Raw genomic sequence first — 108,329 nt, 5'->3', positions numbered from 1 at the left:
GCCGACGAGCCGACGACGGCGCTCGACGTGACCATCGAGGCGAAGATTCTGGACCGGCTGGAACGGCTCGCCGAGGAGTACGACACGGCCATCCAGCTCATCACCCACGACCTCGGGGTCATCGCGGAGCTGTGCGACCGGGTGATGGTAATGTACGCCGGCCGCGCCGTCGAGACGGCGACCGTCGAAGAGCTGTACTACGACCCGAAACACCCCTACACCGTCGGGCTGATGAGCGCCATCCCCCGCATCGGCGACCGGCAGGACCGCCTCCAGACGATTCCGGGGACGATGCCGGACCTCGTAGAGGTGCCCTCCGGCTGTAGCTTCCACCCGCGGTGTCCCTTCGCCGAAGAGGTGTGTACGCGCAAACAGCCGCCGCTCGTCGACCCCGACACCGGGGACGGTGTCGGTCTGTCCGACCGGGCAGCAGCCTGTCTGGCCTACACCGGCGACCTCGACGGCGAACTGGATTACGAGGTCGAAGTGAAAGGCCGGGACGCGCCGCCCACCGAGCCACAGTCGAACGCCCGTCTCCACGCGTCGGACGCCGAGAAGCGCCGGGCCGACTCCGATCCGCTTCGCGCCGATTCCGACCTGCTGGACCAGAGCGACGACGTGGACGACGAGACTGGAGGCCGGCAAGATGGCTAGGACGGCGGACAACCCCGTTCTGGAGGTCGAGAACCTCACAAAGTACTACGAATCCGGGGGGAGCCTCATCGATACCCTGCTGGGCCGGAATCAGGAAGTGAAGGCGCTGAACGGCGTCGACCTCGAACTGTACCCCGGGGAGACACTCGGTATCGTCGGGGAGTCCGGCTGTGGCAAGACGACACTCGCCCAGAGCCTGCTGCGGCTCATCGAACCCACGGCCGGGACGGTCCGGTACAAGGGTGAGGACCTGACGGCAGCTTCTGACGACCGCCTCCGGGCGCTCCGAAAGGACATCCAGTACATCTTTCAGGACCCCTTTGCCAGCCTCAATCCGCGGCTGACGGTCGGCGACATCGTCGGTGAGCCACTGGACATCCACGACATCGCCGAGGGCGAGGCCCGGACCGAGCGCGTCAGCGATCTGCTGGAAACCGTGGGACTCAATCAGCGGCACGCTCACCGCTACCCCCACGAGTTTTCCGGCGGCCAGCGCCAGCGTATCGGCATCGCCCGGGCGCTCGCCGTCGACCCCGAGGTCATCGTCTGTGACGAACCCGTCTCGGCACTGGACGTGAGCGTGCAGGCCCAGATTCTGAACCTCCTCGCGGACCTGCAGTCGGAGTTCGGCCACTCCTATATCGTCATCGCGCACGACCTCAGCGTCGTCGAACACATTGCCGACCGAGTTGGTGTCCTCTATCTCGGAGAGTTCGCCGAGGTAGGCCCGACCGAAGACGTGTTTCAGCCGCCGTATCACCCCTACGCCGAGGCGCTGCTGTCCGCTATTCCGGAGCCAGATCCCGGCTGGGAGGGCGACCGTATTTTCCTCTCTGGCGACGTTCCATCGCCGCTGAACCCCCCGTCGGGCTGTCGGTTCCACACCCGCTGTCCGAAGGTTATCCAGCCCGAGGGGACAGACATGGCACAGTCCGAGTGGCGGTCACTGATGGACCTGAAACAGCGGCTCCGCAAAGCCGACTCGCTGGAAGCGGTGACCGCAGTGCAGGAGGGCGTCGAGGACGAGGACCGCAGTCAGCTCTCACGGTCGGCCCTCGACACGCGGGTCCGAGCCGAGTTCGGCCTCCCGGACACGGTCGGCGACCGCGAGGCCGAGGACGTGCTCGCGACGACGCTAGACCACCTGCACGACGGGGCGTTCGAAGCCGCGCGGACGGTGCTGAACGACGCCTTCGAATCGCCCTGTGAGCGAACCGACCCAGCGCTGTTCGATGTCGGCGACGACCACCGTATCGCCTGCCTGCTGTACGACGACGCGTATCCGGATGCACCGACACGGACCGGATAGCCCGGAGCCACCGATGCGTGACGCGGTGTGACCCGGCCGCTATTCGAACTCGACGCCGGTAATCTCGAATCGTGCCCCGCCGTCGGCGCTTTCCGACACGTCGACCGACCAGCCGTGGGCCTCAGCGATGCGGTCGACAATCGCCAGTCCGAACCCGGTGCCGTCGTCGTCGGTCGAGTATCCCGCCTCGAACAGTGTCCCACGCTTGGCTCCTGGGACGCCGGGGCCATCGTCTGCGACGTAGAAACCGTCTTCGGCGGTTCCGATAGTTATTGTCACGCACTTGCCGTTAGCTGTGTCCTCTGGCTTCGTCTGGCTGCTGGTAGCGCCGTGGTCCACATCCGTCTGGTCCTGTGACCGTGGCTCGACCGACCCGTGTTCCGCACTGTCATCGACTCCCGTCGAACAGCTCGTGGAACCGTGTTCCACACTGTTCCGGAGCAGGTTTTCGAGCAGTTGCAGCAGGCGCGGCCGGTCGGCGGTAATCGTCACGCCCCGCCCGACAGTGTCGGCGAAGCCGAGGGTCCCGTCCCCGGCGTCCTGAGAGACCATCTCCCAGGCATCCGCAACCGCGTCACGGAGCGAAACCGGCTCGGGCTCCTTGATGTCTCGCCCCTGGCGAGCCAGAAGCAACACGTCATCGATAATGCGCTCCATCCGGTCGAGCGCAGTCTCGATCCCCGCCAGATGGCTCTCATCACCGGTTGTTCGGGTGAGCTTCAATCGTCCCTGTGCGGCGCTCAGAGGACTGCGAAGGTCGTGGCTGACGACGCTGGCAAACTCGGCGAGCCGGTCGCGCTCACGCTGTAGCTCCCGTTCTTGCTCGCGAATGTCGGTAATATCGCTTGCGATGCCGAACACGGCGACCGGGGTATCGGGGTCGGACCGCTCCCCCGTGTCGTATATCGGGACCTTTGTCGAGAGATACTGCTGTGCCTCGCCGTCGATAACGATACGCTCCTCAACCTCCAGCGGTTCGCCAGTGTGTAGGACGGCACGGTCGTTTGTCCACGCCGTTTCGGCTGTTTCTTCCGGGAACAACTCGAAGTCGGTGCGGCCGACGATTTCCGCGTCAGTGAGCCCAGTCATCTCCCGATAGCCGTGGTTGACGAAGATGTACTGCCCGTCGTCGTCTTTCATGAACATCGGGGTCGTGGTGTTTTCCAGAATCGCTTCGAGCCGTCGCTCTGCTCTCCGCAGGTCACGCTCACGTTCTCTCTGCTCGGTGATGTCGTGGTGGACGCCGACCATCAGTGTCCTGTCGTCGTCTGATAGGGGCTGTCCCCGAACGGACCCCCATCGGACGTTCCCGTCCACGTCGATTACCCGGAACTCTCCGTCGTAGATGCTGTCCGTTTCGACTGCTCGCTCTATCTGCTCGCGGACTTCATGGGAGTCCTCGGGGTGAATCAGGTCGAACACGGCCGACAGCGTCCCGTCGAACCCACCGGGCTCGAAGCCCAAGAGCCGTTCGAGCGTGTCGCTCAACACAACCTTGTCTGTCTCGTAGTTCCATTCCCAGACTCCCGTTTCGCTGGCCTCTAGAGCCAGCTGGAGTCGGCGTTCGGTTTCCTGTAGGTCCCGCTTCCGGTCGCGTTTGTCGGTGATATCGGTCAGCGTACAGACCACGCTTTCGACAGCCCCGTCGCCGTCGAACAGCGGCGCACCGTTCACGGAGAGCACCTTCTCCGTGCCGTCTGGCCAGTGAATCGTGTGCCGAGCGTCGGCCAGGGGCTGGCCGGTTTCAAGCACCTGTCGAAACGGGAGCTCCGCGTCCGGTATCGGGTTCCCGTCGAGGTCCCGGATATCCCACTTCGGGTCGTTGTAGGCCCGGTCTTTCACCGCCGACTGCGACAGTCCGAGAACGTCGACGGCGCGCTGATTGGCGAACACGAACTGGCCGTCGCGGTCGAGTTGCACGACACACGACGGGACGGTCTTGAGTATCTGTTCGAGTCGGTGTCGCCGGCGCTTGGCCTCGGTTGCCGACTGTTTCGCCGCCACCACGTTCTGGACCCGATTAGCCAGCAATGTGTACTGGTCTGTGCCCCCTTCCTTCTGCATGTAATCGGTGACACCGGCCGAGATAGCGTCGCTCGCGACTTCCTCGCTTCCCTTTCCAGTAAACAGGATGAGCGGGAGGTCGGGGTACTCCTTGCGGACGGCTTCGAGGAACTCGATACCGTCGCGTCCAGGCATGTCGTAGTCCGACACGATACAATCAACCGGTGACTCCGCAAGCCGCTCCAGCGCGTCTTCCGCGTTCGGCGCCGTCTCGACGCGGAACCGGTCGTTCTCACGCTCAAGAAGCGCAGCAGCCGTTGCCGCGAAATCCGGCTCGTCGTCGACGTACAACAGCCGAACCGTGTCACTTGGTGATAGCACCAGAACAAGAGGCTTGCTGACACCTGAGAGGGCAGGCCACTTAGTGTGTTTGGCTATCTGTCACATACGTGGCGTGGTGACCGTCCTGCGAACTGTCTGCTCGTCTCCTGCTTCGCAGATGGACGTGGCCAGACACGGCCGAACAGCCCCGCTGACCGACGAACACTTTTGCGCACGCCGACCCATGTGCAGACGATGCGTCGCATCTACGACTCGGGGGCGCTCCACCGCGACGACGAGGAGCCACAGGCGCCCACCGAGCGCGGAGGGCGGCCACAGGCCGCACGCAGTATCAACGGCCGGGTCTGGAGCGACCTGCTGCTCCCGACGTGGCTCCGCTATCGTGCAGTGTCGGTCGATATCGAGGTCCCACAGGCGTCGTATCCGGCGGGAACGAAGGTGCCGTTCGTCGTGACGATTCGGAACGGGCTTCCGGTGCCGATAACGCTCCCGACGGACTCGCCGCGGCCGTGGACGTGGTACGTCGATGGAGTGCCCGAGGCGTCCCACGTCGATAGCGTGCCCAGCGAGGCCGGCAGCCTCCGGTTTGACCGCGGCGAGCGAAAGCAGTTCAGGCGACAGTGGGACCGGATGTTCCGGGTGAGCGACGACGAGTGGGAACCCGCGCCAGCCGGAGAGTACACCATTAGCGCCGGACTGAGCGTTGCCAACGCCGGCGAGCATGGCTTGTACAGCGAGACGACGATCAGCATCACCAATCAGTGAAGGCGCGGGCGATCGCGTTCCGAGCAGCCCGAATCAGGACCCACTTGGGGTGGGTGCGGGCGTCGGAGTCGGGCTGGGGGTCGACTCCGCTGGTGTTCCGGCCGGGGTGGAAGTGTCACCACCAGCCCCGAATCCGGGATCCGTGCTCGCGGCACCGCCGGGATCGGGTGCTTCACCGTCAAGCAGGAAGGAAAGCAGGTTTCCGATGAACACCTCGTTGTCGGCGTCGTATATTTCGGAACTGCGTATGAACGTCGAGTCAGTGACGAACACCATGTTGTCGTTGCGGACGACTGTCGCGTACGTTCCGGTACGCCGCGTCTCCAGCGTTCGGGTGCCATCGGCAGCGGTGAACTTCGTCTCGGCATCGCCGTTTACCACCGCGTAGCCGGCGGTGTCGAAGGTGATCGTCTCGACACCGTCGGTCAGTTCGCCGTCACCACTCGGTGACGCGTAGATGGCCTTGAAATTGTTGTCGTTGGCCGCGTCGTCGACGTTGTAGAGCTGTTCGGACCCCATCCGAACGCCGTAGCGCTCGGTGGCGTTGTTGGCTCCGAACGACACCGTCGTCGTCGACTGGGTGAAGCCAGTTGAGAGCCGCGTCTGCGTCGGTTCAGCCAAGACAACGACACGCCCGCCGTCGTCCGTGTACTCCTGGAGCGCATCGCGCTCTTCTTCGGAGTAGCTTCCAAGCGGCTGGACGATGAGCACACCGTCATACTGGCCCAGCGAATCGGCGAACGAAGCAGTGCCGGCGGTGCCGTACTCAACGGTGTGGCCCGCTTCGAACACGGCCTCGATAATCGGCTCGAGTTCGGATTCAGACACCTGATTGCCGTGGCTCGTGTCGACGAGTATTCGCTGCCCACGTGCCTCAGCGTCGACCGATATCTGTCCCTCTTCTGGGTCGACAGGCGCATTGACAGCGTCGGGCTGGTACTGTGACGGGGACTGACCGTCGATGGACTGGCCGTCGGGCGGCCCCGATGACCCCGGGTTGACGACTGCGAGGAGGAACGTCCCACCCAGTATCGCCACGAGAACGACGATAAACACGGCGAGCGGCTTGACGATACGGCCCTCAGTCATTGCGGATCACCGTTGCGTTGTTGTCGTCGGCAGGGATTCCCCAGACGGCGTAGTACTTCACCGGTTCCCGGAACGTCGTCTCGCTGTCGTCGGGGTGGACGAGATAGGTCACGTTGTTCGCGCCCTGGACGGTTTCAGCGCCGGCAGGGACGATGATGACGTTGAATTCGGCACCACCACTGCCCTGATACACCACGTCGTACCCGTCGCCCTCGATATCATCCGAGAGCGCGGCGGCCCGCTCGATTGCTAGCTCAGTGTCGCCGATGCGGTCGGCGAAGCCGTTCTGCGTCGCCTGGGCTCCGAGGTACGTGTTCCCGTTGGCGACTTCCTCGCGGGAGAGCGTCAGTTGCTCGCCCCGGTGGCGCATGACCGTCCCGACGAAGGACCGCTGGAGGACCTCGATGTCCTCACGGAGCCCGTCCTTGCTTATCTGAGCCTTATCCGGCCCCGAGCGGACGAACGTCTCGCCCTGCTGTTCGACCTGCTCGATGAGGCTCAGCGGGGCCTGAACGATGACGCCGATGCTACCGACGTTCGAACTCGGTTTGACGACGATCTCGTCGGCCGGGACGATACCGTAGTAGCCGCCCGAAGCGGCCGTGCCTTCGACATAGGCGACAACGGGCATCTCGCTGGCGGTCCTGTTCACCGCGAGGTAGAACTCCTCGCTCGAATCGACCGGACCGCCGGGGCTGTCGACCCGGAGGACGACCGCCTCGATTGACTCGTTGGTCCGTGCCTCGCGGAGGTCTTGCTTGACGGCGTTGACGTTCGCGTCGGTTGTGCCGCCGCGAAGAGTGATGACGGCGACGCTCGGGTCGTCGTCACCACCGCTTGGCACGCCGTTCCAGATGACCGGCGCGAATATCGCGGCGATGACGAGGGCGAGCGTGACCGCGATTACGTACGACGCCGTCATCGCCGAGAACAGTTGTTCTCTCCTAAACATCCATACATCCCGTTCGGACTGCGGAAGTAATAAACCCCGGTCGGGGAATCGCGCCGCAGTCCGGCATCCAGACTGGCTGAGACGCCAGCAACCAACGGGTATCGGTTCCGGGCCGTGGCACCGGTGAGACCCGAGCACTGGCCGACACTTGACGGGAGAGGTGAGATGCTTGGTTGTCCCGTGAAGGTGTTTGAACAGCCAGAAAGCCCCCGATACGTTCCGGTCCCGCGGCTCGCTGTCGGTCGAAAGACGCTCTGCGTCTTTCGTGATGTCGAGAGAGCTTCGGTCTCTTGAACCACGCTCCTCGGTCGTGTCACCTTCTGCGGTGGTTATGTCGTCGGGATTCCCGGAGCGCATCGGCTGGCTACACGGCTACGAGGCGTTTCTGGTTGTTCACTCACGCAATCACACGGCGACAGATTTCCCAGCAGCCGAACGGCTAAGGCGACGCCGGCCCACGTGCCGGTATGTCACTCGACAGATTGGCAGCGTTCGATACCGAACCAGCAGCAGACGAAGTCATCGACGGAGAGCTAGCGGTGACCGACGACGTGCTGGTGAAAGCGTTCGCGCTGGGGCCGGACGCGACCATCGACCCGCATAAACACGGTGACGCGACGAACGTGTTCCACGTCGTCCGCGGCGAGGTGACGGTCCAGCAGGACGACTCCGAGGAGACAATCGCCGCGCCGGGCGTCGTGCTGAACGAGCGCGGGCAAGCCCACGGGGCGCACAACCACACTGACGACATCGTCGTCCTGACAGCGAGCCTCTGTCCGCTCCCGGGTCAATAGACTATCTAGACAGGGGAACAGCAGAAAGGGTTCGGAAAGGGACGGGAGTAAGAAGCAGCGCGCCGTGGTCAGGCACTCGCGCCGGGTTCGGCGCTGCCGGCCGCGTCGACAGCGCTGTCGTCGAGCTCTGCTTCGGCTTCCAGCAGTTCGCGGTAGCGCTCGCGGATGGTGACGGTGCTGATGTCGGTGGCCTCGCTGACCGTCTCCTGTGTCATCTCCTCGCCGAGCAGCAGGCCGGCGGCGTAGATGGCCGCGGCGGCGAGGCCGACGGGGCTCTTGCCGCTGTGGACGTTCGCTTCCTTCCCCGCTTCGATGAGGGCGCGGGCCTGGCGTTCGAGAGCGTCGTCGGCGTCGAGTTCGGAGACGAACTTGCTGAGGTAGGTCGCGGGGTCCGGCGGGCCGACCTGCAGGGAGAGTTCGCGGTTGAGATAGCGGTACGCGCGGGTGAACTCCATCTCGTCGACGCGGCTGACGACGGCCATGTCGTCGAGCGTCTGCGGGAGGTTCGCCTGCCTGACCGCGGCGTACAGCGCGGCGGTCGCCATCCCTTCGATAGAGCGGCCGGGCAGCATGCCCTCGTCGAGGGCGCGCCGATAGATGACGCTGGCCGTCTCGCGGGCGCTCTCGGGGACGCCAAGCGCGCTACCCATCCGGTCGATTTCGCCCAGCGCCTGCTTGAGGTTGCGCTCGGCGTGGTCGCGGGTGCGGAACCGCTCGTCCCAGGTGCGCAGGCGCTGCATCTTCTCGCGCTGGCGCGTCGACAGGGAGTTGCCGTAGGCGTCCTTGTCCTGCCAGCCGATGTTGGTCGAGAGGCCCCTGTCGTGTTTCATCTCAGTCGTCGGCGCGCCGACCCGGCGCTTGTTGTCGCGTTCCTGACTGTCGAAGGCGCGCCACTCCGGCCCGTGGTCAATCTCGTCCTCGTCGACGACGAGTCCACACGACTCGCAGACGGTCTCGCCGCGACTGTCGTCGGTGACGAGGCTCCCGCCACAGTCCGGGCAGGCGTGGCCGGTAGTCGCCTCGGACTCGGCCTGTTCGTCCACACTCTCGCCGCGTTCGTCGGGGGAATAGATGCTGCGTGTCGTCATGGTGTGTCTCTGCGAGCGCGTGGGACGCCCGCGGTCGTACCCAATTATAGGGGTGCATCCCCCATGACGACTCGCTTGGCATATGCCGAACTCAGGAGAAGTGATAGCTAGCTGTGACGGTCGCGTGCCACAGCGCACGACACCCCATCCGCTGTCATCCCGTGCTGACCTGCGACACGGCAGGTCTCAGGTAGTGCAGTTCGTCCCGATTCCAGATGCGATATCGCCGTTTAGACACCCGAGCGGCCGATACGAAGGCGTCCACCCTCGGCGACATCTTCGTCGGCCTGAACCGGCCCCATCGACCGCGTGACGAACGACCGGACGATCCACGCCTCGGCCCGCTGGAGGCGGTACTGGAGCGTCGACCGCGACACGTCGAGCGTCTCGGCGAGGTCGGTAAGCGACGTGTCTCGGGGTGTCCGGTAGTAGCCGTGTTCGACAGCGGCCTCGACGGCGGCCTGTTGCTCAGGCGGCAGCTCCGCCAGCGTCACGGCCTCGTCAACCCAGTACGAGGGCGAACTGAGCTGGCGGAACTCGACGGTCAGTCCCTCCCGGAGTTCGGCTTTCATCTCCTCAAACAGGCCGTCGACACCGGCGTCGCTACACAGGAGCAGCCGCCACTCACACCGACTCCCGCGGCGTTCAGTCTCGACGAGGACGCCACGACCGACGTGGTCGATAGCCAGCCGCGGAATCGAGTGACAGTCACCGGCTTCTGACCGGTAGCTGTACACCGTCCGGACGCCGGGGTCCGAGCCGATGACCTCGTACGTCCAGTCGGTCTCGCAGTTGCGGGTTCCGATGCATTCGGTACACTGGACGGGGTCGTCGTACACGTCGTCCAGTTGTTCGAGCGCAGTCTCCGGACCGGCAACGCGTTCGAGCCGCCACATCCCGTCCCGCGTGACGTTGCACGCGATCGTCCGGGAGTGCATCTCCGGATGGTCGATGAACACGTCCATCACAGGGTCGACGTTCCGCTCGTAGTCGATAGTGAAAATGAACTCTCGCATATACCTCCCGTTGCGTGCCGAGCCGTTTATACGCACTGTCTCGTTCGGCGTATGCCAAACCAGCCGTCATTATCGAAGCAGGCTTTGCACAGAGTATGTCGTGTCCTCTCTCTCCGTCTACTGGCGAGTCGCCCGGTGGGCCAGTTCCCGGCAACACGTCGGGCGACTCTTCGTCGCGTGTTCGTGGATATGAGCTGCCGACGCACAACTGGCGGCACACCCTCATCTACGGGGTAGTGTTCTGGACGGTCGTGGCCGCTGCGTGGCTCGCTGTCCCGACTGGTCACCCGTTCCAGTTGGGCGTCACACTTTCCGGACTGTTTGCGGCCCCGCTGTTACCGGTCGCGCTCTTGTGTGATTACCGTCAGGCCCGGGAATTCGGGACCTGTGAGCCCGGGCTTCGCGCGTATCTCTCGAATCTCGCTCGGGATATCAAAACGGCAGGGACCGGTCAGAGCGCCCTCGGGGACGAGCGTCGGGAATTCCTCAGCTGCTGAGGCCTGTCGCGCCGCTCACGTGCTCGCGTTCGACTGCTGGGCCCGCGCGTCAGCAAGCCAGTCCGGGTCCGGAACGTCAGTCGACCCGACGCCGGTGACCTCGTAGCGCCACTCAACGGCGACCGTTTCGCCGTCGTCAGTTTCGCCGGTCAGCGTCCACGCTGTCTGGCGCGCCAGCCCGTCTCCGTCGACCAGTATCACGACGGTGAAGTCGGTCACAGTCACGTTCCCACCGGACCCGAAGGCGCCGGCACCGATCTGTCGCCAGGTCGAGAGGTCAGAGTACTCGTAGCGGTCCACCGTGACGCCATCGAACGTTTCCGTCCCAACCAGCCGGGCGTCGTCGACTGACTCGGAGCTGAGCCTCCCGCGGTCGATGGCGGACTGGAACGCCGTGTCGTCTTGGGGCCTGACCTGATAGAACGCCTCGCCGTCGGTCTCGTACCGGGTGTATGCCGAGCCGTCGGCGACGAAGGTCTCGAAATCGGTTCTGGCGTCCGGCCCGGACATCGTGAATGTCTCCAGCGAGCGGTTCGCCCGCAGGTCCACCCGGTAGTCGTTCGTCATCGTGGCCGTCTCGCCGCCCTCGGTCGTCGAGTACGACCACGTCGCGGTGAAACTGCCCGCGTCTCGGAGGAGGCGGTCCGTCGCTTCGACCGAGAGGTCGACCCGGTCTGCCGGTGCGGCCCCACCGTCGTCTGCGTCGGTCCCGTCGCCCGCCGCCGGACCGCCGCCGAGACAGCCGGCAAGGACGATTAGCGACACCACCAGCACAGTAAGTAGTCTTGTTGTCATGTCTGGTGGAAGGCTGTCACAGGAGATAAGCTAGTACGGTTGCTACGACGCGGGGACTGGCGGCCGCCGCTACAGCCAGTCGGTCTCCGGGTCGATGCGGTCCGGCGGCGTCTCGCCGGCCAGCGCGGCCCCGACGTTCGCGGCGACGGCGTCGTTCAGGTCGTCGCGGGCCTCCTCGGAGTACCACGCCGCGTGGGGCGTGACGATGCAGTTGTCCAGGCCGACAAGCGGGTGGTCCGCCGCCGGCGGTTCCTCGGCCAGCACGTCGAGGCCGGCGGCCGCGATTTCGCCGTCCTCAAGCGCCGTCCGGAGCGCCGCTTCGTCGACGAGGCCGCCGCGACCGGTGTTGACGAGGATTGCCTGGTCACGCATCGCCGCGAGAGCGTCGGCGTCTATCATCGCTTCCGTCTCATCGGTCAGCGGCGCGTGGAGAGAGACGTAGTCAGCCCGGTCGTACAGCGTCTCAAGCGTGACTTTCTCGACATCGGCTTCGGCCATCTCCTCGGCGTCGACGTACGGGTCGTACGCAACGACGTCGAGGTCGAAGCCCCGCAGTTGGTCGCGCACCCGCCGTGCGATGGGACCGAAGGAGACGAGACCCAGCGTCTGGCCCCGGACACGATGTACCGGCCGGGTTCGCTCCCAGCCCCACCCGCCGTCGCGAACGTCGCGGTCGTACGCCGTGAGCGTCCGAACGCAATCCAGCAGCAGCGTCACCGTGTGGGTGGCGACCTCATCGGTACAGTACTCGGGGACGTTCGTGACGGTCACGCCGTTGTCTGCCGCCGCGGACACGTCGATGTTGTCGATACCGACGCCCGCTCGCGCGACGACCTTGAGGTCGTCCAGTGCGTCGAGTACCGCGGCAGTGACCGGCGTGTTCACGTCCACGACGAGTCCCGCTGCCCCGGCGGCGGCGTCCCGGAGCGCCGTCTCGGAGCCGGTCTCCGCCGCGACGACGTCGGCGTCGAGGTCCGCCCGCAGTCGGTCGACATCTATCATCGGGTCATCGCTTGCGACCACACGTTCCATATGCGGAGTCATGGACTGGGACGCTAAAACGGGTCGAAGTCGTTCCCATCGAATAGGAATTCGAGGTCCATGATCGATTGAATACAACGAGTAAATCCGTTGCTCGTTCGAAGCACGCGGTCCGAGCGCTGTGATTTAAGCCACTCGACCGCCAACCCAGCGGTATGCAAATCGAGCTGCGGTTTTTCGCCAACTTCCGGGAAGCCGTCGGACAGAAAACGGTTCACCGCGAGTACGAAAGCGACCTGCAGGCCGGCGACGTGCTCCGGCAGCTCTCCGAGGAGTTCACAGAGATGGACCTGTTCGAGGACGGCGAACTCCGGGAGTACCTGACAATCCTCCTTAACGGAACGGACATCACGCATCTCGACGGACTAGAGACCGCACTGGAAGACGGGGACGAACTCAGTGTGTTTCCGCCAGTCGCCGGGGGCTAGGTCCTGCTGCAGTCGGGTCCCGAATCAACAACAGAAGATGAACGGGAACATCAATCCGACGCGGTCGCCGGCTTCTAATTCTGTGTCCAGTCCGTCGAGATGTTCGTTGAACTCACCGTTGACCGCCACTCGCGCGTAGCATCTGGTCTGCTCGCCTTCGGGGTTTTTCGCCCAGTCGCCCGGCAGGTCCGCCATCTCCGGGGCCCAGCCCTCGGTGGTGGCGTCGGCTTCGGTTTCCGCAATGAGCATCTCGCTCACGTCGTACTCCCGGAAGAACGCGTCAAGGAAGTCACGTAGCGTGTTCCCTTCGAATGTGTATGATAGCGACGGTTCACCGACGACCCGACGAACGTGGCCGGTACACCTGACCTCAACGGTGGTCAGATCCGGGTCCGACATCTCCCGTTCCAGTGTCTCACTGCTCATACGTGCGCTACACCCCGCTCCTACAAATCAGTGAAGTCGAACATGTTCGCCCATCGCTGGGGTTTATTTGCGGCGAACTCTGTGTGGCGATATGGACGATATCGAACTGGGGATTCCGTCCGGGATTGTTGAGTCGCTGCCGCCGGACAGCGAGGACACGAAACGCGATATGGAACAGGCTGTCGGTGGCTGGGAGCGGGAACTCAACGCCGCGCTCAACTCCGAAGAGCCGGCTAGTGCCGTCGTCGACCACATCGAACAGTTCGAGAGTCGGTGGGAGGCCTACGACGAGTACGTCGTCGAACTCCGGGCCTGGGGCCAGTCGCCTATCTACGCGATGGCCTGGCGCGACCTCCACGCCGCCGTCATCGCCCAGATCTACGACCACGAGAACTTAGACGAACGCATCAACCGCGAGCGCAACGCCCGCATCGTCGACGACGGTATCCGTCCGGGGTAGGCCGTATCCACCCGAGAGCGGTGGCCCCCAGCCGAGATAGCGCGGGTGTGTCACAACAGCACAGGGACGCCGATAGGTTTAGACGACCGCACCCGTAACGACCACACGATGGAGCGTGAACGGAGTTTTCGCGGCATCTCGGTTCGAGCCGCTATCGGGTATCTGGAGAACCTCGGCGGCGAGCAACGCGGCGAAGCGACCGTCGAAGGCGACGGCTGGGCGGCGACACTCTCGGAGGAGAAAGTCGCTATCGGCCCGAGCCTGCAGCTCAACGAGGTGACGATCGAGTTCGATGGCGAGCCGGAGACACTGGAGCCGCTCATCGAGAAGTTCGCACAGAAAGCGATGCGAGCGGGCGGCTGACCGGGCAGCGATGGCTGACTCGTCGTACCCAATCGAGGGGCAGATCGTCCTGCTGGCTGGCACGCGTGCGAGCATTCCACTCGACCAGCTCCCCGACCTGTTGGAACGGGTCCAGACGTATCTCCGGGAGCACCGCGCGACCTATGACAGGGAGTACGAACGCATCAGCGGCCCCAGAGAAGCCGATTACATCTGCGCCGAGTCGGGCCACTGGGACAGTATCGGCACAGAGCTCGGACTGGGCGACCGCGAACAGGACGCGGTTCGGCGGGCCCACACCGCCCAGTTCGAGCGCGACGGCCGGCGACTGGACAGAAGCGAGGAGTTCGAGACGACGCTTGAAATCAGGGACGTGCTGGCAGTTACTGCCGAACCGTAATCGTCTCCAAGACCCGCTGGGAGAAATCCGTCTCCGAGAGGTCGCCGTTTTCGAGGTCGTCGATCCACTCGCTGTCGACCGACCACTCGCCGAGTTCGGTGCCGTCGAGGTCTGTCACGGTCGCCTCGATGTCGACCCCGGACCAGTCGTCAGCGTGGAGGTCCCGGAAGACGTTGATGACGCGACCGATTTCCCGGTGGGGGATGACGGCCGCCTCGTCGGCCGAAATCGACTCGTAGATGAGCCGGTACGTATCGCCCTCGTCAGCGAAGTCGGTGACGTAAACGCCGTGGCTGGTGAGTCGAGACTCTACCTGGAATTCGAAGTCGTCGATATCTTCCTTGCGCATTAGAGAACTGAAATGTGTTCGGCGGCCGGTGCCGTCTCAGTCGTCGCTCGGTGCCGCTGCGCCGCCGGAACTGACGCCGGTTCCGGGACCGATGTCGATTCCCAGTTCGTCGAGTTTCTCGTCGGGAACGACACCGTTCTCCCAGCCACGCACCTCGTAGTACTCCTCTTTCATTTTTGAGAGCTCCGCGAGCTCGCCTTCGGAACCGCCCTGTGCCGGCATCGCGTGCTCGTCGCCTTCGACGAACCGGTTGGGCAGGTCGTCGTCAGAGCCGTCGAAGCCCGCGAGGTTGTTGTAGTACCGTTCGAGGTTGTAGACGCGCTCGCCGGCCTCCATCAGTTCCTCCTCGCTCACGTCCAGTCCGGTCATGCCGTTGTACTGCAGAACGTACTCCTCGATGCCCTCCGCGAAGGCGTTGAACTTGCAGATGTCGAAGGAGTCGCTGATGGCGTGGAGGTCCTGGAAGGTGGCACACAGCTCGCCCTTGCCCTCCCACTCTCGCGGGTCGACCTTCTCCGGGATGCCCAGAATCTCCGCCGCCGGCGTGTACCCGCGCAGGTGACACGCGCCACGGTTCGAGGTCGCGTACCCGATTGCCATTCCCTTCATACAGCGCGGGTCGTAGGCGGCCATCGTCTGGCCCTTGACCGCGAGGGAGTTGGTGTGGGCGTCGAACTCCTCGGCGAGGTGGTCCGGCCCCTCAGCGAGGTGGTCCGCGAGTTCCGTCTCGCGGTGGGCGATCATGTCAATCATGTCGATCATCGTGTCAGCGTCGCCCCAATCAATCCCATCGCCGAGGTCGTCGAACTTGCCTTCCTCGGTCATCTCCATCGCCATCGCCATGGTGTTGCCCACGTCGATGGTGTCGACTCCCACGTCGTTACACCGTTCGAGCATCACGGCGATCTTGTCGCGCTCGACGTGGCCGGAGTTGGGTCCGAGCGCCCACGCGGACTCGTACTCGTAGGATTCGGTGCGGACGTTCATCTCCTCGCCCTTGTGCATCGCCTGCACCTCGACTTCCTTCTTGCAGGCGACGGGACAGGAGTGACAGGTCGGCTCGTCGACAAGGATGTTCTCCCGGACGTTCTCGCCAGAGACGTTCTCCGAGTCGATGATGCGCTCGCCGTCGCCCTCGGCGTCCGAGTATGACCGCGTCGACGAGTATTTCGCGTTTTTCGTCGGGAGGCCGTCCATCTCCTCGGTGAGATTCATCAGGACGTTCGTTCCGTACATCGACAGGCCGCCCTCGTTGGGCGCGGTCACGTCGGATTCCTGAATGACCTGCATCGCCTGCTTGTGGCCCTCCTGGAACGTCTCCTGATCTTTCGGCTTGGGCATCCGGGTGCTAGACTTGACGACGACGGCTTTGAGCTTCTTGTTGCCCATCACACAGCCGGTGCCACCGCGGCCCGACGCGCGGTCGTCTTCGTTGACGATACAGGCGTATTTGACTTCATTCTCGCCGCCTTGACCGATTGCCATCACAGAGAGGTTCTTGCCCAGCGAGCCGCCCTCGATTTCGCCTTCGAGGTCGTCGATAGTATCGTGGATGCCCTGGCCCCAGAGGTGTGAGGCGTCGCGCAGTTCCACCTCGCCGTCTTCGACGAGCGCGTACACCGGTTCGTCGGCCTGCCCTTCGAACAGCAGTCCGTCGAATCCCGACCACTTCAGCCGCGCGCCTGACCAGCCGCCATGGTGGGAATCAGTGACGGTCCCCGTCAGCGGCGACTTCGTACAGATGGCGATACGACCGCTCATCGTCACCTGTGTCCCCGTCAGCGGCCCGTTCATGAACGCCAGCAGGTTGTCCGGCCCCAGCGTGTCCACATCTGGCCCCTGGTCGAAGACGTATTTCACGCCGAGCCCTCGCGCACCGATATACTTTTTCGCGTCTTCCTCGTCAATACCTTCGTAGGCTACGTCCCCGTCCCCAAGGTCGATTCGCGCCACGTGGTCCTGAAAGCCACCAAGGTCTGTCATGGTAATACATGACTCTCCGGCTGGGAACAACTTAACGATTTGTGTTGCTAAATCACAGATATCCGACGCTTTCAGCGGTCGCGTCCCTGCGTGACCGGCTCACATCCGCTGGTCAGGTCCGAACCGTTTAAGAGTCCGAACGGCAAACTCCGGAGTAACTCGCTGGACGACGGGCACCAGCGGGCACCTGCGTGTGCAGGTCGGGATGTGAGTCGCGAAACGCGACTTGAACCACGCAACGCCCGTGGTGAATACACATGGCACGAAGCGCATATTCGTACATTCGAGACGCCTGGAAGAACCCAGGTGACGGACAGCTCGCAGAACTGCAGTGGCAGCGCCAGCAGGAGTGGCGCGACGAAGGGGCCGTCGAGCGCATCGAGCGCCCGACCCGCCTCGACAAGGCCCGCGCACAGGGTTACAAGGCGAAACAGGGCGTTATCGTCGCTCGCGTCTCCGTCCGGAAGGGTAGTGCACGCAAACAGCGACACAAGGCCGGTCGTCGCTCCAAGCGCCAGGGTGTCACGCGCATCACCCGCCGGAAGGACATCCAGCGCGTCGCCGAGGAACGCGCCTCCCGCACCTTCCCGAACCTGCGCGTGCTCAACAGCTACTCCGTCGGCCAGGACGGCCGCCAGAAGTGGCACGAAGTCATCCTCATCGACCCGAACCACCCGGCCATCCAGAACGACGACGACCTGTCGTGGATCTGTGCCGACGACCAGGCCGACCGCGTCTTCCGCGGTCTGACCGGTGCCGGCCGCCGCAACCGCGGTCTCAGTGGTAAGGGCAAAGGGAGCGAGAAGACCCGCCCGTCGCTACGCAGCAACCGCGGCAAGGGCAAGTAACCCACCTTTTTCCGCATCGGGTGCGCGAAGCGCACCACTCGGCGCAACAACGTGGGCGAAAAAGGCCGAACGCTCGCTTCACTCGCGTTCGGTGAACCGCGCTTGCTTCGCTCGCGCGGATGCCCCTCCGTGATTTTCGACTTCAATTCTTCCAGACATCCGGCCCTAGCGCCATCTATAGAGGTAGCCGACTACACCCAGACACCCTGTTCGCGGTCCATGATACTGACAACGACGACGTGGGGCAACGTGACGACCGCGATGAACACCAGATACAGCGCGACCCACTCCGGGACGGACCCCGGCGGGTTCGGGACCAGGAAGTACAGCCCGCCGAGCAGGGCGAGCGAGGCGACGGTCAGGGGTGCGGCGTCGCGGGCGAACCGCGCCAGCGCGGCTGTCGGGTCGCGGTTTTCGAGCGCGGCAGTGGCGTCGTCGTCGACCAGCAGCAGGCGGGCGACGTGGCGCAGCGAGTGCCACAGACAGAAGTACACGCCGATGGCGAGCACCGGCGGAACGAGGGCGAAGTACGCGAGCAGGCCCAGCGTCTCACCGGCGTCAAGCAGCCACGGCTGGCGGGCGTCGGCGCGAGCGAACCCGACAGCCAGCGTCGCCACGACGAGCGCGCCGTAGGCGAGGGCGAGCCCGGTTCGCACGTCCGACCGGAACGCCCAGGCGATGGCGGCCGCGGCGTCGGGCGCGAACAGCGACACCAGGTCCGTGGCGACGCGGCGATACCACTCGGGGAACGCGAGCAGCGGGACCAGCATCGGCAGGCCGCCCCGGACGAGGACGGCCCCGACTCGCTGGGGGAGCGACCGGAGGTGGTCGGCGTCGGCCAGCGCGACCAGCGCGTACAGGTCGCCCTGGCCCCAGTGAAACCACGTCACCGCGATGAACAGGACAAAGGCCGCGGCGGGTGCGAGGAACCAGACGAGGGCGTAGGCACCGCCGACGACGCCGTAGAGCGCGAACACGCGGGCGATAGCCCGCCAGTCCGGGCGCTCGCCGCGGGTGCGTGCGACCGCGAGGTGGTCGACCGCGCCGTGGGGCAGGCCGAGCAGGACGGCACTGACGACCAGCGGGACATACTGGAGCGCGGGCGGTATCGAGACTCCGGCGAGGAACGGCGCGACGACGGCAAGGCTGGCAATCCAGCCGGGAATCAGGGCGATCCGGTAGCGAACCGATGGTTCGACGGCATTGCGGTAGGTCACTTCCATCTGTCGATGAGCCAGACGTAGAGCACGACCCCTTGCACGACGAACAGCGACGTCAGGAAGAAAAACACCGCCTCCTCAATCGGCAGGTCAAGCAGGGGAATCGCGTACCCGGTTGTGTACTGTTTCGAGATGGTCCAGATCCCGAGTCGGATGGCAATGCTGTCGATACCACAGAGGTAGGCCGCCGGTACCAGTGTCCCACCGGCCACCGTCCGCCACTCACCGGCGAGGAAGTGCCACCCGAACAACCACTGGATGGCGAGAATCGGCCCGCTCCAGACCAGCAGAGAGCCGAGATACAGCCCCGAGTCGGAGCGCAGAAGCGCGAGGCCGGACAGAACGACGACAAGCGCAGCGGCGAACCCGACAAGCCGCGTCCGTACCGGCGTGGCCAGCGAGCGAGCCGTGTCCACCCGAAACCGGGCTACCCACAGCCCCACCATCGCGGTCTGCAGAACGAAAAAGAGGTACTCGCCGAGGGGAATCGACCAGAACCGCACCAGTACGGCGCCGTCGCCGTACCACCAGACGCCGCGTCGGATGAGCTCGCCGTCCCACGGCGTCGTGTAGACGAGCGCCAAGCCTGTGAGGATAGCCGTTGCTGTGAGTACGTCCCGGCGGCTGCCGAGGCGGTAGGTGGCCGTCAGCACCAGTGCGGCCACGACCGGGACCACGAACAGGGCGTGGAACTGGAGATACGTGGGCGTGGGCAACATTAGTTCAGGTGCGACACTGAGTCAGCGACGACGCCCGACGCGCGGGTGTCATCCACGCCACGTAGGCTGCCCGTGGCTGTGAGCGTCTGTCGGCGTCTCACCGGGGCCGCGCTCGGACACCGCGCTCACGGTGTAAAACGTCGCTTCGGGGTCACCGTTGCGCCGCCAGTGCCACCACGTGCGGGCGAGGAGCCAGAGCCGGCGGCGGCGGGTGAGATCCGGCGTCTCCGTCAGCACGTCGTAGCCGCGGTCGCGAATGAGCCGGTGGTGGTCAGCGTACAGGACTGCGGCCAGCAACACGCCGAACTGGCAGTCTTCCGGCAGGTACCGAATACCGGCGACGCCCTCGCGATACAGTTCGTCGGTCCGGGCCAGTTCCTCCTGCATCACAGCGCGGAAGGCGTCGTCGACTTCGGCGTCGGCCAGTTGCTCTTCGGTGACGCCGTGGCGGTCAAGCGTTTCCTGTGGGAGGTACACACGCCCGTAGTCGTGGATGTCCTCGCGGACATCCCGCAGGAAGTTTGAGAGCTGAAACGCCTCTGCCAGCGCCGTTGCGTGGGGCAACGCCTCTTCCTTCTGTGGCGGATCCATCACCTCCGTCATCATGTGCCCCACCGCGACGGCAGAGCCACGCATGTACTCGCGAAGATCCTCGAACGTCTCGTAGCGGGCCTGTGCGATGTCCATCTCCATCGCATCAATGAAGACATTGATCGTCTCCTCGGAGATGTCGTGACGCTCGGCGAGGTCCTGAAACGCCGCCATGACCGCCTCGTGGTCTGTTTCAGCCGGGTCAATGTTCCCGAGCGCGGCCTCGCGAATTACCTCCAGTTGCTCGTGCTGGACGGTCGGTGGCGGGCCGTCCGGCTGGTCGACGACCTCGTCCGCGACCCGGAAGAACGCGTACATGACGTACGTCGGGTGGCGGATGCGTTCCGGAAGTAGACGCGTCGCGAGGTGGAACGTCCGTCCGGTTTCCTGCTGTATCGATTTGCTCGTTTGAATGTTATCGGAGTGCATTGAAAGCTATCGGGAAGTCATTCGGCGGACGATTCGTCGCGCGCTTGTCTGGAGGCTGTACGTACTGGTCCGGTCGACCCGTGGTTGCACCGCTATCACTGGGTCGTGTGTCCTGTCCGTTCGCTGACGACAGAGAGGACACTGGTTCGATATCACTACATGTATATACGGTTGTTATCCGTATAAGTAGACTACCAAACTGCTTCGGGAACCACGTCAGGAGTCCGCTGTCGAGAGAGGGGTTCAAAAGCACGGGTTACCAGTTTTCGAACACTTCTTCCAGTAACTTTCGCTCACCAGCACGGAGGTGCTGGTGAAATGTCGATGGGCAGATGTCCATCGACTCGGCCAGTTGCTCGCCGGACACGTCCCGCGGCCAGTCGAAGAAGCCGCCCAGGAACCCCTTCCGGAGCGCCGTTAGCTGGCGATTAGTCAGTCGGTCCTCGACGTTTGCGATGAACGCCTGCCGGGAGACCGGTGGTTCGTCCCGTTCCCGCACGGAAAGTAGTTCTGTCTCCGGATACCGGCTGCGGACCTGCTCGACCACGCTCCGAGTTTCCATCGATGCCGGAAGCGCGACAGTGACCGTCGCCTGCCCGGGTTCGACCAAGATGTCGCCCGTCTGGGCCCCGCGGTCGGCGACAACGGAGACGACCGGCGGGTCCGAGACAGTGAACTCGAACAGTGCCGATGAGTCGGCCGTCGAAACGTGCGAGACACCCGAGACGTGTGGGTGGTCAGCGGCGACGGCGCAGACCGCTGAGGGGTCGTCCGTCTCGACGAGGAAGAACATCACCGTCTCCTCGCCGTCGGGAACGCTCCCGCCGTACTCCATCGAGCAGCCGAGTTCGCTCGCCACGTCGATGTAGAAGACGTCCGGGTCGGTGACCTGCAGTTCGAGTTCGGTAACGTTGTCGGCGGTCAGCAGTCGGCTGGTCTCGCGGGCGTCGATAGCCGCAGCGGTCGCCCGGCCGATGGTCCCCAGTACGGCCTGCTCTCGGGGGTCGAACACGTCGTCGCTGTCGGCGTAGACAGTGAGGACGCCGTACAGCGACTCGCCGGAAACGAGCGGGACTGCCGCGACCGATGCCACATCGGAGTCGGCGAGCCGGCTGTGTTGCTCGTCGATGTCGCCGGTCACCACCTGCATCTCCTCGGTTCGGGCCGCCTCCGCAACCGGGTCGTCGGCGTCCAGCGGGATGGACAGCGTTGTCGGGTGGTCGGCGGAGAGCGCCGTCGACGACAGCGTCTCATCGCGCAGGTCGAGTTCAGACACCCAGGCGAACTGGTAGGAGTCGACTTCGGCCAGCCGGTCACAGACGGTCTGCTGGATAGCCTCGCGCGAATCAACGGTCAGTACGTCGCCCATCACCGCTTTCAACAGCCCGTCGACCCGGTCGACGAGCTGTTTGAGGTTCTGTCGTTCGGCTTTGAGCTCCTCGCTCCGTCGCTCGGCTGCCAGTTCGGCGAGCTTCCGCTGGGTGATGTCGATGTGTGCAACGACGGCGCTCCCGGCTTCGTCGTCGGGTAACGGTGCGACCCGCATCAGAAACCACTGTTTCTCTTCGGGAGAATGGCACGGGTACTCCATCGTGAACAGGTCCTGCTCACCGTCGATGACCGATTCGATGCCGCCGACTGCCTGTCCGGCGTATTCGTCCGCGTCGACATCAGTTGTCGTGAAGTAGTTCGTCCCCTCCATCTCCCCGTCCTCGTCGCCCGCGAACTCCCGCCAGGCGCGGTTGGTGAACAGGATCGTTCCCTCGTCGTCGAGGACAGCGATATTGATGGGTAGCGTGTCCAACGTCGAGTGAGCGAGTGTCTCTGGTGGCTTCATTCAGTGTCCCTGGCTCGGAATAGCCGATACCCTGTGTAATAGCGGCTGGTGAATAAACGTGTGGCCCGAAAACGGGGGACTGTTGCCTGTGCGAAAACCTCTAAACGCTATCGCCCGCAACCCGTAGGTATGTTCGGGTCCCGGAATTCCCGGGGAGAGTCGGTCACCTGCATCGCGTGTGGGGAGTCCATCTTACGATCCGAGGCCCGCGAGTACGACAAACACGGCGACCGGTGGGACCGCCGGGACAAGACGTTCGAACACCTCTGTAAAGCCTGTTTTGCCGAGCTGTGCCAGCAACCACGGGATGGCCTCGAAACGACGCTTGATGCCGCCGGAGCGGGCGAGGCCGATCAAGAGACGTTCCTGAAACGGTTCCGGGAACTCTCCGAGGGCGACGCTCGCAGGGAATGAGACGGGGGAGTTGCGGTCTAGTCCCACCCCGACAGCCCTAACTACGCCCTGTTCGTACCGGGTGACATGACTACAGAGGACGCGCAGGCGGCCGCCGGGACCGCCGAAGGGCAAGGCCCCGTCGAAATCGACCCGGAGATGGCCCGACACTTAGAAAACAAGCGCGAAGAACTGTTCGAGAAGTTCGGCATCCCCGACGAGTTTCCGCCCGAGGTACTTGAGGAGGCCAAAGAGCGAACGCAGGACGTGCAGGCCGAAATCGAGGACGAGGTCGACGAGCGCCGGGACCTCCGAGAGATGACGACCTGGACGACAGACCCCATTGACGCCCAGGACTTCGACGACGCCATCTCCATCGAGGAGCGCGAGGACGAAATCGTCCTCTGGGTCCACATCGCCGACGTGACTCACTACGTCAACCCCGACACGAAGATGTGGGAGCAGGCCGTCGAGCGCGGGAACACCGTCTACCTCCCGGCCTATACCGTCCACATGCTGCCGCCCGTCCTCGCCGAGACCGTCTGTTCGCTGGTCCCCAACGAGGACCGCCTGGCTCACACCGTCGAGATGCACCTCGACAAGGAGAACCTCGGCTACGAGGAGATAAACATCTACAAGTCCGTCATCCGCTCGGACGCTCGCCTGACCTACACCGAGGCCGAGCGCCTGCTGGACGAGCCCGAGACCGCAGACGACGTGCTGGAAGACCAGAGCGTCGACCTCGCCGAGAAGACCGAGCGCGTCTGGGAACTGGCCGACCGAATGCACGAGCAGCGTAAAGAGGAGGGCTCGCTCGTCCTCAACCCTGCCCGCGACCGCGCTCACACCATCATCGAGGAGTGCATGCTAAAGGCCAATAAGGCCGTCACGCACGAGCTGATGTGGAACCGCGGCGTCGAGGCGATGTACCGCGTCCACCCACAGCCAAGCCCCGACGAGTGGGACGAGGCGCTGGTCGAGATTCAGGAGCTCGACGGCGTCTCCATCCCCGGCGACGCCTGGGACGACCCGCGGAAGGCCGTCAACGCCACGCTCGAACAGGCCCCCGGTCGCCAGCTCGATAAGATCCAGTGGGCCGTGATGAAGGTGATGCCCCGCGCGAAGTACATGAACGACCCCTTCGGCGGCCACCACGCCCTGAACTTCGAGATTTACGGCCACTTCACCTCGCCGATTCGACGCCTCTCGGACCTCATCAACCACTGGATCGTCTACACCAACGACGTGCCCGAGGACCTCGTCGCGCTGTGTGACCGCGCCAGCGACCGCCAGAAGGACGCCGAACAGTGCGAGCGCGAGTACAAGAACTTTCTACAGGAGGTCGGTCTCGATCCGTCTGCTGTCAACAACCGCGGTATCGAAGTGGTCGAGAATCCCGACGCGGGTGACGAAGACGATGCCGACGCGGATGCCGCCGACGCAACGGTCGAAGAGTAACGCCGGCACACTCGCGGGGCGTCCTCGACAACAGGAAGACCTTTTCACAGTCGGTGCGGCACTGCCCGTATGTGCCCTCCAGCACCTGCAATCGTTACCGAGGGGTTGACAAAGCGTTACAGCGGGGTCTCGGCGATAGAAGACCTCGACCTCACAGTCCCGCGCGGGAGCGTCTTCGGCTTTCTCGGCCCCAACGGCGCGGGCAAGACCTCGACGATTCGCATCCTGACGACGTTGACGAACCCGACAAACGGCACTGCCCGAGTCGCGGGCGAGTCAGTCGCCGACCGCGCCGCGGTGGTCGAACACATCGGCTTCCTCCCGGAAGAGCCGCCGCTGTACGACGAACTCACCGGCCGCGAGCAGTTGGAGTACGTCGCCGGCTTGCGCGGGCACGAGGACTGGGACCGCGTGGAGTCACTGCTCGACCGGTTCGACCTCGACGCGGACGCTGACCGGCGCGTCGAGACGTACTCGAAGGGGATGAAACAGAAACTCGGCCTCATTCAGGCACTGTTGCACGATCCCGATGTGCTCTTTCTCGACGAACCCACTTCGGGACTGGACCCGCGGGCGGCCCGGACAGTGCGTGATACCATCGGCGAGGTCGCGGCCGCGGAGACGACAGTGTTCCTCTCGACACACATCCTCCCTGTCGTTGAGGAGTTAGCCGACACCGTTGGCGTCCTGTACGACGGCGACCTTGTCGCAGAGGGGTCGCCCGAGGAACTGACCGGCAGCGTCGCGTCCGGAAGCACGCTCGAAGACGTGTTCCTCGACGTGACCAGCGAGCACCCGGGTGACCGATGAGACGCCCGAACGGGCGGCGGATACGGCTGGTCGCGCGGACGGAACTGCGGCGGACCTGGCGCAAGCTCGTGGGCACGACACGCGGGACGCTCTTGCTGCTCGGCGGGGGAGTGGGTATCATCATCTACAGTCTCGTTATCGGCGTGGGAGCGTTCTTTCTCGGCGGTTTTCTCACCGACAGCAACCCCCAGACGGTCAGGCTTGCGACGACAGCTGGTATCGTCGGGCTGCTCGGACTCGTCGGCTTCTTCACGCTTCAGCATACGGTGAAATCGGCCGGCAAACCGGACGCTGCCGACGGTCTGCTGACGACAGTCCCCTACGAGGACGCGGCGGCCGGGCTGCTCGCTGCCGAGGCTAGTCGAGTAGTGGGCGCACTCACTATCCCGATTCTGGCGCTGGTAGGCGGGCTTGTAGTCGGTGATGGCGGTGTACTCGTCGCTATCGTAGCCCTCGTCGGGTCGGTCGCGGTTACCCTGCTTGGCACGGTCCTCGGCTTCGGTCTGGGGCTAGTAACGAAACTGGTCGCGAACCGTTCGGCCTTCATCGCAAGTCATCGCGCGAGTGTCGGAGCCGCCGTCTCGCTGATCCTGCCGCTTGGCTGGGTCGCGATGACAGCCGTTCCGACGATACAGCTCCGCGTGCTCCGGTTAGCGACCCACTCCCCGCTCTCGTGGCCCGCCGACGTGATCCTGCTCGTGCTGGGGACCGGCGGGAATCCGGTCACTGCCGCCGTCGCCACGGCAGGGATTCTCAGCGCGCTCCCGGCAGGCGCAGTTGCGTGTCTGTGGCTAGCTGCGCAGACCTGGTATGTCGATCCGGTCCAGCCCGACCACGAGTTCGACGCCGACAAGCGAACACTCTCTGACCGGCTGCTGAGAGGACGGATCTCGACGGCAACCCGCGTGGTCGCCCAAAAATCGTGGCTCCGTGCCAGGCGAGCGCCCATCACTGTGCAGTTCGCGATCATGCCGTTTTTCTTCCTGGTGTATCACCTCCAGATCGTCATTCTGGAGCGAGTGGTCCCGCCGACGCTCCCGCTCAGCGCCGGGCTGGCCAGCGCGGCGGCGTTCGGGGCCGCGTTTTCGCTCAATCCACTCGGCGGCGAGGAGGGGGTCCTGCCGCTAACACTGACCGCCAATGTCTCCGGTCGGGCGTTCGTCACCGGACTTGTCCTCGCAGGCGCACTCCCCGGCGTCGTAGTGACGACGCTACTGGTTGTCGGCCTCGGCGTCGCCGCCGGAACACCGCCAGTCACGCTCGCCGTCGGACTCACAGTCGCACTCGTCGCAACCCTGGCCGCACCGGCCATCGCCGTTGGGGCCGGCGTCTTGTTCCCGAAGTTCGAGTCGTCGTCTGTGCAGGGCCACGAAGTAGTGGTTCCGAGCGGCTGGGCGTTCGGGCTGTACTTCCTCGTCCTCGGCGTGGCCGTTGCGCCGGGTAGCGTGACGTACCTGCTCGCCGTCCGTGACCTGTTCTCACTCCCGTTCGACAAAATGTGGCTCCTCGGCGGAGGCGGTATAACGAGCGTCGGAATCGCCGTCGCCGGCGCTGTCGCCGGCTTCCTCTATGCCGCCAACCGCGTCGCGACCTACCGGCTCGACTAGCAGATCGGCTTCGGGTCCAGTCCCATCCCCTCCAGCGTTTCTGCGTAGTCGGCGTACGCCGCTCCGATAGCATCCGTCGCGGCCGCCGCTGCCGTCTCGCGTTCGGCTTCCGAGAGGTGTGCGAGAGCGGTCACCCCGTCGTCAAGTGCTGACGCCTCGTCTCGAATCCCACGAAACATATCGGCTCGCCCCTCGTCCGCCTCGTTGATGAAGAAGCTCACCACCTGCAGGTAGAACCGGTCGGCGACCAGCGGCGCGGCGACGAGGCCGGCCCCAACGCGCCGTGCAGTGCCGCTCACCGTTTCCAGATGGTCGACGAACCCGTCCGGGTCACCGGCGTCTGCGTCGATGCGGTTCGCCCGCTCCATCGCGGCCTCTGCAGCTGCCTCGAACTGCGTCGCTACGTCACTGTCTGTCTCGGCTGCCCACCGGCCGAAGATATCTGCACTCCCTGATTCACGGGTCGCCGCCACCGTGAGGACTGCCTCCGTCTCCAGTGTCGCATCTGTTGCTGCGATAAGCACCTTGTCCGAGCCCAGTCTGTCTCGCTCCGTCTCGGTCTGGTCACGGACAGCGTCGATAGTGGCTTCGGCGTCCATACGTCCGCTGGGCGCGGCAGGGGCTTGAAATCCCCGCCCGATTTATCCACGGGGGAGCGCTACAGTCAGTATGGCCGAAGACTACCCTGACCCGCCGACGGACCCGCCGTCACTATCCGCAACAGCGTTGCAGACGAAACTCGACACCGGCGAATCAGTCCGGTTACTCGACGTTCGTGACCGCGACGAGTACGAGCAGTGGCGGGTTCGCGGCGAGACGGTGACAGCAACACAGCTGCCCTTTGCGAAGTTCCTCCAAGCGAAGGTGACCGGCGAAGTGAACGATATCGTCGACGAGGTAGCCGGCAGCGGCCCGATAACGGTCGTCTGTGGCCGCGGCGAGGCCAGCGCCTTCGTTGCCGGATTGCTCACTGAACACGACATTGAGGCGCAGAACCTCAGCGACGGCATGGAGGGCTGGGCACGGCTCTACGAAGCCCGCGAGATCCCCTGCGACGACGCAACCGTCCTCCAGTACCGTCGTCCGTCGTCGGGCTGTCTCGGCTACATGGTCGTCAGCGACGATTCGGCCGCTGTCATCGACCCGTTGCGGGCGTTCACCGACCGGTATATCGCCGATGCTACTGACCGCGACGCCTCGCTCACCCACGCTATCGACACGCACGTCCACGCCGACCACGTCAGCGGTGTCCGGCGTCTCGCCGAAGAAACCGATGCCAAACCAATTCTTTCCGAACGGGCGGTTGCTCGCGGTGTCGACGACATGACTGCACTGGCCGATGACGAATCGCTTCAGGTCGGGTCAGCCACGCTGGAGCCTCGTCCCCTGCCCGGTCACACGACCGGCATGACTGGCTTCACTATCGGTGACGTGCTTCTGGCCGGCGACAGCATCTTCCTCAACAGTGTCGCCCGCCCGGACCTCGAAGCCGGGGCCGACGGCGCTCGTGACCTCGCCCGCGACCTCCATCGGACGCTGACTGACCGGCTATCGGTACTACCCGATGAAACGCTCGTCGCCCCAGGCCACTACAGCGAGTCGACGATGTCGGCTAACGATGGCACGTTCACAGCCTCGCTGGGCACGCTCCGAAGCCGACTCACAGGATTCGAGATGGACCGTGAGGCGTTCGTCGAGTACGTCTGTGACGACATACCGGCGCGACCCGCCAACTTCGAGCGGATTATCGCGATCAATCTCGGAGCGGAGACGGCCGACGACGACACGGCGTTCGAACTCGAACTCGGCCCGAACAACTGCGCGGCCGCGCCGTTGGACGCGGTGTGATTCACCGTGTGGCAGCAGCGGTTACAGTGGAAGCCGCTTCCGAATCTGGTCGAGGAGCGACTCGTCTTCGTCCGGCAGCGACTCACCCACCACGTCCTCCCCCGGGAGAATGACAGTCCGCTCCCCGTTGTCCTCGACCTCGATGAGGTCGTCCGCCTTGAGAGCGGCGAGCGCGTCCTCAATACGGTCGATATTCTCTTCCGTCCGCGACCGAAGCTCGAAGACAGTCATCCCCTCGTCGCGGCGGTCAGCGAGCGCATCGAGCACCGCAACCTCAGTGTCGTCCCGGTCGCGATACTCCGGCTTCGCTCTCATATGCCCTACTAAAACCGGCTGGGTCTAATCTTTGTCCCTCGGAATTGTGATATACTATCCTGTGCAGTGAACCATCCACCAACAGAACAGACGATATGACTCGCTGCTTCGCGTGCTCGGCGCTGAATTCCGTGCTCGGCGCTTTCGTCTCTACCGGTGACAGTGTGGCTAACTGTCTACCTGTCTGGGTGTCGATGGCATGCGAGCAAAAAAACCAAACATACTCCACCGTTGTTAATCAGTCAACAATTGAAGCCCCTCACTCGTTTGAACTCTCTCGTGTTGTTTCGACGAACGACCGTCGGGGCCCCTGAGAAGCGCGGTCGTCACTGACAGACACTCTGTGACTCACACTACAGATGTGAGAGTGTCGCTACCTACCATTCTCGTGGTACGCTGGTCCCTCTTCGGTGGTAGAGCCATACTTTGCCATGAGAACCCGAATCGACCAGTCATCGGTATAGTACTTGTACGCCCAATTGTACTTGATATACGTCGTCTCAAACACTCCACCATCTTCCGTAACGAACGTTACATTGACCGTATCTGGGATATACGTGTGGTCTCTCTTTGGAAAGTGATCATCATCATTATTGTAGTCCTCTACAATGGCATAGTACTTCCAAAGCGGGTTTAGCCGGTCATTTCGGGTCTTAGTGAAGTTCGTAGTATCTCGCATTTCAACCGTCAGGTGGTATGAGTCATTTGCAGGGAAGGCCTCCATCTCGGCAGAACGGTTTTTTTCATCTGCATTATATAGATATTGCATATTCTCATCAAATTTCTCAAACTTCTGTGCCTTACTGAGGTCGTCTCGGGTAATAGATTCGGTTTCTGTTTCAGGTACCTCGGTAGCTACTGGCGTATTTTTAGCCTCCGTAGGTACGGGCGTTGTAGTCTCGGTATCCTCTGGTGTAGCGACTGGAGTCTGCGCCGACGTGTATGTATCATCTGCTTGTCTATCTCCATCCACGAACGCAGAGCAACCGACCGAAATAATCAAAAGGACAAAAGCGGCTGAGATGGCGATATTTCTAATATTGGACATCATCCCTGAATCTCACTATGAGGTTCTGAATTGTTTATTTCTTTTTCGACAGACGAGAGTGTCAAAATTCCATTCACGATCGGCGTCGGTTCCGGAGCCAGGCCATCTGCTGTCCCACACCGATTTACTCCTCCTGATGACGAGGCAAACACGATCGGATTGCTGAGGAAACTAACATTGGACTGGGTACAGGACGTAGCTGAGTGTTCATTTCCATACTCACTGTCGTTTATCCACATGATGACCGGAGCGAGAACTGATAGTAGGGAAGGACCTGCAGCAGTCGCTAACAGACATCCTGCCCTCTCTCTAAGCTTGCACTTTTGATTCATTCTATTTCTAACTTGCTCGCTATCTATTATAAAATCTAATTCTATAAAATAAGTATGGGAATAAATTACCAAAAACTCCAACCGCCACCGCCATTATCGTCAGTGCTGTCATCATTGCTGCCGTCGCCGTCGTCGTTATCGCCACCAAACCAACCTTCGCCGCCATCGTTACTATTATCATCGCTATCCCCGCCGAGTAGGCCACCAAGGATCCCACCATCATCGTCATCACCGCCACCGTCGTCGTCACTACTGCCATCATCACCGTTGCTATTTTCGCTATCATCGTCGCCCTCTCCACTGCTACTGGCATCGTCGTCCTCGTAAGACCAATCATACTCCTCATCATCGTTACCATCATTTTCTCCGCCTAAGTTATTCGGCACACTAGAGTTCGGACGGGTGCTCCCACCGTTGGGCCTACCTTCACTTCCGTCGTCGTCACTTCTACGATCGGCACTGGCCTCTGATTGAGCAGTTTGTTCTCTCTTTGCGGCCTGTTTTTGCTCATCAATAGTTTCTTCGCTGAACGTGCCCCCATACCCGTCTTCGGAGTACTTGTTCATGTTCTCTTCCTCGATTATCTTGGTGAGTTCATTGTCCACGTACAGCCATAGACCATCCCGGCCGTCAGTATCGACAATGGTATCCTCGATGGTCATGGCGGCACTCGTACAGCCCATGTTTTCGCCGTCAACGTAGTAGTTCCCGCTGCCGCCCGGACAGTTGTTGCCACCAGCGCTGCTACCGGTACCGGACGAGCCGGCCACCTGAATCGACCGGTTAGCGACGCCACGCCCTCCGGCAGCATCGTAGGCGACCGCACGGACGGAGACAGAGCCGGATTCGTTGAATGTATGCGTGATGGTCGAGCTCCCGTTCTCGCCGGCGAGTCGCGTCTGGTTCTGAGCGGTGCCGTTGACGACCCAGGCGAGCGTTCGGAGGTCAGCGTCGCCGGCAGTCACATTGGCAGTCAGGTTCCGCTGGAGGCCAACGGGAACGGCAGATGGGGCCGAAACCGAGACTGACGGCCCGCCGGCGGCCACCACGTCGACATGGAGCGTGTCCGAACGCGACGCCCCGTCGTCATCAGTGACGGCGACAGTGACGTTGTATTGGCCGGTTTCAGCCGGTGAGAACGTCGTCTTGGCACAGGTCAGGCAGTCGGGTGTGCGTGCTGTGCCGTCCGGCGCTTCGATGGTCCACTCGAATGATTCAACTGTGCCATCGGGGTCGCGCGAGCCGTTGGCGTCCAACTGGACCGACGTCCCTCGCTCGACGGACTGGTCCAGTCCGGCGTCAGCAAGCGGTGGCTGGTTCTCGGTCGCCATCGCTGTTCCACAGAGAAGTGCTGAGAGGGCGAGGACCGACACCACGAGCGTCGTCATCCGCTGCATTGGCGTAACGTAGTACCGCTTCCAGTTATAAAATTTCACAAGCTATGCTGAAATTAATGTAGTAGTGTCGCGAAACGGGGTAGCGTTCTGTCACGAGCGGTCGAGCCAACGGGCAGGGTTTAAGTACGCCACGGTGGGAAGTTCTGGCAATGGGTCTCAAATGTTCCGTCCTCGGGCACAAGTACGGTGAGACCACCGTCGAGCGCGAGCGCGAAGAGCAGGGTAGCGAAGTCGTCATCACCATCCAGGAACGGGAGACCTGTGAGCGGTGTGGAAATACGCGAATTGTCTCGGAAAACAAGGAGGTAACGGCTATCGAGACACCGTCGGACATCGCCAGCGACCTCGTCGAAGAAGAGTCCGGATCCGAAAGGCCGGAGACCGAGTCACAGCCGGAAGACGACCCGGCTGAGAGCACAGTCAGTCCCGATGACGAGGAAAGGGAGCGGTCGGACGGCTGGGACAGCGTCGACGACCCGGTCGAAGCGCCGGGGGACGCGGGACTCGACGACGCGGACGACGGGGAGTCGGTCGACCCGTCCGCCGACGACGCCGAGATTATCGACGACGGGGACGACGGCGAGGAGGAGAGCGGCGACGTGGAACTGGACGAGCCGACGACGACGGTCGACGTGCCGGACGCGGAAGGCGAGGAGCCGGTACCCGAAGACGAGACCGACCCCGAGAAAGACGACGGACTCATTCTCGGCGAGGAAGAGGAATCAGAGCCGGCTGGCGACGACCGACAGCCCGGTGAGTGGCCCGATGAGCCGGGAGATGACGGGGACGGCTGGTCGCCGGAGACGATGCCGGTCGACACCGGAACGGACGACGATTCGAGCGTCGAACCGACCAGCGACAGCGCCGTGACGGTTCCGGAGGGCGAGTTTGCCTGTCCAGAGTGTGGCTTCACCACCGAAGTGGAGTCGACATCGTTGCGTGCCGGGGACTTCTGTCCGGAGTGTCACAAGGGGTCACTTATCACCCGTGACGAGGAGTGAACGCAAAGGGTAAGACAGCCCCTCGCAAAAACTCGCCCATGCGAGAGTACAAGATGCGACGGGGCGAGCATCTCGAAGACCGCGTCCCTGACATGGAAGCGTTCGTCGAGGAGTACTTCGGCGAAGTGACCGATACGGAAGAGTACGAAGGCAACGACCTGCTGGTCGTCGACGACCCGGACAACCCCGTGTTCGAGCGGGTCGTCGCGGGCCGCGTCGAGTACGGCTCGAAGAAGGACAAACTCGCGCTGCACATCGACGAGCGGCCCGCGGAGGAGGTCATAGCCGAAGGCAACGTCGATGCGGCCGAAGACGCGGTCGCCATCAAGAACGACTTCCTTGAGGAAGCGACCGACCGCGACGCGAAGGCGCGCCGCGATTCGCTGAAGCGCTCGGTCGAGGACGACGCCGACGCCCCGGACAACGTCTGAGGCCGGTCGTCGGGCGCGAGTCGTGAGTGCCAGCGATACGTGGCTCGTAGCTGCTGGTTCTTCCGGACCGAGTACCGCCATTATCACACAGCGTCAGACGGGCGTCACATCTAAATACGCTTGTGGCATACATTCACATACGCCTCACCCGGAGGCGCTCACAAGTATCCGGGGCACGAGACACCCCTCGTGTTGCCACGGACGCGGATTCCGGGGCAGCCTGTCATAGTTTGTCCGCCCGCCGGAGCGGACCCAATCCGGCATTCGCGGCCAGGTCAGGCATCGAGCCCGCAGCCCAGTTTTACCGGCCACGGAGGGACCCGAGCGACGGCGCTATTCGGCGAGCCCGTAGCCGCGCTTGAACAGCAGGAAGTCGATAGACAACACGACGACGGTTGTCCCGGTCAGGACGGCCAGCGACGTGTTCGGATCGATTTCGGTGACACCGATCATCCCGTAGCGGACGCCGTTCACCATGTATACCATCGGGTTGAGCAACGAGACGCTGCGCCAGAACGCCGGGAGGACTTCCAGCGAGTAAAACACCGCGCCGAAAAACACCAGCGGCCGGAGGATAAACTGGTTCATCACCGTCAGGTAGTCGAAGTCGCTCGCCCAGAGGCCGCCGATAACACCGAGCCCGCCGAACAGCGTGGTAATCACCAGCAGGAACGAGACGAGATACAGGGGGTTGGCGACGGGGACAGACGTGAATATCAGCCCGACGCCGACGATGAGCAAGGACGTGACGATACCACGGAGCGCACTGGCCGAGACGTAGGCGGCCACCATGCTCCGGTTCGACATCGGGGACGTGAGCACGGCCTGGATGTAGTCGTTCCAGCGCCCGTGGAAGATGGTGAAGGAGGCGTTCTCGAAACTGTCCGAGATGGCCCCGAGCACGACAAGTCCCGGCAGGACGAACTGGAGGTAGCTCACGCCCGCGATTTCGCCGATTCGGCTCCCGAGGATGACCCCGAACACGGAGAAATACAGCGCGTTCGTGATAATCGGCGGGAGGAAGGTGTTGTACGGCCGGCGGACGAACCGCAGCACTTCCCGCCGGGCCAGTGTCAGGAACTGCGTCGCGTTCGGGTTCATGCCGACACCTCCGCGTACTCGCGGTCGTCGCGGGTCATGTCGACGAACACCTCTTCGAGCGACGCGCGGCGGATCTCCAGCGAGGTGACGGTGTGGCCCCGGGCTTCGAGTTCGCGCATGATGGCCGGCGCGGTCTGGCTCCCACCCATCGCAGTGACGGCCAGCCCCTCGTCGGTCAGTTCCACGTCCGTGATGCCCTCAACGTCGAGTCGCGGGGCCGTCCGCGGGGTCTCGGCGAGTTCGAGGACGATCGTGTCCGTGCCGCGGGCCATCAGGTCGTCGGGGGTCGCCACCTCGACTTTCCGCCCGTCGTCCATAATCGCGACCCGGTCACAGAGCCGCTCGGCCTCCTCGATGTAGTGGGTCGTCAGCAGAATCGTCGTCCCGGCGTCGTTCATCCGGTTGATAATCTCCCAGAGGTCGTGGCGGAGCTGGACGTCGACCCCCGCCGTCGGCTCGTCGAGGATGAGCAGGTCCGGGTTCGAGACGAGTGCGCGGGCGAGGACGAACCGCCGTTTCATCCCGCCGGAGAGCCAGTCGAAGCGCGTGTCGCGCTTGTCCCAGATGCCGACGGTCTTCAGCGCGTCCTCGGCCCGCTCTCTGGCCTCGGCCCGGCTGATACCGTGGTAGCCCGCCTTGTGTTCCAGTACCTCGATGATGGGAAAAAAGCGGTCGACGTTGAACTCCTGTGGTGCGACGCCGATACGGTCGCGGACCTCGCGGTAGTCGTCCTCCACGTCGAAGCCAAACACCTCCGCGGTTCCCCCGTCCTTGTGGACGAGGCCGACCAGCGTGTTGATGAACGTCGTCTTGCCGGCCCCGTTCGGGCCGAGCAGGCCGAAGAACTCGCCTTGCTCGACTGTCAGTTCCAGGTCGTCGAGTGCCTGGACATCGCCGTAGCGCTTCTGTAACCCGCTAGCGCGTATCGCCGGTTCAGTCATTGCCGCCCTTAGCGTGGCGACACCGAAAAACGCATTGAAGCCCCCGAAAACCGGCAGTTAGACTGAGATAAGCTGACAAGGTCGACCGAACAGCGAGGTCCCGTCGACCGGACTAGCACACTCCTATCGGCCGAGTCGTTCCCGAGAGATGCCGACGCCAGCCGGCGTGATGATGAGCTGGTCGTCGTCCTTCTGGACGATGTCGCCGCCGACCTCGTTGGCGACCTGCTTGAGCTCGTCGCTGATGTGTTCCATCGTGCGGTCCTGTGTGGAGTGGCGCGTGATATCCGCGACGACCACGTCGCCGTCGTAGACGGCGTCTTTGATCTCGATGACGTCCTGCTTGTCACTGATGCGGGCGATACGGACCTGACGTTCGAGTTCCGTCCCGGTCATCTCGAATTCGTTCGCGTTCAGTTCGACGTAATCCTCGGTGTTCCGAGAGGACCCAGACTCCCCGAGGATCTTGCTCATCAGTCCCATGTCACTCACGGCGTTCGCTACCCGTTTCAACTTTTCGTCCATCGAACGTATCGCCACAGCACACCCTGATCGGCCGTGGTGACGACCGAGAACGACGTGGGCTGCACAAAACGTTATTTAGGTGATGGAACGAACACTGACACCGATGCGCCTGCCCTCCATCAGGTCAACGCCCAGTACCGTCGCAGCCGTCGGTGGCATCCTCTATGCCATCGGCGTACTGTCGTGGCTGTTTGCGAACGGCGTCCACTTTTTGTCACACGACACGGCGACCCTTGCGTTCGGGGCCAGCTATGCCGCCGTCGGGATGTTCCTCACGGGTGCCGTCCCGCTGTATCTCTGTAGTCGTCTTTCGCTCGTCACGCCGGTGCTTGTGACGTTCTGGCTACTCGGCAACACGGTGGTTGAATGGCTCTACGGGACGCATCTCCACCCGCTGTCGTCGTATCTCACCGTCTGGCCCCTGTTGCTCGGCGTTGCCGTGGGCGCTGGCGTGGCCGAAGCGCTCCTCAGAGTTACGTTAGACCGTGACTTCGACCGGTTCGGGCTCCGGCCGCTGGTGTGACTGAAGCGAGTACAGAACTGCCCTACACCGAAAACTCAAACAGATCGTCGCCGACGTGGTGGAGCGACTTGACGACTTGCCCGCTGTCGCCGACCATATCGTCGCCGTCGGTCTGCGCGCGGCCGACAGCGAGGAACTTCCCGTGGGACTCCTCGTTGATGACGACCAAATCGCCCTCACTGATGTCGTCGTCGGCCTCGGTGATGCCCGGCCGCATGATGTCCGCGCCGTCTGAGACAAAGGAGACGGCCCCGGCGTCGACGGTGACGACGTGTTTCTCGGGCGGGTGCTGGTTGGCGCCCTGTACTGTGAGGAACGGCTCTTTCTCGGCGGCTTCGCCGCCTCCATCCGAGGGACGGGGTCCCTCGCGATCTAGGTAGAGGACGAGCGGGTCGCCGTCGACGAGGACGACGTCCCAGTCGCTGTCGTCGAACTCGACCTTCTCGAAGCTATCCGCGTCGAGTTCGACACCGAGATTCTCCGACAGCGCCGTCGTGATGGTGTCAACCTCGTCCGAACGGAGGTGGTGTCGCGACTTGACTTCCATGCCCGCGTCTCGTCGGCGACAGAGGGTAAGCGTAACGAAGCGTGCGAGGCGGCGGACGCAGGTTTTTGTCCGCGCGGACCAAGGTCGGAGTATGCGAGTCGTCACGCTCCTGCCCTCGGCGACGGAGATCGTCTACGCGCTCGGTGTCGAGCCGGTCGGTGTCTCACATGAGTGCGACCATCCGCCAGCGGCCCGCGAGAAGCCGTCGGTCAACCGCTCTCGCGTCGACCCGACAGCATCGAGCGGCGAGATAAACGAGCAGGTCGCGGCCGCCGAGGAGAGCGACGGCGTCTACGCCATCGACCGCGAGACACTGGCGGAACTGGAACCCGACCTCATCGTCACCCAGGGCGTCTGTGACGTGTGCGCCGTCGATCACGTGCTGGTCGCCGAGGCCGTCGAGGAACTGGGACTGGACGCCGACGTACTGACACTCGATGTCCACAGCCTCGACGACCTGTTCGACTCCATCCACCGGGTCGGTGCAGCAGTCGGGCGTGACGACCGCGCCGCCGAACTCGTCGCCGACCTCAGGGACCGGGTCGCGGCCGTCGAGACGACGGCAGCACGGGCCAAGACGACACCTCGCGTGGCGGTGCTGGACTGGCTGGACCCGGTGATGGTCGCCGGCCACTGGGTCCCGGAAATGATCGAGACGGCCCGTGGGACCTACGGAATGGAAGCGGCCGGCGCACACTCCCGGCCGCGTGAGTGGACGGCGGTCCGCGAGTACGACCCCGAGGTGCTGGTGGCCGCACCCTGTGGCTTCGACGTGGCACAGACTCGCGAGAACCGTGCCGACCTGACCGACCGCCCCGGCTTCGACGACCTGACGGCCGTCCGCGAGGGCCGGGCGTACGTGATGGACGGCCACCACTACGTCAACCGGTCGGGGCCGCGGCTCGTAGACACGCTTGAGTTCCTGGCGGCACTCGTCCATCCGGACCTGTTCGAGACGCCGCCGCGGGACGCCGTTGTCGAACTCGGGACCGTCCGGGCCTAGGCGGCGGCCGCGGCCAGGCCGACGTAGGTGTTGCCGAGGACGACGACCGCGCCGACGGCGACGACGCCGAGGAGCCAGGCCCGCCACAGCGGGACTCGCTCGACCACGTCGCGACACTCCAGCAGAACGACGCCGACGTAGAGGACGACAGCCATCTTCAGGGCAATCACGAGCAGCGGTTCGTGGATGAGGAGGGTCCGTATCCACGGGTTAGCCTCCAGTCCCGGCCCGGCAAACTGCGCGGCGAACAGCGTCGACAGCGCATCGCCGAAGCCCCAGACGAGCACCAGCGAGAACACCAGTTCGACGTAGCCGGGCTTCTGGAGGCGGACGGAAAAGGGGTGGGGCGCGTGGTCGGGGCGGGACATGTGGGACGTTGTCCCGACTCGTGGCTATCGTGACATAAACCTCGGTTCCGCAGTATCAGCTGTGAGAACGGCACCGGAGCGCGGGCCGGTCAGTCCTCAGCGAGCGAACAGCGGCCCTCGTAGCTGGCGTCGGCGACGCTGGCGATGGCCGGGTCGTCGCCACACACCGGGCAGTCGGGGTTGGCCGCGACGGGGATTTCCTCGAAGGACATCTCGGCGGCGTCGTAGGCGATGAGCCGGCCCTCCAGGGTCTCGCCGTAGTCCATGGCGAGCTTGACGACTTCGGTCGCCTGCATGCAGCCGATGGTGCCCGGCAGGACGCCCAGCACGCCTGCGGTCGCGCAGTCGGGGACAGTTCCCTCCGGCGGCGCTTCGGGGAACAGACAGCGGTAACACGGGCTGTCGCCGGAGAACGTCGTCACCTGCCCCTCGAACTGGAAGATAGCGCCGTGGGAGAACGGCGTGTTCGAGAGCGTGCAGGCGTCGTTGACCAGAAAGCGCGTGGCGAAGTTGTCGGAGGCGTCGACGACGATGTCGTAGTCGGCCACCAGGTCGGCAGCGTTCTCCCGGGCCAGCCGCAGTTCGTGGCGGTCGACGCTCACGTCGGGGTTGAGGCCCGTGACGAACTCCGCGGCGCTGTCGACTTTCGGCCGCCCCACATCGTCGTCGCCGTGAATGACCTGCCGCTGGAGGTTCGACCGCTCGACGGTGTCGTCGTCGACGATACCGAGCCGACCGATACCCGCAGCCGCGAGGTACTGGAGCACCGGCGCGCCGAGGCCGCCGGCCCCGACGACCAGCACGTCGGTGTCGAGCAGTGCGGCCTGGCCCTCTGGCCCGACGTCGTTCATGATGATGTGCCGGGAGTAGCGGTCGAGCTGTTCTGGGTCCAGATCCGGTCGCATACCGGCCGTACGCCACCCGGACGAATAAACGACTGGTTCGACTCGGGTGCTTCGAACTGTATGGCCGAAGTGTGCAGGCTGTTCAGTTGTTGCGCTGGAGGCCCGCGACGAGGTCGTCCATCGCCTGATTGATGTCGGTGAGAAGGTCTGTTTGCTCGTCGGATTCCTCGGCGATATCGGCCGTGCTGTCGGCGATATCCTTGGCTGCGCCCGTGGACTGGTCGATCATACTGGCCACTTCCTCAGTCGAGGCGGCCTGCTGGTCCGTGGCTGTCGCGACCTCCTCGATACCGTTGTTGACCTCGCGGACGGTGTCGTCGATCTCTTCGAGGATTTCGGTCGATTCTTCGACCGTGTCGATTCCCGCGTCAATCTCTTCGTTGCTCTCTTCGAGGCTCTCGACGGCGTTCTCGGTATCGTCTTGGATGCCGTCGATCATCTGCTCGATAGTCGTCGCTTGCTCCTGTGACTCCTCGGCGAGGCTTTTGACTTCGTTTGCGACGACGGCGAACCCTTCGCCCGCCTCACCGGCGCGAGCGGCCTCGATAGACGCGTTCAGCGCCAGCATGTTGGTCTGGTCGGCGATGTCGTTGATGACGTCGACGATTTCGTCGATCTCCTGAACGCTTTGCTGTATCGTCTTGACATCCTCGGCGACGCTGTCGGCCGCCTGCTGAATGTTCTCCATCGCCTCGTGAACGTCGTCGGCGTTCCCCTGCCCGCGCTCGGCGAGTTCCTTCGCTTCGCGGGAGGCCGCGGACACCTCTTCGGAGGAGGAAGCTATCTGTTCGACCGACGCAGAGAGGTTCGACACCTCGTTTGCGATGTCTGTCAGGCTCTCGTACTGTTCGGCGGCCTGTTCGCGGATGTCGGCCGTTTCCTCCGCGATTCCGACCGACGACCCCTCCACCTCGGCCAGCATCGTCTGGATTTCGCTCGCAGCGGTGTGGCTGTAGCCGGCCTCTGTATCGATGTTCTCCGCGACCTCGTCTTCGACGTCCGTTTCGATCCCCGCACCCGTTTGACCCCGTACGTTTTCCGTCGGTCTCTCAGCCATAGTAGTCGCCACAATGTGCGGGGAATATAAAACGAATAGCCCAATAGTATCAGAGTCGATATCTGGAACGACGTTTGTCGACCGTCGTGTCAGCAGTCGTACAGCGAACGGTACTTCTCCTCGGCGTAGTCGAGGAAGTGGTCGGCGGTGAAGGATTCACCAGTCGCTTCTTCAACGAGGTCGTCGGTCCGGTAGCGAGCACCGTGCTGGTGGATGTTCTCGGTGAGCCAGTCGTGGATGGGGTCGAACTCACCGGCCCGGACGTGGTCGTCGAAGCCGTCGATGTCCCCGCGGGCGTGGTGGTCCAGTTGCGCGGCCAGCACCGACCCGAGCGTGTATGTCGGGAAGTAGCCGAAGGCCCCGTTCGTCCAGTGGATGTCCTGCAGACAGCCCTCGGCGTCGGTGTCGGGCCGGACGCCGAGGTACTCCTCCATCTTGTCGTTCCAGACCTGGGGCACTTCGGAGACCTCGAGGTCCCCGCGGATGAGGTCCCGCTCGATTTCGAAGCGGACGATGATGTGCATGTGGTAGGTCAGTTCGTCCGCTTCGACCCGAATGAGGTTGTCGTCGTACACCTCGTTTGCGGCCTCGTAGAACTGGCGGGGCGACGCGTCGGTCCCGAGGTGGTCATTCGCGGTGTCGGCGAAGAAGTCCCAGAAGGGCTCTGAGCGGCCGACGTGGTTCTCCCAAAAGCGCGACTGGGACTCGTGGACCGAGAGGTCGCGGTTGTCGCCGAGCGGCGTGCCGTACGCTTCCTGTGGCAGACCGAGCGTGTAGGTGGCGTGGCCGAACTCGTGGATGGTCGACCCGAGCGCGTCCAGCGGGTCCTCGGGGGTGAAACGGGTGGTGACGCGGGCGTCGAACTGCGTCCCCATCGAGAACGGGTGGGGCGCGGTGTCTAGTCGGCCGCGGTCCCAGTCGTAGCCCAGCGTGTCCAGCGCGGTCTCGACGAGGCCGTGCTGGGTGTCGTCGTCGTAGGTCCCCTCGAACGGGTCCGCGAGGGTCACGTCGCTGTCGGCGATGTCGTCGATGAGCGGGACGAGCGCGTCCCGGAGGTCCGTCAGCACTTCCTCGGCGGTGTCGATGCCGAGGTAGGGCTCGTACTCCTCGAAGAGGACCTCGTAGGGGTCGCGGTCGGGGTCGATGGCCGCGGCGTACTCCCGGCGGAGTTCGACCAGTTCTTCGAGCGTGTCGGCGAAGGCGTCGAAGTCGTCCTCGGCCTTGGCCTCCTTCCAGACCGGCAGGGCGTTCGAAGAGGCCTCCGAGATGCGCTCGACGAGGTCGGCGGGGACCTTCGTCGCCCGCTCGTGGTCCCGGCGGACCTCCCGGACGACGGCTTCCTGTTCGGCGTCGAGGTCGGCGTCGTCGAGTTCGTCCAGCCACTCGGCCAGGTCGTCGTCGGTCAGCAGTTCGTGATGGAGCGTCGAGATGGCGGAGGTCTGTTTCGCCCGGGCCGGCGTCCCGGCGTCGGGCATCATCACCTGCTGGTCCCAGTTCAGGACGCCGCCAGCGTCCTGGACGTAGTGGAGGCGGCGGACGTGATCCAGAAACTGCTCGTACGTGGACTCGGTGTCCTCGCTCGCTGTTGCCATACGGCGGGGTTAGGCCGGCGACGGTAAAGACCCGATGCCGCCGGTAAGGGGTGCACGAGCGAGTAGGGCCTATCAGGGCGACACGGCACAGTCGGCAGTCACTCGGACGGCCACGACTCGGCGACGCGCTCGTAAACCTCGCGGCACCGCTGTAGGACGGCCAGCGACACGCTCTCGTCGGCGGTGTGGGCCTCGCCGGGTTCGGCCGCACCGACGATTACACAGTCCGTTCCGGCCTGTGCGAGCCAGCCGGCGTCGGTCGCGTGCGGTTTGACGACGTGCTCGGGCGTGCTGTCCTGCGCATCAGCGGCGGCGTCCAGCACCCTATCCGCGAAGTCGGCGTCGCCGCAGGCCATCGGCGGGAGGTCCTGGTCGACGCGCCAGGTCACGCCGTCGACGGCCTCGGCGCGGTCGAGCGGCGCGCGCTCGCCGGGGACCGTCCGCTCGTCGACGGTGACCTCGCATCGCTCGGGGATGACGTTCCACGCGGAGCCACCGTCGATTTCCGTGACGGCGACGCTCCCGCTCAACTCGTGGCCCAGCACGGTTGTCTCGGGAAAGTCGAGGTCCCGGACCACGTCGACGGCGTCGGTCGCGCGGTAGATGGCGTTTGCGCCGGCGTCGGGTTCGCTCGCGTGGGCCGCCGCGCCCTCGGCGACCAGCGTCGACCCGCGCCGACCTTTGTGCGCGACGGCCACATCCGTGGTGCCAGGGGCGGAGTAGCCGGTCGACCCCTCGCCGACGACGGCGTAGTCGGGCGCGAAGCCATCCTCGATGGCGGCCTGGCAGCCGACCCCGCCCTGTTCCTCGCCGACGAAGGAGGCAAAGACCAGTTCGCCGGCGGGGTCGGCGTCCCGGAAGGCCAGCATCGCCGCGGCGACACACCCTTTCATGTCCGCCGTGCCCCGACCGTAGAGGCGACCGTCGCGCTGTTCGACGACGTACTCGCCGTCGGCGTCGACCTGTGAGTCGTCCGGCGGGACCACGTCGTGGTGGCCGACGAGGGCGAGCGTGTCGTCGCCCTGCCCCTTGCAGGCCATGACGTTGCCGTGGTCGTCGCGGGTGACTTGCGCATCAGTGTGGTCCCGGAGCCACGTCAGGATGTACTCCCCAGCAGCCGCTTCGTCGTCGTGACTGGGGATCGAAACGAGGGCACGAGTCAGCGACGGCAGCGTGTCCATACCGTGGGTCGGGAACCGGGACAGGAAAAAGTCCGGGGCGGGCAGCGATTGCTTCGACCGTCCGGCGTCCGCGGACCCAGCGAAAGGTGAGCGGCCGCTCTGTCATAAAGCTGTATCTGGACTCAAGCTGGTGGCGGTTTTTCAAAGACGTTCGGCACCGGCTGTCGAACCGAACACCTGTCCGTGTTGAGCGGCAATACTCGGGTAATGCTGGGCTACGCTGCGATGAACCGGACGCTCCGAGAGCGTGACCCGCCCCGCCGGTGCAATCGCGATATGCAAAAAAAGACCTGGGAGTCTGACGGCATCGAGTACGCGGCCACGCTTGCCGAGCAAAACTTCGAGGACCTGCGCGAGATTCTGCTGTGGAACCGCGACCATGGTATCAAGTTCTACCGCTGTAGCTCAAAGCTCGTCCCGTGGAACTCACAGTTCGAACTCACCGCTCTGCCGAACTACGAGCGGATTCAGTCACTGGCACAGGAGTGTGGCGAACTGGTCCAGGACGCCGATATGCGCCTGACGTTTCACCCGAGCCACTGGTGTAAGCTCGCGAGCGAATCCGACGATACTGTTGCCCGCTCTGTCGAGTCGGTCGAGCACCACGGCCGCTGGCTCGACCTGATGGGACTGCCGCGGTCTCCGCGGTATGCGATTAACATCCATATCGGAGCGCACTACGGTGACAAGGCGGCGACAGCCGATCGGTTCTGTGATGTCGTCAGCGACCTCGCGCCGCGGGCTCGCGACCGACTGACTGTCGAAAATGACGACGCCGAGTCGCTGTGGAGCGTACAGGAACTCGTTACGGACGTGGCCAGCCGAGTCGATATCCCCGTGACGTTCGATTACCACCATCACAGCTTCACCGACCGCGGGCTCACGTACCGTGAGGGGTTCGACCTGGCTCGGGACACGTGGGACGGGGTCCGGCCGATCACGCATTACTCCGAGCCGGCACGCCTCGGCCGCGACAGCGATGCGAGCCCACAGGCACACGCCGATCACGTGGCTGCTGTCCCAGGCTGGCTCACCGACCAGTCGGACGTAATGATCGAATCCCACGGCAAGGAACGGTCGTTGTTTCGCCTGCGAGCAGCTGCCGGTGACCACGCGCTACACCCGGTGTGAGCGACACGCTGCCGCATAGCCCGGTATGTCCGCCGCCGCATCGTTGGCGTCGAAGGGGAGCATGCTGCCGCTGCCCCTGTAGTGGGGCGGAAGACTCCACACCCTTATCAACGGCAGTCTCCAACGGCCGATATGGAAATCGTACCGGACACGAGCGTGGTCATCGACGGCCGCGTGTCCGACCAGGTGAAGGCTGATGCCGACCCTGACACGGATGTCGACGGCATGGGCTTTGCCGGCGCGACAGTCGTCGTTCCCGAAGCTGTCGTCGGCGAACTCGAAGCACAGGCGAACGACGGCCGCGAGACGGGCTGGGAGGGACTGGAAGAACTCCAGACGCTCGTCGACCTGGCCGAAGACGGCCTCATCGACGTGGAGTACGTCGGCCGGCGGCCCGACGCCATCGAGAAACGGGAGGCCGGAGAAGGGCAGATTGACGCGCTCATCCGGGACATCGCCGGTGACCGCGACGCGACGCTCGTGACCAGCGACGACGTACAGGCCGAGGTCGCCCGCGCGAAAGGGCTCGCCGTGGAGTTCGTCGAGCCGGTAAAGCGGACGGTCGACCGGCTCCAGATTGAGAACTTCTTCGACGAGGGGACGATGAGCGTCCACCTCAAGGTCGGCGTCCAGCCCTACGCCAAGAAGGGGTCTATCGGCGATATGCAGTACACGCCAATCCGCGACGACCCCGCGACAGAGAGCGAACTGCGAGAGTACGCCGCCGACATCGAGGAAAGCGCGCGCGCCTCGCCGGACGGCTTCCTCGAACTCGACGAGCCCGGCATGACAATCACGCAGTTCCGGGACTACCGCATCGCCATCGCGCGACCGCCCTTCTCGGACGCGCTCGAAATCACGGCTGTCCGGCCCATCGTCAAGACCGAACTCGACGACTACGAGTACGCCGACGAACTCCGTGACCGCTTCACCGAGCACCAGCGCGGCGTCCTCATCTCCGGGTCGCCCGGGGCGGGGAAGTCCACCTTCGCACAGGCGGTCGGCGAGTTCCTCGTCGACGCCGACTACGCGGTCAAGACGATGGAGAAACCGCGGGACCTCCAAGTCGGCCCGAACATCACCCAGTACACCGAACTCGGCGGGTCCATGGAGAAGACCGCCGACTCCCTGCTGATGGTCCGGCCGGACTACACCATCTACGACGAGGTCCGCAAGACCGACGACTTCGAGGTGTTCGCGGACATGCGCCTGGCCGGCGTCGGCATGGTCGGGGTCGTCCACGCCACCCGTGCCATCGACGCGCTCCAGCGGCTCATCGGCCGCGTCGAACTCGGGCTCATCCCGCAAATCGTCGACACCGTCGTCTACATCGAGGCCGGCGAGGTCCACACCGTCTACGACGTCTCGACCGAGGTCAAGGTCCCGCAGGGCCTGATGGAGGAGGACCTCGCGCGGCCGGTCATCATGGTCAAGGACTTCGAGACCGGTCGCCCCGAGTACGAGATATACACGTTCAACCGCCAGGTCGTCACGGTCCCGCTGAACGACGACGGGGACCAGCAGGACTCCGGCGTCGACCGCCTCGCCAAGCAGGAGGTCGAACGCGAGATACGCTCCATCGCGCGGGGCCACGTCGAGGTCGAACTGCGCGGGCCCAACACCGCCGTCGTCTGGGTCGAGGACGACGACATCTCGCAGGTCATCGGCAAGGGCGGCGGCCGCATCTCCGACGTGGAGAATCGCCTCGGCATCGACATCGACGTGCGGACCTTCGAGGAACGACCGTCCGGCCCCTCGGGCGGCCCACAGACCGAGTCCGGCGGCAAGCAGGGCGAAATCGTCCAGCCGGAAGTCACGTCCCGACACGTCATCGTCCCGCTCGACGGCCACGCCGGCGACACGGTCGAACTGCAGGCCGACGGCGAGTACCTCTTCACCGCGACGGTCTCCCGCAGCGGCGAGATTCAGGTCTCTCGCGGGTCGGGCATCGCCGAGGAACTAGAGCGAGCGATCGACCGCGGCAGCACGATTACCGTCGTGCCGTCGTAGAGGTCGGCGAGCGGACAGCATTCAACGGCGGGCCGAACCGCCGAAAACGACAGCTAAATTCCGCTGTAGCACCACAGTCAGTGTATGACCGACACAGTCGTCGGCAGGCTCGTGGACCAGGCGACGCTGGCCGACCGGGTCGAGCGCGGGGCCGCGCCCGACTGGGTCGCCGACCACTGGCGGACCTTCAGCGAGGGGCTGACCGGCGAGCGAAACGGCACGCCGTTCCCCTGTTTCTTCGGCGCGGAGTCGGTCCGGGACGGCGAGCCGCTGTACACGGCCGTCCCGTCGATGAGCGACCCCGACGCGCTGTTCGACCTCGGCCGGACGGTCCTGGAATATCTGGACACCTATCAGGACCACAGCGAGCGGGCCTCGCTGGTGACGTTCTTCCGACCGCCCGAGCGGCCACTGACGGAGGCCGAGTACCACGACCGCCTCTGGCATATCCTCCAGTTCCTGCACGTCCACGACCCGGAGCCCTGGCCTGAGGACATTCCGACCGACACCGACGACCCCTACTGGGAGTTTTGCTTCGGCGGCGAACCGATGTTCCCGACCTGCCGCGCGCCGTTTTACGACACGCGGAAGAGCCGCTACTGCCCGGTCGGCTTGGAGATTACGTTCCAGCCCCGGGCGCTGTTCGAGGACCTGAACGTCACCGCCGACACCGAGGCCGGCCAGCACGCCCGCGAGGTCATCCAGGGTCGCCTCGAAGAGTACGACGGCGTCTGCCCCCACGCCGACATCGGCGACTGGGGTGTCGAGGGCGACCGCGAGTGGCCCCAGTACATGCTGTCCTCGGACGAGGCCCAGGCCCCCGACGAATGTCCGATGACTGTGACGCGCGAGCATCCGAAATCGGAGTGGCTCGTCGAGACGCCCGCGCCGGAGCCGGCCGACTGATGGCGGCGCTCTCGCTCCCCGCGGACCCGGTACTCGTGCTGGTAGATTTCCAGCAGGGATTCGACGAGTCGCGGTGGGGTTCCCGAAACAACCCCGATGCCGAGGCGAACGCGGCGCGCCTGCTCACGGCGTGGCGCGAGCGCGACCTGCCCGTGGTTCACGTCCGCCACGATTCGACGGAGCCGGACTCGCCGCTCCGGCGGGGGGAGCCGGGCTTTGCGTTCAAATCGGAACTGGAACCAGAACCGGGCGAAGCGACGTTCGTGAAGCGCGTCAACGGCGCGTTCGTCGACACCGGGCTGGAGGCCTGGCTCCGCGAGCGCGGCCATGGGACCGTCGTCGTCTGCGGGCTGACGACCGACCACTGCGTCTCGACGACGGCGCGGATGGCCGAGAACCGCGGGTTCGACGTGGTCGTCGCGAGCGACGCGACGGCGACGTTCGGCCGCGCGCTCGACGGCGAGCGGTTCGACGCGCCGCTGGTCCACCGGACGGCGCTGGCGCAACTACGCGGTGAGTTCGCGGCCATTGCGACGACGGGCGACGTGGTCGCATCGCTGTAACTATAGTAGCCATTGAAAGTCAATGCACACCCGCACGACTGCAGTGCGATCGGTGTGTAAATCGGTTCAACTATAGCGCGTGGTCGCGTCGCGAAACAGCCAAGCGAGAAAGCGGTCAGTCCGAGACAGCGGCGTCCGCTTCCGCCGGTTGATCGGTGATTTCGTAGAGGTTCTGCCGCGCGTCAGCGAAGTACACGTCTTCTTCGATAACACCGACTTCGTCGAGTCGTTCCAGAGCGTAACGGACGGTCCGTGCCGAAAGCATCGACTCCTCGACGATGCCTTTCTGTGTCAGCGGGCCGTCGTACTCCAGAACCTTGTACACGAGCTTTGCGCTCGGCGGAAGGTCTGCGATGGCTTCCCCATCAGAGTCCGTCATTACCCGTAATCACAAGCGCCGGGCGCATAAAGATTGAGGAGTCAGTCTCGACGGCGCACGCATTCGCGGCCGCGTCACAGCCCTGAACCGCGCACCTTTTGGTTGCGGGTAGTGGAACGTGTGGTATGGCTACGGAAACGGCGGACGGAATGAGTTCCCATATGCGGGGGCTCACTGTCACGACGCTGACAGCCGTCGCTGGCATCGCCGCCGCGTTCGGTTCCAACGCATTAGCGACCGCGCCGAACGACCCACAAGGCGTGCTCGTCCTCGCGGTCGCTATCGCAGCACAGTTCCCGATTCTGCGGGTGATCGGCATCGACACGGACGACCTCTCGACGAAGGACGTGCTCTATATCGGCTTCATGACCTTCTCGCTGTGGTTCGTCTCGTGGGGCATTCTGCTGACGACGGGAGCGTAACGATGGCCGAGGACAGTATCGCCGTCGTCGACCTAGAGCGGTGCCAGCCCGACCGCTGTAACTACGAGTGCATGAACTACTGCCCGCCCAACCGCAGCGGGAAAGAGTGCATCGTCAAGCGCGAAGACGAGTACGAGGAGGACGAGCCCTTCGAGGGCCAGCCCGACCAGGTCCGCATCTCCGAGGAGATCTGTCTGGGCGAGTCCTGCGGTATCTGCGTGAACAAGTGTCCGTTCGACGCAATCGAGATCATCAATCTCCCACAGGAGCTGACCGACGACCCGGTCCACCGCTACGGGGAGAACGCCTTCGCACTGTACGGGCTCCCGAGCCCCGCCGAGGGACAGGTGACCGGGATTCTCGGCCCGAACGGCATCGGGAAGACCACCGCTGTGCGCATCCTCGCCGACGAGATGCAGCCCAACCTGGGCCGCTACGGCGAGGAGCCAAACTGGGACGAAATTCTCGACGAGTACCGCGGGACCGCCCTGCAGGAGTACCTCGAGCAGATGCGCGACGGCGACGTGACCGTCGCTCGCAAGCCCCAGTACGTCGACCGGATTCCGGACCAGTTCGACGGCAAGGCGCGGCAGCTACTCGACCAGACCGACGAGCGCGGCGAACTGGACTACCTCATCGAGCGGACCGGCATCGGGCCGGTCGTCGACAACCACATCGACGACCTCTCGGGTGGGGAACTTCAGCGCGTCGCGCTCGTCGCCACACTGGCGCGGGACGCCGACTTCTACTTCCTCGACGAGATCACGCCGTATCTGGACATCGGCCAGCGCATGACTGCCGCACGGCTCATCCGCGAACTCGCCGAGGAGGAGGACCGTTCGATGCTCGTCGTCGAGCACGACCTCGCCATCCTCGACCTGCTCGCGGACAACATCAACGTCGCCTACGGGACTCCCGGCGCGTTCGGTATCATCACACCGCCCAAATCGACGAAGAAGGGTATCAACGAGTACCTCTCGGGCTACCTCGAAAACGAGAATATGCGCGTCCGCCAGACGGAAATCGAGTTCGAGGAGCACGCGCCCCGGACGGCCTCGACCGGCGACGTGGTCATCGAGTACCCCGACCTCCAGAAGAGCTACGGCGACGGCGAGTTCTCGCTGGACGTAGAGGCCGGCACCATCCGCGAGAGCGAAGTCTTGGGCGTCGTCGGCCCGAACGGCATCGGGAAGTCGACGTTCGCCAAGATGCTCGCCGGCCGGCTGGAACCGACCGCGGGCGAAGTCGACACCAGCCTCGACATCGCTTACAAGCCCCAGTACATCGAAATTGACCAGCCGATGCGGGTCGACGCCTTCCTCGCGTCGATTACCGACGACTTCGGGAGCTCCTACTGGAACACCGAAATCGCACAACCGCTCCAGCTCGAGTCGGTGATGGAACAGCAACTCACCGACCTCTCGGGCGGGGAGCGCCAGCGGGTCGCCATCGCGGCCTGCCTCTCGAAGGACGCCGACCTCTACCTGCTGGACGAACCCTCGGCGCACCTGGACGTGGAACAGCGGGTCATGGCGACCTCCGCCATCCGCCGGTACGCCGAGAACCACGACGCGACGGCAATGGTCATCGACCACGATATCTACATGATCGACCTGCTGGCCGACCGCCTGCTCGTCTTCGACGGCGAACCGGCGAAAAGCGGCCACGCCGCGCCGCCACAGGGTATGCGCGAGGGGATGAACGAGTTCCTGCAGAACCTCGACATTACCTTCCGCCGGGACGAGCGGACCTCACGGCCCCGCATCAACAAGCCCGACTCGCAACTGGACCGCGAACAGAAGAACGCTGGCGAGTACTACTACGCCCCGTAGGCTCACGCAGTGACGGCGTCAGGCCGCCGGGTCGCTGTCACCGTCCGCCTCTGCCCCCGCGACTGCATCGTCTAGGCCGTCGGCGACCTCGTCCGGGTCGAACTCCTCATCCGGGTCGAGTTCGCGGTCGGATTGCTCGTCTGTCTGGGACTCAGTAACCGCTTCATCACCGGTGACCGCCACGAAGACCTCTCGCAGTTCTGCGACGCGCTCGGGGGACTGACTCTTGCTCATCGTGCATGTGTACAAGTACCACAGAAATGTAGCCGCTATACCGAATCAGTTTGGTATCCGTTCCCAGACTACAGGACGTTCCGCTGGCAGGAGCCACACAGCGAGACTTCCTTCACGTCGACCTGACGGACGGTGGGGGAGAAGTTCATCACGCAGCGCTTGTTATCGCAATGTTCCAGTCCGAGGGTGTGACCGACCTCGTGGACGACCTCTTTTCGAACCCGCTGTGAGAAGATTTCGCCGGCTGAGCGGTTCGAGAAGCCGCCGTCGGAGGAGGTCTGGAGCCGATACGTGGAGATGACGCTGCCGGAGCCACCGAGGTAAGCGAGTCCAAAAACGTAGTTTCGACGGCGGTAGAAGAGATCTTTCGGCGTGATCGCGATGTTTTTGCCCCCGGAGCCGACCCGGCGGGCGAGGTCGATAAACTCCTCTGCGCGGTACTGGTCGCGGTCCCCATCGTACGCGCCGGCGGGAATGGACTGTGGCTCGTGCATCGAGACCTCACAGTCGTAGACGGAGCGGAGTCCGTCCGAGGCCTCGCGTTTGACTTGGGCCGAGACCTCACCCACCGGCACGATGTCGACGTGCATGGGAACGCATATGCGCCCGCATCTCATAAATTGTACGACGTGCCCGACACTACCGGCTCGCTCGTTGACCGACTGGCGTCCGTCGATTCGGTCGTCGAGGTCGGCGTCGGAAACCACCCTGACATAGCTGGCCGACTGGTCGAGCGAGGCATCGACGTGACGGCGACGGATATCGTCGAGCGGGAGGTCCCCGACGGGGTCGCGTTTGTCGTCGACGACGTGCTTGACCCCGACCACGCGGTGTACGCAGGATGTGACATCGTCTTCGCCCGGAACCTCCCGCCGGAACTGCACCGGCCGACGCTGACGGTTGCCAACGCCGTCGGGGCGGCGTTCTGGTTCACGACGCTGGGCGGGGACCAGCCGACGGTTGCCGTCGAGCGCGAGCAACTCCCCGGCGGGGAGACGCTGTACCGGGCGAGAGATAGCAAGGCGCTTGAGTGAGGCCCGCTTTCGCTCGCTCATGCAAGTCGACGCGGTCGTCCTCGACATCGACGGCGTACTGGTGGACGTGGCCGACTCCTATCGGCGAGCCATCGTCGAATCCATCGACCGGGTGTACGGCGACACTATCGAGAAGTCCGCGGTCCAGCAGTTCAAAGACGCCGGCGGATTCAACAACGACTGGGAGCTGACCTATGCAGCCGCGCTGTTCGTTCTCGCCGGCCGCGAGTCTGCTGTCGCCGACATAGCAGCATTCACTGACGCTATCGCCGAGCGTGGCGGCGGCCGCGACGCGGCCGAAGCGGTGGTTCGTGACCTGCTGGATGACGCCGCAGAAGACCGGGTTTTCGACACTTGGGACCCCGAACAGCTCCGGGACGTGTTCCAGACGCTGTATCTCGGCACCGACCGCTACCGGGATATCGAGGGCGGCGAGCCGCCGTTCGACGCGCCGGGGTACATCCACGACGAACCGCTGCTGGTGGACGATGAGACGCTGTCGGCCCTGCAGGACCGCTTCGCCGTCGGCGTCGTCACCGGCCGGCCAGCCGCCGAAGCCGACATCGCGCTCGAACGGGTCGGCCTCGACCTGCCCGACGAGCACCGCTTCACCATGGACGACTGGGAGGAGGGCAAGCCCCACCCGGCCGCCCTGCGGACGCTCGCCGAGCGGTTCGACGCCGAACGGGTCGCTTTCGCCGGGGACACCCTCGACGACGTGGCGACGGCAGTCAACGCCGACGAAGCCGACGACGACCGCGTCTACTACGGTATCGGCGTCCTGACCGGAGGGCTGACCGGCGACGCCGGCCGCCAGACGTTCGCCAACAACGGCGCGAGCGCCGTCGTCGAGTCAGTCACCGACCTGCCCGAGCTTCTCGACGCGGCATAATCGAGAGGCGGGTCGCCAGCTATTACCCGACCAGCAGCAAACGGCAACGGTTTCACTGCCGGGACAGAGACCCCGGGTATGCGACGACTGCCGACGTTCGGCTGGGCGTTTCTGGTGAGCATCTGGGCCGGGCTCGTCGGGGGTGCAGTCATCCGCGAGCCGTCGGTCGACCTGGTGCCGCTGTACGCCGTTATCTGCCAGTTACTCGGTCTCGTTGCGGCCTACTGGACGATGCGTGAACACAGTCACATCCTCAAATCTGTGCATCGACCGGGCCGTGTCGGGATGTTCATCATCGTCCTGTTTTTCGTGATGGTCCCGCTCTCGACAGTCTTTGCCCTCGCGCTCGGTGACACGTCAGTTGCTGGCGTCGCGACTCAGTGGCTCAGCTATCTGGTTGGTCTCGGGAGCGCGCTGTATATTGCCTTCGCCGGGGGGTTCGATTGGGCCTGGGAGACCTACACCTGAGTGAACCTGTCACACAACGTTTATTCAGTGGTCGGCCTACGCCGTAGGTATGGACATCGCGTTGCTTGGCGGTACTGGAGACATCGGCCAAGGCCTCGCCCTCCGCTGGGCTGACGACACCAACCACACAATCATCATCGGCTCCCGGAAAGCACAGAAGGCAGCGAACAAGGCCGAGGAGTACGAGGCAGAGCTGGCCAGCCGCGGCCACGACGACCCGTCAATCGCCGGTCTGGTGAACGAGGAGGCCGCCGCCCGCGCCGACGTGGTCGTTGCCGCCGTCCCTGCATACCACCTTACGGATACCATCGACGCCGTCGCCGACGAACTCGACGACGCCACGCTCGTCGCCCCCGCGGTCGGGATGCAACGCGACGAGGACGGCTTCCACTACAACCGCCCCGGGGCCGGCAGCGTCACGCAACTGGCCGAAAACGCCGCCCCCGACGACACCGCCGTCGTCGGCGCGTTCCACAACCTCGCGGCCGGCCGGCTGGCCAACCTCGACGCCGACCTCGACTGGGACACCATCGTCGTCGGCGACGACACCGACGCCAAGGACACCGTCTGTGAACTCGCCGAGGGCATCGAGGGGATTCGCGCGCTGGACGGCGGCCCGCTCGCCAACGCCGCCGAAATCGAGGGGCTGACGCCGCTTCTGATCAACGTTGCCCGCCACAACGACGGCCTGCACGACCTCGGCGTGCGGTTCCAATAGTACCTTTTTACGTCACCCCCTCTCCTCGCGCGCTCACAGAGCGCGCTGCGGGGAGCGGGTTCGCAAAAATCTACGCTAAAAACGACCTTCTCGCTCCCGCTGGTCGCGAGAAGTGAAACCGCGCGCCGCCGGCGCGCGGTATACTTTACTCCACTCGCTCAGCTACCGCACCGGCGGCGCTACTACTAGTCCCGCTTCGGCGGCAGCCCTGCCCTTCCCCGACGCCAGCGACGAGACGCTGGCGCGGCCGCTATCGGGCGTGACGAACCGCAAAAACGACTGAATTACGCCGAAGCCTGCTGCAGCGCGTCGTCGATGTCGTCGGCCTGCGTGACGCCGACGAACCGCTCGACGATGCCGTCGTCGTTCTCGATGATGAGCGTCGGCAGCGAGCGTACCTGGTACTCGTTGGCGACGTCCTGTTCCTCGTCGACGTTTATCTTCTCGAACTCGACGTCCGTCCACTCCTCTTCGAGGTCCTCGAGTATCGGGTCCTGGGTCTTGCACGGGCCGCACCAGTCCGCGTAGAAGTCCTTCAGTGTAACCGTCATAGTACTCTGTTTTCGTTAGTCCGCGGTATCTGATAAGGGTTATCCATATGTACCGGCGGCGTGCACTCGCGGGCGACCCGAAAGGCTTAGTGTCGGTCACACACCACCGTGAAGTATGAGTGGCAGCGACGGCGGCGGACTGATGTCCAGCGCGGGACTGGTCCGATATTTCGACGCCGAAGACCAGAACACCATCCGTATCGATCCCCGAACCATCGTCGCGACCGGCGTCATGTTCGGGCTGTTGATGCTCGTGTTGAACGCGATGGTCGTGTAGGCGATTCCGCACTGTTTTCCTCCCTCCGCCACTGACTCGCGGGTATGCACTTCACGCAACGCGAACAGCAGGCGCTCCGCGAGGCCGGCGTCGACCAGGACACCATCGAAGCCGCCTCCGAGGCCGTCGTGGAAGCGACCGACGACGCGGCCGCGGCGCTGGAAGCCTTCTTCGACGGCCGCGAGACGGTGTACTCCGACATGGACCTCGCCCACAGCGCCAGCGAGGTGCAGGAACACGCCGTCGAGTACTGCGACCTGTTCACCCACGCCGACGACATCCGGGGCTACCTACGTTTTGACACCTGGGGCGTCCCGGTCGAGGGCGGGCGCGTCCTCAGCCACGAGAAGGTAGAGCTCTCGCTGGGGCCGACGGTCCACGACCGGGTCCGCTTTGCCGCCGACGAGGACGCGCTATGACCGTCAGGGTCAGGGGCATCTACGCGACGGCGCTGACCCGGGTCCTCCGCGACGACGGCCACGACATCGTCCAGGCCTCGGGCCCCATCGAGGAGCGCTTCGACGGCGAGTTCGCTGACGCGCGGGCGGCCGTGACCGTGACGACGACGGGCGACCAGCAGGGCGTCGGCGTCGTCGGCGACCGCGACGCCGCCGCGAGCGTCACCGACCGCCTGACTGCGGTGGGCCGGGACACCCTCCACTGGGACGCCCCGACGCCGGAGGGCGCGGTCTACGCTGGCACCGTGACCGAGACGCTCGGGAGCGGCGCTGTCGTCGACCTCGGCGACGGCGAGGGGTTTCTCCCGTACTCGTCTTCGGACGAGCGCGTCGAGACGGGCGATGCGCTCCGCGTGCAGGTCGTCGAAGCGAGCGCGCCCTGGACGGATGGTCGGCCGGTACTCGACACGACCGTCGCCGTTCGCGGCGACCTCCTCTCGCTCGTCCGGGGCGGGAGCGGCCCGTCGTCGGGGACCGGCGGCCCGGCGATGCTTGACGTAATCGCCGCGGACCCACGGGACGGCTGGGGCGTCTCCTGGGAAGCCGCGAGCGAGGACGCGAGCTTCGACGCGCTGGCCGACGCGCTCGACGCCGCCAACGACCGCGCGGCGGCCATCGACGCATCGCTCGACGGGGCCGACCCGCCCGCGGACTGCGCGCCGGCCCGGTACGACGGGGGGCTGGCGACGACGTGGCTGTGGTTCGGCCGCGAGAGCCGCTTCGCACTCGATGAGGCCCGCCGCGAGGTGACGGCGACGATGCCCGGCCACCACCGCGTGAAGGCCGGGGACCGCACCGCCAGCGCCGCCGTCGACTACGTCGAGGCGCTGTGTGACGACCCCGAGACCGGCGAGACGGACTTCCCCTTTGCCGTGACGGCCCGGCAGTTCGGCCCGCAGGTCGGCGGCTCGCTCTCGCTGGGCCACGGCAAGCCCGACGGCCGGCTCATTACGTTGGGCAACGGCGAGGTCCAGTCGGTCGACGACGACGGGACGGTGACCATCGAGCGGGAGATGAGCCCCGGCGGCACCTACGACGCCCTCGGCGTCCCGAAAGAGGCCGGCGACGTGGCCGAGACGAAAGTCAAGGAAGGGCGGTGGTGGTACCCGACGGTGTACCGCGACAGCGACGGCGAGAAGAAGGGGACCTACGTCAACGTCTGTACGCCCGTCGAGGTATTCCCCGACACCGCCCGCTACGTCGACCTCCACGTCGACGTGGTGAAACACGCCGACGGGACCGTCGAGCGGGTCGACGACGACGAACTCGACGCGGCGGTCGAGCGCGGCCAGGTCCCCGAAGACCTGGCCGAGCGCGCCCGGAGCGTCGCCGCCGCTGTCAAGAGCGCGCTGGAGTGAGTGAAGTCAGTCAGCGGCGCGGCGTCAGTCTTGCCGGCTGGCGCGCCAGGCCGCCAGCGCGAGCGCCGTGACCGCCGACCCGACGCCGAAGCCGGGGCCGCCAACGCCGAGGGAGGTGCCATCAGTGCTGTTAGTGCCGCCGCCCTCATCGCCCGTGGCCGACGGGTCCGCTGTCGGCGTCCGTATCCGCGGGTCCGGGAACGTGTACAGCCCGGGCTGGACCTCCGTCCCCTGGCTCGCGTTCGTGCTCCCGGCGACGAAACAGCCGGCGGCCCGCTGGGTGGTCCAGAACGAGGTCGTATCGGTGTCGCGCCACTCGAAGGCGAGTTCGGGTGCAGTCGGGTCCGTCAGGTCGTGGACCCGGACCCCGCCGTTGTACCACGCCGAGTAACAGCGGTTGTCGGTCAGTTCGAAATTGTGCGCCGTTGTGAGGATGCCCCCCGGCGAGGGGTCCGAGGTCGGCGGCGGGTCGAGCGTCGACAGCAGTTCGGCGTCGGCCGGGTCGCTTATGTCGTACAGTTCGATGCCGCTCGGGCCGCCGCTGTCGTCGTCACCGAGGTCCCATGATTCGCCGCCGACGCCAAGCAGCGACGCGTCCTCGTCGACCGTCACAAAGTGGTCGTTGCCCGGCGGCTCGCTCCGCTCGGTGCCGGGGTCATCGATGGCAGCGAGATCTTCTGGGTCGCGCCCGCGAACTTTCGCCACCAGCGAGATGTCGCTCGGGTCAGACACGTCGACGACCCACGTCCCGCTGTCCCAGTAGGCCAGATAGGCCCGGTCATCCTGCACCCACACGTCGTGGAGCGGCCAGAGGCTCGTCGGTACGTCGTGCCAGGCGTCGCCGGCGTCTAACAGCGACCACTCGCCGACTTCCTGCTCGGTTTCGGTGTCGACGACGAGCAGGGGGTTGCCGTCGCGGTCGTTCGCGGTCAGGTAGGCGTACCGGCCGTCGAAGTCGCAGTTGTGGATGCGCGTGTCCAGTTCCAGCCCCGCCATTCGTGTCGGCTTCTGCCGGTCGCTCACGTCGAAGACGACGAACCCGTGGGCTCCGTCCGCGGGGTGGGCCGGCCCGGCGGCCAGCAGCCGCGAACCGCTGACGGCGAGGTCCTGCACCCGCTGTATCGGGCCGTCGTCGCTCTCTGCCAGCAGGCCCGTCTGCCGACCGAGCAGTCTGGGGCTGGTCGGCGTGACGAGGTCGACGAGCGCGATACCGTCCCCGGTCGCGACGTAGGCCGTGTGCCCGTCAGGGCTGGTGACGACCTCGTACACCGTCTCCATCTCCAGCACGCCCAGCGGGTCCCCGCCGGTCGGGGTGTCGGCGGCCGCTGGCTCGGCCGTCCCGTCGCCGGTCGGCGTCGGATGTGCGCGGGTCGTTCCCGTCGCCAGCCCGACGCCTGTTCCTGCGAGAGCGAGTCGTCGGACGACCGTCCGGCGGCGCATAGCCGTTCCTGCGGGAGCCAGGGCAAGAAGGATTCCGGTGGGGCGTCAGTTCCCCTGAATGGCGTCGATGACCATCGCCGCGGCGATGATTGGCTCCTTTGGAACCGTGCTGGCGTCGTCGATAGTAATCTCGTAGCGGTCTTTCAGCGAGAACTGTCCGTCGATGTTGCCGACGTGGTTGCCGTCCTGATCGGTAATCTCGTACTTGTGGGGAATCCACCCGCCGAACGGGACGACGTTGCGGGCAATGGTCACGAGCGCACCCTGAGAGTTGATTTCGGCGATTTTCGCCTCGGTGCTGGCGTCCCGAATCTTCCACGTGTCCTGAAAGATCGAGTAGTCGTTGTCGAGGATGACAATGTCCTCGCCGGTCCTAGAGTCAGTGAGGACGTAGTTGCCGGCCACGTCGATGATGCCGCCGGCGTTGACCTCGAACACCTCGTCGCCGTTCGCGTCGACGAACGGGAACTGCTCTTTCATCTTCAGCATCTTCTGTTTCCCGCGGAGGACGACGTTCCCGGCGGCGTCCATGGCTTTGTACTTGTTTCGGACCAGACTCTGTTCAACTGTGTAGCTGTCGTCGGAGAGGTCAATCCCCGCGATGTCGTAGTCGCTCGTTCCCATACCAATCTCATATTCGATATTCGTGGTAAATCTTTCGCCACACTGTCCAAAATAAAATTAGGCAGGTGCGAAGCGTCGTCTGTCGGCACCCGAACCGACAGGGTTTCCCTCCTGCCGGCCAACGAAGATGCAAAGATGAGCAAGGATATAATCGAGGTCCGAGGGGCCGAGGAACACAACCTCAAGGACGTCGACGTGGAGATTCCCCGCGAGGAACTGACAGTCGTCACCGGGCTGTCGGGGTCGGGCAAATCCTCGCTCGCATTTGAGACGGTGTACGCCGAGGGCCAGCGCCGGTACATCGAGTCGCTGTCGGCGTACGCGCGGAACTTCCTAGGCCAGATGGACAAGCCCCAGGTCGAGAACGTCGAGGGGCTGTCGCCGGCCATCTCCATCGACCAGAAGAACGCTGCCAACAACCCCCGCTCGACGGTCGGGACCGTCACCGAGCTACACGACTACCTCCGCCTGCTGTACGCCCGCGTCGGGACGCCGCACTGCCCCGAGTGTGGCCGCGAAGTGGGCGAGCAGTCCGCCCAGAACATGGTCTCGCGCATCCTCGAACTCCCCGAGGGCACCCGCGCGAAACTGTGTGCGCCGGTCGTTCGCGACCAGAAGGGGGCCTTCGAGGACCTGTTCGACGACCTCGTCGGCGAGGGGTACAGCCGCGTCGAGGTCGACGGCGAGGAGTTCGACCTCACGCTGGACCGGCCGGAACTGGACGAGAACTACGACCACACCGTCGACGTGGTCGTGGACCGGGTGAAGATTTCGCCGGACGCCCGCTCGCGCATCACGGACTCCGTCGAAACCGCGCTCGAAGAGGCCGACGGGACGCTGAAGGTCATCCTCCCGGCCCCGCCGGAAGGCGCGGCCGAGACCCTCGGCGGGTCGGATGCCAGAGCCACGGGCGACCTGGCCGACGGCGACGAGGGCGACGCGGACGAACGCACCCGCCTCGTCGTCGAACTCTCCGAGGACCTCGCCTGCACGCACTGCGGTATCGACATCTCCGAAATCGAGACGCGGTCGTTCTCGTTCAACTCCCCGCACGGGGCCTGCCCGGAGTGTGAGGGGCTGGGCGAGACCAAGGAGGTCAGCGAGGACCTCGTGGTCACCGACCCCTCGAAGCCGCTCAAGCACGTCTTCGAACCCTGGAGCTACGACCGGACGTACTACTCGCGGCAACTGGACAACGTCGCCGAGCACTTCGGCGTGGACCTCTCGACGCCCTTCGAGGAACTGGACGAGTCCATTCGGCGGCAGTTCCTCTATGGTACCGACGACATCGTCGACTTCCAGTGGCGGACCAAGAACGGCACCCGCGAGAAGAGCGAGCGCTTCGAGGGCGTCATCCCCAACCTAGAGCGCCGCCACGTCGAGACGGACTCCGACCGCGCCCGCGAGCACATCGAGGAGTTCATGGCGACGACGACGTGCCCGGCCTGTGAGGGGACCCGACTCAAGGCTGAGTCCCGGGCGGTGCTCGTCGACGGCACCGCCATCACCGAGGTCAACGAGATGTCCATCAGCGACGCGCTGGAACACTTCGAGGGCCTGGGGGCGACCCTCTCTACCCGTGACCGGAAAATCGCCGAGGAGATTCTGAAGGAGATTCGGGCCCGGCTTGGCTTCATGACCGAGGTGGGACTGGACTACCTGACGCTGGACCGCGAAGCATCGACGCTGTCGGGCGGCGAGAGCCAGCGCATCCGGCTGGCAACGCAAATCGGCAGCGGCCTCGTCGGCGTCCTCTACGTCCTTGACGAACCCTCTATCGGCCTCCACCAGCGGGACAACGACCGCCTGCTGAACACGCTGGAGGAACTGCGGGACCTCGGTAACACCCTGCTCGTCGTCGAACACGACACCGAGACGATGCGCCGGGCCGACCAGATAATCGACATGGGGCCGGGTCCGGGCAAGCGCGGCGGCGAAGTCGTCGTCAACGGCCCGATGGACGAGGTCATCAACACCGAAGAATCAGTGACCGGAGAGTACCTCTCGGGCGAGCGCACGATTCCGGTGCCCGAGAGCCGCCGCGAGGCCGACGGCGAACTCACAGTTCGGGGCGCTCGCCAGCACAACCTCGCGGACCTCGACGTGTCCGTCCCGTTGGGAACGTTCACGGCCATCACCGGCGTCTCCGGCTCCGGCAAGTCGACGCTGATGCACGACGTGCTGTACAAGGGGCTGGTCCGGCGGATGAACGACACCGACGTGAACCCCGGCGAGCACGACGCCATCGAGGGCCTCGACGCCATCGAGACGGTGCGGCTTATCGACCAGTCGCCCATCGGCCGCACGCCCCGATCCAACCCGGCGACCTACACCAACGTCTTCGACCACATCCGCGAACTGTTCGCCGAGACCAGCCTCGCGAAACAGCGGGGCTACGAGAAGGGGCGTTTCTCGTTCAACGTCAAGGGTGGTCGCTGTGAGGGCTGTGGCGGCCAGGGCACGGTCACCATCGACATGAACTTCCTCTCCGACGTAACCGTCCCCTGTGAGGAGTGCGGCGGCGCGCGCTACAACGACGAAACGCTGGACGTGACCTACAAGGGCGCGACCATCGCCGACGTGCTGGAGATGACCGTCGAGGAGGCCTACGACTTCTTCGAGAGCCACTCGGGGATTCGCCGCCGCCTCGAACTCCTGAAAGACGTGGGGCTGGGTTACATGCGGCTGGGCCAGCCCTCGACGACCCTTTCTGGTGGGGAGGCCCAGCGCGTCAAACTCGCCGAAGAACTCGGCAAGAAGGATTCGGGCGAGACGCTGTACCTGCTCGACGAGCCGACGACCGGCCTCCACCCGGAGGACGAACGGAAGCTCATCGACGTGCTCCACCGGCTCACCGACGACGGCAACACCGTGGTCGTCATCGAGCACGAACTCGACCTCGTCAAAAACGCCGACCACATCATCGACCTCGGGCCGGAGGGCGGCGAGAACGGCGGCGAACTCGTCGCCGAGGGGACCCCGGAGGAGGTGGCCCGGACCGAAGCCTCCTACACCGGGCAGTACCTCCGGGACCTCCTGCCGAACGTCGACCTGGAGGGGCCACGCGCCGACCGCGACGTGGCTCAGCCGGCGGCTGACGACGACTAATCGGCCGCGTCGTCGATGAGCCGCTCCGCTTTTCTAACGAGGCTCGCGCTGAACCGCGCGCCGACCTCGTCCATCGCGTAGAGCGTCTCGGTCGCGTCGTCGGGCTCGATGTCGCCCCGTTCGACGGCCCGTACGAGGACGCCAATCGACCCGGCGACCGGTATCGACAGCGCCTTGCAGGTCTGTCGGAGCGGCTTGTCGTCGGTGACAACAACGGGGTCGGCGGCGACCAGCGCGTGAGCCAGCAGTACGGCATCGCCTCGCGGGTCCCCGTCAGAGCGACCGAGGTGGCTGGCTGCCTCCTCGACGGCCGCCGTGGAGACGGACTGTGGACAGGTGACCCAGCCGTCGTCGATGGCGTCGGACAGGGCTTTCGCTGCCGGGTCGCTGGTAACCTCCCGGCGAACGGGGTCCGGAACGACGACCGAGCCGTCGATTCCGGCGAGTAGGGCAGCGCTCCCGGTATCGGCCAGCGTGATGAGGACGCTCGCGTCGACCAGGACCGTTCGCTCGCCGCCGGTCATCGAAGCGCGTCTACGTCGTCGGCCAGGTCGGCCTCGTCGTAGTTCGTCATGACGCCGCGGTCGTTGGCCTCGGCCATCATCTCCGCGATGGTGAGCCCGGCCAGGTCGGCCGCGCCGCGCATCCCGACCTCTCCGTCCTGATAGCGCTGGAGGGCGACCCGAATCAGTTCCTCTCTGGCCCCCCGCTGGATGGCCTGTCGAATGGCGTCGCTGCGGCTCGCGTCGGTGGCGTCGGCGAGTCGCGCCACCAGGTCGAGTTCCTCGTCGCTCATACGGGTGGTGACGTTCTCCATGCGTAATACGACGCAACGCATTGCATTAAACGTGCGGTCGGGCGGTTCGGTCAGCAGTGTAGCGGCGACATCCGAAGCGGCCACCAACGTTTTAGTCGCCGGCGGAACCTGATAGAGCCAGCCATGGCACAGTCGACAGCGGACGGCGTCGAGCGGAAACGGGGTATCGGTGGGCTGGCGAGGCAGGCGAACCCGGCCTTCGCCGCGGGGGCGGTGGCCGTCCCGCTGCTGGCCTTCGCGGGCGCGCTCGCCAGCGGGAACATCCGGGCGCTGACCTACGTGCACGTGATGGCCGGCGTGCTGTGGACCGGTGTTGACCTGTTCATGGGGCTGGTTCTGGGGCCGGTCCTGGGCGGCCAGGAGCCGGAGGCCCGGGCCGACTTCTTCGCGTCGTTCACGCCGAAGATGACGTTCCTGATGCCGACGCTGGCGACGGTGACCATCAGCGGCGGCATCCTGCTCGCGCTCCGGCTCGGGAAGTTCCCCAACGCCGACCCGTGGCTGGCGATTCTGACCGCGGCGACGCTCATCCCCGTCGTCCTCCTCATCGGCTACCAGTTCGACGCGCTGACCGACCCGAAGACGCTGGGCGTCCTCGGCGTGGCCGTCCTCGGCTCCGGCGCGTATCTGGCGACCGCGCTCCCGCAGTTCGCGATGACCTCGTGGTGGATAGTCGCCACGCTGGCCATCGTGACGCTGCTGTCCGTGCAGGGCTTCGGCGTCATCCTGCCCGGCGAGGTCCGCATCTACCGGCAGGTCGTCTCCGAGAACCCGGACGTCGACCTCGTCTCCGAAATCGGGATGCGAAACGCCAAGCTCGGGGGACTTCAGGGCCTGATGCAGCTGGCAATCGTCTTCGTGATGGTTGGGCTGCGCTGGTGGACGCCGTAGGCACGGCCGCGGCTACAGACGGGCCGGACGGGTGTGGAAGCGCTTATGCCTGCCTGCAGACCGTTCCTGGCAACGATGGCCTGGTCGGGGCGCGCCGGGAGTCGCTGTACGTACACCGACGACCGCACGGAGTCCGACGGCGAGACTCAGGAGTGGGAGTGTTCACACGGCGTAATCGACGGTCGGGCGTCGTACACGCTCGCGGCGTCCGCGGCGCTCATCGCCGCCTACGCGGGGCTGTACGTCGCTATCGCGCCGGACCTGTTCGGGAGCGTCGGCCAGTACGCACAGCTCAGCCTCGGGTCGTTCATCGCCTTCTTCCTCGGCGGCTTCTTCGTGGCGCTGTACGTCTTCGCGCTGACGCGGTCGGCGAGTCGCTGACCACCACCAGCTTTCTTCGCTCGGGCATCGTACAGTCGGCTATGGACACCGTCTACGCCGCGCTCGGCGACCGCGTCCTCGTCGGAGGCAGCGGGACCGGCTGGGACGACTGCCTGCTCGGCCACGACATCGAGTGTGTCGCCGCGGGCGCGGCCGAGCCGGCCCGGGCCTTCGTCGGCACCGCCGACGCCGGCCTCCAGCGGACGACCGGCGGTGGCGCGACGTGGGAATCGGTCCTCGACGCCGGCGACCGCGTGACGAGCGCCACAGTCAGCTCACAGGACCCTGACATGGTGTGGGCCGGGACGGAACCGAGCGCGGTCTACCGTTCGGCTGACGGCGGCGAGACGTGGACGGAGCGGCCGGGGCTGACCGACCTCGATACGGCGTCGCGGTGGTCGTTTCCGCCGCGGCCACACACCCACCACGTCCGCTGGCTCGCGCTCGCCCCAGACGACCCGGCGCAGGTGTACGCCGCTATCGAGGCCGGCGCGTTCATCCGCAGTCCGGACGGCGGCGAAACGTGGGTCGACCATCCCGACGGTGCTCGGCGGGACAACCACACGCTGTCGACCCATCCAGACGCCCCGGACCGGGTGTACACCGCCGCCGGCGACGGCTTCGCGCTGTCGGCCGACCGGGGAGCGACGTGGACCCACCCGCAGGACGGGCTGGCCCATCGGTACGTATGGGGGCTGGCTGTCCACCCCGACGACCCGGACCGCGTCGTCGTCTCGGCTGCCAGCGGCCCACAGTCCGCGCACAGCACACACGGAGAGAGCTACGTGTATCGGTGGGACGGTGAGCGGTGGACACAATCGATGGACGGCCTGCCGGGTCCGGGTGGGCTGGCCCGCCCGGTCCTCGCCGCCGACCCGGACGGCAGCTTCCTCGCACTGACGAACCACGGGCTGTTCCAGTCGAACCGCGGGGACGCGTGGACGCGACACGACCTCGACGGCGGGGACTGGCCGAGCGACTACGAGCAAGTCCCGAGCGGGCTGGCCGTCATCTGATACCGCCACCGCCTGAGCGGCTCTGGTGACAAACAGAACACACAGCGGACAGAAGCCCTACACGGCGGTAACAGCCACGGACCCGATGCCGGCTGTCACGACCGTCGCAACAGCCGAGAGCAGGATGATTTTCGCCGCTTTTCGCCGATCAGCGCGAACGGCCTCGCTCGTGCCGACGCGTCCGCTTTCCCCACCGGACCCCGAGAGGTCGTAGCGGGCCAGCGCTCCGAAAGCGACACAGAACCGGAAGTAATCCTGAAACGCGCCGAGGAACCCGCCAAAAATGAAGGGGACAGTCGCCCACAGCGACAGTCGAGGGACTGCGTCGACCCCGACGGCGACTGCGATGCCAGCAGCGACGGCGAACGACCCGACGGCCGACAGCCGCCGGGCGCGGCGCTGGTTCGCTCCGATGTTACACACCCCGGGCTGGTACTCTGCCATAGCCGACGACAGGGGCTACACCGACAAATACGCCCTGCTTCGACCGGCGACGTGGCGGTGTCAGCTATCTCGCATACCGCTCGGTCACGGGCAGTGCATCGCGCTGGCGCTTGGCCCGCTCCTGCTCGCCGTCGTCGCGTTCGCCGGTGCTCCGGTGAGCGGCGTCCCGCAGACAGCCACACGGCCGCCGTTCGCAACGATTCCATGACATATCAGCGGAGAACACTGATCCACCTGGCCGTCGTACCGTGCCGTGATGTCCCTCCAACTCGACCGCTCGGATACGTGGACGTGCGCCCTGCTCGGCGGGCTGCTGGCCGCCCCCTTCACCGCGTTGCAGGTGATTCAGTCCCCGGACAGCATCATGTTCAACATGGTTGTGGTCGGCGGCGCGCTCGCCGGCCGCTTCGGCGGCTGGCTGGCCGAGCGGCAGGGCCATCCGCGGGTCCCCGCCGCGGGCGGCTGACCGGGAGCGAGCGAATCGAGAAGGTATTTGGTTCGTGACACCGAGAGAACGTGTATGTATGACGTTGTGGTCGTCGGGGCGGGACCGGCCGGGTCGCGGTACGCGCGTCGGGCGGCCGAGCGGGGGCTTGACGTGGTCGTCTTCGAACAGGGGGAGGTCGGGAAGCCCCTTGCCTGCTCGGGTCACGTCAGCACGGATATCTGGGAGTTCACCGAAGACGCCCGCGACGACCTGTTCCAGAACGAGATTTCGGGCGCTCGGTTTCACACTGGCGGTCCCGGCAGTCAGGACCATCCCTTCTACAAGGACGAGGTCATATCGAACGTTATCGACCGCGTCGGTCTGGACAGGCATCTCGCCGAAGTGGCCCGTGACGCCGGTGCCGAGGTCCGCGAGGAGCACTCGGTCGTCGGCGTCACTGAGGACAAAGATGGCGTCACCGTCGAAGTCCGCGGACCCGACGGCATCGAGACCCACCGCGCGAAGATGGTCGCCGGCTGTGACGGCCCGAAGAGCCGCGTCCGGCGGGAACTGGACTTGCCCGAACCCGACGAACTACTGCACGGCGTCCTCGGGTTCAGCGACGAGGTCGACCACAGCGATTTCGTCGACGTGCACCTTACCGTCCCGCGCTTTTTCGCCTGGCGCATTCCACGAGGCGAAGCCGGCGTCGAGTACGGACTGGCGGTACCACCGGGTGCTGACGCTCGCGGCCGTTTCGAGGAGTTCGTCGACGGCTACGGCGTCGAAACCGACCACCGCTGTTCTGGACTTATCCCGATCGGCCCGCCGAAGCGAGTCACCGGTCGACGGTCGTTTCTCATCGGTGACGCCGCAGCCCAGACCAAGCCCTTCACCGGCGGTGGCATCCGATACGGCATGACTGCCGCCGACCACGCGGCCCGAGAAATCGACCCCGACGACCCGGCGACGCTGGGCGAGTACGAGCGCGCGTGGCGCGACGACCTTCGACAGGAGATCCGCCTCGGCCACGCCGTTCGGGCGGGCTACTCCGCACCGGAACCGATACAGAAAGTCGGGATGAAAGCCTTCGAAGGCGAGATCGGCGTCCACATGGACCGGCCGACAACGCTGTTCTCCAGAGAACAGCTAGCGGCGCTGTTCTCACGGTCCTGACAAACGTGTTACCCTGCTGGCGTTTGCGGGTAACGTTTTTACCGGCCGATGGAAAAAGACGGGCGTGGTAACACGCCGACGTACCTACGTCCTCGCGGGCCTGCTTGTCCTCACCGGCTGTCTGACAGGAGTTCTGCTCGCGCGGGTGCTAGCGACGATTTTCTTCGCAATCACGGTCGCATACGTGCTTTTCCCCGTCTCGGAATGGCTTGGACGCCACGGACTCAACAGGCGACTGTCGGCGGCTGTGACAACAGGTATCGCCTTCATCAGCGGCACACTCATCATCGTCCCGCTCGGGGCCGTGCTGTATCTCCGCCGCCGCGACCTGTTTTCTTTCTTCCAGCAGCTCCCGTCGATGGTGACCCTCGAATTCGGCGAGTTCAGCTACCCGATCGAGATAGATCCGACGTTAGTAGCCGCCCGAGAGACGCTCACGGCCGTCGCGGTGGATTTAGCCGCTGAATCGCCCGTGCTGGCGCTGAAGGCCGTCCTGTTTGCGATCCTCGTCTACGCGATGCTCTGGCAGCCGCAGGCTCCGAAAACGGCCGTCTATCGGACGGTCCCGGCGTCGTATCACGAGGTCGTCAACCGACTCCATCAGCGACTCCGGGGGACGCTGTACGCGATTTACGTGCTTCAGGCGGCGACGGCGTTCGGGACCTTCGTCGTGGCGTGGGTCGTGTTCTGGCTGCTGGGCTATCAGGGCGCGTTCGCACTGGCAGTGGTCGCCGGCATTCTGCAGTTCGTTCCCGTCATCGGCCCCAGCGTCGTCGTCCTCACCATCGCTGTCGCGGATGTTATCAACGGCAACATCACCGGGGCAGTTCTGGTGACCGTGTTCGGCCTCGTTTTTGTCGGTTTCCTCCCCGATGCGGTAATCAGACCGAAGCTCGCCCGCTACACGACGGGTCTCCCGGCCAGCCTCTACTTCGTCGGATTCACTGGCGGCGTGTTGACGCTTGGCGTCATCGGCTTCATCGCCGGCCCGGTCGTCATCGCGCTGCTGGTCGAACTGTCGTCGCTACTGACCAGCGAGCGGCAGGGCGACCAGCAGAAACTGACGTAATGTAGAGTATGCCAGCGCGACGACGCCTCAGTTCGTCTCCAGCGGCCGCCCCTGTGCTTCCCACTCAGTGAGGCTCCCTTCGTAGAAATCCACCCGCTCGAAGCCCAGATGCCGGAGGACGACGTACGTGTGGCTGATGCGCCGGGCGGTGTTGCAGTAGAGAACGACACGTTTCTCGGGGGCGACGCCGGCACTTTCGAGAACGGACAGCGCCTCCTCGCGCGCGAGCAGGCCTCGCGTCTCGTCGTCGACGAGGTCCCGCCAGTCCAGCAGGACCGCACCGGGGATGTGGCCCGCGTCGTACTCCTCGTCCTCGCGGGTGTCGACCAGCACCGTGTCGGAGTCGTTCGCCGCCTCAGCGACCGTATCCGGGCCGACCAGCGGCGTCGACGCCGGCCGCTGAACGGCGTAGTCGGTCGGTGTGACATCGGGCGTCTCGCTCGAGGTCTCCCGTTCGAGTTGCCAACTGGAGAAGTCGCCGTCAAGGAGGTGGAGTCGGTCGGGGTCGTGGCCGAACAGTTCTGCGGTGACCAGAAACCGTGCGGCGAAGACGCCATGGTGGTCGTCGTACGCCACGATTTCGCTCTCCGGCGAGATGCCGGCCTCCGAGAGCAACCGTGCCCACTCGTCTTCGGCGGGCAGCATTCCCTCGCCAGCATCGGACTCCGCGCCGTGTTCGTCCGCCCGGAACGAATCGAAGGGTACGTTCACCGCACCCGGGAGGTGTCCGAGGCCGTCGTACTCCCACGCGTCTCGCACGTCGACCACCCGGAGGTCGTCGCCCCGACTCGACACCCACTCCGCAGAGACGAAATCAGTCATCGTCCACGCGTAACCGCTCCGTCCGCTTGAAAACTCTCATCATGTGCGGTCGAAGGTGGGTGCAAATACTGCCGCATTTCGCGCACGCACAGCAGGGCTCACATCCGGACATGGAACGCCATGGCTCCTGTCCGCTGGGCGGCGGACGTGTTGGATAGCGACAGTGCTCAGTAGAGGCAACGTCTGCCGACACGGTGGACGAGTGGCCGAACATGCCGAAAGTCGTAGTAATATATGTCTGGTAGACTTACGCTTCGATGCACTATGACTGACTACGCTAACGACGTGCTCGTCTCGGCCGACTGGGTCAGCGAGCATCTGGACGAGTTCCAGAGCGACGACCCCGCCCACCGACTGGTAGAAGTGGACGTCGACACGGAACTGTACGACGAGAGCCACGCCCCCGGGGCGATCGGCTTCAACTGGGAGACACAGCTTCAGGACCAGACCACACGCGACATCCTCGACAAGGAAGATTTCGAGGACCTGCTTGGCAGTCACGGCATCAGCGAGGACTCGACGGTCGTTCTCTACGGGGACAACTCCAACTGGTTCGCCGCCTACACGTATTGGCAGTTCAAGTACTACGGCCACGACGACGTGAAGCTGCTCGACGGCGGCCGCGAGTACTGGGTCGAGAACGACTACGAACTCACCGACGAGGTCCCCGAGTTCTCCGAAGTCGACTACGAGGCCTCCGGCCCGCGCGAGTCCATCCGCGCCTACCGAGAGGACGTCGAGAACGCCATCGAGCGCGAACTGCCGCTGGTCGACGTTCGCTCGCCCGAGGAATACTCCGGCGAAATCCTCGCACCCCCGGGACTCCAGGAGACCGCCCAGCGCGGCGGCCACATCCCCGGCGCACAGAACATCTCCTGGGCGGCCGTCACCAACGACGACGGGACGTTCAAGGACTACGACGAACTCGAAGAACTCTACGCCGAGTACGGCATCGACGGCGACTCCACGACGGTCGCCTACTGCCGCATCGGTGAGCGCTCCTCGGTCGCCTGGTTCGCCCTGCACGAACTGCTGGGCTACGACGACACCATCAACTACGACGGCTCCTGGACTGAATGGGGCAATCTGGTTGGTGCGCCTATCGAGAAAGGCGAAGCGGACGACTGAGCATAGCGAAGGCGTTCGCTTCGTAGCGGAGCGGGGAGCCCGCAGGGCGACCCGTGGAGCAGGGCGAGGCTGAGTAAGCGGCAGCATACGACGCGTCAAATCGGAGCGGTAACGGCTTACTTTCGGATTTTTGTGGCGCTGTTCGAGAGCGATGGCGTCCCTGAGACAGTGACATCTGTTCCGGGCGGCACGGCTCGAAAAGCCAGTCGCGTTCCCAACCGTACATTCAAGTCAGATGCGCATCCTACACGCGGGTGTGGACCGAACGGAACTCGAACGGGAACTCCGCGACGCCTTCGACGCCGACCCGGATATCGTTACGGTCGTCGCCAGACAGGCGCGGGACCTCTCGGAATCAGACCAGTTCGTGACCGACTTCGGGGCGGAACTGACCGTTGAAGATGTCATCGACAACCTCGCGGACGCGCCCGAGGAGTATCAACTCGCCGAGCGATGGAACTGGTGGCTGGGTGCACTTGACCTCTCACACGGCGGCTACGCGCGGTTCAGCGTTCGGCAGGACATCGACAAAACGTCCTGACCTGTTGCTGTCGGGATTCCTGTGTGCGAAAAGCGGCGCGACGCCAGTTAGTGTACGCTAAGCCCGTGTGCCTCTCGTGCGTGTTCGAGGAGTTCCTCCGTCGTGTCGAACTCCTCACCGCAACTGCACGTGTGGTACGTCGTCGGGGATTGCTGGCGTGTCGCCATGACAAGTGAACAATGTACCCCGAGTATAATAATTGTTTATGCTAGGGTGGTAACACTGCCCACCAGATATGTTAGCCACACACAATACGGTACCGAAAAATAGCTCCTTGAGCTTTCATAGCCACTAAGCGTCGATATATCGTCGTGTTCTGGTTCATAGATATTACGCTGCCCCGGCGACTGACGACACGAGCTGGCCAGAACCGACGAACGGAAACGGACGCGATGCGTCTGTCCCCATAATGGATGTGCAGTTTCTCGGCGGGGCGGGTGAAATCGGTCGGAGCGCCATCCTCATTGACGAGTCGTTACTGCTAGATTTCGGGATGTTGACCGACTCGCCGCCACAGTTTCCGGTTCGGACGCCGTCGCCGGACGCCGTCGTCGTCTCCCACGGCCACCTCGACCACGTCGGGACCATCCCGGCGCTGGTGTCGGGCGACGCGCGACCACCGATTCACTGGACGCCGCCGACGTACGAACTGGCGATGACGCTCGCCCGTGACACGCTCAAGCTCCACGGCGGGACGGTCAACTGTCCGTTCACCGAGACCAACGTCAGGCGGGTGACGCAGGTGTCTGAGACCCACGGCTACCGGGAGACGTTCGAGGCCGCCGGCTACGAGGTCACCTTCTACAACGCCGGCCACATCCCGGGAAGCGCACACGTTCTCGTTGACGACGGCGACACCCGACTGCTGTACACGGGCGATTTCCACACCGACGACCAGCGCCTCGTCTCAGGGACGACGGCCCGTCCGGACGCGGACACGGTCATCTGTGAGAGCACCTATTCCGATGTCGACCACGAACTCCGAGAAACGGTCGAGGGTCGATTCGTCGAAAGCGTCGAAACGACGCTCTGGGAGGGCGGCACCGTCGTCGTCCCCGCCTTCGCCATCGGACGAACACAGGAGATGTTGCTCGTCTGCGAGGCCCACGACATCCCCTGCTACGTCGACGGGATGGGTAAGGAGGTGACCGAGATGCTCGCCCAGCACCCCGAGTTCCTCCGGGACGCCGACGCGTTCCGGCGGGCGAAATCGCACGCGCGGTTTGTGACTGGCAAGGACGGCCAGCGCAAACGTATCACCGACCAGAAGGCGGCAATCGTCACCACCAGCGGGATGCTCTCGGGCGGCCCGGCGATGACGTATATCCCGGAGGTCCGTGGAAATCCGATGAACAAGGTCACGATGACCGGGTATCAGGTCGAGGGAACGCCGGGTCGGGACCTGCTAGAGACCGGTAGTGCCGAGATAGACGGGCGGATTATGCCTGTCAGCGCGCGCGTCGAGCAGTACGACTTTTCGGCACACGCCGACCGCGGTGGGTTGTTGGCGTACCTCGGTGACTATCGTGACACGCCGGTGCTCGTGAACCACGGCGACCGCTGTGAGGCGTTTGCAACCACACTCCGCGAAGACGGCTACGACGCGACCGCGCCCGAATTAGGCGAGACCGTCTCCCTCCAGTAGGCTGTCACGCAGGCGACCTCGGCCTCGCTCAGTCACGCTCGTTCGCGTCTTCGGTGGCACGCTGTTTCAGCCACTCATCGAGCAGGTCGCGAATCGCGGCGTCCCGGTTGTCGCGGTGGTCGGCGAACGCCTTGTCGTCAATCGCATCGAGCAACTCCTCGTCCAGTTCGACCTCGATCGATTCGAGGTCCAGAAACGCTTCGTCCATTGATTACGGGGAGTTGAACGGCCAGAGAAATATATCCTCGTCAGACAGCCGTCGGTCAGTCGCGTGACAGGGGCCATAGAGGCGATGAACTCCAGAAGCGTGTCAGGAAACCGCCGTGCTTTGATTACGACTCGTGTCGTATTCACGTCGTGATGGGCTCGCTACAGTCTCTTATCGGTCCCCACCGGCTCGACGCGCTCGGCGCGTGGACGGTAACGGGAATTCTCATCGGCGGCGTCGGACGGTTCCTGGCCGGTGGCGAATTCGAGTGGGCAGTGCTCACGGCACTCCTCGTCGGTATCGCGGTCACGGTTCCGTTCGCCACGCGGAATCTCGAAACGACGGTGCCTGCGGAGTTGCTCGGACTGGTCGCGGTCCCGGTACTCGTCCGGACGGTCGGCGGTTTCCCGCAGGTCACCCCGTTCCTCGTAATCGCCGGGGTCGCACTGCTGTTGGCCGTTGTCCTCGATGCGTGTACCTCACTGACGATGACGCCGCGGTTCGCAACGGTGTTCGTCGTCATCGTGACGATGGCCGTCGCGGGCGTCTGGGCGGTCGGTATCTATGCGACCGACACGCTACTGGGAACCGCGTTCCTCGACGGGCAGACGGAGCTGATGTGGGACCTCGTCACTGCAGCGACCGCCGGTATCATCGCCGGTGTCGTGTTCGAACTGTACTTCGAACGGTCGGCGCGCATCGCCCGACTGCGCGTCTCGGGCGCAGACCCATCCGAACGTGACCAGTCGGGTACGTCCCTTCCCGGAGACGGCAAGCACCACCGCATCGCGGTCCGGACGCTACAGGCGGTCCTCGGGGTAATATCCGCCTTCGCGCTCGTCCGGGGCAACGTGACGCTGTTCGTCAACAGCGCCGGCCCGCTGGCGATAACGTTCCTGCCGGCGCTGTTCCGCCGGGAATACGACTACGCGATGGACACCGGTCTTGTGCTGTGGATCACGGTGGCGTCGACGCTGCACGCGGCCGGCGCGCTCGAACTGTACCAAGCGTTTGGCTGGTACGACAGCCTGGCCCACGCCGTCTCGGCGTCGCTGGTCGCCGGCGTTGGGTACGCGGTCGCGCGGGCGGTCGAACGCCACTCCCGTGCGGTCGATTTCAACCGCGGGTTCCGCGCCACCTTCGTCGTCCTGTTTGTCCTCGCGGTTGGCGTCGGGTGGGAGATACTTGAGTTCGCAAGCGGCGGCCTCGCGTCGGTGGTCGGCGGCGAGGCGGTCCTGGCACAGTACGGCACGGGGGACATCGTGAACGACCTCGTGTTCAACACGGTCGGCGCGCTCGTCGTCGCGGGCTGGAGCACCGCCCACTTCGAGGGCATCGCGGCCCGGCTCACCGGCCGGGTCGGGCGGCTCGCGGGCGGGGACTGAGCGTCCCGAGAGTGGGGCTGCGGTACGACAGACCGGCACGTATGGAGCGAACGCGACTCGACTTCGACCGCTACTTCGAAGTGGTCATGGAGGCCGGCAAACGCCACAGCATAGAGAACGACGGAGACGCCCCTAGAGACGGTCAACGTCTACACGCCGCCGCGGTAGCCGTCAGGCCCCGGTGCCGTCGACCGGTAGTACTTTCAGCGTCACTCGACGCCGGCTTCGGCGTCCATCGGGTCCTGGATGTCGCCGACGACCTCCTCCAGCAGGTCCGTGACCGTGACCAGCCCGACGACTTCGCCGTCTTCGAGCACGAAGGCCAGTTCCTGGCGCTCGGTCTGGAACTGGTCGATGGCGTCACTGACGGTGGTGTCGGGCGACATCGTCATCGGCGGCGAGGCGACGGCTTCGAGGTCGATGCCGTCAAGCAGGCCGCCCGCCCCGTCCTGTTCCTCGCGCTCGTCGACCAGCGCCGGGATGTAGACGATGCCGAGGAAGTCTTCGAGCGTCTCGCCGACGAGCGGGTAGCGGGTGTGGGGCGTCTCGGCGATGCGCTCGGCGTTGGTCACGTCGTCGTCGGTCGGCGACAGCGCGACGATGTCCTCGCGGGGCACCATCACGTCGCCGACTTCACGGTCGCCAACGCGGAACGCAGAGATAATCTCCTCACGACGCTCGTCGGGCACGTCGCCGCGGTCCAGAACGGAACCGAGTTCGTTGCGTAGTTCGGCCCGGGACTCGATGCTGTCGACCTCCGCTTCGAGCCACGCGCCGGACATCTCGACGCCGAACAGCCCCAGCGTCCACTTGGCGACGCCGTCGCCGACCTTGATAATCGGCGAGATGATCCACGCGAAGTAGTACAGCGGCGCCGCGCCGTACCGGCAGACGAACTTCGCGCGCTCGACACCGAGGTACGTCGGCGTCTGCTCGCCGTGGGTCAGGTGGACGAGGTTGATGATGAGGAAAGCGATGGCCGCGCCGGCCCCGACGCCGGCCAGCGCAGAAGACTGGAAATACGGCTCGAAGATGGCAGCGAGCGCCGGCTCGGCGACGATACCGACCGCAATGCTGGAAGCGGTGATGCCGACCTGACAGCTCGTCAGGTAGATTTCGAGGTCGTCGGTCATCTCCCAGGCCCGACGGAGGCCGGGTTCGTCGAACTCCGACTCCGAGTACTGTCTGGCCCGGGTCAGGGCAAACTCGATGGCGACGAAGAAGCCGTTTGCGAGGATCAGGGCGACCCCTGCAAGCAGCCTGAGCGCGATTTCGACTGGTTGCATGTATCGGCGGGATTCACCAGCCGGACAGGAAAGCGTGGTGACATCGGGTCAGTCGCCGGCCCCCCGACGGCGGGCGAGCCAGCGACCGACGACCAGCGCGGCAGCGCCCGCGACCGCGGCGAGCGCGAGGCGAAGAGGCGGAGGAACGGCCCGGAGCTGGCATAGCACGTCCGCACCCGAAAAATAACCGTTTACGCGCGCTCGAAGTCGTACTCGACGCCGGTGAGGTCGGTCGAGACCGCCCAGAGCCGTTCGGCGGTCGCCTCGTCGCGCGAGGCCGCGTTGGACTGCTGGAACTCGGGCGGGCCGCGCATGTCGAGCAGGCCGCCGGGGCCGACGTACTCGCCGCCGATGACGTCGTCGGCGGTGGCAGCGTGCAGCATCGGGAGCGCGCCCTGCTCGGCGGACTGGGCGAGCACAGCGTTGGCGAGGCCCATAGCCGCGGTTCGCAGCGTCGACCCCATCTCCCGGGGTCCGCGGAACTGGAGGTCGGTATCGGCGTAGCCGGGGTGGCAGGCGACGCTTATCACGTCGTCCCAGCCGTGGTTGCCCAGCCGGCGCTGGAGTTCGTAGGCAAAGAGGAGGTTGGCGAGCTTGCTCTGGCCGTAGGCCGACCATTTCCCGTAGGAGCGCTCGCCCTGCAGATCGTCGAAGTCAATCTCGCCCATCTCGTGTGCACCGCTGGACTGCGTGACGATTCGGGACTCGCCGTCGGCGGCCCCGAGGAGGTCAAGGAGGTGCCCGGTCAGGGCGAAGTGACCCAGATGGTTGACGCCGAACTGCGTCTCGAAACCGTCGGCCGTCTCGCTCCGGGGAATCGCCATGACGCCGGCGTTGTTACAGAGAATGTCGACGGCGTCGTAGTCGTCTTGGAGGCCGTCGGCGAAGGATTCGACGTTCGAGAGGTCCGCGAGGTCACACTCACGGATATCGAGCGTCGCGTTCGGCACGGCTTCGCGGATCTCCGCTGCGGCCGATTCACCGCGGTCGACGCTCCGGCAGGCCATCACAACCGTCGCGCCTCTGCGAGCGAACGCCTTCGAGCCTTCAAGTCCCAGCCCGCTGTTCGCGCCGGTTACGACCACGGTTCGGTCCGTCAGCGGGGGCATGTCCTCGATAGTCCAGCCTGTCATTGAGTGAGCTACGGGCGCGAAGCACTGAAACCCATCGCCGACGGGAGAGTGAGAGTCTTATGCTGTCGCCCCCGTGTTCCAGTGATGAGCGACGTTTCGGTCACCGTCTACACGCGCGAGGACTGCCATCTCTGTGAGAAGGCCATCGAGACAATCGAGCAAGTCGCCGACGACGAGGAGGTCGCTATCGCGCTAGACCTCGTCGACGTTGACGAAGATCCCGAGCTTCAGGCGGAGTACGGCGAGCGCGTTCCCTACGTCTTCGTGGACGAGTCGCCGGCGTTCAAGTACCACGTCGACGAGCGACAGTTACGCAAGAAGCTGCAGCAGTCGGCGTAGCGGTCTGGACACGACAGACCCTCTGTCGCGGCTACCACCGCAATTTATTAATTCTGGGACGCATCTCACCGCTGATGCCCTCCAGTATCAGCAACGCTGTGTTCAGCGAACCGTCCGGGCCACGGATTGCTCTCGTCCACTTCGCTGGGTCACTTGTCTTCGCCGGTCTCTACGTGTCCGCCTGGGTTACCGAGGGTGCTGTCCCGGACAGCTGGTTACTCGCGATGGTCGTCGGAACCGGATTAGCGGGCGTTGCGGAAGTGTTGCCAAAGCGCAGACGACAAACAGCCGGCGTCCTCCGCTCGGTCGCGATTCTCGTGTTTCTCTGTCTCGTCGCCGTCGCCCTCGTCGCGCCCGACCTTCTCGGTATCTGAGCGCCGCCCGCAAACCGGGCTGTCTCGGCGGTACCGCGAACAAGCCAGTGCTATCGCCCCTGCTCGACGGCACTGTGTAACGCGTCCGTCGCCGCTGTCGGGTCGTCGGCCTGCGTGATTGCTGTGATGACAGCGACCCCGTCCGCACCCGCTCTGACGACCTCAACGGCGTTATCGGCCGTGATGCCGCCGATAGCGACAAACGGGATGTCTACTGCTTCTGCGATAGCAGCGACTCGCTCGGTGCCGATGGCGTACTCGTCGTCATCGATGTCGTCTTTCGAGCCGGTAGCAAACACTGCACCAACGCCAAGATAGTCCGCGCCGGCCGCCGCCGCTTCCCGGGCGTCTTCGACAGTCGAGACCGAGCGCCCGATGAGTGCGTCCTCGCCCAGCAAGTCCCGCGCGACCGGAACAGGAAGGTCGTCGTCGCCGAGGTGGACCCCGTCAGCGTCGAGTGCCTGTGCGATGTCTACGCGGTCGTTGACGACGAACGCGACGCCGGCCTCGCGGGTCAGGTCCCGCAGTTCCCGACCGAGTTCGTAGCGTTCGCGCGCGGTCCGGTCCTTCTCGCGGAGTTGGACGACGCCGACGCCACCGTCAATCGCGTCTGCGACGATTTCGTCGGTTCTCCGACCTGCCGAGAGCGACGCCTGCGTGACGAGATACACGTCCCAGTCAACCATAGCCAGTCTCGGAACCGATGACCCTTGTGTGCTGTGCGTTGGTCAGGACTCTGTTTCAGCTGTCGAACTCGACGCGTTTGCCTCGTCGGTGTCAGTTGCCGGGTCCGAGAGCGCGCCGTCGCGAACAGCCATCCGGAGCCCGAACTCGGCGATATTACCGCCGTGTTCCGCCGTTCTAGCGAGGCTGTCGAGGGCGCGCGTGAGCCGGTAGTCGGCGTCACCGGACTCGAACAACTGTCGGTCGAGACTGGTTATCCGCTCTCGAACGTCCCGGCGCGTGGCCAGTGTCTGTCGGGCGGTGTCGACACAGGCGTCGCCAATGATCACTCGGACAGCGTCCTCGACGACGGCGTGGACATCCTGTGCAATGCTGTCGAGGGCTGTGATGATACGTTCGTCGGGTTGGCCGTCGAGTCGGTCGGCGACGGTCCCGATGCGCTCGGCGTGATCGGCCACGCGTTCGAGTTCGTTCGCGGTCCCCCAGAGGGTGAACAGTTCCGGGCGCGTCAGCCCGAGCGCGTCTATCTCGTCGAGGCGGGCCAGCCCGCGCTCGAAGTAGCGGTCTATCATGGCGTACAGCCGATCGGCCTGCTCGTCGCGGTCGGCCCACCGGTCGCCGGTCGTCCCGGTCGTGAGCGCGGCCATCGCGTCCCGGTGCATCGACAGGGCGACGAACTGGAGCTGGCGGACCGACTGGCTGACGGACACCTCGCCGGCATCGAGCATCGTCCGGACCGTGACCTGTGACTCGGTCGCCTCGGCGACGGTCACACCTGTCAGGTTCCGGGTGACGCGTTCGATGGCCCGGTGTTGTTCGTCGCTGTAGCCATCGGGGACTTCAAGGACGACAGATTCGACGCCAGCGGCGTAGGCCGCCCGCAACAGCTGCTCTATTTCCGCCGGGTCGTCGTTGCCGACTTCCAGTCTGAGGCGGTTCCGCGCCGTCGTCTGTGACTCAGGGGTCTGGATTACCAGGAGCCCGTCGATGTGCGTGTGGAGGTTCACCGTCGTTCCGGCCGTACAGTTCTCCGATTCGGCCCACTCTTTTGGGAGCGAAACGGTGTACGTGCCGCCGCCGACGGTCTGTATCTTTCGGGTTTCCATAGCTAGTAAATGAGTTCTGAGTCGGTTTCGACCATGTACAGCGTGCGTGCCGCGATGTTGACCGCGTGGTCGCCGACGCGTTCGAGGTCCCGAACCGTCAACAGGAGCCGGGACACGTCGTCGAGGAGTTGCTCGACCGCCCAGCCGTCGTCGCCGTCGGCCTCCCGTTCGATGAGGTCCCGGGCGACGGTCTCGCTGGCCCGCTGGCAGAGCGCATCGAGCGCGTCGTCATCAGCCGCGATAGCGCGACAGTCCTCGACGGCTTCCAGTCGATAGGCGTCGATACTACGCTCGACCATGTCGGTGGCCTCGCGGCCGATAGTGTCGACGTCGACCTCGGGGGCGAGTCGACGGTCGGCCGACTGTGCGTAGGCCGCGAGGTTCGTGGCGAGGTCCGCGACGCGTTCGAGGTCGGTGATGATTTTGAAGGAGGCGGCGACGAAGCGCAGGTCGGTGGCGACAGGCTGCTGGAGGGCAAAGAGGTCGATGCAGTCAGCTTCGAGCGTCAAGTACAGCTCGTTTATTTCTTCGTCGCCATCGATGACAGACTGCGCCATCTCCCGGTCGACGGTCCGGAGCGCAGTGAGCGCCGCTTCGAGTCGCTCGACGACCAGATCGCCCATCCCGACCACGCCGTCCCGGAGTTCGTCCAGTTGTTGCTGGTACGACTCGCGCGACATGGGTCACCCGAACTTGCCGGTGATGTAGTCCTCGACGCGCTGGCTCTCGGGGTTCTCGAATATCTTGTCGGTGTCGTCGTACTCGACGAGTTCGCCGCCGGTGAGGAACACGGCCGTCTGGTCGGAAATGCGGGCCGCCTGCTGCATGTTGTGAGTGACGATGACGACCGTGTAGTCCTTCGACAGCTCCTCGACGAGGTCCTCGATTTTCGAGGTGGCGATGGGGTCCAGCGCCGAGGCCGGCTCGTCCATCAGGATGACCTCGGGGTCAACGGCCAGACAGCGCGCGATACAGAGGCGCTGTTGTTGCCCGCCCGAGAGGCCGAGCGCGTTGTCGTCCAGTCGGTCGCTAACCTCGTCCCACAGCGCGGCCTGCTTCAGCGAGCGCTCGACGAGTTCAGCCTCTGCCTCGGTGTCGTCGCGACCGAACAGGCGCGCGAGCAGGCCCTTGTTGATGTCGCCGTGCTTGCGCGGGCCATACGAGATGTTCTCCCGAATGGACTTCGGGAAGGGGTTGGGCGACTGAAAGACCATCCCGATACGCTTGCGCAGTTCGACGAGGTTGGCATTGGGGTCGTAGATCTCGGTCCCTTCGAGTTCGACCGAGCCGTCGACGCGGGCGGCCTTGATGCGGTCGTTCATGCGGTTGAGACAGCGAAGGTACGTCGACTTGCCACAGCCGGATGGCCCGATAAGCGCCGTGACGCTGTTCTCGGGGATCTCCATCGAGACATCCTTCAGCGCGTGGTCATCACCGTACCACACGTCGAGGTTCTCGACCGAGAGCTTCGATTTGCCGTCGAAGTCGTACTGCCGCCACGCCTCGCGGATCCGCTCGTCGCTCTCGCCGGCCGTCGTCTCGGCGCTTGGCGAGGTGGTGTCGACTGTCTGTCCGCTGTTCGTTTGCGTGTCCGTGCTCGACTCGGTGTTGATGCTGTCACTCATAGTTGAGTTTCCTCCGGAAGTATGTCCGCGCCGTGATACCGACCGCATAGAACGTCAGGACAACCATCAGCAGGATGAACGCGGTCGCCCACCCCATCTCTGGCGACCCCGACACCCCGGCCGCAATGACGGCCCACACCTGCGTCGGCAGTGACGCCGAGGCCGTCAGCAGAGCGTCGTTGGCGATGAACGGCGGCCCCGAGACGAAGTGGAAGCCGTCGATGACGGCGACGCTTTCTGTCGCGTTCAGCGTCGACCCGAGCACGAGAATGAGCGGGGCAGTCTCGCCGGCGATGCGACCGACGCCGAGAATGACGCCGGTGATGACGCCCGGCATCGCCGCCGGCAGGACGACACTCTTGATTGTCTCCCACTGGGTCACACCCAGCGCCGCGCTGGCGTCACGGTACTCATCGGGGACGGCCTTGATCGACTCCCGTGAGGTGATAAGCACCAGCGGCAAGAGCATGAACCCAAGGACCAGCATCCCGGCCAGTAGGGACTCGTCGCCGCCCAGCCGCGGAATCAGGAACGCCGCCCCGAACAGGCCGAAGACAATGCTCGGCGTGCTCCAGAGCGCGTTCGTCGCGATTTCGACGAGCGCGGTGAACCGGCCCTGCTCGGCGTATTCAGTCAGGAACACCGCTGCACCGACACCCAGCGGGACCGCGAACAGCGTCGCGCCGACGACCAGCCACACCGTGCCGATGATGGCAGGCATGATACCGCCGGGCTCGGCCCCCAGCGGGATGTAGGCCTGCATCACCATCGGCCACGAGAGGCTCCCCTCGTTGGCAATGGAGACGCCGAGAACGTTGAACGACGTGCCGGTAACGGCCACGTGCAGGCCGACCAGGGCGGTGAAGCCAGCCGTGCCGACGAGGCCGAGTCGCGTCTCTTCAGTCAGCAGGCGGCGGGTAATCGTCTCCTCGCTGGACCGCTTTGCAGCCGTGGTGAGCGTCGCCAGCGCGAGCGAGGCCACAGCGGCCCCGAGCGCGACCGCAGGCACGAGATTTACCGGACCAACTCGCGGATTGATACCGGCGACTGGCTGGAGCAGCAGCGTCGCCAGCAACAGCCCGAGTCCGCCGAACACCCCCAGCGTGAACAGCGGGGCCTCCCGCTGTGCGCTCTCCGCCAGCGTCGGCCCGTCGCTTGCGAGCACGCCGACGAGTGGGGAGACTGCGAGACCGCCCGCGGCGACCGATCCGGCGACGACAGCGGCGAATGCAACCGTCTCGTTGAGTGGGAGGCCGAACGGAGTCGGGCCGAAGGCGAGGAAAAAGCCGATGAGGACGACCATCGCGAGAACTGCCGTCGGGACGGCCTGTCGGATCGAGCCGGCTCGGTCAGACTGGGTCCCGACGTTGCGGAGCGAGCCGAACGACCGGAAGAACGTGACCGCGAGCAATAGTGCCGGGAGGACAAGCAGCAGCGTCCCGACCGTCGTGCTGGGCGTCACTGCGAGCGCTGTATCGAGCGCACGTCCCTGTCGGTTGACCTGGACAGTGTAGGTGTAGGCGTACCGCAGCGGGGTGCCGGTGACGAGCACGCTCGCAAACACCGCAGCGAGCGAACCAACCGCCGCCAGTGGAAGGATCCGGAATAGCTGTCGCGCGCCGGTGTTCCAGTCAGTCGTGCCCGCAGGCGAACGAGCGAACTGGATTGTAGCCAGAAGAGCTGGCGACAGGAGGACCAGTGCCGTCAGCGCACCGATCGACAGTCCGTGGACGGCGTAGCCGATGCCCTTGATGGTCACGAACACGACGATTGTCGCCATCACAGCCACCATCAGGAAGGCGTTGAGGTTGATGACGAGGAAGGCTCCGTACTCGCGTCCCCGGGCACCGAACCCGGCGCGGCACTTCGCGGCCGACCAAGCCGACAGCAGCGTCCCGACCAGGAGAAACACGGGGATGACCGCGCCGCCGGTGAAGCCACCGGAGAGCGTCTGCGGGCTCCACTGCCAGCCCACGCCGATGGTTCCGGTCACGATTGTCAGCCCGAGTGCGCCGACGACGATAGCCGTCGGGAGCGTCGAACCAAAGTCCTCACGAGGGAGGATCGCCAGCAGGAACAGGCCGACGCCGGCGACGGCGGCGGTGACAAGCCACAGGAGCGAGCCGAATCCGGCAAGGGAACCCCCGACGACGGCCCCCATTGCGAGGCCGAGCGCGCCGAGCGCGCCGCCAGAGAGCAGGCCGGCACTCATGTTCGGTTCCGTGTCCACGAGTTCGAGCCGGGAGGAGACACCGGCGGCAGTGATCGCCAGTGCCTCGACCAGCAACACGGTGCCCAGCAGTGTCGCCATCGTCACCGGAAGGGTCGCGGCAAGAGCAGTCAGCGCCACCGTCGAGATAACGAGGCCCAGCCCGATGCCGCGGACTCGCTGTGAAGTGACCGGGACGACGTTGAGGAAAGAGGCAAGGCCAGTGATGCCGACGGCTCCGACGACGACGGCCAGCAGCGTTCCGAGGGCCGTGGTGAGGGCACTGCCGCTGGTCCCGGGCGGGACGAGGTTCACGAGCGTGACGAGCCCGAGCGTGAAGCCGACGACGCTGAGCGCTATCGCCGCATCGAGTCCGCGGTCGTAAATGTTCGAATCCGCACTGACGAGCTGATCCGTTGTCGCGTAAGCGTCACTCATTGTTGCCCCTTCAGTTTCCGTTGCATACGTCGCTCGATGTACTGCGAGACGATGCTCATGCCGGCGACGATGACGAACAGCATGACACCGGCGACGAACAGCACGTCGACGGTGCTCTCCGAGGCGCTGCCGTACTGGGTCGCAATCAGGCTCGTCAGCGTCGCGTTGGCGTCGAAGATATCGAACAGCGGGTCGGCGAACTGTGTCCCCGAGGCCATGATGGCGGCGACGGCCATTGTCTCGCCGATGGCTCGGCCAAGGCCGAGAATGACGGCCGCGGAGATGCCCGAGAACGCCGCCGGGATAGAGATGCTTTTCATTGTCTGCCACTCGGTCGCACCCATCGCGACGGAGCCGTCACCCATCGACTGCGGGACGCTGGAGAGGGCGTCCTCGCCGACGGAGACGACCGTCGGCAGCGCCATCACGCCAACGACAACCCCAGCGATGAGGAAGCTTGCCCCGTCGTCGAGGAAGTTCGTCTGGATGAAGCCGTTGAGTACCTGGAAACCGATGAATCCGTAGACGATGGAGGGAATACCAGCCAGAATCTCCACGCCGGGCTTGATGAGTTCCCGCAGGCGGTCGCTGGCGACCTCGGCGATAAATAGCGCGCCGAACAGGCCCAGCGGGCCGGCGACTGCGCCCGCGATGATAGTGACGACCACCGTCGCCCAGATCATCGGGATCAGCGAGTACGCCCCGCTGAGTGGGTTCCAGTACGTCGAATCCGACGGCAGGACGGCGTCGAGCCAGAAGAACCAGCGGGCCGATCCACCCTGTTCTGGAATCAGTAGCAGTCCAAGCCCGTGTTCGAGAAACGCTGGTAGTGCGCTCGCGAACAGGAAGAACGTAATAAACGCGACGGTCAGCACCGTCAAAATCGTCGCGACCAGCGTGAGCAGGCGTGCAACCTCGGCCTGATAGGTGACCCACCCGACCGCCGTGACGAACACGAACGCGAGTAGCATCGGCAGCGCTATCGCCGGCCGAAACAGGAACACGAGAATCGTCGCCGCCAGCGTCGTCGCTATCGCGCCGACCGCAAGCGCTGCGCCGTCGATTCTGCCCCCACCCGACACCGACTCACTCTCCGTCGTTGGTATGTCTTCTGTCATATTATTGAAAATCGACCGAGAAGGTCGAAATTGTCAGACTGCGTCCGGCCGGTTACACCTGGTCGGGGAGCTTAGCGCGCTGTTCTTCCTGACGGCGCGCACCGAGCTTGAAGTAGTTGTTCGGCGCGACGAACGTGTCCTGACCGAAGTCAGACAGGATCATGTTGATGACCGCGGCTTCCTTCTTCGAGGTGCCTTCCCACGTGTACATGTGGAGGTCACGCGAGAGGGGATAGGCCTTCGAGTCCAGACCGTTCTGGTCGTCCTGATAGCTGTAGGTCGTCCCTTCCCACTCCAGGGCGACGGGGGCCAGGCCGTCGGTGTCGATGAACGCCAGCGCGAGGTAGCTGATGGCGTTGTCGGCCTGTGCGATGGCCTGTGCGAGGCGCTGGTTCTGGCCGTAGCGGTTGGCGACAGAGGTGTCCTCCTCGGGGTTGCCGAAGACGTTGGAGACGAAAGAGGTCCGGGTACCCGAACCTTTGACACGGCCGAGGACCTGAATCTCGCGGTCCGGACCGCCGAGTTCGCTCCAATTGGTGAGTTCACCTTTGTAGAGGGCTTTGAGCTGGTCCCCGGTAATCTTCTCGACGCCGGCGTCGGCGATTTCCTGGGAGACCACGAGCGGCTGGCCGTCGACCCCGACGACGTGGTCGACGAACTGCTCGTAGGAGTCACGGTCCGGGAGTTCGTCCTCGACGTTCCCAGAGGAATTACCGATGTCGTTCTGGCCGTTCATGACCTTCTCGACGCCGGTCCCGGAGTGGGAGAGGCCGACGGTGAACTGGAACGGCGGCCCCTCCTCGCCGCCGGCTTCGAAGCCGTAGAGGCCGGCCCAGTAATCGGCGAGGTTCTGGTCCGTGTCGATGTCGTACTCGCCGTGGGGCCAGTACTCGCTGTCGCTGGCCGGGCGGTTGGCGTTCCAGTAGGACGCCGCCGTGTTGGCGATGGGGTACACCGTCGAGGAGCCGCCCGATTCGAGCGGGCCGACGCTCTCCTGGCTGGAGCTTTCGGTCGCTTCCGTCTCCGCCGAGTCCATCTCCGTCGACGCCGCCTCGGTGTCCGCGCTCCCGCCGGAGCTTCCGTCGGAATCGGATCCGTCGCTGCCGCTGGAACAGCCGGCGATTGCAGCGATACTGGTCGCACCCGTTGTTGCGATGAATTTCCGCCGCGATACGAGGTCTGACAGCCCGTCTGGATCGTGCGCCATCACCAGAATCCAGCGGGACAGGTAATAAGTAACCTGCTAAGATAGCTATATCTATTGATGTATTACTATATAGATATGGTATGACAAAAACTCACAAACAGGTAGACATATAGCAGTGAATATGCCGCTATCATGCCGTCAGATCCCCGAATATGACCGATACTGATGTGCCGCCAGATATGGCATTTTCACCGGTTTGAATTACCCATACCGGCGAATATCGTCGTATCATCGGCGTGTAGCCGGACAATATGTCCTCAAATATTAGAGCTCCGATACAGTATATAGATATGAGTGGATTTATACCATCCCGTGAACGAGTGCCAGTCACATGGAGACACGTAAGGTCCAGGTGACAGGCGGGTCGACGTACACCGTCTCCCTCCCCAAAGAGTGGGCAACAGAGAACGACGTGAGCGCTGGCAGCGTCGTCGAATTCCACGCTGAACGGGACCTACTGTTGCTCGCTCCGCAGCGGGACAACGGCCGCGTAGAAGGGAGTCTCGACGTGGAAGGGCTCGAAAACAGGCACGAACTCACGCGGGCGGTAATGACGATGTACGTCAGCGGCTTCGACATCATCCAACTCGAAGCGACCCGGATCACGGCCGAGCAGCGACGCATCATCCGCGATGCGACCCAGGGACTGGTCGGTCTGGAGATGATCGAGGAGACAACGGACCGGGTCGTCCTGCAGGACCTGCTCGATTCATCGGAACTGTCGGTCCACAACGCGATCACACGAATGCGACTGGTCTCGTTGACGATGCTCTCCGATGCTGTCGAGGCGCTCATCGAGGACGACGACAACCTCGCAGCGGACGTGATGCAACGCGACGACGACGTGGACCGGCTCTGGTACATGGTTTCGCGCGTGTTCCGAACCGTCCTCCGGAACCCGACGGCGGCTAACGAGATCGGCTTCCCGCGCGAGACCGTCTTCGACTTCCAGTCCAGCGCCCGCCAATTAGAGCGTATCGCTGACCACGCGACCAAGATCGCTAGCCTCTCCCAGGAGATTGGGGAGATAACTGGCGAAACCGCCGACCTGCTCGATCAGCTGGAAACCGAAGCCATTGCCGTCCCCGAAACAGCGATGGACGCACTGTTGACCGAAGACTCCGACGAGGCCGTCGAACTGGCAAACGAGGCCCGGAGTCAGATCCCTGACGTCGACGAGACCGCTCGCGAAGTCGACGGCCAGATCCGCGAGTTCGACCCACAGAGCGCGCAGGTGCTCGGGCTCGTCGTCGACTCACTGTCCCGGACCGCCGACTACGGCGGCAACATCGCCGAGAGCGCGCTCCAGAAAGCCGCACCGCGGCCACAATCCTGACCACTCGACAGTATACAAATCAGGCGCAGCCACCCTGCGGCCTTAGCGTGTCGAAACGATGCAGTGGCGACGATGCCGCCTGAGCGTTTCGAGGCACGCGACGGTGTCAGCGAGTGCCGGACACGTCACCGGACAGTCGTCGTAGAGATACCGAACGAGACTGGTTCCGTCGACACCGGAGAGAGCGGCGGTCGACCGACCGTGAAGCTGTTGCTGGCGGGTCGCTGCCGCTGCCTCGCACTCGCTTTCGATCTCGGCGAGTTGATTGTCGATGCTGTCGAGTCGGGCCGGGTCGGTCGTTCTGCGTGCGTTCGCACCGAGTGCGGCCCCGCGGCGTTCACAGTTGTCAAGCGTTGCTCGCACTGACTGTAACGACTCCCGCTCGCGTTCGAGCGCCGGGAGCAGCGTCTCGCGCTCGTCGCGTGCTCTCTCACTTGCGGTTAGCAGCGCCTCGTACAATTGTGGAGTCAGGCGCGTTCCCGTGGCGATCTGCGTGCCGAGTTCCGGGCCGAACTCCATCGACATGTTGGCTTCCAGCGAGTCATCGTACTCGGCTTCGAAATGTGGCACAGCCATAACCGTCTCTCGGTAGGCTTCCCGGACGGCACGCAGGTTCGTATCGGGTTTCGGCTGCCGGGCACTGAGCGCCGACATCCCTCCCCCAGATGTGTCGACAGTGCCTGCGGCTCGTGCCGGCGGCTCGATAGACACAAGCTGGGTCCGAAAGCGTCTGAACGCCGTCAGTTCAGCCTCGACACAGTCGATTTCTCGTTGAACGACAGCGAGCGCCTGCTCGGTTCGCGGCTGGCTTGTCTCGGTGTTAGACACGGAACACTCAGCCGGAGTATTTGCTCTCGTCGTATAGGTATTTTATATGTTCGCTATATAGACGACCGTATCCCTGCCGGTGAAGTCGGTGGTGGTCCGCTACGATCAGCGCGACACTTCGCTGCCAGCAACAGGTGCCGGCAGTCCGTCGACTCACGCCGTCCGCAACGGATGCACTTTTCCCGAGTGGGAGACTACGACCTGCTGGTGGCGATGACGAGATGTTACCCCCGCTGAGCCCCTTGTGACGATGCACTATTCCTGAGCCACCATTTCACCCCGAACAGCAGCTAAAACGGTGCAGCAGGGCCTTCGTCGGAATCTCCGTCAGCAGCCGCAGTGTCTGCCGTCGCCTCCCCGTCAGCGGTTGCACGTTCCAGCGGCCCGTCCCAGCCGTTCAGGCCTGGTTCAAAACTTACAACATCGCCATCAAAGCCTTCATACGACGCGATAAGCCGGGCAGCCTGGACGCTAGACTTCCCCTTCGGACAGACTGTCACGACCTCGTCGTCGCCTTCGAACCGTTCGACTTCGTCAACGAGCGACGGGAACGGGACGTTCTCGCTTCCGGGAATGTGGCCTCGCTCGAACGCACCGGGCGAGCGGATATCGACCACCCGGACCGTCTCTTCGTCGAGTTTCGACCGGAGCTCGTCGGCGTCGATTTCGCCGTCCATATCCAGCCGCTAGCGGGCGATGCCTAAACCTTCACCGGCTACAGCAAACCGTCGGCCTGTGCCAGCAGGATGCCTTCGATGGTTGCGTCGTTGGCCGGTTCGCGGCGGGCGACCTGCAGCGCTTCGTCGATTGGGACGGTCGTCACGGAGAGGAACTCGTTGTCGTCGAGTTCCCGGTCGACCGGTTCCAGTCCCTCAGCGAAGACGATGCCGCGGCGGTGCCGGAGCACGCCGGTCGAACACGAGAACTCCTCGATGAGTGAGACGCCGGCGGCTTCGAACCCAGTTTCCTCACGGAGTTCGCGCGCGCCCGCAGTCGTGTAGGACTCGTCGTCCTCAACGATGCCGGCGGGGAGTTCGAGACACTGCTCGCGGATGGTCGGGCGGTACTGGTCGACCATGACGAGTTCATCGCCGGTCGTGGCCACCACGACGGCCGCGTCGGGCAGTTCAGCCCAGTAGTAGTCTTTCTCGGACCCGTCGGGCTGGCGAACTCGGTCGTAGCCGCCGGTGTACCAGCCGGTCTCGTACTCGCGTTCGCTCTCGACGACGGGCCACTCGTGGGCCGGTTCGCGGGTCATACGTCCTGTCGGACCGCGACGTGGTAAAACGTGCCGTTGTGCCGGACGACGACGCCGTCGTCGGTCACAGCCCCGTCGTACTGCTGTCGCAAGGCGTCGCGTTCGTCAAAGGGCGAGTGGGTGAACGCGCCCTTGAGTCCGAACGGGCCGCGCCAGTACGGCTCGGACTGCCCGGCCGCCGACGCGGATGCCTCGGCCAGCGCCGCGCTCGTGTACGGGAAGCGTCGCTCGGACTGGGTGCTCCAGTTGATGGCAGTGCCGTTGTCGACGCTGTACTCGCCGTCGCTCGGCATGGCGACAGTGTAGTACGGGTCGCCGCTCTTGAGGAGGCCCGGGAGCGCACCCAGCGCCAGCAACAGCACAACGACGGCGATGATTCCGAGCAAGGTGTTCCGTGTGACCGGACGCATCAGACGACCTCGCGGTAGATGCGGCCGAAGGCCTGCCGACGGAGCGTCCCGACAGCGGCCCGGCGTTTATCCTGAAACGTCGCCGCGACGGCCTGCTCTGCGAACGGGGCGGCGTGCCAGACGACGTGGTCGACGTTCTCCGCGCCGACCAGCGTCACCTCGCAGTCTGTGTCTTCGCGCCACTCCTCGAACTCCGCCATCGAACCGACCTGAACTGCGAGCGACTCTGCGAACAGTACGTCGCGGGCGGTCTCAACGACCTCACTGGTGACCCGCTCCTCGTAGGTCTCCGGGTCGAGACCCATCGCCTTCGCGACTTCCTTGACGACCACCTGCGCCGTCGGCCCGAACGCGTCGTAGCGCTCACTGGCCTCGGCTGCCGATGCCGGCGCGAACTGCCCCTCAGTGTCCATACGTCCCCTTGCCGCCGGCGGGACTATTCGGTTTCGTCTTCGTTCGTGGCAGTGTCGTCGCCGTCGCCCGACGTATCGCCGTCGGTGGCGTCGCCATCGCTCTCGTTGTCGCTCTCGCGTAGCATCTCCCGCGTCAGGTCGCGCGCCTCGGCCAGCACCTCGCTGTCGTGGTCGCTGAGCGCGTTCGACCCACGGTGGCGGTCCGCCCCCTGCGGCAGGTCGGTGTGGCCGTGGTCGTGTTCATGGCTGTGGCCCCCGTCGCTGCGGTCGACGGTGTCTTCAAACACCTGTGGGAACTCCGTCTCCTCGGCGTACTCAACGACCTCGGTGGACAGTTCGTCCTCACCGAGCTGGCCCCAGTCGGGGACGCGCTCGTCGAGCCACGCTTCGTGGTCGTCGCCACCGGTCATCGCCGTAAACGCGAGGTGATTCGCCAGATGCACGTCGTCGGCTTGCGGGTCGTCACACACTGGACAGGCGTATCCCATCAGTGTGCGAACCGTGGATGCGGAGCCGTATATGCAGTCGGGGTCTCGGATCGGTGGTCAGTGCGGGAGGACTGGCTATGGAGGGCTGTCCGGCAATAGACGACGGCAGTACGACCACAGCGATCAAACAGTGCCAGACGTAGCCGACACAGTCATAGTAGTCGGACCATCACAAGCGCATCTTCGCCGTTGCTGTAGTAGTTCGGAATAGTCTTGCGGTGCTCGAACCCGAACCGCCGGTACAGCTTTCGTGCGCCGTCATTGTCGGCCCGGACCTCCAGCTTGACTGAGCCGGCCCCCGTCTCGCCGATAACCTCGAGTGCGCGCGTCAACAGCGCGCTCGCGACCCCCTGCCGACGGTACGCTGGCCGAACCGCGAGGTCCTTGATGTGGCCGAGCGGGGTACCGTGGTTCGGCACCGTGTCCGCGATGACGTAGCCCGCGACGGCGGGCGGGTCGCCATCGTCGTTGCCGGTTTCGGCGACGAGAAACCCCGGTTCGCCGAGATAGCTCTCCAGTGCAGAAAACGGCCACGGCTGTGGAAACGACGCCTGCTCGACGCGGTGGACCTCGATGAGGTCCGCACGGACAGCGCGCCGAACCGCCGGGGTACCCGGCGTCTCCGGCCCGTCTGGAGCGACCGTTGTCACGTACGTATTTCGGTGTGGACCTACATATGTGTTACCGCCGACCGAAGATACCCGAGTTCTGACTGTTTGTCGATAGGTACTGATAATTCATGCATCGATACGACCCTGCCATGGTTAGAAATGCGGAAGGTTCTTTACTCTGACGAGTGTACCTATACATGCACCCATTTGGGTGCCACCACCCCCACCCCCACCCCTCTTTCCAAACTTTTCCATCGCCACCTGGATCTGTCTTGGGGACCGCTATGCCGTAACCGGGACACTCATTCCCGTGAAACAGCGTCGGCTACGAGTATGGAGAACGAAAAAGACAGTCTCGCGCTGTCGCTAACCGGTCGTCCTGTGCCAGTACCCGAACCACATCTCTCTGTGCGTGTGTTTCCCGATAGACCGAGGAATGTGTCGCTCGACCGGAGCGGATGCCGCGCTGTTTGTGGCTTCACTGCTCGAAAAGCGATCTGCTGTCTCACGGCGCGAAGCGCTGTTCGACTTCGAAAGGATTCCTCGCTACGCTCGGAATCGTTCTGCTCGCAGGACCTGCGGTCCCGTTCCCAATACGAGGTTTCTGCGAAACCTCGCTCTAGTCGTCTGCGGGTGCAGCGCCGCCTTCGTCGTGTTGCTGCTTCGTGTGCGAGAGTTTGCCACCGGCGGCGAGGATCTCGCGTTCACGCTCGGAGGCGTCGAGCTGACCGGTTGCTTCCCAGTCGTCGTTCACGCGGATGGTGAACTCCGTCTGGCCGGATTTGACGGCCTCGGCCGCATCGTCGACGATCTCGATGTCGTCGCCTTCCTCGATCTTCTCGTAGGTCTCCTCGTCGATGGTGAGCGGGACGATACCGAAGTTGAACAGGTTCGCCTTGTGGATGCGGGCGAAGCTCTGTGCGAGGACGGTCTCGATACCCAGGTACATCGGGCACAGGGCCGCGTGTTCACGCGAGGAGCCCTGACCGTAGTTCTCGCCAGCGACGAGCACGCCGCCGTCAGCTTCGAGTGCGCGCTCCGCGAACGTGTCGTCAACGCGCGAGAGCGTGAACTCGGAGAGCTTCGGGACGTTCGACCGGTACATCAGGATGTCCTGCGTGGCCGGGATGATGTGGTCCGTCGTGATGTTGTCCTCCATCTTGAGGAGGGCTTCACCACCGACTTCGGTCTCCAGCGGGTCCTTCAGCGGCACGTCGCCGATGTTCGGGCCCTTGATGAGTTCGTCGTCGACGGCGTTCTCCGGCGCGATGAGGTCCGATTCGGAGTTGCCGATGTACTGGTCGGGCATCTCCAGCCCGGGTGCCTCGAGGTCGCCGAGTTCGTCGGCGAGGTCCCGCGGGTCGACGATTTCGCCTTTGATGGCCGCCGCGGTGGCGACTTCCGGCGAACAGAGGTAGACGTTGTCGTCCTCGATACCCGAGCGACCTTCGAAGTTGCGGTTGAACGTCCGCAGCGAGACTGAATCTGAGGCCGGGACGTGCCCGATGCCGATACAGGCACCACACGTCGCCTCGGAGAAGTTGACGCCAGCGGCCATCATCTCCGCGGTCCAGCCCTCGCGGGCCAGCATCTCGGAGGCCTGCTTGGATCCGGGGGCGACGATCATCTCGGTCTTCTTGTCGATGTTGCGCCCTTCCAGCATCTTCGCGGCCGGGAGGATGTCCTCGTAGGCACCGTTCGTACAGGAGCCGATCATGACCTGCTCGACGTCGACGCCCTCGACCTCGGAGACGGGCACGACGTTGTCAGGCATGGACGGCTCGGCGATGAGCGGTTCGAGGTCCGAGAGGTCGACGACGATTTCGTCGGCGTACTCGGCATCCTCGTCGGGGCCGATGTCCTCGAAGACATCCTCGCGGCCGAGGCGTTCGAGGTAGTCCTTGGTCTGGTCGTCCGTCGGGAAGATCGAGGAGGTGGCACCGAGCTCGGTCCCCATGTTGGTGATAGTCGTCCGCTCGGGGACGGTCAGCGTCTCGACGCCAGGCCCGGTGTATTCCAGCACCTTGCCGACGCCGCCCTTGACCGAAAGCCGGCGGAGCAGCTCCAAGATGACGTCCTTGGCGGTTGCCCAGTCGGGCAGTTCGCCTTCGAGGCGGACGTTGACGACTTCCGGCATCTCGATGTAGTACGCGCCGCCACCCATCGCGACGGCGACGTCGAGGCCACCGGACCCGATGGCGAGTTCGCCGAGGCCGCCGGGCGTCGGCGTGTGCGAGTCGGACCCGAGCATCGTCTTGCCGGGTGCGGCGAAGTTCTCCTTGTGGACGTTGTGACAGATACCGTTGCCGGGGCGCGAGAAGTGCGCCCCGAACGTACCCGCCGCAGAACGGAGGAAGCGGTGGTCGTCGGTGTTCTTAAAGTCAAACTGATAGGTCTGGTGGTCACAGTACTGTGCGGCCAGCTCCGTCTGTACCTCTTCGAGGCCCAGCGCTTCGAACTGCAGCCAGACGAGCGTCCCGGTCGTGTCCTGTGTCAGCACCTGGTCGATCTCGATCCCGATCTCTTCTCCGGGTGTAAGTTCCCCTTCGACGAGATGGTCGTCGAGAATTTTTTCCGTAAGCGTCTGTCCCATAACGTGCGTCAATGGATGGCGCGGCGGTATAAATCCCGCGTATTCCGTCGTATTTTTCATATAAAAACCCGTGCCGTCCGTCACTCGGAAGCGAGTCAACGAGACAGAACAGCGGTTGGCCAGACCGGCAAGCCTTTCCACGATACTCGCACAGAACCGGGTATGTTCAAAAGTGGGCGATTCGTCGCCGATGCCCTCGGCGACCTGAGAGAACCACAAGTGCAACCGAACGGCGTCGACCTCACGCTCGGGGCAATCTACGAACAGGTCGAACCGGGGCGCATTGAGCGCGACGGCAAGACCGTCGGTGACCGACGGGAAGTCGAGCCCAGCGACGGTGTCTACCAGCTCGACCGGGGCGGCTACATCGTCGAGTACGCCGACCGCGTCGTCATTCCGGATGGACACATCGGTTTTCTCCTTCCCCGGTCGTCGTTGCTTCGCAACTCCTGCATGCTCGATACAGCCGTCTGGGACGCCGGCTACGAGGGGCGGGGCGAGGGCTTGCTTGAAGTCCACCACCCGATAGAACTCGAACAGGGCGCGCGGATCGCACAGCTCGTGCTCGCCGACGCCGCTCACGAGGGGACGTACGAGGGGTCGTATCAGGGCGAGAACCTGTAGTTGCGACGGGCCGCTTACGGCGTCACAGTGAACGTGAGTTCGCTCCCGTCGCTGAATCCGAGCGTAACCGTGATTTCGTCCCCGGCCATGTCGACGGGCTTCCCGGAGTTACCCTTTCCTGAGGTCAGGAATTCATACATTGTGACCTCAGCCGTCGAATTTCCGGAAACCATTGCGGCGTCAGATAGCACCGCCGTGCTCCCGATCTGGTAGCCGTCTTTCCCGGCGTTGCGTTCCTTGTTCGTGTCCCAGACCCCCGTCGATGCGCCGACGACACGGATTTCGTGGTCAGTCCGGGTGCTACCGGACCCGCTCTCGAACAGCGTGCTGGCAGCGTCCGTACTGACAGTGACGTTCCTGACGCTGACTGCCGTCGAAGCCGTGTTTTCAATGGACAGCGCGACACCAGAGCCGTCACCACCGAACGTCTCTGCGTCGCCGGTGTACCTGACAAAGTCAGCCGCGTCGCCCAGCGCCACGGTCGCGGTCTGGCCGGTCGCGCCGTCGTTACCGTACGCGTCCGTCAGCTCCGACAGCGTGACCGTGTATTCGCCGGGCTGGCTCACGGTGTACTTGACTCTGTAGGTAAACGACGAGCCGCTGTTGTCGAGGTTCAACTGCTCGACGTTTTCGACAGTGCCGGGTCCGGACACGCCCAGTGTCACGTCACTCGCTTGAATCGAGGTCTGCTCTGTCGCTTCGAGTGTCACAGTGAACGTTCGGCTGCCGGTCTCGGTCGCGGTGAAGGAATCGACCGCCGGAGCGGTCGTGTCCTTCGGCGTCTGGTCATTTGTGACGGAATCGCCGCGGTTCCCCACGTCGTCTTCGACGACCGCCGTTGGCGTGACTGTCCCGTCGGCGAGTGAACTCGTGTCGAACGTCAGCGTCGTCTCGTCAGTCGCCGGGTCGATAGTCGCCGACCGCGTGATGTCAGTCCCGGTCTGGTCGGTCAGTGTGACGCGTGCCGTCTCGTCACCGTCCAGCGAATCCGGGTTTGTGATAGTCACGTCGACGGCGTTCTGGTTCGCCTGGGTGATGGCGTCGGGTTCGACAACGACGTTGTTCACGTCGCCTGGCGAGCGACTGTCGAGCACGAAGGATAGGGCAGTCTGTGGCGACATTTCGGTTCCGTCGGAGTCTTGCGCTTCCGACACCGTCACGTCGATAGTCTTGTCCACGTCGTTGTCGGCGAACCGGATCGGGACCTCGTACGTTTTCGCCGTCGTCCAGGTCCCGTCCGCGGTCACTACTGTCGCCGAGCTTTCGGTGACGCCGTCGAGTTCGATGCTCGGCGCGACGCTCCGGTCCATCTCCGTATCGAAAGTCAGCGTCAGCGTGCGTTCGACGTTGTTGTTAGCTTCTGTGTCATCTATCGGTGTTCCGGGGAGTGTCGCCGAATCGATAGCCGGTGGCTCCGGAGCTGGCGTCGCAGTCTCCGTAGCCGGTGTCTCAGTCTCCGGAGTCGGCGTCGCGGTGTCTGTGGTCGGCGTCGGATCAGTAGCCACCATCCGGCTCTCCCGACCGAGGACCGTACTGCTGTCGACAGCAACGGCGAGGACGGTGACGGTGCCGGTGTAGGAATGAGACAGTCGCACGATATCGGTCGGTTCGAACGGGCCGGTGACGGCTGACTCATAGCGCTGACTCGCAGTTTCGTTTCGGATGATAACGTCGAATGACCTGCCGTCGACAGTGTCACCGCCGTTGTGTGTGATCGAGACGGTAGTGCTCGTGATATCTATGTCGAGGTCCACCAGCGGCTCCGCGGTCGATTGTGGTCCGGACGAGAGAACACCGGCACCCAGCACCGAGACCAGCACGACGATAACAGCCGTCAGTAACACGATGCCGACCGTCTCCGATTGACCGCGGGATGAGTCAGTCATGTCAAGTCCGACCGCAGCGCCTTGTGTGGAACCGTCGACACATGGTGTCAGCAGGCGTCGGCAGAGCGGATAGTGTACTAGTACTCGTTCGCAGTCAAAAGGGTGCTGATGGTTGAGACATGGTAGGCCATGCTGTGAATTTAAGTGGATTTCCCGAGTGCTATCCATTGGTGCTTGAATCGACTATACCCCGGTCCATACCGCCGTCAGCCTTCAGTACCCGGAAATTACACAAGCACCGTTTTCAGGTACGACAACTGTCTGACCGGGGTTTATCATCGTTGCTGCGTGACAGTGAGACATGATAGTAGAATTTCACATCGACGCCCCCCTCTTGCAGCGAACAGCTGAAACGCTGAGTAAAGCAGCGATACGGATACAGCGACTGCACTGCGAGAGCGGCGACTGTCGTGCCGTCGCCTGGATTGGCCCCGTTGAGCGGCCCGCCATTGAAGCGAATCTGGCCCAGGACGAGAGTATCACCGACTATGCCCACGTAGCGGCAGAAGGAGATGGTCACTGGTACATCCTACATACGACTGATACGACAATCGACACGATCGGAGAAGCGTTGTTGAACGCGGACGGGTTCCTGCTCGGCGCCGCACAGACTGGCGAAGACTGGGTCTTCCGGGCCCGGTTCCCCGAGAAGAGTTCGGTGCTGTCGTTCCGTGACGCGCTCGTGTCCAGTGATATCACCATCGACATTCAGACCATCACTGACGACACGGAAGCCTCCCCGCAGTTCGGCGTGACGGACCCACAGAGAGAAGTGCTGTTGCTCGCGCTCAATCGTGGCTACTTCACCGTCCCGCGGGAGTCCTCTCTCTCGGACCTCGCCGCCGAACTCGGTATCTCTAGCCAAGCTGCTTCGGAGCGGCTCCGGCGGGGAACCCGGACGTTGGTCCAGAACACGCTGGCGGCCCCTGAGCGACCGCTTGTCGGCTCACCGCCAGAGTGACCGGAAGAGAGTAACTTCCGGGTGGGAGAACGCGGTGGTGGTGGGACGCCGACCAGCTGTGAGCAACAGGTCTGTGGCGACACAGTGGTAAGTAGCCGCGTGTGAGCTGACAGTGTCGAAGAGTGGTCCGTCATCGGCACGTCGGTTACTTCAGACAGTGAAATAGCTCATCCGCTGTTATAAGAGAAGGGAGCGTATGATGGCGTATGAGCTCGAACGAGGGGACTGTGTATATGCTGCGGAACCGGGCCACGGAGGGGTCCGACGACTGGGTGAGCCCCGAGCCCGCAGAAGATGTTATTGCCGATGCGGTGCTTGAAGCGACAGATCTGGCTGCGGATGATATTGACAGGCTTGATACGTACGTCGACAGCGAGTCTCTCCGTGCAGTCGTCGGCGAGGGGACGACGGAGTCGCTAACGTTCGCTGTCGAAGGACACGACGTGACAATAACCGCTGACGGAGCGATTTCTGTCGACGGGTAACCGGCGCTGACACGCCCCCGTCCAAATGAGATAAGTCGATGGCCCGAGAGCCCCAAGTATGACTCGCGTCGCGCTCATCGCACACGACGACGAGAAACCCGAGATGATAGACCTGGCACAGAGCTACGAGGACACGCTGTCGGCGTTCGACCTCGTCGGGACCGGCACGACGAGCAAGCGCATCATGGCCGAGACCGACCTCACGGTCGAGCGCAAGGAGAGCGGGCCGATGGGCGGGGACACGCAGATCGGCGCGGAAGTCGCCGAGGGCCGGATGGACGGCATCGTCTTCCTTCGGGACCCGCTGACAGCACAGCCTCACGAGCCGGACATCTCGGCGCTCCTGCGTATCTGTGATGTCCATGACGTGCCGCTGGCGACGACGCGAACCTCGGCGGAGTACGTGCTGGACGGACTGGCTCGGGACCAAGCTGACGACTAATTCCTCGGTGGACGACCGCCCGTAATCTGCTTATTCGGCGTACGTCGGTCGTTCGGCGTATTCGATTGGGTCCCGTTCGCCGATGCGCTGGAAAGCTTCGAGTCGGAACGCACAGGCGTCACACGTCCCACAGGCCGGTTCGTCGTCCCGGTAGCAACTCCATGTGTCCTCGTAGGGGACGCCGAGTTCGACGCCGCGCTCGGCGATGTCTGTCTTGGACCACTCGACGAACGGCGCGACGAGGTCGATGTCCGTCTCGGGCTTCGTGCCGGCGTCGATGACGCCCTGGAAGGCGTCGAAGAAGGCGGGCCGGCAGTCCGGGTACCCCGAGAAGTCCTCGCTGTGTGCGCCGATGAAGACAGCCCCGCAGTCGTTGGCTTCGGCGTAGGAGACCGCCATCGACAGCAGGTTCGCGTTACGGAACGGGACGTAGGAACTCGGAATCTCGTCGCTGTCGGTGTCGGCGTCGGCCACGGCCATCGAGTCGTCGGTCAGCGACGACGCGCCGATCTGGGTGAGGTGGCCGGTCTCGACGTGGAGGAAGTCCGCCGCGTCGACGTGGTCGGCCAGCGCGCTGGCGCACTCGTACTCCCGGTCTTCGGTGTTTTGCCCGTAGCTGGTGTGCAGCAGGTACAGGTCGTCGTAGCCGCGGGTCTGTGCTTCGTACGCCGCCGTGGCGCTGTCCATGCCGCCGGAGGCGAGCACGACAGCGCGGGTGTCGTTAGTCATGCTAAGTGGTATCGCAGGCAGTTACGTTCCCGGTGCGTCGTTCCAGAGGTCGACGTGGAGCCGCGGCGTGTAGCGGTAGCCGTACTCCAGCGCGAGGTCCGCGACTGTCTCCCGGGTCGATTCGAGCTGGTCGCGCGTCTGTCCTTCCGGCATCAGCAACACGTCGTCGTCATCCACGCGTGCGGACGCGGCGTCGCGGAGTCGGTCGATGAGGCGCTCGATCTCGGCCATGTCCTCGCGACCGGTGACGACGAACTTCAGTTGCGTGTCGTAGCTTTCGACGAGTTCGGCCAGCGTCGGCACGTCGAGCCGCCGGTCCTCGTGGCGGTCCGCCCACTCGCCGTCGCCGTCGGGGTCGCGGTCGGCCGTCGGCGTACTGGAGGCCAGTTTCGGGCTGACGCTGGCAAGGTCGATAGGGGCGTCCGGGACGACGGTTCCGTTAGTCTCGACCGTCGTGTGATACCCGCGGTCGGCCAGCCGCGCCAGCAGGGTCTCGCTCGAATCGTGAATCAGCGGCTCGCCGCCGGTGAGGACGACGTGGCCGGCGTCGTACTCGTCGATAGCCGCGACCACGTCGCCGACGGTGAACCAGTCGTGGGTCGGCTCCCAAGAGGTGTGATAGGAGTCACAGAACCAGCACCGCAGATTACAGCCGCTGGTTCGGACGAACACGCTCGGGACGCCGGCCAGTCGGCCCTCGCCCTGAAGCGACTGGAACAGTTCGTTGATAGGGAGGTCGCCCGTCTCCGCGTCGGCGTCGGTCCCCTCGATGTCGACCCCGGGCGTGTCGTTTGCGACCGGCATCAGCGGATACAGAGTTCGCTGGTCTCCCGGACGGAGACGGCGACGCCCGACACCGTCTCCGGGAGGCGGTCGGCGAGGCGCTGTTCCAGTATCGCGGCCATGACCTCGGCCGTCGGCGGGTGGTCGAGGACGACCACGGCATCGCCATCGCCGCTGGCGTCGAAGGCTTCGACCAGCGGGTCACCGGCCTCGAGCAGGAAGCGGTGGTCCCACTCGTCGACCACGTCCGTGATGTCTCCCTTATCCACGACCCACCCTTCGTCGGTGAGTTCACCGGTGACACGGACCGTTATTTCGTAATTATGTCCGTGCGGGCGCGAGCATTTCCCGTCGTGCTGTAGCAATCGATGGCCCGCAGAGATACGGAGCGGCCGGTCACCGCCGACGACGAGTTCCCGTTCGCCAGCGTCGGCGGGCGTGTCATCGGCCTTCGATAGTCCCTGAGACATACCACGGTATTATCGGTCGGTGGCTTAACTCTCACGGGAGCTGGCTAGCCAGTGCCTCGGTAACACAGAACTGAGACGAGCAGGGGCGAGTCGTCACTGTCCGACAGTAGGTGCGCAGTGGAGACACCCCTCGGGAACGAACGGACAGCGTTCACCGTGGGACGGCGCTCGATGACCATCGAAGACCGCGCTACGTGTTAGTGGGAGTGGCAAGTCACTCGGAGAGTGAATCGTCGGCGACGGCCGCAAGTCGTCGGTTCATCGCTCGGAGATACTCGGCGGCAGCGTCGGGATGGCCGTCATCTAGCGCCGTGTGTACCTGCTCGCAGCCGTGGAGCAACTGCGAGCGCAACTCACACTCCGGGAGCTTGTGCTGGCTGACCGTCTCGGCTGTCGCAACTGCCTGTCGAGCCGTATCGAACTCCGCGCCGCTGATCGCCGTCTCGCCCTCTTCAGCGAGTTGTGTCAGCACCGCGTGTACGTCGCTGGGCAGGTCACTGGACACAAACGCTGTTTAGGCACGCACAGTGATAACGGCCGTGTTAGATGTCCAGCGGGGACCCGAGGCGCAAGCCCGGACAGCACCTGTGGTACCCTCGCCGTGCGGACGCCTGTGGGTGGGTGGGCGGGCTGTGGCCGGCAGTGATCTCGGAACACAGGTCGAAAGCGATGGACGGGAGTCCCATCTCACAGGCGACTATCGTTCGCGGATATCGGCGTAAGGGATAGGTCACTGCAGCCCACAGGGTTGGGTGTGACACGACGTGCCGTCGAACGGGAGTTCGAGCGTTACCTCTCGCAGTTCGTCGACGAGACGTACGCGGCGTTCGATGTGGCAGCCGTGCTTCGCGGGTCAAACGGGAGCGGCGGCCGCGTTGCGGGCAAACTGCTGAACAACAGCCGCCCGCTGGAACGACACGTTATCCGGCCGAAACTCCAGTCCTACCAGCAGCAGATACTCGACCAGCTGGAGCCGGTGCTGGATTACGCTGCCACCGACGCGGCGTTCGACGCATACGCTGACGACGTGCTGGCCCGCGATATCTACTGGAACGCGCTCCGTGACACTGTCCGTGGCGACCGACGAGACCAGATTCGGGAGCGGCTGCTGGCCCGCCAGCAGTCGTTTGGAGACGACCTCGCGCCGCTGGTCGCCGCCGACAGCGACGACTTCTGGACGGCTGTCACTGATACATACGACCAGGAGACGGCGACGGATATCGTTCAGACGCACTTCGAGTTTTCCGTTCCGCTGCGGGAGGACCAGAACGCCTTCGCCTTCGAACTCAGCATCGACCCCGGCGAGGTGCTGGGCGGTCTCGCACGGGCCCTGCCCACGCTCGACGTCGAATTCACCGACGAGGCGTTGCGGTCGATGCGCCACGCCGAACAGCAGGTCATTCCGTCGGCGAAGGCTGACGTAGCGCAGGCGTACGACTCATAGAGTGGCCCTGCCGCTACGTGCCGCTTTGCTCAGTCTGCGTTACCAGTCGGTGTTTGGAGTAGTATGTCCGAAAGTGGACACAGCGGCCGTCTTGGCACGTGGACGGCCGTTGTGTCAGGTATTGGTGTTGGTGTTGACTGACGACGGCAGGTGTGGTTACTCACGTCGACTCGGCCTCGGACTCCGCGAGGCCGATAGAGCATGGGAGCTTGGCAGCGAACGCCGGTAACGGCGTTCACATACGGGCTACAGTACGTAGACCAATCAACCTGCCATCGGTTTCCATGTCCCCATATGGTAAATAACCTACGGAATATGTTACTTCTATACCGAGTAAATCATTATAATCCATCGTCAGACACCAGGACTGCCGAACACGAGAGGGGTCCGATATACTAGAAATCTGGTATGTATCCGCCGCCAGTCGCGGAGACCACCGCGGCAGTGGGTCTCAGTCGTCGAAGGGCCAGTCGCCCGTAATCCGCATCCCCTCGGCGAGGTCCTGCGATTCGAGGGCGGCAGCTATCTCCGCGGGGTCCTTGCGGTCGGCGCGCACCGAGCCGTCGGCGAGCGTCACGGCGAGTTCGGTCAGCAGGACGGCCTGCTCGCGGAACGTCCGGGATTCCAGTTTGTCCAGCGTGTCGGCGTGGGTGTGGCCCCAGCCGCGGCCCTCGCCGCCGGTTTCGCTGGTCACGTGGTAGCCGGGGACGCCGCGCCGGACAAACGGCCAGTGGTCGCTGTGGGGACCCTGCTCCGGCGTGAGCGAGATGGGGTGGTCGAAACGGTCGGCCACGTCCTCGGCGGCGGCCGCGAGCGCGTCGAACCCGTGGGTGAAACACTTCAGCGTCCGGCCCTGGACGACGCCGTCCAGATTGAGCACGGCCGTCACGTCGTCGGGGGCCACGTGGGCGGCCAGCCGGTTCGAGCCGACGAGTCCGACCTCCTCCGCGCCGAAGGTGACGAACTCCACGCGCGTCGCCAGTTCGTGCTCGCGGCCGGCCAGCGCCCGCGCGAGTTCGACGACCATCGCCGTCCCCGCGCCGTTGTCCATCGCGCCCTCCGCGATGTCGTGGGCGTCGACATGACTGGTCACCAGCAGTCGTTCGTCCGTGTCCGGTCCGAGTTCGGCGTGAACGTTCTGACTCGTCGCAGCGGGCGTCTCGCAGTCGACGCTAAGGGCGACATCATCACCGGCGTAGCGGCGACCCAGTCGCGCGCCCGTCTCGCTGGCGACGCCGACTGCCGGAATCTCGCCGATGGGGGTCTCAGCCGTGCCGACGCTCCCGGTCGGTGGCAGCACGCCTTCGACGTGGTTGCGGTAGATGAACCCCGCCGCCCCGGCCTCGACGGCGAGGTAGTACTTCTCCCGCCGGTGGATATACCGGTCGTACCAGTCGGGCACGTCAGAGCGGGCCAGCACTATCTGGCCCTCACAGTCAGCGTCCTCGAAATCCTCCGGGAGGCCGTGGCCGACGTCCACCAGTTCGCCGGTCACCTCGCTGGACGGCGACCGCGGGAGGGCGATGCATTCGTGCGCCCGTGTCGCGACCGGTGACCCATCGACGTGGACGGCGCTGTCGCCCCGCTCCCAGCCCTGTATCTCGAACTCGGAGAGTCGAGCGTCGCGGGCGTACGCCGCCAGCGCGTCTCGGGTCGTCTCTGCGGCCGTCCGTTCGCCGTCGCTGCCGGCCATCCGGTTCCCGATGTCGACCAGCCTCTCCAGGTGGTCCCACCCGACCGTGCTGGTGAAGGTCTCGCCTATCCAGTCAGTGTCGTCCATACCTCTCGGTGGGGTCGTGCCGGGTTTGAAGGTAGGGGTCGGCGGCCGGCGCGGCGATTACCGGGGCGCGAGCGGACCGAACCGGCTGGCGACTCCGTACCCCAGGACAGCCAGCGCGGTGCCGACGAGGCCGAACAGGAGCAGGGAGAGGAGAAACTCCAGCGGCGTGACGGCGACCGCCGGCTGGTCCAGCAGGCGGCGGTACGCCGAAAGGAGCCCGCTCCCGAAGACGGCGGCGGCGAGGAACCCGCCGAAACTGGCGACGCCGACGGTCGCGGCGGCGACCGCGCGATACCGGCTGGACAGGTCGCGTCGCCCGGCGTCGGCATACACCAGCGCGACCGCGACCGGTGACACGAACAGGGCAGCGAGCACCGGGAGGAGGGTCATGTCCGGATATCGCTGGTCCGAGTCATAAAGTCACTCCCGAGCGACGGCGGCCTCCGGTATTTTGTCCGGAGCGCGCGAAGCAGACCTATGCGCGCCGCAGTGCTTGAGGCGTACGACGAACCGCTGGCAGTCCGGGACCGCGATCCGCCGACCCCGGACCCGGACGGGGCCGTCGTCGCGGTCGAGGCGTGTGGCATCTGTCGGAGCGACTGGCACGCCTGGCAGGGCCACGGCGACTGGGCCGACGACGACGTGCCGATAGGACAGGTGCTGGGCCACGAACCGGCGGGCCGCGTCGTCGAGACGGGCGACCGGGTGACGACAGTGTCGGCCGGCGACCGCGTCGTCGTGCCGTTCAACCTCGGCGACGGGACCTGTGGCTACTGCCGAAACGGTCACGGCAACGTCTGTACGGGCGGGTGGGCGCTGGGCTTCGAGTCCGACGTTCCGGGCGCGTTCGCCGAGCGAGTCGCCGTCCCGCAGGCCGACTACAACCTCGTGGGGCTGCCCGACAGCGTTGATTTCGACGCCGCGGCAGCGCTGGGCTGTCGGTACGTCACGGCCTTTCACGCGCTGGCACATCGGGCTGACATCGCCGCCGGGGACCGCGTCGCGGTGCATGGCTGTGGCGGCCTCGGGCTGGCGGCCGTCCAGATCGCGTCGGCGCTGGGTGCGAGCGTCATCGCCGTCGACATCCGCGAGGACCCGCTGGCGATGGCCCGTGATGTGGGTGCGACCGCTGTCGTTGACGCCAGCGCTGTGGCAGACGTGCCAGCGGCCATCGAGGCCGAAACCGACGGCGGCGCGGAGGTGTCCGTCGACGCGCTGGGCCGGGCCGAGACCTGTCGGAACAGCGTTCGATGCCTCCGACCACGAGGAACGCACGTTCAGGTCGGGCTGACGACCGATGCTGAACGCGGCGAGGTGGCGCTGCCGACCGACTGGATCACCCGCTGGGATATCGACGTGCTCGGCTCACGCGGGATGCCGCCGTCGCGGTACGACGAACTCCTCCGTCTGGTCGCTGACGGGACGCTCAATCCCGGCGCACTCGTCACCCGCCGGGTGGCACTAGAGGAAGTTTCGGAGCGGCTGGCCGCGATGACAGACTACGGGACCGACGGTATCGAACTGGTAACGGAGTTCGGCCGGTAGCGGGTACGCTTTTAGCGCTTCAGCTTGACACCCCAAGCATGTCCAACATACTGCGTGACGCTGTCGTCGACCCAGCCCGGGACGCGCTCCCGTTTCTGGTCATCACCGTCCTGTGGGTTATCGTGATGCTCGTCCTCTACGGCCTCTTTCTGGTCACCAAGCCGAGCGATATCACGTACGACGCCTGGGTCCACGCGACGGTGTTCGTCGTCCCGGCCATCGGGTTCTTGGGACAGGTACTCCAGCAAGCGCTGTCGGGTCACCACCGGACCTGACCGGCTCCCCGTCACTTCCAGGGGTTCGGGACCAGTTCGGCCTGCACCGTCGCGCCGACGGCGAGATGCGTGTCGGTTGTCGGCTCGGCGATACAGAGCAGGACGTAGCCGTCCGCAAGCTGTCGGTCCTTGAGTGCCCGCGGCGAGCGGTGATGCACCACGTCACCGGACAGCAGCCGAGCGGTACAGGTCCCGCACGCACCGGTTCGACAGCCGAACGGCAGTCCGATATCCGCGGCCGCCGCGGCATCGAGTATCGTCTTGCCGTCCGGGACGAAAATCGTCTCCGTCCGGTCGCTGTCCCGCCAGTCCAGCTGGACCTCGGACATCAGCTGCCCACCCGCACCGCCGTCATTGCCACACGTCGCTGGTACAGTCTCCGTCGGGCCACCGGATCTCGTGGGCACGAGCAGGGCCTTCGGGCAGGTCGCCGAAGTCCACGAGGAAGTCCCGGTCCAGCGACATTGTCCCCGTCCGCGGATCCACATCGGCTTTGAGCATTACCGAGCCGGTCTCGGCCTCCTCGGGGAAGAACTGGTTATCCCACGACGAAAACAGCGAGGTCGTCCAGTACAGCCGCTCGCCGTCGAGTGAGAGCTGAAGCATCTGCGGACCCGCGACGATGTCACGGCCCTGTACCTGCTGAATGTCGCCGAAGTAGCCACCGATAGAGATCGAATCGGCCTTCCGGGGGTTCGACGGGTCCGAGATGTCGTACATCCACACCTCGCCGTGGAGCCAGTTCGACCCGAAGAGGTAGCGGTCGTCCATCGAGATGAGGATGTCCGTTACCAGTGCTGGCACCGGCATGTCCCACCCCTCGTGTTCACGGTCGTCGAACTCGATGACTGGTTCGGCATGATACTCACCGTTCGATTCGTGGAAGTGGATGATATTCGAGGATAGCGCCGCGCCGACGTAGCCGTGCGTGCTCTCGGGTGTGTGGAGAAAGCGGGCTTCGAGCGGAATCAGACCGTCCTCGCCGAGGTCGATGGTCTGTTCGACGGTGCCAGCCTCCCAGTCCCAGAAATTGAGATGCTGGCCGTATTTGCCGTCCTCAACGTCCTCTAAGTCGAACCCAGGGTAGTAGGTTTTCGGGGCCGCCCACTCCGTCGACAGCATCACGTTCTGGCGGGGCTGATACCAGTAGTCGTAGTTCATCTCGATCTCGCCGGGCGGGTCCCACCGACCCTGCACCTCGAAGTCGTCGTTCAGTTCCAGAAAGCCGCCGGGGAGGTCGCCGTCGGCGTCGCCCAGCATGGAGATAAGGATCTCACCGTCGGGGATGCAGTGGACGGTGTGGGGCGCGGAGAGGTCGTGGTCGTACACCGTTTCCGGTTCAATGACTTTCGTCAGTTCAGGGTCGCGTCGCTCCTTGGTGTCGACGATGTGAATTCGAGATGACCGCTGGCCGGGAATGACGAGATGCCGGCGCTCCAGTCCGTCCATGTGGCACGATGAGGAGCAGGCGTTCCACCCGAAATGGTGGAGTTCGTCGCCCTTGTTCGGCATTTTGACTCGATTGATTATTTCGCTGTAGGTGTCCGAGTCAGGGTCGACATCGACGACAGCCAGAAAGTCCGGCGCGTCGACGTCCTGACCCACGTGCAGCCCCATCACGTAGGCGGTCCGTTCGCGCTCGGCCTCCTCAATGGCCGCCTGCGGAGTGGCATAGCCCGGCCCCTCGTGGTCGTGATGCTCGTGATGGTCGTGTGTCTCGCTCTCTGACGGCTGTTCGGCGTCACTCATGCTTGTTAGTTACATACACATTACATTTTAGCGACGTGTTCCGGATGAAACGGCCGCTACATGCGGCGTGGTAATGGCAGCGTCCGGCTCGATGCACGGGCCACCGTCGGCTTCACGCCAGTTGTCGCCAGCTCCACGTCGGTTCCCAGTCGAGCAGCTGCTGGGCTTTCGAGGTGTCGATGAGCGCCGCATACGGGTCGCTGTCCTCGCCCGTCTGTCTTCGGTAGTCGGCCTCGGGATACAGTTCCGCTGCGAGTTCGGCGCTCGGTGTCTCAGCACTCGTGTCCGGGGCCGACACCCAGAACCGCTCGTGGCCATCGAACGACGCCTCGATGGCTGCCTCGACGAGCGTGACAGCATCGGTAGCGTGGACATATCCACAGAGCGTGTTACGCTGGGTATGGAAATGCGCCGAGTTCCGGAGTCCAGCGAGGGTACGGTCGGCCTCGACGAACGTCTCGTGGGCCAAGTCATCGTCGACCACCCACGGGAACCGAAGCGACGTAATGGTCTGGGGTGCGTCCGCGCTCCGGCGGGCGAACCCATCAGCAGCGATCTCCAGTGCCTGTTTCCCCATTGCATACGGGTTCGACGGCGTGAGGCGGTGGTCCTCGTCAATTGGGAGGTAGTCGAGCGTGATGGCGTCCGGTTCGAACCCGCCGCCGATGGCGCTGAAACTCGACGCCAGAGCGACCGTGTCGATACCCAGTTCGCCGGCTGCTTCCAGTAGGTGATAGCTGGACATGACGTTACTTTCATAGGTCCGGTATCCCGGCGTCTGGTCGGGCGTGGGAACCATTCCGAGGTGGACGACAGCGTCGGCATCGCTCTTTGCGAGTGCACCGTACACCTCGCCCGCATCAAGCAGGTCAGTCTCGATGTATACGTCCGAGTGTGTCTCGTCGCGCCGACCGCGGGAGAGATTGACCGTCCGGTATCCCGCTGCATCCAGATATTCGAGAACGTGCGTGCCGACACGGCCGTTACCGCCAGTGACGGCGACCGATTCGGGCATGCAAGGATATGCACCAGACAGACTCAAAGGGGTTCCGCCGGGACACGTCGATGGCCGTCCTCACGCCGCAGCGAGCGCCTTCCGAACGGCGTCCTTGATCGGCGTCTGGTCGATTGGCACGACGTCCTGCAGGTCCATTTCCGGGTCGACCGTGACTGGGTTCCGCATACTCTCTGCCAGCGGCCGGGCGATAGCGTACTGTACGTCTGTCGTGAATCGAAGCCAGTGCGAGGACAGGCCCGGCGTCATCACCGGCACGGGGATGATAAACAGTCGCTTGCCCTTCTCTGCCGCGGTGAGTTTCAGCAGCGACTCGTAGGACCACACTGATGGCCCGCCGATGTCGTAGGTCTCGTCACGGGTCTCATCGGCATCGAGCAACGCCACGAGGTAGCTAATCGCGTCGTCGACACCGATGGGCTGACACGGCGTTCTGACCCACTTGGGGACGAGCATCAGCGGCAGCCGGTCGGTCAGGTCGTTGACGATCCGGAAGCTCGCGCTCTCCGGGCCGATGATGACCGCCGCACGGAGTACCGTCAGGTCGAACGACCCCTCCGCCAGCACCGACTCGACTTCGCGCCGCGACGCCAGATGGGGCGAGAGGTTCTCCTCGTCACCGCTGATACCGCTGAGATAGACAACCCTGTCGACGCCCGCGGCCGACGCCGAGTCCGCGAACCGACGGGCGTAGCGACGGTCCAGCTCAGCGAAGTTCTCGGAAGTGAGCGAGTGGATGAGGTAGTACGCAACGTCGATGTCGTCGCAGAGTCCATCGAGGGAGTCTGGGTCGCCGAGGTCACCCTCGAACGGCTCGACCCCGTCGGGAAACGATTCTTCGCTCGCACTCCGGGAGAACGCCACCACGTCGTGGCCTGCGTCGTTCAGGGCACGGACCAGTCGCTGTCCGATGAATCCGGTCGCACCCACGACGAGCACACGCATGTGTTCGTACCTTGTGTCGGAACCTCAAGGACGTTGCGGCGATTCCCGTGCCGTGACAGTCACCGGGGCCGTGAGAAACAGGGACGGGCGTTGCGATTCCCCGGGTTCAAACCGCTCTGATACTGCTATTCGCTCGTCACGTCCGCTCCTCGCAGAATAGCGGGCAGCGAGGGATTTGAACCACAGTCGTTTCGCACCGCTACACTCCCTGATTCAAATCCTCGCTTCCGGTTCGCTCACCGCTCGTAAAACTCGGGTTCGCTGCACGGGCGGCGAGGGATTTGAACCCCCGACCATCTGGTCCGGAACCAGGCGTTCTGTCCGCTGAACTAGCCGCCCACAAGAAACGCTATCGGACTGCGCGTCTTAACGATTGTGAACCCGTCAGGGCGACTCGCCGGTCTCGATAGTGAACTCGCTGGTCGGGTACGCGACACAGGTCAGACAGTACCCCTCTTCCATGTCGTCGTCCATCAGCGAGTCGTTGTTGCTGTGGCGGATGTAGTCCTCGGCCGGGCCGTCCTCGATATGGCCGGCACAGGAGATACACTGGCCCTCACGGCAGGCGTAGGGGAGGTCCCAGCCTTCCTCTTCGCCAGCATCGAGAATCGTCTCGTTGTTGGC

Annotated in this window: 122 protein-coding genes, 1 tRNA gene and 1 pseudogene (2 of these 124 running past the window's edge); 56 read left to right on the top strand and 68 right to left on the bottom strand. The window is 64.6% G+C overall.

Translation table 11 applies throughout. From position 1 onward, the window contains the following. Both D3D01_RS05140 and D3D01_RS05135 read left to right on the top strand, forming a co-directional pair. Positions 1-654 carry the 3' portion of an ABC transporter ATP-binding protein gene (locus D3D01_RS05140; RefSeq protein WP_121511457.1) on the top strand. The gene continues 528 nt to the left of window position 1, outside the view, so the window shows 654 of its 1,182 coding nt (coding positions 529-1,182); its start codon lies beyond the left edge, outside the window; its stop codon occupies positions 652-654. Then, positions 647-1,963, top strand: coding sequence for an ABC transporter ATP-binding protein (locus tag D3D01_RS05135; protein ID WP_121511456.1), 1,317 nt, complete (start codon positions 647-649; stop codon positions 1,961-1,963). The genes D3D01_RS05140 and D3D01_RS05135 overlap by 8 nt, the downstream gene beginning before the upstream one ends. Positions 1,964-2,002: 39 nt before the next feature. On the opposite strand, the gene D3D01_RS05130 is transcribed toward D3D01_RS05135, so the two are convergent. Next, a complete protein-coding gene (locus D3D01_RS05130) occupies positions 2,003-4,348 on the bottom strand; it encodes a PAS domain S-box protein (RefSeq protein ID WP_121511455.1) in 2,346 nt (781 codons plus the stop codon). Between the two features lie 195 nt (positions 4,349-4,543). Between D3D01_RS05130 and D3D01_RS05125 the strand changes: the two genes are divergently transcribed. Then, positions 4,544-5,074, top strand: a complete 531-nt coding sequence (locus D3D01_RS05125; RefSeq protein WP_121511454.1) for a hypothetical protein — start codon at positions 4,544-4,546, stop codon at positions 5,072-5,074. Positions 5,075-5,107: 33 nt separating this feature from the next. Here D3D01_RS05125 and D3D01_RS05120 read toward each other — a convergent pair whose 3' ends face one another. Beyond that, positions 5,108-6,163: a DUF4350 domain-containing protein gene (locus tag D3D01_RS05120; protein ID WP_101350900.1), complete on the bottom strand. Its 1,056-nt coding sequence runs from the start codon at positions 6,161-6,163 to the stop codon at positions 5,108-5,110. After that, entirely contained in the window at positions 6,156-7,115 is a 960-nt protein-coding gene (locus tag D3D01_RS05115) for a S49 family peptidase (protein WP_198560188.1), read from the bottom strand. The genes D3D01_RS05120 and D3D01_RS05115 overlap by 8 nt, the downstream gene beginning before the upstream one ends. A 467-nt stretch (positions 7,116-7,582) precedes the next feature. Between D3D01_RS05115 and D3D01_RS05110 the strand changes: the two genes are divergently transcribed. Then, the gene (locus D3D01_RS05110; protein ID WP_121511453.1) at positions 7,583-7,909 is read left to right on the top strand and encodes a cupin domain-containing protein; all 327 of its coding nucleotides are present in this window, start codon (positions 7,583-7,585) and stop codon (positions 7,907-7,909) included. Positions 7,910-7,977: 68 nt separating this feature from the next. On the opposite strand, the gene D3D01_RS05105 is transcribed toward D3D01_RS05110, so the two are convergent. Together D3D01_RS05105 and D3D01_RS05100 are read right to left on the bottom strand one after the other, a co-directional pair. Beyond that, positions 7,978-8,997 (bottom strand): transcription initiation factor IIB family protein, encoded by a 1,020-nt coding sequence (locus tag D3D01_RS05105; RefSeq protein WP_121511452.1) that lies wholly within the window; start codon positions 8,995-8,997, stop codon positions 7,978-7,980. A gap of 230 nt (positions 8,998-9,227) precedes the next feature. Continuing rightward, positions 9,228-10,013, bottom strand: a complete 786-nt coding sequence (locus D3D01_RS05100) for a helix-turn-helix domain-containing protein (protein ID WP_101350904.1) — start codon at positions 10,011-10,013, stop codon at positions 9,228-9,230. Positions 10,014-10,108: 95 nt separating this feature from the next. Here D3D01_RS05100 and D3D01_RS05095 point away from each other — a divergent pair, with 95 nt between their 5' ends. Next, positions 10,109-10,510 carry a hypothetical protein gene (locus tag D3D01_RS05095; protein ID WP_121511451.1) on the top strand — a complete coding sequence of 134 codons (402 nt, stop codon included), beginning with the start codon at positions 10,109-10,111 and terminating at the stop codon, positions 10,508-10,510. 15 nt (positions 10,511-10,525) lie between these two features. Here D3D01_RS05095 and D3D01_RS05090 read toward each other — a convergent pair whose 3' ends face one another. Next, on the bottom strand, positions 10,526-11,305 hold the full coding sequence (locus D3D01_RS05090; RefSeq protein WP_121511450.1) for a hypothetical protein: 780 nt from the start codon (positions 11,303-11,305) through the stop codon (positions 10,526-10,528). 69 nt (positions 11,306-11,374) lie between these two features. Further along, positions 11,375-12,337 carry a C-terminal binding protein gene (locus D3D01_RS05085; RefSeq protein WP_121511449.1) on the bottom strand — a complete coding sequence of 321 codons (963 nt, stop codon included), beginning with the start codon at positions 12,335-12,337 and terminating at the stop codon, positions 11,375-11,377. Between the two features lie 164 nt (positions 12,338-12,501). Between D3D01_RS05085 and D3D01_RS05080 the strand changes: the two genes are divergently transcribed. Beyond that, complete coding sequence (locus D3D01_RS05080; RefSeq protein ID WP_053967310.1) at positions 12,502-12,774, top strand: ubiquitin-like small modifier protein 1; 273 nt, start codon at positions 12,502-12,504, stop codon at positions 12,772-12,774. Positions 12,775-12,798: 24 nt separating this feature from the next. Here D3D01_RS05080 and D3D01_RS05075 read toward each other — a convergent pair whose 3' ends face one another. After that, entirely contained in the window at positions 12,799-13,200 is a 402-nt protein-coding gene (locus D3D01_RS05075; protein WP_101350908.1) for a MoaD/ThiS family protein, read from the bottom strand. Positions 13,201-13,291: 91 nt separating this feature from the next. Here D3D01_RS05075 and D3D01_RS05070 point away from each other — a divergent pair, with 91 nt between their 5' ends. The 3 genes from D3D01_RS05070 (at position 13,292) to D3D01_RS05060 (ending at position 14,402) form a co-directional block, all read left to right on the top strand. Next, positions 13,292-13,660 carry a hypothetical protein gene (locus D3D01_RS05070; RefSeq protein ID WP_101350909.1) on the top strand — a complete coding sequence of 123 codons (369 nt, stop codon included), beginning with the start codon at positions 13,292-13,294 and terminating at the stop codon, positions 13,658-13,660. A 108-nt stretch (positions 13,661-13,768) separates the two neighbouring features. Continuing rightward, positions 13,769-14,023 (top strand): hypothetical protein, encoded by a 255-nt coding sequence (locus tag D3D01_RS05065; protein WP_004591078.1) that lies wholly within the window; start codon positions 13,769-13,771, stop codon positions 14,021-14,023. A gap of 10 nt (positions 14,024-14,033) precedes the next feature. After that, a complete protein-coding gene (locus D3D01_RS05060) occupies positions 14,034-14,402 on the top strand; it encodes a hypothetical protein (RefSeq protein WP_121511448.1) in 369 nt (122 codons plus the stop codon). Here D3D01_RS05060 and D3D01_RS05055 read toward each other — a convergent pair. Together D3D01_RS05055 and D3D01_RS05050 are read right to left on the bottom strand one after the other, a co-directional pair. Beyond that, a complete protein-coding gene (locus tag D3D01_RS05055; RefSeq protein WP_121511447.1) occupies positions 14,386-14,751 on the bottom strand; it encodes a hypothetical protein in 366 nt (121 codons plus the stop codon). The genes D3D01_RS05060 and D3D01_RS05055 overlap by 17 nt on opposite strands. Before the next feature lie 36 nt (positions 14,752-14,787). Next, positions 14,788-16,734, bottom strand: a complete 1,947-nt coding sequence (locus D3D01_RS05050; RefSeq protein WP_121511446.1) for an aldehyde ferredoxin oxidoreductase family protein — start codon at positions 16,732-16,734, stop codon at positions 14,788-14,790. Positions 16,735-16,991: 257 nt separating this feature from the next. Between D3D01_RS05050 and D3D01_RS05045 the strand changes: the two genes are divergently transcribed. Next, positions 16,992-17,582 carry a 50S ribosomal protein L15e gene (locus tag D3D01_RS05045; RefSeq protein WP_121511445.1) on the top strand — a complete coding sequence of 197 codons (591 nt, stop codon included), beginning with the start codon at positions 16,992-16,994 and terminating at the stop codon, positions 17,580-17,582. 191 nt (positions 17,583-17,773) lie between these two features. On the opposite strand, the gene D3D01_RS05040 is transcribed toward D3D01_RS05045, so the two are convergent. The 4 genes from D3D01_RS05040 to D3D01_RS05025 all read right to left on the bottom strand — a co-directional run bounded on the left by D3D01_RS05040 (position 17,774) and on the right by D3D01_RS05025 (position 22,378). Next, a complete protein-coding gene (locus tag D3D01_RS05040) occupies positions 17,774-18,805 on the bottom strand; it encodes a Brp/Blh family beta-carotene 15,15'-dioxygenase (protein WP_121511444.1) in 1,032 nt (343 codons plus the stop codon). Continuing rightward, positions 18,796-19,521 (bottom strand): lycopene cyclase domain-containing protein, encoded by a 726-nt coding sequence (locus D3D01_RS05035; RefSeq protein ID WP_101350915.1) that lies wholly within the window; start codon positions 19,519-19,521, stop codon positions 18,796-18,798. Before D3D01_RS05035 ends, D3D01_RS05040 begins: the two co-directional genes overlap by 10 nt. A 48-nt stretch (positions 19,522-19,569) precedes the next feature. After that, entirely contained in the window at positions 19,570-20,541 is a 972-nt protein-coding gene (locus D3D01_RS05030; protein WP_101350916.1) for a phytoene/squalene synthase family protein, read from the bottom strand. 256 nt (positions 20,542-20,797) lie between these two features. Then, on the bottom strand, positions 20,798-22,378 hold the full coding sequence (locus tag D3D01_RS05025) for a bacterio-opsin activator domain-containing protein (RefSeq protein WP_101350917.1): 1,581 nt from the start codon (positions 22,376-22,378) through the stop codon (positions 20,798-20,800). A gap of 129 nt (positions 22,379-22,507) precedes the next feature. On the opposite strand from D3D01_RS05025, the gene D3D01_RS05020 reads away from it, so the two are divergent. The 4 genes from D3D01_RS05020 to D3D01_RS05005 all read left to right on the top strand — a co-directional run bounded on the left by D3D01_RS05020 (position 22,508) and on the right by D3D01_RS05005 (position 26,646). Then, positions 22,508-22,792 (top strand): hypothetical protein, encoded by a 285-nt coding sequence (locus D3D01_RS05020; protein WP_101350918.1) that lies wholly within the window; start codon positions 22,508-22,510, stop codon positions 22,790-22,792. Between the two features lie 66 nt (positions 22,793-22,858). Then, positions 22,859-24,229, top strand: coding sequence for a ribonuclease R family protein (locus D3D01_RS05015; RefSeq protein WP_121511443.1), 1,371 nt, complete (start codon positions 22,859-22,861; stop codon positions 24,227-24,229). A gap of 69 nt (positions 24,230-24,298) precedes the next feature. Beyond that, positions 24,299-25,039: an ABC transporter ATP-binding protein gene (locus tag D3D01_RS05010; protein WP_101350920.1), complete on the top strand. Its 741-nt coding sequence runs from the start codon at positions 24,299-24,301 to the stop codon at positions 25,037-25,039. After that, positions 25,036-26,646 (top strand): hypothetical protein, encoded by a 1,611-nt coding sequence (locus D3D01_RS05005; protein ID WP_199725369.1) that lies wholly within the window; start codon positions 25,036-25,038, stop codon positions 26,644-26,646. The genes D3D01_RS05010 and D3D01_RS05005 overlap by 4 nt, the downstream gene beginning before the upstream one ends. Here D3D01_RS05005 and D3D01_RS05000 read toward each other — a convergent pair. Continuing rightward, complete coding sequence (locus D3D01_RS05000) at positions 26,643-27,245, bottom strand: transcription antitermination protein (protein WP_121511442.1); 603 nt, start codon at positions 27,243-27,245, stop codon at positions 26,643-26,645. The two genes, D3D01_RS05005 and D3D01_RS05000, sit on opposite strands and share 4 nt — an antisense overlap. Positions 27,246-27,315: 70 nt before the next feature. On the opposite strand from D3D01_RS05000, the gene D3D01_RS04995 reads away from it, so the two are divergent. After that, on the top strand, positions 27,316-28,494 hold the full coding sequence (locus D3D01_RS04995) for an MBL fold metallo-hydrolase (RefSeq protein ID WP_121511441.1): 1,179 nt from the start codon (positions 27,316-27,318) through the stop codon (positions 28,492-28,494). 21 nt (positions 28,495-28,515) lie between these two features. On the opposite strand, the gene D3D01_RS04990 is transcribed toward D3D01_RS04995, so the two are convergent. The 3 genes from D3D01_RS04990 to D3D01_RS04980 all read right to left on the bottom strand — a co-directional run bounded on the left by D3D01_RS04990 (position 28,516) and on the right by D3D01_RS04980 (position 31,586). Further along, positions 28,516-28,809 carry a DUF6432 family protein gene (locus D3D01_RS04990; protein WP_101350923.1) on the bottom strand — a complete coding sequence of 98 codons (294 nt, stop codon included), beginning with the start codon at positions 28,807-28,809 and terminating at the stop codon, positions 28,516-28,518. A gap of 373 nt (positions 28,810-29,182) precedes the next feature. Beyond that, the gene (locus tag D3D01_RS04985) at positions 29,183-29,857 is read right to left on the bottom strand and encodes a hypothetical protein (RefSeq protein WP_121511724.1); all 675 of its coding nucleotides are present in this window, start codon (positions 29,855-29,857) and stop codon (positions 29,183-29,185) included. A gap of 397 nt (positions 29,858-30,254) precedes the next feature. After that, positions 30,255-31,586, bottom strand: coding sequence for a PKD domain-containing protein (locus D3D01_RS04980; protein ID WP_121511440.1), 1,332 nt, complete (start codon positions 31,584-31,586; stop codon positions 30,255-30,257). Positions 31,587-31,735: 149 nt separating this feature from the next. Here D3D01_RS04980 and D3D01_RS04975 point away from each other — a divergent pair, with 149 nt between their 5' ends. Continuing rightward, a complete protein-coding gene (locus tag D3D01_RS04975) occupies positions 31,736-32,587 on the top strand; it encodes a hypothetical protein (RefSeq protein WP_101350926.1) in 852 nt (283 codons plus the stop codon). A gap of 38 nt (positions 32,588-32,625) precedes the next feature. Continuing rightward, the gene (locus D3D01_RS04970; RefSeq protein ID WP_053967287.1) at positions 32,626-33,018 is read left to right on the top strand and encodes a DUF5611 family protein; all 393 of its coding nucleotides are present in this window, start codon (positions 32,626-32,628) and stop codon (positions 33,016-33,018) included. A 333-nt stretch (positions 33,019-33,351) separates the two neighbouring features. On the opposite strand, the gene D3D01_RS04965 is transcribed toward D3D01_RS04970, so the two are convergent. From D3D01_RS04965 to sepF, 3 genes are all read right to left on the bottom strand, one after another. Then, positions 33,352-34,119 (bottom strand): ABC transporter permease, encoded by a 768-nt coding sequence (locus D3D01_RS04965; RefSeq protein WP_101350927.1) that lies wholly within the window; start codon positions 34,117-34,119, stop codon positions 33,352-33,354. Continuing rightward, positions 34,116-35,060 (bottom strand): ABC transporter ATP-binding protein, encoded by a 945-nt coding sequence (locus D3D01_RS04960; protein WP_121511439.1) that lies wholly within the window; start codon positions 35,058-35,060, stop codon positions 34,116-34,118. The genes D3D01_RS04965 and D3D01_RS04960 overlap by 4 nt, the downstream gene beginning before the upstream one ends. 123 nt (positions 35,061-35,183) lie before the next feature. Continuing rightward, entirely contained in the window at positions 35,184-35,543 is a 360-nt protein-coding gene (sepF, locus tag D3D01_RS04955; protein ID WP_101351481.1) for a cell division protein SepF, read from the bottom strand. 145 nt (positions 35,544-35,688) lie between these two features. On the opposite strand from sepF, the gene D3D01_RS04950 reads away from it, so the two are divergent. After that, the gene (locus tag D3D01_RS04950; protein ID WP_121511723.1) at positions 35,689-36,108 is read left to right on the top strand and encodes a hypothetical protein; all 420 of its coding nucleotides are present in this window, start codon (positions 35,689-35,691) and stop codon (positions 36,106-36,108) included. 22 nt (positions 36,109-36,130) lie between these two features. Here the strand turns inward: D3D01_RS04950 and D3D01_RS04945 are convergent, their stop codons facing one another. Beyond that, positions 36,131-36,655, bottom strand: a complete 525-nt coding sequence (locus tag D3D01_RS04945; protein ID WP_121511438.1) for an RNA-binding protein — start codon at positions 36,653-36,655, stop codon at positions 36,131-36,133. A gap of 91 nt (positions 36,656-36,746) precedes the next feature. On the opposite strand from D3D01_RS04945, the gene D3D01_RS04940 reads away from it, so the two are divergent. Next, positions 36,747-37,658 carry a cobalamin-binding protein gene (locus tag D3D01_RS04940; RefSeq protein ID WP_121511437.1) on the top strand — a complete coding sequence of 304 codons (912 nt, stop codon included), beginning with the start codon at positions 36,747-36,749 and terminating at the stop codon, positions 37,656-37,658. Here the strand turns inward: D3D01_RS04940 and D3D01_RS04935 are convergent. The 5 genes from D3D01_RS04935 to D3D01_RS04915 form a co-directional block, all read right to left on the bottom strand. Then, positions 37,655-38,026, bottom strand: coding sequence for a DUF5658 family protein (locus tag D3D01_RS04935; protein WP_101350931.1), 372 nt, complete (start codon positions 38,024-38,026; stop codon positions 37,655-37,657). The genes D3D01_RS04940 and D3D01_RS04935 overlap by 4 nt on opposite strands. An 89-nt stretch (positions 38,027-38,115) precedes the next feature. Next, positions 38,116-38,931: a molybdopterin-synthase adenylyltransferase MoeB gene (locus tag D3D01_RS04930; protein ID WP_101350932.1), complete on the bottom strand. Its 816-nt coding sequence runs from the start codon at positions 38,929-38,931 to the stop codon at positions 38,116-38,118. Positions 38,932-39,013: 82 nt separating this feature from the next. Continuing rightward, positions 39,014-39,988 carry a methyl-accepting chemotaxis protein gene (locus tag D3D01_RS04925; RefSeq protein ID WP_121511436.1) on the bottom strand — a complete coding sequence of 325 codons (975 nt, stop codon included), beginning with the start codon at positions 39,986-39,988 and terminating at the stop codon, positions 39,014-39,016. Between the two features lie 89 nt (positions 39,989-40,077). Further along, on the bottom strand, positions 40,078-41,580 hold the full coding sequence (locus tag D3D01_RS04920) for a carboxypeptidase M32 (RefSeq protein WP_121511435.1): 1,503 nt from the start codon (positions 41,578-41,580) through the stop codon (positions 40,078-40,080). 98 nt (positions 41,581-41,678) lie between these two features. Further along, positions 41,679-42,761: a M20 family metallopeptidase gene (locus D3D01_RS04915; protein ID WP_121511434.1), complete on the bottom strand. Its 1,083-nt coding sequence runs from the start codon at positions 42,759-42,761 to the stop codon at positions 41,679-41,681. A gap of 207 nt (positions 42,762-42,968) precedes the next feature. Here D3D01_RS04915 and uvsE point away from each other — a divergent pair, with 207 nt between their 5' ends. From uvsE to D3D01_RS04895, 4 genes are all read left to right on the top strand, one after another. Continuing rightward, positions 42,969-43,892 (top strand): UV DNA damage repair endonuclease UvsE, encoded by a 924-nt coding sequence (uvsE, locus tag D3D01_RS04910; protein WP_121511433.1) that lies wholly within the window; start codon positions 42,969-42,971, stop codon positions 43,890-43,892. A 132-nt stretch (positions 43,893-44,024) separates the two neighbouring features. Further along, positions 44,025-45,902: a PINc/VapC family ATPase gene (locus D3D01_RS04905; RefSeq protein ID WP_121511432.1), complete on the top strand. Its 1,878-nt coding sequence runs from the start codon at positions 44,025-44,027 to the stop codon at positions 45,900-45,902. Positions 45,903-45,986: 84 nt separating this feature from the next. Further along, positions 45,987-46,808: a YqcI/YcgG family protein gene (locus D3D01_RS04900; RefSeq protein ID WP_101350938.1), complete on the top strand. Its 822-nt coding sequence runs from the start codon at positions 45,987-45,989 to the stop codon at positions 46,806-46,808. After that, positions 46,808-47,371: a cysteine hydrolase family protein gene (locus tag D3D01_RS04895; protein ID WP_121511431.1), complete on the top strand. Its 564-nt coding sequence runs from the start codon at positions 46,808-46,810 to the stop codon at positions 47,369-47,371. The genes D3D01_RS04900 and D3D01_RS04895 overlap by 1 nt, the downstream gene beginning before the upstream one ends. 115 nt (positions 47,372-47,486) lie before the next feature. Here the strand turns inward: D3D01_RS04895 and D3D01_RS04890 are convergent, their stop codons facing one another. After that, positions 47,487-47,750 carry a MarR family transcriptional regulator gene (locus D3D01_RS04890; RefSeq protein WP_101350940.1) on the bottom strand — a complete coding sequence of 88 codons (264 nt, stop codon included), beginning with the start codon at positions 47,748-47,750 and terminating at the stop codon, positions 47,487-47,489. A 125-nt stretch (positions 47,751-47,875) separates the two neighbouring features. Here D3D01_RS04890 and D3D01_RS04885 point away from each other — a divergent pair, with 125 nt between their 5' ends. Together D3D01_RS04885 and D3D01_RS04880 are read left to right on the top strand one after the other, a co-directional pair. Further along, complete coding sequence (locus tag D3D01_RS04885; RefSeq protein WP_053967272.1) at positions 47,876-48,172, top strand: hypothetical protein; 297 nt, start codon at positions 47,876-47,878, stop codon at positions 48,170-48,172. Between the two features lie 2 nt (positions 48,173-48,174). Next, a complete protein-coding gene (locus D3D01_RS04880) occupies positions 48,175-50,004 on the top strand; it encodes a ribosome biogenesis/translation initiation ATPase RLI (protein ID WP_101350941.1) in 1,830 nt (609 codons plus the stop codon). Positions 50,005-50,022: 18 nt separating this feature from the next. On the opposite strand, the gene D3D01_RS04875 is transcribed toward D3D01_RS04880, so the two are convergent. Continuing rightward, positions 50,023-50,238, bottom strand: a complete 216-nt coding sequence (locus tag D3D01_RS04875) for a hypothetical protein (protein ID WP_121511430.1) — start codon at positions 50,236-50,238, stop codon at positions 50,023-50,025. Positions 50,239-50,306: 68 nt separating this feature from the next. Then, positions 50,307-50,828, bottom strand: a complete 522-nt coding sequence (locus D3D01_RS04870) for an archaemetzincin family Zn-dependent metalloprotease (RefSeq protein ID WP_004514915.1) — start codon at positions 50,826-50,828, stop codon at positions 50,307-50,309. A 30-nt stretch (positions 50,829-50,858) separates the two neighbouring features. On the opposite strand from D3D01_RS04870, the gene D3D01_RS04865 reads away from it, so the two are divergent. The 5 genes from D3D01_RS04865 (at position 50,859) to D3D01_RS23645 (ending at position 53,633) form a co-directional block, all read left to right on the top strand. After that, positions 50,859-51,272, top strand: a complete 414-nt coding sequence (locus D3D01_RS04865) for a UPF0146 family protein (RefSeq protein WP_101350943.1) — start codon at positions 50,859-50,861, stop codon at positions 51,270-51,272. 19 nt (positions 51,273-51,291) lie between these two features. Further along, positions 51,292-52,164, top strand: coding sequence for a TIGR01548 family HAD-type hydrolase (locus D3D01_RS04860; RefSeq protein WP_121511429.1), 873 nt, complete (start codon positions 51,292-51,294; stop codon positions 52,162-52,164). Positions 52,165-52,242: 78 nt separating this feature from the next. Next, positions 52,243-52,632: a hypothetical protein gene (locus D3D01_RS04855; RefSeq protein WP_101350945.1), complete on the top strand. Its 390-nt coding sequence runs from the start codon at positions 52,243-52,245 to the stop codon at positions 52,630-52,632. Between the two features lie 49 nt (positions 52,633-52,681). Further along, entirely contained in the window at positions 52,682-53,350 is a 669-nt protein-coding gene (npdG, locus tag D3D01_RS04850) for an NADPH-dependent F420 reductase (RefSeq protein WP_101350946.1), read from the top strand. A 112-nt stretch (positions 53,351-53,462) separates the two neighbouring features. Continuing rightward, positions 53,463-53,633, top strand: coding sequence for a hypothetical protein (locus D3D01_RS23645; protein ID WP_158598757.1), 171 nt, complete (start codon positions 53,463-53,465; stop codon positions 53,631-53,633). A gap of 1 nt (position 53,634) precedes the next feature. On the opposite strand, the gene D3D01_RS04845 is transcribed toward D3D01_RS23645, so the two are convergent. Then, on the bottom strand, positions 53,635-53,901 hold the full coding sequence (locus D3D01_RS04845; protein ID WP_121511428.1) for a thioredoxin domain-containing protein: 267 nt from the start codon (positions 53,899-53,901) through the stop codon (positions 53,635-53,637). Positions 53,902-54,016: 115 nt separating this feature from the next. On the opposite strand from D3D01_RS04845, the gene D3D01_RS04840 reads away from it, so the two are divergent. Genes D3D01_RS04840 through D3D01_RS04830 form a run of 3 tightly spaced genes read left to right on the top strand, consistent with a single transcriptional unit; the run spans position 54,017 to position 55,994 of the window. Beyond that, positions 54,017-54,178, top strand: a complete 162-nt coding sequence (locus D3D01_RS04840; RefSeq protein WP_053967263.1) for a preprotein translocase subunit Sec61beta — start codon at positions 54,017-54,019, stop codon at positions 54,176-54,178. Between the two features lie 44 nt (positions 54,179-54,222). Further along, entirely contained in the window at positions 54,223-54,597 is a 375-nt protein-coding gene (locus D3D01_RS04835) for a hypothetical protein (RefSeq protein WP_101350948.1), read from the top strand. Next, positions 54,594-55,994: a DUF402 domain-containing protein gene (locus D3D01_RS04830; RefSeq protein WP_121511427.1), complete on the top strand. Its 1,401-nt coding sequence runs from the start codon at positions 54,594-54,596 to the stop codon at positions 55,992-55,994. Before D3D01_RS04835 ends, D3D01_RS04830 begins: the two co-directional genes overlap by 4 nt. A 24-nt stretch (positions 55,995-56,018) precedes the next feature. Here the strand turns inward: D3D01_RS04830 and D3D01_RS04825 are convergent, their stop codons facing one another. Further along, positions 56,019-57,434, bottom strand: coding sequence for an LVIVD repeat-containing protein (locus D3D01_RS04825; RefSeq protein ID WP_121511426.1), 1,416 nt, complete (start codon positions 57,432-57,434; stop codon positions 56,019-56,021). Positions 57,435-57,479: 45 nt separating this feature from the next. Next, complete coding sequence (locus D3D01_RS04820) at positions 57,480-58,058, bottom strand: LURP-one-related/scramblase family protein (protein WP_121511425.1); 579 nt, start codon at positions 58,056-58,058, stop codon at positions 57,480-57,482. A 135-nt stretch (positions 58,059-58,193) separates the two neighbouring features. Here D3D01_RS04820 and uvrA point away from each other — a divergent pair, with 135 nt between their 5' ends. Further along, positions 58,194-61,166, top strand: coding sequence for an excinuclease ABC subunit UvrA (gene uvrA / locus D3D01_RS04815; protein ID WP_121511424.1), 2,973 nt, complete (start codon positions 58,194-58,196; stop codon positions 61,164-61,166). Here uvrA and D3D01_RS04810 read toward each other — a convergent pair. Both D3D01_RS04810 and D3D01_RS04805 read right to left on the bottom strand, forming a co-directional pair. Next, a complete protein-coding gene (locus D3D01_RS04810) occupies positions 61,163-61,690 on the bottom strand; it encodes a DUF3368 domain-containing protein (RefSeq protein ID WP_121511423.1) in 528 nt (175 codons plus the stop codon). The two genes, uvrA and D3D01_RS04810, sit on opposite strands and share 4 nt — an antisense overlap. Further along, positions 61,687-61,983, bottom strand: a complete 297-nt coding sequence (locus tag D3D01_RS04805; protein ID WP_121511422.1) for a UPF0175 family protein — start codon at positions 61,981-61,983, stop codon at positions 61,687-61,689. Before D3D01_RS04805 ends, D3D01_RS04810 begins: the two co-directional genes overlap by 4 nt. A gap of 123 nt (positions 61,984-62,106) precedes the next feature. Between D3D01_RS04805 and D3D01_RS04800 the strand changes: the two genes are divergently transcribed. From D3D01_RS04800 to D3D01_RS04790, 3 genes are all read left to right on the top strand, one after another. Beyond that, positions 62,107-62,874, top strand: coding sequence for a hypothetical protein (locus D3D01_RS04800; protein ID WP_121511421.1), 768 nt, complete (start codon positions 62,107-62,109; stop codon positions 62,872-62,874). A gap of 75 nt (positions 62,875-62,949) precedes the next feature. Next, a complete protein-coding gene (locus D3D01_RS24480) occupies positions 62,950-63,255 on the top strand; it encodes a hypothetical protein (RefSeq protein WP_233563227.1) in 306 nt (101 codons plus the stop codon). A gap of 41 nt (positions 63,256-63,296) precedes the next feature. Continuing rightward, positions 63,297-64,271, top strand: coding sequence for a hypothetical protein (locus tag D3D01_RS04790; RefSeq protein ID WP_121511420.1), 975 nt, complete (start codon positions 63,297-63,299; stop codon positions 64,269-64,271). A gap of 57 nt (positions 64,272-64,328) precedes the next feature. Here D3D01_RS04790 and D3D01_RS04785 read toward each other — a convergent pair whose 3' ends face one another. Next, on the bottom strand, positions 64,329-64,715 hold the full coding sequence (locus D3D01_RS04785; protein ID WP_121511419.1) for a hypothetical protein: 387 nt from the start codon (positions 64,713-64,715) through the stop codon (positions 64,329-64,331). On the opposite strand from D3D01_RS04785, the gene D3D01_RS23395 reads away from it, so the two are divergent. The 4 genes from D3D01_RS23395 (at position 64,684) to D3D01_RS04770 (ending at position 67,387) form a co-directional block, all read left to right on the top strand. Beyond that, positions 64,684-64,923, top strand: a complete 240-nt coding sequence (locus D3D01_RS23395) for a hypothetical protein (RefSeq protein ID WP_147439896.1) — start codon at positions 64,684-64,686, stop codon at positions 64,921-64,923. The genes D3D01_RS04785 and D3D01_RS23395 overlap by 32 nt on opposite strands. A 48-nt stretch (positions 64,924-64,971) precedes the next feature. Continuing rightward, entirely contained in the window at positions 64,972-65,181 is a 210-nt protein-coding gene (locus D3D01_RS04780; RefSeq protein ID WP_121511418.1) for a hypothetical protein, read from the top strand. A 54-nt stretch (positions 65,182-65,235) separates the two neighbouring features. Continuing rightward, positions 65,236-66,318, top strand: a complete 1,083-nt coding sequence (locus D3D01_RS04775; protein ID WP_121511417.1) for a geranylgeranyl reductase family protein — start codon at positions 65,236-65,238, stop codon at positions 66,316-66,318. Positions 66,319-66,382: 64 nt separating this feature from the next. Continuing rightward, complete coding sequence (locus D3D01_RS04770) at positions 66,383-67,387, top strand: AI-2E family transporter (protein ID WP_101350960.1); 1,005 nt, start codon at positions 66,383-66,385, stop codon at positions 67,385-67,387. 27 nt (positions 67,388-67,414) lie between these two features. Here D3D01_RS04770 and D3D01_RS04765 read toward each other — a convergent pair whose 3' ends face one another. Next, on the bottom strand, positions 67,415-68,209 hold the full coding sequence (locus tag D3D01_RS04765) for a sulfurtransferase (protein WP_101350961.1): 795 nt from the start codon (positions 68,207-68,209) through the stop codon (positions 67,415-67,417). 264 nt (positions 68,210-68,473) lie between these two features. Between D3D01_RS04765 and D3D01_RS04760 the strand changes: the two genes are divergently transcribed. From D3D01_RS04760 to D3D01_RS04750, 3 genes are all read left to right on the top strand, one after another. Next, on the top strand, positions 68,474-69,337 hold the full coding sequence (locus D3D01_RS04760) for a sulfurtransferase (RefSeq protein WP_101350962.1): 864 nt from the start codon (positions 68,474-68,476) through the stop codon (positions 69,335-69,337). A gap of 235 nt (positions 69,338-69,572) precedes the next feature. After that, positions 69,573-69,878 (top strand): hypothetical protein, encoded by a 306-nt coding sequence (locus tag D3D01_RS04755; protein ID WP_101350963.1) that lies wholly within the window; start codon positions 69,573-69,575, stop codon positions 69,876-69,878. A gap of 409 nt (positions 69,879-70,287) precedes the next feature. After that, entirely contained in the window at positions 70,288-71,523 is a 1,236-nt protein-coding gene (locus tag D3D01_RS04750; protein ID WP_121511416.1) for an MBL fold metallo-hydrolase, read from the top strand. Between the two features lie 28 nt (positions 71,524-71,551). On the opposite strand, the gene D3D01_RS04745 is transcribed toward D3D01_RS04750, so the two are convergent. Further along, positions 71,552-71,731 (bottom strand): ribbon-helix-helix protein, CopG family, encoded by a 180-nt coding sequence (locus D3D01_RS04745; RefSeq protein WP_101350965.1) that lies wholly within the window; start codon positions 71,729-71,731, stop codon positions 71,552-71,554. Positions 71,732-71,883: 152 nt separating this feature from the next. On the opposite strand from D3D01_RS04745, the gene D3D01_RS04740 reads away from it, so the two are divergent. After that, positions 71,884-73,116 carry a hypothetical protein gene (locus D3D01_RS04740; RefSeq protein WP_121511415.1) on the top strand — a complete coding sequence of 411 codons (1,233 nt, stop codon included), beginning with the start codon at positions 71,884-71,886 and terminating at the stop codon, positions 73,114-73,116. Between the two features lie 209 nt (positions 73,117-73,325). Here D3D01_RS04740 and D3D01_RS04735 read toward each other — a convergent pair whose 3' ends face one another. Further along, a complete protein-coding gene (locus D3D01_RS04735) occupies positions 73,326-74,402 on the bottom strand; it encodes a hemolysin family protein (RefSeq protein ID WP_121511414.1) in 1,077 nt (358 codons plus the stop codon). Here D3D01_RS04735 and D3D01_RS23640 point away from each other — a divergent pair. Beyond that, complete coding sequence (locus D3D01_RS23640; RefSeq protein WP_158600440.1) at positions 74,397-74,567, top strand: hypothetical protein; 171 nt, start codon at positions 74,397-74,399, stop codon at positions 74,565-74,567. The two genes, D3D01_RS04735 and D3D01_RS23640, sit on opposite strands and share 6 nt — an antisense overlap. A 26-nt stretch (positions 74,568-74,593) precedes the next feature. Here the strand turns inward: D3D01_RS23640 and D3D01_RS04730 are convergent, their stop codons facing one another. Next, positions 74,594-75,535, bottom strand: a complete 942-nt coding sequence (locus tag D3D01_RS04730; RefSeq protein ID WP_121511413.1) for an oxidoreductase — start codon at positions 75,533-75,535, stop codon at positions 74,594-74,596. Between the two features lie 84 nt (positions 75,536-75,619). On the opposite strand from D3D01_RS04730, the gene D3D01_RS04725 reads away from it, so the two are divergent. Together D3D01_RS04725 and D3D01_RS04720 are read left to right on the top strand one after the other, a co-directional pair. Then, complete coding sequence (locus D3D01_RS04725) at positions 75,620-75,874, top strand: glutaredoxin family protein (protein WP_121511412.1); 255 nt, start codon at positions 75,620-75,622, stop codon at positions 75,872-75,874. A gap of 74 nt (positions 75,875-75,948) precedes the next feature. Beyond that, complete coding sequence (locus D3D01_RS04720; RefSeq protein ID WP_121511411.1) at positions 75,949-76,248, top strand: hypothetical protein; 300 nt, start codon at positions 75,949-75,951, stop codon at positions 76,246-76,248. 50 nt (positions 76,249-76,298) lie between these two features. Here D3D01_RS04720 and thiE read toward each other — a convergent pair whose 3' ends face one another. Genes thiE through D3D01_RS04685 form a run of 7 tightly spaced genes read right to left on the bottom strand, consistent with a single transcriptional unit; the run spans position 76,299 to position 84,635 of the window. Further along, the gene (thiE, locus tag D3D01_RS04715) at positions 76,299-76,934 is read right to left on the bottom strand and encodes a thiamine phosphate synthase (RefSeq protein ID WP_121511410.1); all 636 of its coding nucleotides are present in this window, start codon (positions 76,932-76,934) and stop codon (positions 76,299-76,301) included. Positions 76,935-76,976: 42 nt separating this feature from the next. Next, positions 76,977-78,038 (bottom strand): phosphate uptake regulator PhoU, encoded by a 1,062-nt coding sequence (locus D3D01_RS04710; protein ID WP_101350972.1) that lies wholly within the window; start codon positions 78,036-78,038, stop codon positions 76,977-76,979. 2 nt (positions 78,039-78,040) lie between these two features. Beyond that, positions 78,041-78,718, bottom strand: a complete 678-nt coding sequence (phoU, locus tag D3D01_RS04705; RefSeq protein ID WP_121511409.1) for a phosphate signaling complex protein PhoU — start codon at positions 78,716-78,718, stop codon at positions 78,041-78,043. 3 nt (positions 78,719-78,721) lie between these two features. Beyond that, positions 78,722-79,663, bottom strand: coding sequence for a phosphate ABC transporter ATP-binding protein PstB (gene pstB, locus D3D01_RS04700; protein WP_121511408.1), 942 nt, complete (start codon positions 79,661-79,663; stop codon positions 78,722-78,724). Then, on the bottom strand, positions 79,656-82,310 hold the full coding sequence (pstA, locus tag D3D01_RS24925; RefSeq protein WP_121511407.1) for a phosphate ABC transporter permease PstA: 2,655 nt from the start codon (positions 82,308-82,310) through the stop codon (positions 79,656-79,658). Before pstA ends, pstB begins: the two co-directional genes overlap by 8 nt. After that, entirely contained in the window at positions 82,307-83,428 is a 1,122-nt protein-coding gene (pstC, locus tag D3D01_RS04690) for a phosphate ABC transporter permease subunit PstC (RefSeq protein WP_121511406.1), read from the bottom strand. The genes pstA and pstC overlap by 4 nt, the downstream gene beginning before the upstream one ends. A gap of 52 nt (positions 83,429-83,480) precedes the next feature. Next, entirely contained in the window at positions 83,481-84,635 is a 1,155-nt protein-coding gene (locus tag D3D01_RS04685) for a substrate-binding domain-containing protein (protein ID WP_101350977.1), read from the bottom strand. 331 nt (positions 84,636-84,966) lie between these two features. On the opposite strand from D3D01_RS04685, the gene D3D01_RS04680 reads away from it, so the two are divergent. Continuing rightward, a complete protein-coding gene (locus D3D01_RS04680) occupies positions 84,967-85,971 on the top strand; it encodes a phosphate uptake regulator PhoU (protein WP_101350978.1) in 1,005 nt (334 codons plus the stop codon). A gap of 42 nt (positions 85,972-86,013) precedes the next feature. On the opposite strand, the gene D3D01_RS04675 is transcribed toward D3D01_RS04680, so the two are convergent. From D3D01_RS04675 to D3D01_RS04640, 8 genes are all read right to left on the bottom strand, one after another. After that, entirely contained in the window at positions 86,014-86,799 is a 786-nt protein-coding gene (locus tag D3D01_RS04675) for a hypothetical protein (protein WP_121511405.1), read from the bottom strand. Positions 86,800-87,089: 290 nt separating this feature from the next. Next, positions 87,090-87,476: a rhodanese-like domain-containing protein gene (locus D3D01_RS04670; RefSeq protein WP_121511404.1), complete on the bottom strand. Its 387-nt coding sequence runs from the start codon at positions 87,474-87,476 to the stop codon at positions 87,090-87,092. A 38-nt stretch (positions 87,477-87,514) separates the two neighbouring features. Continuing rightward, a complete protein-coding gene (locus D3D01_RS04665; protein WP_004590966.1) occupies positions 87,515-88,057 on the bottom strand; it encodes an NUDIX hydrolase in 543 nt (180 codons plus the stop codon). Beyond that, positions 88,054-88,467 (bottom strand): hypothetical protein, encoded by a 414-nt coding sequence (locus D3D01_RS04660; protein ID WP_121511403.1) that lies wholly within the window; start codon positions 88,465-88,467, stop codon positions 88,054-88,056. Before D3D01_RS04660 ends, D3D01_RS04665 begins: the two co-directional genes overlap by 4 nt. Beyond that, a complete protein-coding gene (locus tag D3D01_RS04655) occupies positions 88,467-88,880 on the bottom strand; it encodes a DUF5809 family protein (RefSeq protein WP_121511402.1) in 414 nt (137 codons plus the stop codon). The genes D3D01_RS04660 and D3D01_RS04655 overlap by 1 nt, the downstream gene beginning before the upstream one ends. Before the next feature lie 23 nt (positions 88,881-88,903). Beyond that, on the bottom strand, positions 88,904-89,368 hold the full coding sequence (locus D3D01_RS04650) for a DUF5810 domain-containing protein (RefSeq protein ID WP_121511401.1): 465 nt from the start codon (positions 89,366-89,368) through the stop codon (positions 88,904-88,906). Between the two features lie 152 nt (positions 89,369-89,520). Then, positions 89,521-90,018 (bottom strand): ribosomal protein S18-alanine N-acetyltransferase, encoded by a 498-nt coding sequence (gene rimI / locus D3D01_RS04645; RefSeq protein ID WP_101350985.1) that lies wholly within the window; start codon positions 90,016-90,018, stop codon positions 89,521-89,523. A 580-nt stretch (positions 90,019-90,598) separates the two neighbouring features. Continuing rightward, the gene (locus D3D01_RS04640; protein WP_101350986.1) at positions 90,599-92,572 is read right to left on the bottom strand and encodes an aconitate hydratase; all 1,974 of its coding nucleotides are present in this window, start codon (positions 92,570-92,572) and stop codon (positions 90,599-90,601) included. Between the two features lie 141 nt (positions 92,573-92,713). On the opposite strand from D3D01_RS04640, the pseudogene D3D01_RS04635 reads away from it, so the two are divergent. Then, positions 92,714-93,196: pseudogene (locus D3D01_RS04635) on the top strand (deoxyuridine 5'-triphosphate nucleotidohydrolase); the annotation flags it as partial. A gap of 14 nt (positions 93,197-93,210) precedes the next feature. Here the strand turns inward: D3D01_RS04635 and D3D01_RS04630 are convergent. Further along, positions 93,211-95,082 carry a type IV pilin N-terminal domain-containing protein gene (locus D3D01_RS04630; RefSeq protein ID WP_158600438.1) on the bottom strand — a complete coding sequence of 624 codons (1,872 nt, stop codon included), beginning with the start codon at positions 95,080-95,082 and terminating at the stop codon, positions 93,211-93,213. 301 nt (positions 95,083-95,383) lie between these two features. Between D3D01_RS04630 and D3D01_RS04625 the strand changes: the two genes are divergently transcribed. From D3D01_RS04625 to D3D01_RS04615, 3 genes are all read left to right on the top strand, one after another. Continuing rightward, on the top strand, positions 95,384-96,043 hold the full coding sequence (locus D3D01_RS04625; protein ID WP_101350989.1) for a helix-turn-helix domain-containing protein: 660 nt from the start codon (positions 95,384-95,386) through the stop codon (positions 96,041-96,043). A gap of 206 nt (positions 96,044-96,249) precedes the next feature. After that, positions 96,250-96,528 carry a HalOD1 output domain-containing protein gene (locus D3D01_RS04620; protein ID WP_101350990.1) on the top strand — a complete coding sequence of 93 codons (279 nt, stop codon included), beginning with the start codon at positions 96,250-96,252 and terminating at the stop codon, positions 96,526-96,528. Positions 96,529-96,586: 58 nt separating this feature from the next. Continuing rightward, positions 96,587-96,970, top strand: coding sequence for a methylglyoxal synthase (locus D3D01_RS04615; protein ID WP_101350991.1), 384 nt, complete (start codon positions 96,587-96,589; stop codon positions 96,968-96,970). Positions 96,971-97,000: 30 nt separating this feature from the next. Here D3D01_RS04615 and queC read toward each other — a convergent pair whose 3' ends face one another. From queC to D3D01_RS04595, 4 genes are all read right to left on the bottom strand, one after another. Beyond that, positions 97,001-97,699, bottom strand: a complete 699-nt coding sequence (gene queC, locus D3D01_RS04610; RefSeq protein ID WP_121511398.1) for a 7-cyano-7-deazaguanine synthase QueC — start codon at positions 97,697-97,699, stop codon at positions 97,001-97,003. Between the two features lie 21 nt (positions 97,700-97,720). Then, positions 97,721-98,503 (bottom strand): 7-carboxy-7-deazaguanine synthase QueE, encoded by a 783-nt coding sequence (locus tag D3D01_RS04605; protein ID WP_121511397.1) that lies wholly within the window; start codon positions 98,501-98,503, stop codon positions 97,721-97,723. Beyond that, positions 98,503-98,952, bottom strand: coding sequence for a 6-pyruvoyl tetrahydropterin synthase family protein (locus D3D01_RS04600; RefSeq protein WP_121511396.1), 450 nt, complete (start codon positions 98,950-98,952; stop codon positions 98,503-98,505). The genes D3D01_RS04605 and D3D01_RS04600 overlap by 1 nt, the downstream gene beginning before the upstream one ends. Positions 98,953-99,166: 214 nt before the next feature. Further along, positions 99,167-99,457, bottom strand: coding sequence for a hypothetical protein (locus D3D01_RS04595; protein WP_101350995.1), 291 nt, complete (start codon positions 99,455-99,457; stop codon positions 99,167-99,169). Positions 99,458-99,706: 249 nt separating this feature from the next. On the opposite strand from D3D01_RS04595, the gene D3D01_RS04590 reads away from it, so the two are divergent. Beyond that, positions 99,707-100,396, top strand: a complete 690-nt coding sequence (locus D3D01_RS04590; RefSeq protein WP_121511395.1) for a hypothetical protein — start codon at positions 99,707-99,709, stop codon at positions 100,394-100,396. 451 nt (positions 100,397-100,847) lie between these two features. On the opposite strand, the gene D3D01_RS04585 is transcribed toward D3D01_RS04590, so the two are convergent. Together D3D01_RS04585 and D3D01_RS04580 are read right to left on the bottom strand one after the other, a co-directional pair. Continuing rightward, on the bottom strand, positions 100,848-102,176 hold the full coding sequence (locus tag D3D01_RS04585) for a M28 family peptidase (protein ID WP_121511394.1): 1,329 nt from the start codon (positions 102,174-102,176) through the stop codon (positions 100,848-100,850). Positions 102,177-102,233: 57 nt separating this feature from the next. After that, on the bottom strand, positions 102,234-102,566 hold the full coding sequence (locus D3D01_RS04580) for a hypothetical protein (protein ID WP_101350998.1): 333 nt from the start codon (positions 102,564-102,566) through the stop codon (positions 102,234-102,236). An 87-nt stretch (positions 102,567-102,653) separates the two neighbouring features. Here D3D01_RS04580 and D3D01_RS04575 point away from each other — a divergent pair, with 87 nt between their 5' ends. Together D3D01_RS04575 and D3D01_RS04570 are read left to right on the top strand one after the other, a co-directional pair. Beyond that, positions 102,654-103,721, top strand: coding sequence for a zinc-dependent alcohol dehydrogenase family protein (locus D3D01_RS04575; RefSeq protein ID WP_101350999.1), 1,068 nt, complete (start codon positions 102,654-102,656; stop codon positions 103,719-103,721). A gap of 38 nt (positions 103,722-103,759) precedes the next feature. Beyond that, entirely contained in the window at positions 103,760-103,996 is a 237-nt protein-coding gene (locus D3D01_RS04570) for a hypothetical protein (protein ID WP_101351000.1), read from the top strand. An 11-nt stretch (positions 103,997-104,007) separates the two neighbouring features. On the opposite strand, the gene D3D01_RS04565 is transcribed toward D3D01_RS04570, so the two are convergent. The 6 genes from D3D01_RS04565 to D3D01_RS24905 all read right to left on the bottom strand — a co-directional run. Continuing rightward, on the bottom strand, positions 104,008-104,325 hold the full coding sequence (locus D3D01_RS04565; RefSeq protein WP_101351001.1) for a 2Fe-2S iron-sulfur cluster-binding protein: 318 nt from the start codon (positions 104,323-104,325) through the stop codon (positions 104,008-104,010). Positions 104,326-104,347: 22 nt separating this feature from the next. Beyond that, positions 104,348-105,745 carry a selenium-binding family protein gene (locus tag D3D01_RS04560; RefSeq protein ID WP_101351002.1) on the bottom strand — a complete coding sequence of 466 codons (1,398 nt, stop codon included), beginning with the start codon at positions 105,743-105,745 and terminating at the stop codon, positions 104,348-104,350. 112 nt (positions 105,746-105,857) lie between these two features. Next, positions 105,858-106,760 carry an NAD(P)-dependent oxidoreductase gene (locus tag D3D01_RS04555; RefSeq protein WP_121511393.1) on the bottom strand — a complete coding sequence of 301 codons (903 nt, stop codon included), beginning with the start codon at positions 106,758-106,760 and terminating at the stop codon, positions 105,858-105,860. Positions 106,761-106,820: 60 nt separating this feature from the next. Continuing rightward, a complete protein-coding gene (locus D3D01_RS04550) occupies positions 106,821-107,705 on the bottom strand; it encodes an NAD(P)H-binding protein (RefSeq protein WP_121511392.1) in 885 nt (294 codons plus the stop codon). 266 nt (positions 107,706-107,971) lie between these two features. Next, a tRNA-Arg gene (locus D3D01_RS04545) sits at positions 107,972-108,044 on the bottom strand. A gap of 45 nt (positions 108,045-108,089) precedes the next feature. Then, a protein-coding gene (locus D3D01_RS24905) for a 2Fe-2S iron-sulfur cluster-binding protein (RefSeq protein ID WP_121511391.1) crosses the window boundary here: on the bottom strand, positions 108,090-108,329 show its 3' portion. It continues 345 nt past the right edge of the window; the window shows 240 of its 585 coding nt (coding positions 346-585); the start codon falls outside the window, past its right edge; its stop codon occupies positions 108,090-108,092.

The organism is Haloarcula sp. Atlit-7R (genome assembly GCF_003666065.1).
Classification (GTDB): domain Archaea; phylum Halobacteriota; class Halobacteria; order Halobacteriales; family Haloarculaceae; genus Haloarcula; species Haloarcula taiwanensis.
This window is presented reverse-complemented; position numbering and strand designations above follow the sequence as displayed.

Bases quoted from the DNA above. Each gene is read 5' to 3' on its own strand.
- D3D01_RS05135 (WP_121511456.1), top strand. From the start codon at position 647: ATGGCTAGGACGGCGGACAACCCCGTTCTGGAGGTCGAGAACCTCACA.
- D3D01_RS05125 (WP_121511454.1), top strand. From the start codon at position 4,544: ATGCGTCGCATCTACGACTCGGGGGCGCTCCACCGCGACGACGAGGAG.
- D3D01_RS05120 (WP_101350900.1), bottom strand. From the start codon at position 6,163: ATGACTGAGGGCCGTATCGTCAAGCCGCTCGCCGTGTTTATCGTCGTT.
- D3D01_RS05115 (WP_198560188.1), bottom strand. From the start codon at position 7,115: ATGTTTAGGAGAGAACAACTGTTCTCGGCGATGACGGCGTCGTACGTA.
- D3D01_RS05110 (WP_121511453.1), top strand. From the start codon at position 7,583: ATGTCACTCGACAGATTGGCAGCGTTCGATACCGAACCAGCAGCAGAC.
- D3D01_RS05105 (WP_121511452.1), bottom strand. From the start codon at position 8,997: ATGACGACACGCAGCATCTATTCCCCCGACGAACGCGGCGAGAGTGTG.
- D3D01_RS05100 (WP_101350904.1), bottom strand. From the start codon at position 10,013: ATGCGAGAGTTCATTTTCACTATCGACTACGAGCGGAACGTCGACCCT.
- D3D01_RS05095 (WP_121511451.1), top strand. From the start codon at position 10,109: ATGTCGTGTCCTCTCTCTCCGTCTACTGGCGAGTCGCCCGGTGGGCCA.
- D3D01_RS05090 (WP_121511450.1), bottom strand. From the start codon at position 11,305: ATGACAACAAGACTACTTACTGTGCTGGTGGTGTCGCTAATCGTCCTT.
- D3D01_RS05085 (WP_121511449.1), bottom strand. From the start codon at position 12,337: ATGGAACGTGTGGTCGCAAGCGATGACCCGATGATAGATGTCGACCGA.
- D3D01_RS05080 (WP_053967310.1), top strand. From the start codon at position 12,502: ATGCAAATCGAGCTGCGGTTTTTCGCCAACTTCCGGGAAGCCGTCGGA.
- D3D01_RS05075 (WP_101350908.1), bottom strand. From the start codon at position 13,200: ATGAGCAGTGAGACACTGGAACGGGAGATGTCGGACCCGGATCTGACC.
- D3D01_RS05070 (WP_101350909.1), top strand. From the start codon at position 13,292: ATGGACGATATCGAACTGGGGATTCCGTCCGGGATTGTTGAGTCGCTG.
- D3D01_RS05065 (WP_004591078.1), top strand. From the start codon at position 13,769: ATGGAGCGTGAACGGAGTTTTCGCGGCATCTCGGTTCGAGCCGCTATC.
- D3D01_RS05060 (WP_121511448.1), top strand. From the start codon at position 14,034: ATGGCTGACTCGTCGTACCCAATCGAGGGGCAGATCGTCCTGCTGGCT.
- D3D01_RS05055 (WP_121511447.1), bottom strand. From the start codon at position 14,751: ATGCGCAAGGAAGATATCGACGACTTCGAATTCCAGGTAGAGTCTCGA.
- D3D01_RS05050 (WP_121511446.1), bottom strand. From the start codon at position 16,734: ATGACAGACCTTGGTGGCTTTCAGGACCACGTGGCGCGAATCGACCTT.
- D3D01_RS05045 (WP_121511445.1), top strand. From the start codon at position 16,992: ATGGCACGAAGCGCATATTCGTACATTCGAGACGCCTGGAAGAACCCA.
- D3D01_RS05040 (WP_121511444.1), bottom strand. From the start codon at position 18,805: ATGGAAGTGACCTACCGCAATGCCGTCGAACCATCGGTTCGCTACCGG.
- D3D01_RS05035 (WP_101350915.1), bottom strand. From the start codon at position 19,521: ATGTTGCCCACGCCCACGTATCTCCAGTTCCACGCCCTGTTCGTGGTC.
- D3D01_RS05030 (WP_101350916.1), bottom strand. From the start codon at position 20,541: ATGCACTCCGATAACATTCAAACGAGCAAATCGATACAGCAGGAAACC.
- D3D01_RS05025 (WP_101350917.1), bottom strand. From the start codon at position 22,378: ATGAAGCCACCAGAGACACTCGCTCACTCGACGTTGGACACGCTACCC.
- D3D01_RS05020 (WP_101350918.1), top strand. From the start codon at position 22,508: ATGTTCGGGTCCCGGAATTCCCGGGGAGAGTCGGTCACCTGCATCGCG.
- D3D01_RS05015 (WP_121511443.1), top strand. From the start codon at position 22,859: ATGACTACAGAGGACGCGCAGGCGGCCGCCGGGACCGCCGAAGGGCAA.
- D3D01_RS05010 (WP_101350920.1), top strand. From the start codon at position 24,299: ATGTGCCCTCCAGCACCTGCAATCGTTACCGAGGGGTTGACAAAGCGT.
- D3D01_RS05005 (WP_199725369.1), top strand. From the start codon at position 25,036: ATGAGACGCCCGAACGGGCGGCGGATACGGCTGGTCGCGCGGACGGAA.
- D3D01_RS05000 (WP_121511442.1), bottom strand. From the start codon at position 27,245: ATGGACGCCGAAGCCACTATCGACGCTGTCCGTGACCAGACCGAGACG.
- D3D01_RS04995 (WP_121511441.1), top strand. From the start codon at position 27,316: ATGGCCGAAGACTACCCTGACCCGCCGACGGACCCGCCGTCACTATCC.
- D3D01_RS04990 (WP_101350923.1), bottom strand. From the start codon at position 28,809: ATGAGAGCGAAGCCGGAGTATCGCGACCGGGACGACACTGAGGTTGCG.
- D3D01_RS04985 (WP_121511724.1), bottom strand. From the start codon at position 29,857: ATGTCCAATATTAGAAATATCGCCATCTCAGCCGCTTTTGTCCTTTTG.
- D3D01_RS04980 (WP_121511440.1), bottom strand. From the start codon at position 31,586: ATGCAGCGGATGACGACGCTCGTGGTGTCGGTCCTCGCCCTCTCAGCA.
- D3D01_RS04975 (WP_101350926.1), top strand. From the start codon at position 31,736: ATGGGTCTCAAATGTTCCGTCCTCGGGCACAAGTACGGTGAGACCACC.
- D3D01_RS04970 (WP_053967287.1), top strand. From the start codon at position 32,626: ATGCGAGAGTACAAGATGCGACGGGGCGAGCATCTCGAAGACCGCGTC.
- D3D01_RS04965 (WP_101350927.1), bottom strand. From the start codon at position 34,119: ATGAACCCGAACGCGACGCAGTTCCTGACACTGGCCCGGCGGGAAGTG.
- D3D01_RS04960 (WP_121511439.1), bottom strand. From the start codon at position 35,060: ATGACTGAACCGGCGATACGCGCTAGCGGGTTACAGAAGCGCTACGGC.
- sepF (WP_101351481.1), bottom strand. From the start codon at position 35,543: ATGGGACTGATGAGCAAGATCCTCGGGGAGTCTGGGTCCTCTCGGAAC.
- D3D01_RS04950 (WP_121511723.1), top strand. From the start codon at position 35,689: ATGCGCCTGCCCTCCATCAGGTCAACGCCCAGTACCGTCGCAGCCGTC.
- D3D01_RS04945 (WP_121511438.1), bottom strand. From the start codon at position 36,655: ATGGAAGTCAAGTCGCGACACCACCTCCGTTCGGACGAGGTTGACACC.
- D3D01_RS04940 (WP_121511437.1), top strand. From the start codon at position 36,747: ATGCGAGTCGTCACGCTCCTGCCCTCGGCGACGGAGATCGTCTACGCG.
- D3D01_RS04935 (WP_101350931.1), bottom strand. From the start codon at position 38,026: ATGTCCCGCCCCGACCACGCGCCCCACCCCTTTTCCGTCCGCCTCCAG.
- D3D01_RS04930 (WP_101350932.1), bottom strand. From the start codon at position 38,931: ATGCGACCGGATCTGGACCCAGAACAGCTCGACCGCTACTCCCGGCAC.
- D3D01_RS04925 (WP_121511436.1), bottom strand. From the start codon at position 39,988: ATGGCTGAGAGACCGACGGAAAACGTACGGGGTCAAACGGGTGCGGGG.
- D3D01_RS04920 (WP_121511435.1), bottom strand. From the start codon at position 41,580: ATGGCAACAGCGAGCGAGGACACCGAGTCCACGTACGAGCAGTTTCTG.
- D3D01_RS04915 (WP_121511434.1), bottom strand. From the start codon at position 42,761: ATGGACACGCTGCCGTCGCTGACTCGTGCCCTCGTTTCGATCCCCAGT.
- uvsE (WP_121511433.1), top strand. From the start codon at position 42,969: ATGCTGGGCTACGCTGCGATGAACCGGACGCTCCGAGAGCGTGACCCG.
- D3D01_RS04905 (WP_121511432.1), top strand. From the start codon at position 44,025: ATGGAAATCGTACCGGACACGAGCGTGGTCATCGACGGCCGCGTGTCC.
- D3D01_RS04900 (WP_101350938.1), top strand. From the start codon at position 45,987: ATGACCGACACAGTCGTCGGCAGGCTCGTGGACCAGGCGACGCTGGCC.
- D3D01_RS04895 (WP_121511431.1), top strand. From the start codon at position 46,808: ATGGCGGCGCTCTCGCTCCCCGCGGACCCGGTACTCGTGCTGGTAGAT.
- D3D01_RS04890 (WP_101350940.1), bottom strand. From the start codon at position 47,750: ATGACGGACTCTGATGGGGAAGCCATCGCAGACCTTCCGCCGAGCGCA.
- D3D01_RS04885 (WP_053967272.1), top strand. From the start codon at position 47,876: ATGGCTACGGAAACGGCGGACGGAATGAGTTCCCATATGCGGGGGCTC.
- D3D01_RS04880 (WP_101350941.1), top strand. From the start codon at position 48,175: ATGGCCGAGGACAGTATCGCCGTCGTCGACCTAGAGCGGTGCCAGCCC.
- D3D01_RS04875 (WP_121511430.1), bottom strand. From the start codon at position 50,238: ATGAGCAAGAGTCAGTCCCCCGAGCGCGTCGCAGAACTGCGAGAGGTC.
- D3D01_RS04870 (WP_004514915.1), bottom strand. From the start codon at position 50,828: ATGCACGTCGACATCGTGCCGGTGGGTGAGGTCTCGGCCCAAGTCAAA.
- D3D01_RS04860 (WP_121511429.1), top strand. From the start codon at position 51,292: ATGCAAGTCGACGCGGTCGTCCTCGACATCGACGGCGTACTGGTGGAC.
- D3D01_RS04855 (WP_101350945.1), top strand. From the start codon at position 52,243: ATGCGACGACTGCCGACGTTCGGCTGGGCGTTTCTGGTGAGCATCTGG.
- npdG (WP_101350946.1), top strand. From the start codon at position 52,682: ATGGACATCGCGTTGCTTGGCGGTACTGGAGACATCGGCCAAGGCCTC.
- D3D01_RS04845 (WP_121511428.1), bottom strand. From the start codon at position 53,901: ATGACGGTTACACTGAAGGACTTCTACGCGGACTGGTGCGGCCCGTGC.
- D3D01_RS04840 (WP_053967263.1), top strand. From the start codon at position 54,017: ATGAGTGGCAGCGACGGCGGCGGACTGATGTCCAGCGCGGGACTGGTC.
- D3D01_RS04835 (WP_101350948.1), top strand. From the start codon at position 54,223: ATGCACTTCACGCAACGCGAACAGCAGGCGCTCCGCGAGGCCGGCGTC.
- D3D01_RS04830 (WP_121511427.1), top strand. From the start codon at position 54,594: ATGACCGTCAGGGTCAGGGGCATCTACGCGACGGCGCTGACCCGGGTC.
- D3D01_RS04825 (WP_121511426.1), bottom strand. From the start codon at position 57,434: ATGCGCCGCCGGACGGTCGTCCGACGACTCGCTCTCGCAGGAACAGGC.
- D3D01_RS04820 (WP_121511425.1), bottom strand. From the start codon at position 58,058: ATGGGAACGAGCGACTACGACATCGCGGGGATTGACCTCTCCGACGAC.
- uvrA (WP_121511424.1), top strand. From the start codon at position 58,194: ATGAGCAAGGATATAATCGAGGTCCGAGGGGCCGAGGAACACAACCTC.
- D3D01_RS04810 (WP_121511423.1), bottom strand. From the start codon at position 61,690: ATGACCGGCGGCGAGCGAACGGTCCTGGTCGACGCGAGCGTCCTCATC.
- D3D01_RS04805 (WP_121511422.1), bottom strand. From the start codon at position 61,983: ATGGAGAACGTCACCACCCGTATGAGCGACGAGGAACTCGACCTGGTG.
- D3D01_RS04800 (WP_121511421.1), top strand. From the start codon at position 62,107: ATGGCACAGTCGACAGCGGACGGCGTCGAGCGGAAACGGGGTATCGGT.
- D3D01_RS24480 (WP_233563227.1), top strand. From the start codon at position 62,950: ATGGCCTGGTCGGGGCGCGCCGGGAGTCGCTGTACGTACACCGACGAC.
- D3D01_RS04790 (WP_121511420.1), top strand. From the start codon at position 63,297: ATGGACACCGTCTACGCCGCGCTCGGCGACCGCGTCCTCGTCGGAGGC.
- D3D01_RS23395 (WP_147439896.1), top strand. From the start codon at position 64,684: ATGTTACACACCCCGGGCTGGTACTCTGCCATAGCCGACGACAGGGGC.
- D3D01_RS04785 (WP_121511419.1), bottom strand. From the start codon at position 64,715: ATGGCAGAGTACCAGCCCGGGGTGTGTAACATCGGAGCGAACCAGCGC.
- D3D01_RS04780 (WP_121511418.1), top strand. From the start codon at position 64,972: ATGTCCCTCCAACTCGACCGCTCGGATACGTGGACGTGCGCCCTGCTC.
- D3D01_RS04775 (WP_121511417.1), top strand. From the start codon at position 65,236: ATGTATGACGTTGTGGTCGTCGGGGCGGGACCGGCCGGGTCGCGGTAC.
- D3D01_RS04765 (WP_101350961.1), bottom strand. From the start codon at position 68,209: ATGACTGATTTCGTCTCTGCGGAGTGGGTGTCGAGTCGGGGCGACGAC.
- D3D01_RS04760 (WP_101350962.1), top strand. From the start codon at position 68,474: ATGACTGACTACGCTAACGACGTGCTCGTCTCGGCCGACTGGGTCAGC.
- D3D01_RS04755 (WP_101350963.1), top strand. From the start codon at position 69,573: ATGCGCATCCTACACGCGGGTGTGGACCGAACGGAACTCGAACGGGAA.
- D3D01_RS04750 (WP_121511416.1), top strand. From the start codon at position 70,288: ATGGATGTGCAGTTTCTCGGCGGGGCGGGTGAAATCGGTCGGAGCGCC.
- D3D01_RS04745 (WP_101350965.1), bottom strand. From the start codon at position 71,731: ATGGACGAAGCGTTTCTGGACCTCGAATCGATCGAGGTCGAACTGGAC.
- D3D01_RS04740 (WP_121511415.1), top strand. From the start codon at position 71,884: ATGGGCTCGCTACAGTCTCTTATCGGTCCCCACCGGCTCGACGCGCTC.
- D3D01_RS04735 (WP_121511414.1), bottom strand. From the start codon at position 74,402: ATGCAACCAGTCGAAATCGCGCTCAGGCTGCTTGCAGGGGTCGCCCTG.
- D3D01_RS04730 (WP_121511413.1), bottom strand. From the start codon at position 75,535: ATGACAGGCTGGACTATCGAGGACATGCCCCCGCTGACGGACCGAACC.
- D3D01_RS04725 (WP_121511412.1), top strand. From the start codon at position 75,620: ATGAGCGACGTTTCGGTCACCGTCTACACGCGCGAGGACTGCCATCTC.
- D3D01_RS04720 (WP_121511411.1), top strand. From the start codon at position 75,949: ATGCCCTCCAGTATCAGCAACGCTGTGTTCAGCGAACCGTCCGGGCCA.
- thiE (WP_121511410.1), bottom strand. From the start codon at position 76,934: ATGGTTGACTGGGACGTGTATCTCGTCACGCAGGCGTCGCTCTCGGCA.
- D3D01_RS04710 (WP_101350972.1), bottom strand. From the start codon at position 78,038: ATGGAAACCCGAAAGATACAGACCGTCGGCGGCGGCACGTACACCGTT.
- phoU (WP_121511409.1), bottom strand. From the start codon at position 78,718: ATGTCGCGCGAGTCGTACCAGCAACAACTGGACGAACTCCGGGACGGC.
- pstB (WP_121511408.1), bottom strand. From the start codon at position 79,663: ATGAGTGACAGCATCAACACCGAGTCGAGCACGGACACGCAAACGAAC.
- pstA (WP_121511407.1), bottom strand. From the start codon at position 82,310: ATGAGTGACGCTTACGCGACAACGGATCAGCTCGTCAGTGCGGATTCG.
- pstC (WP_121511406.1), bottom strand. From the start codon at position 83,428: ATGACAGAAGACATACCAACGACGGAGAGTGAGTCGGTGTCGGGTGGG.
- D3D01_RS04685 (WP_101350977.1), bottom strand. From the start codon at position 84,635: ATGGCGCACGATCCAGACGGGCTGTCAGACCTCGTATCGCGGCGGAAA.
- D3D01_RS04680 (WP_101350978.1), top strand. From the start codon at position 84,967: ATGGAGACACGTAAGGTCCAGGTGACAGGCGGGTCGACGTACACCGTC.
- D3D01_RS04670 (WP_121511404.1), bottom strand. From the start codon at position 87,476: ATGGACGGCGAAATCGACGCCGACGAGCTCCGGTCGAAACTCGACGAA.
- D3D01_RS04665 (WP_004590966.1), bottom strand. From the start codon at position 88,057: ATGACCCGCGAACCGGCCCACGAGTGGCCCGTCGTCGAGAGCGAACGC.
- D3D01_RS04660 (WP_121511403.1), bottom strand. From the start codon at position 88,467: ATGCGTCCGGTCACACGGAACACCTTGCTCGGAATCATCGCCGTCGTT.
- D3D01_RS04655 (WP_121511402.1), bottom strand. From the start codon at position 88,880: ATGGACACTGAGGGGCAGTTCGCGCCGGCATCGGCAGCCGAGGCCAGT.
- D3D01_RS04650 (WP_121511401.1), bottom strand. From the start codon at position 89,368: ATGGGATACGCCTGTCCAGTGTGTGACGACCCGCAAGCCGACGACGTG.
- D3D01_RS04640 (WP_101350986.1), bottom strand. From the start codon at position 92,572: ATGGGACAGACGCTTACGGAAAAAATTCTCGACGACCATCTCGTCGAA.
- D3D01_RS04630 (WP_158600438.1), bottom strand. From the start codon at position 95,082: ATGACTGACTCATCCCGCGGTCAATCGGAGACGGTCGGCATCGTGTTA.
- D3D01_RS04625 (WP_101350989.1), top strand. From the start codon at position 95,384: ATGATAGTAGAATTTCACATCGACGCCCCCCTCTTGCAGCGAACAGCT.
- D3D01_RS04620 (WP_101350990.1), top strand. From the start codon at position 96,250: ATGAGCTCGAACGAGGGGACTGTGTATATGCTGCGGAACCGGGCCACG.
- D3D01_RS04615 (WP_101350991.1), top strand. From the start codon at position 96,587: ATGACTCGCGTCGCGCTCATCGCACACGACGACGAGAAACCCGAGATG.
- queC (WP_121511398.1), bottom strand. From the start codon at position 97,699: ATGACTAACGACACCCGCGCTGTCGTGCTCGCCTCCGGCGGCATGGAC.
- D3D01_RS04605 (WP_121511397.1), bottom strand. From the start codon at position 98,503: ATGCCGGTCGCAAACGACACGCCCGGGGTCGACATCGAGGGGACCGAC.
- D3D01_RS04600 (WP_121511396.1), bottom strand. From the start codon at position 98,952: ATGTCTCAGGGACTATCGAAGGCCGATGACACGCCCGCCGACGCTGGC.
- D3D01_RS04585 (WP_121511394.1), bottom strand. From the start codon at position 102,176: ATGGACGACACTGACTGGATAGGCGAGACCTTCACCAGCACGGTCGGG.
- D3D01_RS04580 (WP_101350998.1), bottom strand. From the start codon at position 102,566: ATGACCCTCCTCCCGGTGCTCGCTGCCCTGTTCGTGTCACCGGTCGCG.
- D3D01_RS04575 (WP_101350999.1), top strand. From the start codon at position 102,654: ATGCGCGCCGCAGTGCTTGAGGCGTACGACGAACCGCTGGCAGTCCGG.
- D3D01_RS04570 (WP_101351000.1), top strand. From the start codon at position 103,760: ATGTCCAACATACTGCGTGACGCTGTCGTCGACCCAGCCCGGGACGCG.
- D3D01_RS04565 (WP_101351001.1), bottom strand. From the start codon at position 104,325: ATGTCCGAGGTCCAGCTGGACTGGCGGGACAGCGACCGGACGGAGACG.
- D3D01_RS04560 (WP_101351002.1), bottom strand. From the start codon at position 105,745: ATGAGTGACGCCGAACAGCCGTCAGAGAGCGAGACACACGACCATCAC.
- D3D01_RS04555 (WP_121511393.1), bottom strand. From the start codon at position 106,760: ATGCCCGAATCGGTCGCCGTCACTGGCGGTAACGGCCGTGTCGGCACG.
- D3D01_RS04550 (WP_121511392.1), bottom strand. From the start codon at position 107,705: ATGCGTGTGCTCGTCGTGGGTGCGACCGGATTCATCGGACAGCGACTG.